General features: G+C 60.7%; 108 protein-coding genes, 1 tRNA gene and 2 pseudogenes (1 of these 111 running past the window's edge). 61 read left to right on the top strand and 50 right to left on the bottom strand.

The annotated features are described in order from the left end of the window. Both thiE and hemL read left to right on the top strand, forming a co-directional pair. Window positions 1-393 carry the 3' portion of a thiamine phosphate synthase gene (gene thiE / locus BG841_RS08670; RefSeq protein WP_070057294.1) on the top strand. It extends 267 nt beyond the left edge of the window, so 393 of the gene's 660 nt are visible here — the last part of the coding sequence; its start codon lies beyond the left edge, outside the window; its stop codon occupies window positions 391-393. Window positions 394-416: 23 nt separating this feature from the next. Then, window positions 417-1697, top strand: coding sequence for a glutamate-1-semialdehyde 2,1-aminomutase (hemL, locus tag BG841_RS08665; protein ID WP_070057293.1), 1281 nt, complete (start codon window positions 417-419; stop codon window positions 1695-1697). A gap of 25 nt (window positions 1698-1722) precedes the next feature. Here hemL and BG841_RS08660 read toward each other — a convergent pair whose 3' ends face one another. Both BG841_RS08660 and mrcB read right to left on the bottom strand, forming a co-directional pair. Further along, on the bottom strand, window positions 1723-2196 hold the full coding sequence (locus BG841_RS08660; protein ID WP_228141632.1) for a tetratricopeptide repeat protein: 474 nt from the start codon (window positions 2194-2196) through the stop codon (window positions 1723-1725). An 84-nt stretch (window positions 2197-2280) separates the two neighbouring features. After that, window positions 2281-4611: a penicillin-binding protein 1B gene (gene mrcB / locus BG841_RS08655; protein WP_070057292.1), complete on the bottom strand. Its 2331-nt coding sequence runs from the start codon at window positions 4609-4611 to the stop codon at window positions 2281-2283. 112 nt (window positions 4612-4723) lie between these two features. Between mrcB and BG841_RS08650 the strand changes: the two genes are divergently transcribed. After that, window positions 4724-6322: an AAA family ATPase gene (locus tag BG841_RS08650; RefSeq protein ID WP_070057291.1), complete on the top strand. Its 1599-nt coding sequence runs from the start codon at window positions 4724-4726 to the stop codon at window positions 6320-6322. An 11-nt stretch (window positions 6323-6333) separates the two neighbouring features. Further along, window positions 6334-6675 (top strand): Rieske (2Fe-2S) protein, encoded by a 342-nt coding sequence (locus BG841_RS08645; RefSeq protein WP_070057290.1) that lies wholly within the window; start codon window positions 6334-6336, stop codon window positions 6673-6675. On the opposite strand, the gene sfsA is transcribed toward BG841_RS08645, so the two are convergent. Next, window positions 6659-7393 (bottom strand): DNA/RNA nuclease SfsA, encoded by a 735-nt coding sequence (gene sfsA, locus BG841_RS08640; protein ID WP_070057289.1) that lies wholly within the window; start codon window positions 7391-7393, stop codon window positions 6659-6661. The genes BG841_RS08645 and sfsA overlap by 17 nt on opposite strands. Window positions 7394-7603: 210 nt before the next feature. Here sfsA and dksA point away from each other — a divergent pair, with 210 nt between their 5' ends. From dksA to pgi, 10 genes are all read left to right on the top strand, one after another. Further along, a complete protein-coding gene (gene dksA, locus BG841_RS08635) occupies window positions 7604-8044 on the top strand; it encodes an RNA polymerase-binding protein DksA (protein WP_070057288.1) in 441 nt (146 codons plus the stop codon). 48 nt (window positions 8045-8092) lie between these two features. Then, entirely contained in the window at window positions 8093-8989 is an 897-nt protein-coding gene (gene gluQRS, locus BG841_RS08630) for a tRNA glutamyl-Q(34) synthetase GluQRS (protein ID WP_070057287.1), read from the top strand. Between the two features lie 36 nt (window positions 8990-9025). After that, window positions 9026-9202, top strand: coding sequence for a hypothetical protein (locus BG841_RS17150; RefSeq protein WP_198929173.1), 177 nt, complete (start codon window positions 9026-9028; stop codon window positions 9200-9202). Then, entirely contained in the window at window positions 9192-12122 is a 2931-nt protein-coding gene (locus BG841_RS08625) for an ATP-binding protein (RefSeq protein ID WP_070057286.1), read from the top strand. The genes BG841_RS17150 and BG841_RS08625 overlap by 11 nt, the downstream gene beginning before the upstream one ends. A gap of 53 nt (window positions 12123-12175) precedes the next feature. Next, window positions 12176-13561 (top strand): sigma-54-dependent transcriptional regulator, encoded by a 1386-nt coding sequence (locus BG841_RS08620; RefSeq protein ID WP_070057285.1) that lies wholly within the window; start codon window positions 12176-12178, stop codon window positions 13559-13561. Window positions 13562-14225: 664 nt separating this feature from the next. After that, window positions 14226-15584 (top strand): polynucleotide adenylyltransferase PcnB, encoded by a 1359-nt coding sequence (gene pcnB / locus BG841_RS08615; protein ID WP_070057284.1) that lies wholly within the window; start codon window positions 14226-14228, stop codon window positions 15582-15584. After that, entirely contained in the window at window positions 15581-16099 is a 519-nt protein-coding gene (folK, locus tag BG841_RS08610) for a 2-amino-4-hydroxy-6-hydroxymethyldihydropteridine diphosphokinase (RefSeq protein ID WP_083260223.1), read from the top strand. The genes pcnB and folK (BG841_RS08610) overlap by 4 nt, the downstream gene beginning before the upstream one ends. Before the next feature lie 100 nt (window positions 16100-16199). Next, the gene (gene panB / locus BG841_RS08605) at window positions 16200-16994 is read left to right on the top strand and encodes a 3-methyl-2-oxobutanoate hydroxymethyltransferase (RefSeq protein ID WP_070057283.1); all 795 of its coding nucleotides are present in this window, start codon (window positions 16200-16202) and stop codon (window positions 16992-16994) included. Next, window positions 16991-17842, top strand: coding sequence for a pantoate--beta-alanine ligase (gene panC, locus BG841_RS08600; RefSeq protein ID WP_070057282.1), 852 nt, complete (start codon window positions 16991-16993; stop codon window positions 17840-17842). Before panB ends, panC begins: the two co-directional genes overlap by 4 nt. Before the next feature lie 12 nt (window positions 17843-17854). Beyond that, window positions 17855-19537: a glucose-6-phosphate isomerase gene (gene pgi, locus BG841_RS08595; protein ID WP_070057281.1), complete on the top strand. Its 1683-nt coding sequence runs from the start codon at window positions 17855-17857 to the stop codon at window positions 19535-19537. Between the two features lie 22 nt (window positions 19538-19559). On the opposite strand, the gene folK (BG841_RS08590) is transcribed toward pgi, so the two are convergent. Then, on the bottom strand, window positions 19560-20078 hold the full coding sequence (folK, locus tag BG841_RS08590; RefSeq protein WP_070057280.1) for a 2-amino-4-hydroxy-6-hydroxymethyldihydropteridine diphosphokinase: 519 nt from the start codon (window positions 20076-20078) through the stop codon (window positions 19560-19562). Then, window positions 20075-20434, bottom strand: coding sequence for a dihydroneopterin aldolase (folB, locus tag BG841_RS08585; RefSeq protein ID WP_070057279.1), 360 nt, complete (start codon window positions 20432-20434; stop codon window positions 20075-20077). Before folB ends, folK (BG841_RS08590) begins: the two co-directional genes overlap by 4 nt. A 161-nt stretch (window positions 20435-20595) precedes the next feature. Between folB and plsY the strand changes: the two genes are divergently transcribed. Then, window positions 20596-21189, top strand: coding sequence for a glycerol-3-phosphate 1-O-acyltransferase PlsY (gene plsY / locus BG841_RS08580; protein ID WP_070057278.1), 594 nt, complete (start codon window positions 20596-20598; stop codon window positions 21187-21189). Window position 21190: 1 nt separating this feature from the next. On the opposite strand, the gene tsaD is transcribed toward plsY, so the two are convergent. Continuing rightward, window positions 21191-22246, bottom strand: a complete 1056-nt coding sequence (gene tsaD, locus BG841_RS08575) for a tRNA (adenosine(37)-N6)-threonylcarbamoyltransferase complex transferase subunit TsaD (RefSeq protein ID WP_070058754.1) — start codon at window positions 22244-22246, stop codon at window positions 21191-21193. 329 nt (window positions 22247-22575) lie between these two features. Between tsaD and rpsU the strand changes: the two genes are divergently transcribed. The 6 genes from rpsU (at window position 22576) to BG841_RS08545 (ending at window position 27783) form a co-directional block, all read left to right on the top strand. Further along, window positions 22576-22791, top strand: coding sequence for a 30S ribosomal protein S21 (rpsU, locus tag BG841_RS16460; protein ID WP_072794797.1), 216 nt, complete (start codon window positions 22576-22578; stop codon window positions 22789-22791). Between the two features lie 154 nt (window positions 22792-22945). After that, window positions 22946-24682: a DNA primase gene (dnaG, locus tag BG841_RS08565; protein ID WP_070057276.1), complete on the top strand. Its 1737-nt coding sequence runs from the start codon at window positions 22946-22948 to the stop codon at window positions 24680-24682. A gap of 169 nt (window positions 24683-24851) precedes the next feature. Further along, on the top strand, window positions 24852-26705 hold the full coding sequence (rpoD, locus tag BG841_RS08560) for an RNA polymerase sigma factor RpoD (protein WP_070057275.1): 1854 nt from the start codon (window positions 24852-24854) through the stop codon (window positions 26703-26705). Between the two features lie 60 nt (window positions 26706-26765). After that, window positions 26766-26842 (top strand) — tRNA-Ile (locus tag BG841_RS08555). A gap of 149 nt (window positions 26843-26991) precedes the next feature. Next, entirely contained in the window at window positions 26992-27231 is a 240-nt protein-coding gene (locus BG841_RS17045) for a TIGR02647 family protein (protein WP_070057274.1), read from the top strand. Window positions 27232-27327: 96 nt separating this feature from the next. Next, window positions 27328-27783, top strand: a complete 456-nt coding sequence (locus BG841_RS08545; protein WP_070057273.1) for a DUF2489 domain-containing protein — start codon at window positions 27328-27330, stop codon at window positions 27781-27783. Here the strand turns inward: BG841_RS08545 and BG841_RS08540 are convergent. From BG841_RS08540 to BG841_RS08530, 3 genes are read right to left on the bottom strand one after another with little or no spacing between them, the layout of a single operon-like run. Continuing rightward, window positions 27780-29156, bottom strand: a complete 1377-nt coding sequence (locus BG841_RS08540) for an HDOD domain-containing protein (RefSeq protein WP_070057272.1) — start codon at window positions 29154-29156, stop codon at window positions 27780-27782. The two genes, BG841_RS08545 and BG841_RS08540, sit on opposite strands and share 4 nt — an antisense overlap. 40 nt (window positions 29157-29196) lie before the next feature. Beyond that, window positions 29197-31272, bottom strand: coding sequence for an ATP-dependent DNA helicase RecG (recG, locus tag BG841_RS08535; RefSeq protein ID WP_070057271.1), 2076 nt, complete (start codon window positions 31270-31272; stop codon window positions 29197-29199). A 6-nt stretch (window positions 31273-31278) separates the two neighbouring features. Then, window positions 31279-32241 (bottom strand): hydrogen peroxide-inducible genes activator, encoded by a 963-nt coding sequence (locus BG841_RS08530; RefSeq protein ID WP_070057270.1) that lies wholly within the window; start codon window positions 32239-32241, stop codon window positions 31279-31281. A gap of 63 nt (window positions 32242-32304) precedes the next feature. Between BG841_RS08530 and BG841_RS08525 the strand changes: the two genes are divergently transcribed. After that, window positions 32305-33165 carry an NAD-dependent epimerase/dehydratase family protein gene (locus BG841_RS08525; RefSeq protein ID WP_070057269.1) on the top strand — a complete coding sequence of 287 codons (861 nt, stop codon included), beginning with the start codon at window positions 32305-32307 and terminating at the stop codon, window positions 33163-33165. On the opposite strand, the gene BG841_RS08520 is transcribed toward BG841_RS08525, so the two are convergent. From BG841_RS08520 to BG841_RS08495, 6 genes are all read right to left on the bottom strand, one after another. Then, window positions 33162-33548 carry a RidA family protein gene (locus BG841_RS08520; protein WP_070057268.1) on the bottom strand — a complete coding sequence of 129 codons (387 nt, stop codon included), beginning with the start codon at window positions 33546-33548 and terminating at the stop codon, window positions 33162-33164. The genes BG841_RS08525 and BG841_RS08520 overlap by 4 nt on opposite strands. Before the next feature lie 51 nt (window positions 33549-33599). Next, entirely contained in the window at window positions 33600-35744 is a 2145-nt protein-coding gene (locus tag BG841_RS08515) for a RelA/SpoT family protein (protein ID WP_070057267.1), read from the bottom strand. 201 nt (window positions 35745-35945) lie between these two features. Further along, a complete protein-coding gene (rpoZ, locus tag BG841_RS08510; RefSeq protein ID WP_070057266.1) occupies window positions 35946-36158 on the bottom strand; it encodes a DNA-directed RNA polymerase subunit omega in 213 nt (70 codons plus the stop codon). Between the two features lie 140 nt (window positions 36159-36298). Beyond that, entirely contained in the window at window positions 36299-36931 is a 633-nt protein-coding gene (gmk, locus tag BG841_RS08505) for a guanylate kinase (RefSeq protein ID WP_070057265.1), read from the bottom strand. 124 nt (window positions 36932-37055) lie between these two features. Then, window positions 37056-37598: a hypothetical protein gene (locus BG841_RS08500; RefSeq protein ID WP_070057264.1), complete on the bottom strand. Its 543-nt coding sequence runs from the start codon at window positions 37596-37598 to the stop codon at window positions 37056-37058. Between the two features lie 74 nt (window positions 37599-37672). Next, entirely contained in the window at window positions 37673-38539 is an 867-nt protein-coding gene (locus BG841_RS08495; RefSeq protein WP_070057263.1) for a YicC/YloC family endoribonuclease, read from the bottom strand. A 141-nt stretch (window positions 38540-38680) separates the two neighbouring features. Between BG841_RS08495 and rph the strand changes: the two genes are divergently transcribed. Then, window positions 38681-39397, top strand: a complete 717-nt coding sequence (rph, locus tag BG841_RS08490) for a ribonuclease PH (RefSeq protein ID WP_070057262.1) — start codon at window positions 38681-38683, stop codon at window positions 39395-39397. Between the two features lie 37 nt (window positions 39398-39434). On the opposite strand, the gene BG841_RS08485 is transcribed toward rph, so the two are convergent. Further along, the gene (locus BG841_RS08485; RefSeq protein WP_070057261.1) at window positions 39435-40241 is read right to left on the bottom strand and encodes an exodeoxyribonuclease III; all 807 of its coding nucleotides are present in this window, start codon (window positions 40239-40241) and stop codon (window positions 39435-39437) included. An 80-nt stretch (window positions 40242-40321) separates the two neighbouring features. Here BG841_RS08485 and pyrE point away from each other — a divergent pair, with 80 nt between their 5' ends. Continuing rightward, on the top strand, window positions 40322-40960 hold the full coding sequence (pyrE, locus tag BG841_RS08480) for an orotate phosphoribosyltransferase (protein WP_070057260.1): 639 nt from the start codon (window positions 40322-40324) through the stop codon (window positions 40958-40960). 98 nt (window positions 40961-41058) lie between these two features. After that, window positions 41059-41718 carry a DUF4124 domain-containing protein gene (locus BG841_RS08475; protein WP_070057259.1) on the top strand — a complete coding sequence of 220 codons (660 nt, stop codon included), beginning with the start codon at window positions 41059-41061 and terminating at the stop codon, window positions 41716-41718. Between the two features lie 52 nt (window positions 41719-41770). On the opposite strand, the gene BG841_RS08470 is transcribed toward BG841_RS08475, so the two are convergent. Together BG841_RS08470 and BG841_RS08465 are read right to left on the bottom strand one after the other, a co-directional pair. Further along, window positions 41771-42184, bottom strand: coding sequence for a hypothetical protein (locus BG841_RS08470; RefSeq protein WP_070057258.1), 414 nt, complete (start codon window positions 42182-42184; stop codon window positions 41771-41773). Window positions 42185-42290: 106 nt separating this feature from the next. Then, window positions 42291-42620 (bottom strand): DUF2782 domain-containing protein, encoded by a 330-nt coding sequence (locus tag BG841_RS08465; RefSeq protein ID WP_070057257.1) that lies wholly within the window; start codon window positions 42618-42620, stop codon window positions 42291-42293. A 118-nt stretch (window positions 42621-42738) separates the two neighbouring features. Here BG841_RS08465 and polA point away from each other — a divergent pair. Further along, window positions 42739-45473: pseudogene (gene polA, locus BG841_RS08460) on the top strand (DNA polymerase I). 78 nt (window positions 45474-45551) lie between these two features. Here polA and BG841_RS08455 read toward each other — a convergent pair. From BG841_RS08455 to BG841_RS08445, 3 genes are all read right to left on the bottom strand, one after another. Then, entirely contained in the window at window positions 45552-46934 is a 1383-nt protein-coding gene (locus tag BG841_RS08455; RefSeq protein ID WP_074454314.1) for an OmpP1/FadL family transporter, read from the bottom strand. A gap of 121 nt (window positions 46935-47055) precedes the next feature. Beyond that, on the bottom strand, window positions 47056-48177 hold the full coding sequence (locus BG841_RS08450) for a PilT/PilU family type 4a pilus ATPase (protein ID WP_070057256.1): 1122 nt from the start codon (window positions 48175-48177) through the stop codon (window positions 47056-47058). Between the two features lie 54 nt (window positions 48178-48231). Next, complete coding sequence (locus BG841_RS08445) at window positions 48232-49266, bottom strand: type IV pilus twitching motility protein PilT (protein WP_070057255.1); 1035 nt, start codon at window positions 49264-49266, stop codon at window positions 48232-48234. A 141-nt stretch (window positions 49267-49407) separates the two neighbouring features. Between BG841_RS08445 and BG841_RS08440 the strand changes: the two genes are divergently transcribed. From BG841_RS08440 to BG841_RS08395, 10 genes are all read left to right on the top strand, one after another. Continuing rightward, window positions 49408-50100, top strand: a complete 693-nt coding sequence (locus BG841_RS08440; protein ID WP_070057254.1) for a YggS family pyridoxal phosphate-dependent enzyme — start codon at window positions 49408-49410, stop codon at window positions 50098-50100. A gap of 109 nt (window positions 50101-50209) precedes the next feature. Beyond that, a complete protein-coding gene (proC, locus tag BG841_RS08435; RefSeq protein WP_070057253.1) occupies window positions 50210-51043 on the top strand; it encodes a pyrroline-5-carboxylate reductase in 834 nt (277 codons plus the stop codon). Between the two features lie 17 nt (window positions 51044-51060). Then, entirely contained in the window at window positions 51061-51645 is a 585-nt protein-coding gene (locus tag BG841_RS08430) for a YggT family protein (RefSeq protein WP_070057252.1), read from the top strand. A gap of 179 nt (window positions 51646-51824) precedes the next feature. After that, window positions 51825-53789: a dynamin family protein gene (locus tag BG841_RS08425; protein WP_070057251.1), complete on the top strand. Its 1965-nt coding sequence runs from the start codon at window positions 51825-51827 to the stop codon at window positions 53787-53789. A 139-nt stretch (window positions 53790-53928) separates the two neighbouring features. Continuing rightward, the gene (gene metX / locus BG841_RS08420; RefSeq protein ID WP_070057250.1) at window positions 53929-55077 is read left to right on the top strand and encodes a homoserine O-succinyltransferase MetX; all 1149 of its coding nucleotides are present in this window, start codon (window positions 53929-53931) and stop codon (window positions 55075-55077) included. Continuing rightward, complete coding sequence (gene metW / locus BG841_RS08415; RefSeq protein WP_070057249.1) at window positions 55074-55682, top strand: methionine biosynthesis protein MetW; 609 nt, start codon at window positions 55074-55076, stop codon at window positions 55680-55682. Before metX ends, metW begins: the two co-directional genes overlap by 4 nt. Further along, complete coding sequence (locus BG841_RS08410; RefSeq protein ID WP_070057248.1) at window positions 55679-56137, top strand: DUF4426 domain-containing protein; 459 nt, start codon at window positions 55679-55681, stop codon at window positions 56135-56137. Before metW ends, BG841_RS08410 begins: the two co-directional genes overlap by 4 nt. After that, window positions 56134-56739 (top strand): RdgB/HAM1 family non-canonical purine NTP pyrophosphatase, encoded by a 606-nt coding sequence (gene rdgB / locus BG841_RS08405; protein WP_070057247.1) that lies wholly within the window; start codon window positions 56134-56136, stop codon window positions 56737-56739. Before BG841_RS08410 ends, rdgB begins: the two co-directional genes overlap by 4 nt. Window positions 56740-56750: 11 nt before the next feature. Then, on the top strand, window positions 56751-57890 hold the full coding sequence (hemW, locus tag BG841_RS08400) for a radical SAM family heme chaperone HemW (protein WP_228141630.1): 1140 nt from the start codon (window positions 56751-56753) through the stop codon (window positions 57888-57890). Continuing rightward, entirely contained in the window at window positions 57887-58408 is a 522-nt protein-coding gene (locus BG841_RS08395; protein ID WP_228141629.1) for a hypothetical protein, read from the top strand. Before hemW ends, BG841_RS08395 begins: the two co-directional genes overlap by 4 nt. 12 nt (window positions 58409-58420) lie before the next feature. On the opposite strand, the gene trmB is transcribed toward BG841_RS08395, so the two are convergent. From trmB to BG841_RS08375, 4 genes are all read right to left on the bottom strand, one after another. Then, complete coding sequence (gene trmB / locus BG841_RS08390; RefSeq protein WP_070057244.1) at window positions 58421-59137, bottom strand: tRNA (guanosine(46)-N7)-methyltransferase TrmB; 717 nt, start codon at window positions 59135-59137, stop codon at window positions 58421-58423. A 111-nt stretch (window positions 59138-59248) separates the two neighbouring features. After that, on the bottom strand, window positions 59249-60208 hold the full coding sequence (locus BG841_RS08385) for a mechanosensitive ion channel family protein (protein WP_070057243.1): 960 nt from the start codon (window positions 60206-60208) through the stop codon (window positions 59249-59251). Between the two features lie 135 nt (window positions 60209-60343). Beyond that, the gene (locus BG841_RS08380; RefSeq protein WP_070057242.1) at window positions 60344-61855 is read right to left on the bottom strand and encodes a YifB family Mg chelatase-like AAA ATPase; all 1512 of its coding nucleotides are present in this window, start codon (window positions 61853-61855) and stop codon (window positions 60344-60346) included. 102 nt (window positions 61856-61957) lie between these two features. Beyond that, window positions 61958-62212 carry an accessory factor UbiK family protein gene (locus BG841_RS08375; protein WP_070057241.1) on the bottom strand — a complete coding sequence of 85 codons (255 nt, stop codon included), beginning with the start codon at window positions 62210-62212 and terminating at the stop codon, window positions 61958-61960. Window positions 62213-62549: 337 nt separating this feature from the next. Here BG841_RS08375 and glnK point away from each other — a divergent pair, with 337 nt between their 5' ends. Beyond that, window positions 62550-62888, top strand: coding sequence for a P-II family nitrogen regulator (glnK, locus tag BG841_RS08370; protein WP_070057240.1), 339 nt, complete (start codon window positions 62550-62552; stop codon window positions 62886-62888). A gap of 75 nt (window positions 62889-62963) precedes the next feature. Continuing rightward, window positions 62964-64235, top strand: a complete 1272-nt coding sequence (locus tag BG841_RS08365; protein WP_070057239.1) for an ammonium transporter — start codon at window positions 62964-62966, stop codon at window positions 64233-64235. Window positions 64236-64281: 46 nt separating this feature from the next. On the opposite strand, the gene speE is transcribed toward BG841_RS08365, so the two are convergent. Further along, on the bottom strand, window positions 64282-65142 hold the full coding sequence (gene speE / locus BG841_RS08360; protein WP_070057238.1) for a polyamine aminopropyltransferase: 861 nt from the start codon (window positions 65140-65142) through the stop codon (window positions 64282-64284). 215 nt (window positions 65143-65357) lie between these two features. Here speE and speA point away from each other — a divergent pair, with 215 nt between their 5' ends. The 5 genes from speA (at window position 65358) to BG841_RS08335 (ending at window position 71433) form a co-directional block, all read left to right on the top strand. Beyond that, window positions 65358-67265 carry a biosynthetic arginine decarboxylase gene (speA, locus tag BG841_RS08355; RefSeq protein WP_070057237.1) on the top strand — a complete coding sequence of 636 codons (1908 nt, stop codon included), beginning with the start codon at window positions 65358-65360 and terminating at the stop codon, window positions 67263-67265. A gap of 124 nt (window positions 67266-67389) precedes the next feature. Next, the gene (locus tag BG841_RS08350; protein WP_228141628.1) at window positions 67390-67983 is read left to right on the top strand and encodes a sigma-70 family RNA polymerase sigma factor; all 594 of its coding nucleotides are present in this window, start codon (window positions 67390-67392) and stop codon (window positions 67981-67983) included. After that, window positions 67980-68618 (top strand): ChrR family anti-sigma-E factor, encoded by a 639-nt coding sequence (locus BG841_RS08345; protein ID WP_322853366.1) that lies wholly within the window; start codon window positions 67980-67982, stop codon window positions 68616-68618. Before BG841_RS08350 ends, BG841_RS08345 begins: the two co-directional genes overlap by 4 nt. A 122-nt stretch (window positions 68619-68740) precedes the next feature. Beyond that, complete coding sequence (gene tcdA / locus BG841_RS08340; protein WP_070057236.1) at window positions 68741-69535, top strand: tRNA cyclic N6-threonylcarbamoyladenosine(37) synthase TcdA; 795 nt, start codon at window positions 68741-68743, stop codon at window positions 69533-69535. Window positions 69536-69582: 47 nt separating this feature from the next. Further along, window positions 69583-71433, top strand: coding sequence for a cation:proton antiporter (locus BG841_RS08335; RefSeq protein ID WP_070057235.1), 1851 nt, complete (start codon window positions 69583-69585; stop codon window positions 71431-71433). Between the two features lies 1 nt (window position 71434). Here BG841_RS08335 and BG841_RS08330 read toward each other — a convergent pair whose 3' ends face one another. Then, complete coding sequence (locus BG841_RS08330) at window positions 71435-72421, bottom strand: NADP-dependent oxidoreductase (RefSeq protein ID WP_070057234.1); 987 nt, start codon at window positions 72419-72421, stop codon at window positions 71435-71437. 108 nt (window positions 72422-72529) lie between these two features. Then, entirely contained in the window at window positions 72530-73327 is a 798-nt protein-coding gene (locus tag BG841_RS08325) for an alpha/beta fold hydrolase (RefSeq protein ID WP_070057233.1), read from the bottom strand. 140 nt (window positions 73328-73467) lie between these two features. On the opposite strand from BG841_RS08325, the pseudogene cls reads away from it, so the two are divergent. Beyond that, window positions 73468-74899 (top strand): annotated as a pseudogene (gene cls, locus BG841_RS08320) (cardiolipin synthase). Between the two features lie 28 nt (window positions 74900-74927). Here the strand turns inward: cls and BG841_RS08315 are convergent. Together BG841_RS08315 and BG841_RS08310 are read right to left on the bottom strand one after the other, a co-directional pair. After that, window positions 74928-77144, bottom strand: a complete 2217-nt coding sequence (locus BG841_RS08315) for a patatin-like phospholipase family protein (protein ID WP_228141627.1) — start codon at window positions 77142-77144, stop codon at window positions 74928-74930. A 12-nt stretch (window positions 77145-77156) separates the two neighbouring features. Next, window positions 77157-77729, bottom strand: a complete 573-nt coding sequence (locus BG841_RS08310; RefSeq protein WP_070057231.1) for a hypothetical protein — start codon at window positions 77727-77729, stop codon at window positions 77157-77159. 195 nt (window positions 77730-77924) lie between these two features. Here BG841_RS08310 and BG841_RS08305 point away from each other — a divergent pair, with 195 nt between their 5' ends. Then, the gene (locus BG841_RS08305) at window positions 77925-78290 is read left to right on the top strand and encodes a hypothetical protein (RefSeq protein WP_228141626.1); all 366 of its coding nucleotides are present in this window, start codon (window positions 77925-77927) and stop codon (window positions 78288-78290) included. On the opposite strand, the gene BG841_RS08300 is transcribed toward BG841_RS08305, so the two are convergent. Next, window positions 78287-81055: a transporter substrate-binding domain-containing protein gene (locus tag BG841_RS08300; RefSeq protein WP_070058750.1), complete on the bottom strand. Its 2769-nt coding sequence runs from the start codon at window positions 81053-81055 to the stop codon at window positions 78287-78289. The two genes, BG841_RS08305 and BG841_RS08300, sit on opposite strands and share 4 nt — an antisense overlap. Before the next feature lie 149 nt (window positions 81056-81204). Here BG841_RS08300 and BG841_RS08295 point away from each other — a divergent pair, with 149 nt between their 5' ends. Then, window positions 81205-81438: a DUF2789 domain-containing protein gene (locus BG841_RS08295; protein WP_070057229.1), complete on the top strand. Its 234-nt coding sequence runs from the start codon at window positions 81205-81207 to the stop codon at window positions 81436-81438. Here BG841_RS08295 and xerC read toward each other — a convergent pair. The 5 genes from xerC to lptM are packed head-to-tail and all read right to left on the bottom strand — an operon-like array spanning window position 81435 to window position 85547. Then, window positions 81435-82400, bottom strand: a complete 966-nt coding sequence (gene xerC, locus BG841_RS08290) for a tyrosine recombinase XerC (RefSeq protein ID WP_083260219.1) — start codon at window positions 82398-82400, stop codon at window positions 81435-81437. The genes BG841_RS08295 and xerC overlap by 4 nt on opposite strands. Next, window positions 82400-83146 (bottom strand): DUF484 family protein, encoded by a 747-nt coding sequence (locus BG841_RS08285; protein ID WP_070057228.1) that lies wholly within the window; start codon window positions 83144-83146, stop codon window positions 82400-82402. Before BG841_RS08285 ends, xerC begins: the two co-directional genes overlap by 1 nt. A 26-nt stretch (window positions 83147-83172) precedes the next feature. Further along, complete coding sequence (gene dapF, locus BG841_RS08280; RefSeq protein ID WP_070057227.1) at window positions 83173-84069, bottom strand: diaminopimelate epimerase; 897 nt, start codon at window positions 84067-84069, stop codon at window positions 83173-83175. Further along, window positions 84066-85316: a diaminopimelate decarboxylase gene (lysA, locus tag BG841_RS08275; protein WP_070057226.1), complete on the bottom strand. Its 1251-nt coding sequence runs from the start codon at window positions 85314-85316 to the stop codon at window positions 84066-84068. Before lysA ends, dapF begins: the two co-directional genes overlap by 4 nt. Before the next feature lie 27 nt (window positions 85317-85343). Then, window positions 85344-85547 (bottom strand): LPS translocon maturation chaperone LptM, encoded by a 204-nt coding sequence (lptM, locus tag BG841_RS08270; protein WP_070057225.1) that lies wholly within the window; start codon window positions 85545-85547, stop codon window positions 85344-85346. 187 nt (window positions 85548-85734) lie between these two features. Between lptM and BG841_RS08265 the strand changes: the two genes are divergently transcribed. Beyond that, window positions 85735-88182, top strand: a complete 2448-nt coding sequence (locus BG841_RS08265) for an EAL domain-containing protein (RefSeq protein WP_070057224.1) — start codon at window positions 85735-85737, stop codon at window positions 88180-88182. Window positions 88183-88186: 4 nt separating this feature from the next. Here the strand turns inward: BG841_RS08265 and argH are convergent, their stop codons facing one another. Continuing rightward, window positions 88187-89587, bottom strand: coding sequence for an argininosuccinate lyase (gene argH, locus BG841_RS08260; RefSeq protein ID WP_070057223.1), 1401 nt, complete (start codon window positions 89585-89587; stop codon window positions 88187-88189). A 140-nt stretch (window positions 89588-89727) separates the two neighbouring features. Between argH and BG841_RS08255 the strand changes: the two genes are divergently transcribed. The 6 genes from BG841_RS08255 to BG841_RS08230 all read left to right on the top strand — a co-directional run bounded on the left by BG841_RS08255 (window position 89728) and on the right by BG841_RS08230 (window position 95797). Continuing rightward, window positions 89728-90819: a sensor histidine kinase gene (locus tag BG841_RS08255; RefSeq protein WP_070057222.1), complete on the top strand. Its 1092-nt coding sequence runs from the start codon at window positions 89728-89730 to the stop codon at window positions 90817-90819. Continuing rightward, window positions 90816-91571 carry a LytR/AlgR family response regulator transcription factor gene (locus BG841_RS08250; protein WP_070057221.1) on the top strand — a complete coding sequence of 252 codons (756 nt, stop codon included), beginning with the start codon at window positions 90816-90818 and terminating at the stop codon, window positions 91569-91571. Before BG841_RS08255 ends, BG841_RS08250 begins: the two co-directional genes overlap by 4 nt. Before the next feature lie 146 nt (window positions 91572-91717). After that, window positions 91718-92659, top strand: coding sequence for a hydroxymethylbilane synthase (hemC, locus tag BG841_RS08245; protein ID WP_070057220.1), 942 nt, complete (start codon window positions 91718-91720; stop codon window positions 92657-92659). A gap of 29 nt (window positions 92660-92688) precedes the next feature. Then, window positions 92689-93435: a uroporphyrinogen-III synthase gene (locus tag BG841_RS08240; RefSeq protein WP_322853385.1), complete on the top strand. Its 747-nt coding sequence runs from the start codon at window positions 92689-92691 to the stop codon at window positions 93433-93435. Next, the gene (locus BG841_RS08235) at window positions 93426-94553 is read left to right on the top strand and encodes a uroporphyrinogen-III C-methyltransferase (RefSeq protein WP_070057218.1); all 1128 of its coding nucleotides are present in this window, start codon (window positions 93426-93428) and stop codon (window positions 94551-94553) included. Before BG841_RS08240 ends, BG841_RS08235 begins: the two co-directional genes overlap by 10 nt. Next, window positions 94550-95797, top strand: coding sequence for a heme biosynthesis HemY N-terminal domain-containing protein (locus tag BG841_RS08230; protein WP_070057217.1), 1248 nt, complete (start codon window positions 94550-94552; stop codon window positions 95795-95797). The genes BG841_RS08235 and BG841_RS08230 overlap by 4 nt, the downstream gene beginning before the upstream one ends. 31 nt (window positions 95798-95828) lie before the next feature. Here BG841_RS08230 and BG841_RS08225 read toward each other — a convergent pair whose 3' ends face one another. The 3 genes from BG841_RS08225 to rho all read right to left on the bottom strand — a co-directional run bounded on the left by BG841_RS08225 (window position 95829) and on the right by rho (window position 99440). Next, on the bottom strand, window positions 95829-96593 hold the full coding sequence (locus BG841_RS08225; RefSeq protein WP_070057216.1) for an FAD-binding oxidoreductase: 765 nt from the start codon (window positions 96591-96593) through the stop codon (window positions 95829-95831). Further along, window positions 96590-98083: a 4-hydroxy-3-polyprenylbenzoate decarboxylase gene (ubiD, locus tag BG841_RS08220; protein ID WP_070057215.1), complete on the bottom strand. Its 1494-nt coding sequence runs from the start codon at window positions 98081-98083 to the stop codon at window positions 96590-96592. The genes BG841_RS08225 and ubiD overlap by 4 nt, the downstream gene beginning before the upstream one ends. 94 nt (window positions 98084-98177) lie before the next feature. Next, the gene (gene rho, locus BG841_RS08215; RefSeq protein WP_070057214.1) at window positions 98178-99440 is read right to left on the bottom strand and encodes a transcription termination factor Rho; all 1263 of its coding nucleotides are present in this window, start codon (window positions 99438-99440) and stop codon (window positions 98178-98180) included. Window positions 99441-99769: 329 nt separating this feature from the next. On the opposite strand from rho, the gene moaB reads away from it, so the two are divergent. The 4 genes from moaB to BG841_RS08195 are packed head-to-tail and all read left to right on the top strand — an operon-like array spanning window position 99770 to window position 102269. Continuing rightward, window positions 99770-100342: a molybdenum cofactor biosynthesis protein B gene (gene moaB / locus BG841_RS08210; protein ID WP_070057213.1), complete on the top strand. Its 573-nt coding sequence runs from the start codon at window positions 99770-99772 to the stop codon at window positions 100340-100342. Beyond that, entirely contained in the window at window positions 100342-101556 is a 1215-nt protein-coding gene (glp, locus tag BG841_RS08205) for a gephyrin-like molybdotransferase Glp (RefSeq protein ID WP_070057212.1), read from the top strand. Before moaB ends, glp (BG841_RS08205) begins: the two co-directional genes overlap by 1 nt. A gap of 1 nt (window position 101557) precedes the next feature. Beyond that, complete coding sequence (gene moaD, locus BG841_RS08200) at window positions 101558-101818, top strand: molybdopterin converting factor subunit 1 (protein ID WP_070057211.1); 261 nt, start codon at window positions 101558-101560, stop codon at window positions 101816-101818. A 1-nt stretch (window position 101819) separates the two neighbouring features. Further along, entirely contained in the window at window positions 101820-102269 is a 450-nt protein-coding gene (locus BG841_RS08195) for a molybdenum cofactor biosynthesis protein MoaE (protein WP_070057210.1), read from the top strand. Between the two features lie 12 nt (window positions 102270-102281). On the opposite strand, the gene BG841_RS08190 is transcribed toward BG841_RS08195, so the two are convergent. The 9 genes from BG841_RS08190 to BG841_RS08155 form a co-directional block, all read right to left on the bottom strand. After that, on the bottom strand, window positions 102282-102503 hold the full coding sequence (locus BG841_RS08190) for a sulfurtransferase TusA family protein (protein ID WP_228141724.1): 222 nt from the start codon (window positions 102501-102503) through the stop codon (window positions 102282-102284). Between the two features lie 10 nt (window positions 102504-102513). Beyond that, complete coding sequence (locus BG841_RS17555) at window positions 102514-102642, bottom strand: hypothetical protein (protein WP_265733897.1); 129 nt, start codon at window positions 102640-102642, stop codon at window positions 102514-102516. Then, window positions 102639-103682: a formate dehydrogenase subunit gamma gene (locus BG841_RS08185; protein ID WP_228141624.1), complete on the bottom strand. Its 1044-nt coding sequence runs from the start codon at window positions 103680-103682 to the stop codon at window positions 102639-102641. The genes BG841_RS17555 and BG841_RS08185 overlap by 4 nt, the downstream gene beginning before the upstream one ends. A 214-nt stretch (window positions 103683-103896) precedes the next feature. Continuing rightward, window positions 103897-104511: a formate dehydrogenase FDH3 subunit beta gene (fdh3B, locus tag BG841_RS08180; protein WP_070057207.1), complete on the bottom strand. Its 615-nt coding sequence runs from the start codon at window positions 104509-104511 to the stop codon at window positions 103897-103899. Window positions 104512-104526: 15 nt separating this feature from the next. After that, window positions 104527-107412, bottom strand: a complete 2886-nt coding sequence (locus BG841_RS08175; protein ID WP_070057206.1) for a molybdopterin-dependent oxidoreductase — start codon at window positions 107410-107412, stop codon at window positions 104527-104529. 87 nt (window positions 107413-107499) lie between these two features. Next, entirely contained in the window at window positions 107500-107691 is a 192-nt protein-coding gene (locus BG841_RS08170) for a twin-arginine translocation signal domain-containing protein (RefSeq protein WP_070057205.1), read from the bottom strand. Window positions 107692-107732: 41 nt separating this feature from the next. Then, a complete protein-coding gene (locus tag BG841_RS08165) occupies window positions 107733-108344 on the bottom strand; it encodes a TorD/DmsD family molecular chaperone (protein ID WP_070057204.1) in 612 nt (203 codons plus the stop codon). Window positions 108345-108453: 109 nt separating this feature from the next. Further along, the gene (locus tag BG841_RS08160) at window positions 108454-109080 is read right to left on the bottom strand and encodes a DUF3306 domain-containing protein (protein WP_070057203.1); all 627 of its coding nucleotides are present in this window, start codon (window positions 109078-109080) and stop codon (window positions 108454-108456) included. Continuing rightward, window positions 109080-109658: a DUF3305 domain-containing protein gene (locus tag BG841_RS08155; RefSeq protein ID WP_070057202.1), complete on the bottom strand. Its 579-nt coding sequence runs from the start codon at window positions 109656-109658 to the stop codon at window positions 109080-109082. Before BG841_RS08155 ends, BG841_RS08160 begins: the two co-directional genes overlap by 1 nt. Before the next feature lie 185 nt (window positions 109659-109843). Between BG841_RS08155 and BG841_RS08150 the strand changes: the two genes are divergently transcribed. From BG841_RS08150 to BG841_RS08135, 4 genes are read left to right on the top strand one after another with little or no spacing between them, the layout of a single operon-like run. Continuing rightward, window positions 109844-111823, top strand: a complete 1980-nt coding sequence (locus BG841_RS08150; protein ID WP_070057201.1) for a 4Fe-4S binding protein — start codon at window positions 109844-109846, stop codon at window positions 111821-111823. Between the two features lie 15 nt (window positions 111824-111838). Beyond that, window positions 111839-112687: an Mrp/NBP35 family ATP-binding protein gene (locus BG841_RS08145; RefSeq protein WP_074454312.1), complete on the top strand. Its 849-nt coding sequence runs from the start codon at window positions 111839-111841 to the stop codon at window positions 112685-112687. Beyond that, window positions 112684-113388, top strand: a complete 705-nt coding sequence (locus BG841_RS08140) for a biotin/lipoate--protein ligase family protein (RefSeq protein ID WP_070057200.1) — start codon at window positions 112684-112686, stop codon at window positions 113386-113388. The genes BG841_RS08145 and BG841_RS08140 overlap by 4 nt, the downstream gene beginning before the upstream one ends. Beyond that, window positions 113385-113861, top strand: coding sequence for a DUF6505 family protein (locus BG841_RS08135; RefSeq protein ID WP_070057199.1), 477 nt, complete (start codon window positions 113385-113387; stop codon window positions 113859-113861). The genes BG841_RS08140 and BG841_RS08135 overlap by 4 nt, the downstream gene beginning before the upstream one ends. Here the strand turns inward: BG841_RS08135 and glp (BG841_RS08130) are convergent, their stop codons facing one another. Then, window positions 113862-115109, bottom strand: coding sequence for a gephyrin-like molybdotransferase Glp (gene glp, locus BG841_RS08130; RefSeq protein WP_070057198.1), 1248 nt, complete (start codon window positions 115107-115109; stop codon window positions 113862-113864). Window positions 115110-115343 lie beyond the last annotated feature (234 nt).

The raw sequence follows: 115343 nt of genomic DNA, 5'->3' as shown, positions 1-115343 counted from the left end.
GTACACCTGGGGCAAGACGACGGCTCCGTCGCGGATGCCCGGGCATTGCTGGGCGACGAAGCGATTATTGGTGTTACCTGCCACGGCAGTCTCAAGCTGGCCCATCAGGCCCGCGCTGCCGGGGCGGACTATCTGGCGTTCGGGCGGTTTTTCCATTCCCACACCAAGTCGGACGCCAGCGCGGCCGACCCCCGCGTGCTGGCTGAAGCGGCGGCACTGGACCTGCCCATCACCGCGATCGGCGGCATTACCACCGCAAACGGCGACACCCTGATCAAAGCCGGCGCCGACCTGCTGGCGGTGGTCGGCGGGCTGTTTGCGACGGAGGACGTCGAACATCAGGCGCGTGCTATCAGCACACTGATCGCCCGCCATCATCCCCTATTTCTCTGATCTACCAACCGGAGTTGCATACCATGTCTCAATCCGAAAATCTGTTCGCCCAGGCCCAGAAATACATTCCCGGTGGCGTCAACTCACCGGTGCGGGCGTTTCGCGGGGTCGGCGGTACCCCGCTGTTTTTCAAACGCGCCGAGGGCGCCTACCTGTACGATGAAGACGACCGGCGTTACATCGATTTCATTGGCTCCTGGGGGCCGATGATTCTCGGCCATTCGGATCCGCGCATCAAAGCGGCCCTGCATCAGCAGGTCGATCTGGGTGTGGGCTATGGTGCCCCCACCGCCATTGAAACTGAAATGGCCAAAAAAGTGTGCGAACTGGTGCCCTCCATTGAGCTGGTGCGTATGGTCAATTCAGGCACCGAAGCCACCATGAGCGCCATTCGTCTGGCTCGCGGCTATACCGGTCGTGACAAGATCGTTAAATTTGAAGGCTGCTACCACGGCCACGTCGACTCGCTGCTGGTCAAAGCCGGTTCGGGCGCCCTGACCCTTGGCGAACCCAACTCACCGGGTATCCCCGCGAGTCTGGCGGAGCTCACCCTGACCCTGGATTACAACGACATTGAGGGCGTCCGCAATACCTTTGCCCGGATGGGCGATGAAATTGCGGCCATCATTGTTGAGCCCGTCGCCGGTAACATGAACTGCATTCCGCCGGTGCCAGGCTTTTTGGAAGCCTTGCGCGACGTCTGTGACCAACACGGCACCGTACTGATCTTTGACGAAGTGATGACCGGCTTCCGGGTGGCCCTCGGCGGTGCCCAGCAGCACTACGGCGTGACCCCGGACCTGACCACACTCGGCAAGGTGATTGGCGGTGGTCTGCCAGTCGGTGCCTTCGGTGGCAAGCGCGCCATCATGGAGCAAATTTCACCACTGGGGCCGGTGTATCAGGCGGGCACCTTGTCTGGCAATCCGCTGGCGATGACCGCCGGGCTGGCCGCACTGAACGCGATTACCGAAGCGGGCTTTCACGACCGGCTGGCGGCCAAAACCGCGCGGGTGCGTGATGGCATCAAGGCGGCGGCTGACGAGGCGGGTATCCCCCTCACCGTGCAGGGTGTGGGCGGCATGTTTGGCCTGTTCTTCACCGAAGAGCGCAGCATCACCCGGTTCGACCAGGTGATGCAATGCGATACCGAGCGCTTCGGCCGTTTTTTCCAGGGTATGTTAAAGGAAGGCGTGTATCTGGCCCCTTCCGCATTTGAAGCCGGTTTCGCCTCCGCGGCCATGTCCGACGAAGACGTTGACTACACCATCGCCGCCGCGGCACGGGTCATGGCGACCCTGTGACCGGTCGTCCGGACGTCCGGCCGAATCACAACGCGGCAGCTCTGGCCTCGGCCTGATCCGCGCCTGCTAGGTTACCGCGGGCGCGGCGGATGTCTGCCAGCAACGACCAACCGGCACGCTGCAGCCTGACGTTGCTGCCCGTCAACGACAACCCCTTGAGGGTAAACTGTTCGGCCGCGCCCAGGTTGTTCTGTGCCACGTAGGCTTGCGACAACTTGAAATACACTTCCGATGAGCGTGGCGAGATGCGCTGCGCCCGTTCCAGTCTGTTGATTGCCCCCCGAACCTCCCCGCGGGCCAGCAATGCATCTGCCTCGCGAATCAATCCGGCGGCCGCGGGCGACAGGCGTTCTGCGGCATCCTGATACCGTGGTGACGCCGGAGCGTCCCGCTGCGGCGCTGGCGCAGCGGGGGGCGCATGCCGCTCGGGTGGGGGGGTAGGCAGGCTGCGGCGCTTCCGGGGTGGGCGCTGGGCCAGGAGGGGCGTTCGCGGGCACATAAATGGTCCCGCCCGGACCACTGGCACACCCGGCAAGCATTACCGAAATGGCGATCAGGGCTGCAAACTGTCGTGGTAATCTGTTCATCGGAAGATACCCTCAAACCAACCTTGTAATTTTCGTGTCAGACCGCCATTGCAAGTGACCTTCTGCGTGGGCTCACTGCCCGCAATGAACGGCATGAGGCGGGCATTCTGGCAGTACTCCTCAGTCAGCGCCTGCGCCGATGGGTCCACCCAGTGATAATTCACCCCGTCCGGCACCACCGGAGCAAACCCGTGCTGGGGAACTTGCGCCATAAATCCGGACCAGATAGGCAGCGCACCGGTGGCACCGGTAAGCGATGTCTCGCCGTTATCATCCCGCCCCACCCAGGTTACCGCAAGCAGGTCCCCACTGAAGCCCGCAAACCAGCTGTCCCGACCTGCGTCGGTGGTTCCGGTCTTGCCGGCGAGACTCAAATCCGGCGACACAAAGCGGTAGGCCGAGCGCCCGGTGCCCTCACGCATGGTTTCCTGCATCGCGTATTGCACCAGATGCACCGCCGCCGGATCGACCACCTGATTGACCGCCAGATGGTAGCGGGACAAGGCGTTACCCTGCGCGTCGGTTACCTGACGGATGCTGCGCAATGGCGTATTGAAACCCGATGTCGCCAGCCCCTGGTAGATCTGCGCTACCGTCACTGGGGTCATTGAGGCTGCCCCCAGCAGCATCGACGGGTATTCCGACACTGCATGGTCGACACCCAGTTTCTGCAGGGTGTCAACCACTGCGTCCACGCCGACATCCAGACCGACACGTACCGCCGGCAAGTTGTATGAGCGGGACAGCGCCAGGTGCAGGGGCACCTCACCCCGCTCTTCCCGGTCGTAATTCCGTGGTTCCCAGCGTTGGCCATCATCGAACACCAGGGCAAACCCGGAGTCGGTCACCGGTGTGACCAAAGTGTATTTGTCCGCCTGCTGCAAGGCGGCAAGGTACACAAAGGGTTTCATCAAGGAGCCTATCGGGCGCCATGCATCCAGCGCCCGGTTGAAGCCCACAAATCCCGGGTCCTGACCGCCCACTACGCCCAGCACCTCGCCGCTGTCCCGTGCAGTGACCACCATGGCCGCTTCCAGTTCCCCTCCCCGGGCCCGCCCGGCCAGCTGCTTGACGGTATGCTGCACCGCGTATTCCGCGGCGTACTGAATCGAGGGGTTGAGTGTGGTGAAGATGCGCAGCCCTTCGCTTTGCAAGTCTTCCTCTCGGTAGTCCCGTGCCAGATGGCGGCGCACCAGATCGATAAACGCCGGGTAGCGGTTTTCGCTGTAGGAAGGTCGTGCGGTGACCCCCAACGGCCGGGCCTGAGCCCGGGCGGCTTGACCCGCATCGATCTGGCCACTGTCCTGCAACAGCCGGATCACCAGATTACGCCGCGCCATGGCGCGCTCGGGGTGACGGCGCGGATCGTAATAACTGGGGCCTTTGACCATACCCACCAGCAGTGCCAGTTGCGACAACGACAGGTCGCGCAAGGACTCACCAAAGTAAAACTGGCTGGCCAGCCCGAAGCCGTGGATGCCCCGCGCGCCCGCCTGCCCCAGATAGACCTCGTTCAGGTAGGTTTCCAGAATATCCTGTTTGTCGTAATGCAGTTCCAGCAACAGCGACATCAGGGCTTCGTTGCCCTTGCGCACCAAGGTCTGCTCGCGGCTCAGAAAGAAGTTCTTCACCAACTGCTGCGTCAAGGTACTGCCACCTTGAACAACCCGTCCGGCCTGCAGGTTTGCCCAGAGTGCGCGGGCAATGGACAGGGGCGCGACGCCGTGGTGGTGGTAAAAATCACGATCTTCCACGGCCAGCAAGGCGGCCTCAAAATAGGGGGGTAAATCGTCCAGCTGGATCAGCACGCGGTCTTCCTTGTGGGCCGGATAGATGCCGCCTATCTGGGCGGGCCGGAGCCGCACGATGGCCGATGGGGCTCCTTCCAGCACCCGGAACCGGGTGACCTGGTCCCCCGACACCGTCAACGCCATCCGTCGCCGGGGTTCGGCCCCGTCCGGGAACACAAACCCCCGGGAACTGATGACAAAGCGGCTGCCCGATACTGTGTAGCTGCCCGCCCGCACGCCGTCACCCTGCTGGTAACCGGCCAGTTCCAGCTCCCGTTTCAGGGCGCCCACACTGATACTGGCACCGTCGTACAGTTCCAGCGGCCGCGCATACACCCGGGACGGCACTTCAAAACGCCGGCCCTCAAACCGGGAGGTGACCACCGCATCCAAATACACCAGCCAGCCGGCGAGGATGACGACGGCGATCAGAAAAATCCTGATCATTAACCGCCAGAACCAGGGCTTCCGTTTGCTGCCAGATCGTCTGGGAGAGTTGTTTTTACGTGACTTTTTTTTCGGGGCTGTTTTTTTCATGGGGCGATTATAACGAAATCAGCACCCTGGCGCGGGCTCTGTCTGTGTCATTTATGTAATGTGGCAGCTATGATAGCGGGCAGAAAAACCTGCCCCGACCGAGGAGAGACTTGTGAGTTCAGTAACCACCGATGATCTGATTCTGGCCCTGCAGAACCCGGACGTGTACAACCACCCAGTCTCGCACATCCAGGTGATGGAGACTCATATTTCCTGGGTCATCCTCACCGGCGACTACGCCTACAAGATCAAAAAGCCCATGGACTTCGGCTTTCTGGACTTTTCCACCCTCGACCGCCGTCAGCACTTCTGCAATGAAGAGTTGCGCCTCAACAGCCGGCTGGCGGGCAAACTGTATCTCGAAGTGTTACCCATCACCGGTTCACCCCAGGCGCCGGTGCTTGGCGGCACCGGCGAAGCCTTCGAGTACGCCATTCGCATGCGTCAGTTCAACCAGCAGGATCTGTTTGATGCCAGGCAGGAGCAAGGCACCCTGTCCGCCGAACTGGTCACCGAACTGGCCCGGCAAACCGCCCTGTTTCACCAGACACTGACGCCGGTCGCAGCGGACAAACCGCTCGGCACACCGGAGGCGGTGTATGCCGCCATGCAGGAGAACTTCGACCAGATTCGGCCCCTGCTGCCCGCCCCGGAGCTGGCTCCGCAATTGGACAGTCTGGAACACTGGACCCGTACAACCTTTGAACGGCACCAGGCTCTGATCAGCCAGCGCCGCGAAGACGGCTTTGTCCGGGAATGCCATGGCGACCTGCATCTGGCCAACATCACCGTGTTTGACGATCAGGTTACCGTATTTGACGGCATCGAATTCAACGAACCGTTCCGCTGGATCGACGTCATCAACGATCTGGCGTTCTTGCTGATGGATCTGGAAGCGCGGCGCGAATACGGCCATGCCAACCGGGTGCTCAACACCTATCTGGAGTACCGCGACGATTTCGACGCACTCGCCCTGCTGCCACTCTACAAAGCCTACCGGGCACTGGTCCGCGCCAAAATCGCTTTGTTCACCATGGGTAATCCGTCGCTGGGCGACACCGAGAAAGCCGGACTGGTCCAGCAATACCGGGATTATGCCAACCTGGCAGAATCCTACAGCGAAATACCGGACCGCTATCTGCTTGCCACCTGTGGCTTGTCTGCCAGTGGTAAAACCGCGGTCAGTGGTGTGCTGGCCAACGAGCTGGGCCTGATTCGGCTGCGCTCAGACATCGAACGCAAACGGCTGCACGGCCTGCAACCGCTGGAGTCCAGCAATTCTGCCACCGGCAGCCGTATGTACACCCCCGAAGCCAGCGCGAAAACCTATCAGCGCCTGACCCGCCTGACCTCACAACTGCTGGCCGCCGGATTTTCGGTGATCGTGGACGCCGCCAGCCTGAAGACCAGTGAGCGCGCCCAGTTAGCGGCCGTGGCCGAAGAGCAAGGCGTGCCTTTTGTACTGGTCTACTGCGAAGCACCTCTGGCCCTGCGCCGGGAATGGATCCGCGCCCGCCAGGGAGACGCGTCCGAAGCCACCGAGGACCTGTTCGATGTGCAGGCCACCTGGCTTGAGCCTCTGAACGCGGAAGAACAAGCCTATACGGCGCACGTTCACACCGAGCAGGAGGGCGCTGCCGAAGCGCTGGCTGACCGTATTCGCCAGCGACTGGCCGGTGCATCGGCGCCTTCCTCAGGCACCGCTGACTGAGGGTACAGGGGATGGGCGCCGGGCACGCCTGGCAGCGGGTCTGCCGGGTCGATGATTTGCAGCGCAGCGGTGCCATCGAGTTCAACCTCGATGGCACCGCCTGCTTTGTCATCTCGCTGAACGGGCTGATTGCGGCCTACGTTAACCGCTGCCCGCACCTGGGCATTGAACTGAACTGGATGCCCGGTCGGTTTTTCGACCTGGAGCGCACGTTTATTCAGTGTGCGACCCACGGTGCGCTGTTCACGCCGGACCGGGGCACCTGCATTGCGGGCCCTTGCCAGGGGGACGCCCTGTCGCCGCTGGAATGGACCCTGGCAGACGGGGCCGTGCTGGTCAGGATGCCAGTATAACCGGCACCGGCGTGCGCAGCCGCAACGAGCCGTCCGCCAGATCATCCGCCCGGTACGCCAGAACTTCCACCCCCGCCGCTGCCGCTTCCCGCAACAGCTGTCCGTAGGCGGGATCGATATGATCCGCCGGGCGGACCACCTCAATACCGGTATGATTCACGCAAAAACACAACACCGCGCGACCGCCGGCCGCCACCTGCGCCATCAGCTCACGCAGGTGTTTCTGTCCCCGTACCGTGACCGCATCGGGAAAGTACCCCTGTGGCACGCTGTGCGCCCCGGCGATTTCTGCCAGGGTCACATTTTTGACCTCCACCCAGGCGTCCGGTTGCGACTCGTGCCCCGACAGGAGCCAGTCAATGCGGCTGTTCTCACTGCCGTACCTGACCTCCGACCGGCGGGTCGCATAACCCGCCAGCTCACCGATGACACCCGCTTCAATCGCTTCCCCGACTTGCCCATTGGGTCTGGCGGTGTTGATACAGGCGACGTGCCCCGACGCTACCTCGACCAACTCCCAGGTGTAGCGCAGTTTGCGCTTCGGGTTGTCATTGGTGGTCAGCCAGACGCGGGCGTTGTCCGGCTGGCAGCCGCGCATGGAGCCGGTGTTGGGGCAGTGGGCAGTGACCACCGAGCCGTCCGCCAGCTGCACATCGGCAAGAAACCTTTTATAGCGTTTGAGTAAACGTCCCTCGACCAACCGGGCAGACAATTGCATACTATTCTCCTGGTAAGCTCATTGCAGGCAGCCATCATACGGAAGCACCGTAACGGCGCCAATGCGATAGAGCAAAATCACAGGACTGGCACGCCTGACCCTTATCTGCTATTTTCCGCAGATTCCCGTTTCAGGACGGGCGCCCTGATCAGCTGAAGTGCACCCAGATCAGCGCGCTCTTTTGAAGGACAAGAAGAGAGGCCGGGTTCAATGGCAAAAACTGTAGAAAAAACACGCGAGAGTTTTACCAACTTCACCCCTTACGAATCGAAAAAAGGTGAAGAATACATGAGCGCGGACATGCTCGAACACTTCCGTACCCTGTTACTGTCCTGGAAACAGGAGCTGATGGAAGAGGTCGACCGCACCATGACCCACATGCAGGAGGAAGCGGCCAACTACGCAGACCCCAGTGACCGGGCCACCCAGGAAGAAGAATTCAGCCTGGAATTGCGCACCCGGGACCGGGAGCGCAAGCTGATCAAGAAAATTGACCAGACCATCGACCGCATGGACAAGGACGATTATGGTTTCTGCGACCAGTGCGGTATAGAAATCGGCATCCGCCGGCTGGAAGCACGACCCACCGCTACGCTGTGCATCGACTGCAAAACCCTGGCCGAAATCCGCGAGCGTCAGACTGGTATCTGACCCCCACCCCAGCGCCGGCAGGGACATCTGGCCGGCGCGGTTCTGACTATGGCACGGGAGCATGACTACCGCGGGCGCTTTGCGCCCTCGCCCACCGGTCCACTCCACTTTGGTTCGCTGGTAACCGCGCTTGCCAGCTACCTTGAGGCCCGCCACCACAACGGCTCCTGGCTTGTCCGCATCGAAGACATTGACCCTCTGCGGGACTCCCCGCTCGCCAGTGAGCAGATCCTTGCCAGCCTGGATGCGCACCAGCTGCACTCCGACGAGCCGGTGCGCTATCAGTCCGATCGGCTCGACGCCTACGCCGCCACGGTGAATGAATTGTTAGCCACAGGTCTGGCGTATCGCTGCATCTGCTCCCGCAAGGAATTGCGCGGCACCAACGGTTACCACCCCAACCACTGCCGGAGCAGGCCACAGACGGCGGCGGGGCACGCGATCCGGTTTGTGCTGCAGGATGCACACACCCACTGGCAGGACGATTTACACGGCCCCCAGCAGCAGCGGATCCGCGCTGAAGCCGACGACCCGGTCATCGTCCGCAAAGAAGGTTTTGTTGCCTACAAGCTGGCGGTGATCGTGGATGACATTGACCAGCGCATTTCCCACATTGTGCGGGGGTCTGACCTGCTGACCACGACCGCTCAGCAATTGCAGATGTACCACGCCCTTAAGGCGCCGCCCCCACGGTGGCTGCACGTCCCGGTGATCACTGACCGCAGCGGTCAGAAACTGAGCAAACAAAACCACGCCCCGGCGCTGGACGACACCCAGCCTGCCCGCAATCTGCTGCTGGCCTTGACCTTCCTCGGCCAGCAGCCGCCGGCCTCCCTTCGGGGCGCCTCCGCCCGCACCGTTCTGGAGTGGGCCAGCCAGCACTGGCAACGGACCGACATGCCCCGCCACTCACCGGTGTGCAACCCGACAGCAGCCGTGTTATAACCACCGCTCAAGGTAACAGCACGGACCCAACACCCGATGTATATATATCGCCTCGTTTTCTTGCTGGTGCTCGCCATCTACATTTTCTCCCCCACCATTCTGGACTGGTGGATCGCCCCCGGGAACGTCTGGTACAGCCCGTTCATCATTTGGGGTGGCATAGTGGCCATCGGTGTCTGGCTCGAGTGGCGCCGGGATCCCAATGAGTTTTAGTCCGTCTGCCCTGTTAATCATCAGTTTATTCTATCTGGCCCTGTTGTTTGCAGTGGCCCACCTCACCGAGCGCGGTATTGTGCCCCGGGCCATCGCCCGACACCCAATAACCTACGTGCTCAGTCTGGGGGTGTACGCCGGTATCTGGGCGATCTATGGCGCGGTGGGCATGGCAGCGGACACCGGTTACGGATTTCTGGCCTATTACCTGGGCATCAGCGGGGCCTTTTTGCTGGCGCCCGTGCTGCTCAACCCCATCATGCGCATCAGCCGGGTGTACCAACTGACCTCACTGGCCGACCTGTTTGCCTTCCGCTACCGCAGTCAATGGGCCGGCACCCTGGTCACCGTGTGCTCAGCGAGCGCCATTATGTCGTTGCTCAGCATGCAGATTCAGGCGGTATCGAGTTCGGCCAGCCTGCTCGCCCCGGACGTCTCCCCCACCCTGATTGGGGTGCTGTTCAGCCTCATCATTATTGTGTTTACCGTCCTGTTTGGCTCGCAGCGCAATCAGGGTTCGGACAGTCATCAGGGACTGGTGGTGGCCATTGCCTTTGATTCTCTGGTCAAATTGACGGCGATGCTCGCGCTGGGCGCGGTGATTCTGCTCGCGGTGTTTGAAGGCTTTGCCGGCCTGGATGCGTGGCTGGCTTCGCACCAGCACCAAACAGGCCCCATGGATCTCAGCATAGGTGATGGCAGCTGGCGCGCGTTGATGCTGATGTCTTTCGCTGCAGCGCTGGTGCTGCCGCATATGTACCATATGATTTTCAGCGAAAACCCGAGCCCCAAAGGGCTGTCGAAAGCCAGCTGGGGACTGCCGCTGTATTTGTTGCTGCTGGGCTTGCCGGTGCCGCTGATTCTTTGGGGTGGCCTTGAACTGAACGCGGCTTCTGCCCCGAGCTACTTTGCGCTTGGCGTTGCCATGACCCTTGAAAGCCCGGCGTTGACCCTGGCGCTGTACGTAGCCGGTCTGTCGGCCGCCAGCGGCCTGATGATTGTCAGCACCCTTGCGCTCGCGGGCATGGTGCTCAACCACATGGTGCTGCCCCTGCATCCCCCGCAGGACCAGGGTAATATTTATGCCTGGTTGCGCTGGGTCAGACGCCTGTTGATTGCCGCCATCATTCTCGCCGCACTCCTCTTCCACGAAGTACTGGGCAAGCACCTCAGCCTGCACATACTCGGGGTGCTCTCCCTGGCAGCCACCTTGCAGCTGTTGCCAGGGGCCCTGGCTATTATGTACTGGCCGGAAGGGAACCGCCGGGGTCTGCTGGCCGGTCTGGTGGCCGGCCTTACCGTCTGGGTATTTACGCTGGTGTTGCCGTTTTCGCACACCGCAGATCTGCTCGCCTGGCTGGGCTCTCCCATAGTGCCGGACTTCACCAACTGGCACGTCTTCACCTTCCTGAGCCTGACGGTCAATGTCACCGCGTTCGCCATGGTGTCCATGCTCAACAAACCCAGCGCCGAAGAGTACAGTGCTGCCCAGGCATGCTCTTGGGGGGCGCTGTCCCGCCCGCAACGCCGCGAACTCCTCGCCGGTTCATCCCGGGACTTTATCCAGCAGCTGGCCGAACCTCTCGGGCATAAGGTCGCCCGCCGGGAAGTTCAGCGGGCATTGGCACAGCTGCAGCTCCCCGCCGTGGAATACCGCCCCTACCAGCTGCGGCGCCTGCGCGACAAGATCGAAGCCAATCTGTCCGGTCTGTTGGGTCCCTCGGTTGCCCGGGACATGGTCAAACGCCACCTGGGCTTCAAACCCATGGCCGGTGACAACAATGCCCAGGATATCCGCTACGTCGAACGGGCCCTGGGCGACTACCAGAATCAGCTCACCGGGCTGGCCGGGGAACTGGACAACCTGCGCAGGCACTATCGCCAGACTCTGCAGAACCTGCCGATTCCGGCCTGTTCCCTGGGCGAGGATGGCGAGATTTTGATGTGGAACCACACCATGGAGCAACTCACCGGGATCTCGGCGGACGACGTAGTCGGGGCGCGCTTGAACGCCTTGCCCGAACACTGGCAGACATTGTTTGACGAGTTCGTCCGCGGCACCGAGCGCCACCGCTACAAGCACCGGCTGGATCTGCGCGGTCGTCCCCACTGGTTCAACCTGCACAAGGCCGCACTCAGCGGGGCCGACCACGCCGAAGGCGGCAGCATCATTCTGGTAGAAGACCAGACCGAAACCCGGTTACTCGAGGACGAACTGATACACAGTGAACGGCTGGCCTCGGTCGGTCGGCTGGCAGCTGGCGTCGCCCATGAAATCGGCAACCCGGTGACCGGCATCTCTTCACTGGCGCAGAATCTCAAACTGGAAACCGCCGACCCTGACATCCTGGCCACCGCCGACCAGATCCAGCAACAGACCCGCAGAATATCGAACATCCTGCAATCGCTGATGAATTTTGCCCGGTCGGGCAACCACACCCCGGCAAACCGCTACGAACCGGTACCGATCCGGCGCTGCATTGACGAGTCCATCAATCTGCTGTCGCTGAGCGAGCAGACCCGGGGAATCGCGTTCAGCAACGACTGCCCCGAAGACTTGCTGATCCTCGGTGACGAACAGCGACTGGTACAGGTTTTTATCAACCTGCTGGGCAACGCCCGGGATGCGTCCGCCCCAGACGGCCGCATACACATCAGTGGAAACAGGGAGGGATACTCCGCTATCATCGAGGTGATTGATGAAGGCAGTGGCATCCCGGCGGACCAGCTCGATCATATATTCGAACCCTTTTATACCACCAAAGGTCCAAGCCAGGGCACGGGCCTTGGCCTGTCGCTGGTTTACAGTATCGTTGAAGAACATTATGGCAATATACAAGTGGAGAGCCCGGCCAACCCGGACACCGGGCACGGCACCTGCGTCCGGCTGAGACTGCCTGCCTATGATGCGGATGCCTGAAACGGGGCTCTGGACACCCCGGAGCCCGCTGAACCAAAGGTCGTGAAATCGATATGCCCCGCGTGTTAATCGTTGAAGATGAAGAAATAATCCGTTCCGCCCTGCGCAAGCTGCTCGAGCATGCCGGCTATGAGGTGGCGGTAGCCGGTGCCGTGCATGAGGCCGAGCAGGGTTTCGACCTCGACAGCTTTGACCTTATCATTTCAGACCTGCGACTCCCCGGCGCGCCCGGAACCGAACTGATTCAGCGCGCACCCACTACGCCCGTGCTGATCATGACCAGCTACGCCAGCCTGCGATCTGCGGTGGACTCCATGAAAATGGGTGCCGTAGAGTACATCGCCAAACCCTTTGATCATGATGAGATGCTGGCCGCCATTGCCGCCATTCTCGCCCGCACCCCCGTGCACGATCGCGGTGCGGGCCCTTCGGCGGGCGTGGCCGACGCAGATCCGGCCAACATCATGTACGGTGAGTGTGACGCCATGCAGCAGGTGTTTACCCTGATCCGCAAGGTGGCCCCAACCGACACCACGGTTCTGGTGCAAGGCGAATCGGGCACCGGTAAGGAACTGGTTGCCCGGGCGCTGCACCTGCTCAGCCCGCGCCATGGCAGGCCGTTGATCTCAGTCAACTGCGCGGCCATCCCCGAAAGCCTGATCGAATCGGAGCTGTTCGGTCATGAAAAAGGCGCATTTACCGGGGCGGTGACCGCCCGTACCGGACTGATAGAAGCTGCCGATGGGGGCAGTCTGTTTCTGGACGAAATTGGCGAGCTGCCACCGGAGGCACAGGCCCGCCTGCTGCGGGTGCTGCAGGAAGGCGAGATACGCACGGTGGGCTCAACCCAGAGCCGCAAGGTGGATGTCCGCATGATTGCCGCGACTCACCGCAACCTGAAAGCCATGACGCGCACCGGTGAGTTCCGGGAGGACCTCTACTACCGTCTGAACGTCATGCAGATCCGCATACCGCCGCTGCGGGAACGCCAGACCGACGTTTTGGGGCTGGCGCAGCGCTTTGTGAACCAGCATAGCGAGCGTATGGGCAAGGCCAACCTGCATCTGAGCCCTGAAGCCATGCGCACCCTGCAACGGCACCGTTGGCCCGGCAACGTGCGCGAACTGGAAAACGCCATCGAACGGGCCAGCATTCTGTGCGAGGGCGACGTGATTACCCCGGCGGTGCTGGATCTGGACATGGAAAGTGAAGAGGTTGCTATTCCGGAATCGCTGGTGACCGGCGATAACCAACCCGCCCGCCCCCCGGCGACCGACGACGGTAACGACCTGTCGCTGGAGGACTACTTTCAGCATTTCGTGCTGGAAAACGAAGAGCGCATGAGTGAAACCGAACTGGCACAGAAGCTGGGGATCAGCCGCAAGTCTTTATGGGAGCGCCGCCAGCGTCTGGGCATCCCGAGAAAGAAGTCGACCTGAGACCGGGGTGTTACCCGGCGTTACCGCAAGGAACACTGTAAGTATAAAAACGGACCCGCGAGTAACACTTCCTTCTTAAAATCACCTGCCAAAAAAACCAACACCAGCGCAACCCACTGATTTATAACGTTTAATCAAAAGTGGCACAGGCTCTGCAATATCTACAGTGCACAACAACAAAAACAACGTGACAAAGCAGCGGAAAAAACAAAAACAAAAAGCTGCAGGCAAACGTTCAGCAACAAAAACAAAAATAGAACGTGAAACGAACTGAGTGTATTGGGTGCTAAGCTTTTTTAGTGGTGCTCTGATAAGTGCGAGCTGTAGGTGTAGAAAAGAAGCGTCGTCCAGATGCCGATATATCTGCTAGAACCTTGCCCTGTATCGTTGACCACACTCTAGTGCTCAAGGCGTTCCGTTTGTGCAGACTCGCCTCTTGTTGAGGCAACAAGCGAGGGGCAAGAACTCAAAGAAGAAGCCCGGCAAAAACAAAAACAATTCAGATCGTCATTTCTTCTGGGGCGGGGTCGCGAAAGCGGCCCCGCCTTTTGATTATCTGCAGCCTGATAATTCACCACAAATCACACAAAGCCGCTTTCATCGTGTGCAAATCCTGCGCAAACCGTTAAACTGACGGTTTTGCTCAGCGCAATAACGGATTTAAATGCTCACACACATCAGAAAAGTACTGTCACTTGTGCCCGGAAGTGGCCGCAGAAAAACTCGCACCTACCGGCGCCGGGATATCCCACGCGAACACCACAACGTCTCCCGAGCGGTGATCAGCGAGCCGGCCAAAAAAGTGCTGGCGCGCCTCAACAACGCCGGCTTTGAAGCTTATCTGGTTGGCGGCGGGGTACGCGACATACTGCTGGAAGACCGTCCCAAAGATTTCGATATCGCCACCAGCGCCACCCCGGAAGAAGTGCACGACCTGTTTCGTAACTCGCGCCTGATCGGTCGGCGGTTTCGCATCGTTCACGTGTTGTTTGGCCGTGAAGTCATCGAGGTCACCACCTTCCGCGGCAACGGTGCAGACGCCGATGCCGAGCCCGACCACCTGCGCAAATCGAACGAACACGGTCTGCTGCTGCGCGATAACGTTTACGGTTCGCTGGAAGAAGACGCCCTGCGACGGGATTTCACCGTTAATGCCCTCTACTACTGCATTCGCGATTTCACCGTTATCGACTTTGCCGACGGCATCGAAGATCTGCATAACCGGCAATTGCGCCTGATTGGCGACCCCGAAACCCGCTACCGGGAAGATCCGGTGCGCATGCTGCGGGCGATCCGCTTTGCGGCCAAACTCGATTTCGATATCGAGCCCCTGACCGAAGCGCCTATCCGCACCCTCGCACCGCTGCTGTCGCTCATCCCGCCGGCACGGCTATTTGAGGAGGTGCTGAAATTGCTGTCCGCCGGGCACGGCGAGGCCACCTACGATCTGCTGATCGAATACGATTTGCTGGCCCCGCTGTTTCCGGCCACCGCCAAGGCTCTCGCGGCGGGCGAACCGGACGAACTGATTCGTCAGGCCCTGCGCAATACCGACGACCGCGTCGCCCAAGGCAAATCAGTCACCCCCTACTTTCTGTTTGCGGCCCTGCTTTGGCCGGCACTGCAAATCGAGTGGCGCCGACTTCAGGATCGCGGCGAACCCGTACAACCCGCGTTGCATCAGGCCATCGGCCAGGTCATCGGCCGCCAGGTCAAAGCAACCGCCATCCCCAAACGGGTGTCGGTGCCCATGAAGGAAGTGTGGGAACTGCAGATGCGCTTGCCACGGCGCCAGGGCAAGCGGGCACTTGCCTCACTGGACCATCCCCGGTTCCGGGCGGCCTACGACTTCTTGCTGATTCGCGAGTCCGCCGGCGAGCTTGAACCGGGTCTGGGCAAATGGTGGACGGATTTTCAACGGGTCGATGACCGCGCCCGCGAACGCATGCTTTCGGAATTGTCCGGCAGCGAACCCCGCAGACGCAGACGGCGACGCAGTCCATCCAAAGGAGCCTCCAGGTGAACGGTGTGGAGGCCTACATCGGATTAGGCAGTAATCTTGCCGAACCCTTGCAGCAATTGGCCAGGGCTATTGCGGCCCTGGCGGCTTTGCCGCACACCACGTTGGTGGCCCAATCTCCCTTCTACGCCAGCCGCCCGGTGGGTCCGCAGGACCAGCCCGATTTTATCAACGGCGCGGTTCAATTACGGACCACCCTGCCCCCACTGGCATTGCTGGACGAACTCCAGCGCATCGAACAGCAACACGGGCGGGAACGCAGCCAGCGCTGGGGACCGCGCACTCTCGATCTGGACCTGCTTCTTTACGGCGATCAGGTGGTCCATCACCCGCGCCTGAAGGTGCCTCACGTGGAACTTCACAACCGGGACTTTGTACTGCAGCCCCTGCTGGACCTGACGCCGACCCTACGGACCCCGTCTGGCCGGTCTGTGGCGGCGTTGCGTCAGCAATGCGCTGATAATAACCTGCGGCGGCTGCAGCCCGCCGCCTGCCCACCGGTTCCGCACAGCGCCTGAGCTTGCCTCACGGTCGTGCCAGGATTACCCTTAGCACTTTAAACGTACCAGCATGCTTTGCCCGTTCACCCGTATCCATTGATCATAAGGCTCGTATTCTATGGCTATTACCATCAATACCCTGCGAGAGTACAAACAGAAGGGCCAGGCCTTCGCTGCGCTGACCTCGTATGATGCCACCTTTGCCCATGTTGTCAGCGAAGCGGGTGTCGATGTCATTTTGATTGGTGATTCACTCGGCATGGTGTTGCAAGGCCACGACAGCACTCTGCCGGTGACTATGGAAGAAATATGCTACCACGTGCAGTCCGTCGCCAAAGGCAACCGCGGCGCGCTCATCATGGCCGACATGCCCTTCATGAGTTACGGCACCACGGAAGCGGCGCTGGCAAACGCTGCTGAACTGATGCGCTCCGGCGCTCACATGGTCAAACTGGAAGGCACCGACTGGATGGTGGAGACCATTACTGCGTTGAGCGAGCGGGGCGTTCCGGTCTGCGCGCACCTCGGCCTGACCCCGCAGTTCGTCAACAAGTTTGGCGGTTACAAAGTCCAGGGCCGCGGTGACAAACAGGCCGAACTGATGATCGAGCACGCCTGCCAGCTGGAAGCCGCCGGGGCCGACGTCATTCTGCTGGAGTGTGTCCCCGCGCCATTGGCCGCGCGCATCACCCAGGCGGTCAAGGCACCGGTCATCGGCATTGGCGCCGGCGCGGATACCGACGGTCAGGTTCTGGTGCTGCACGATATGCTGGGCGTGACCATGGGCCGCACCCCCCGATTTGTGAAAAACTTTCTTGCTGAAAACGACTCCATCCAGGCGGCGGTCGCCGCCTATGTCGACGAAGTCAGGCAGCGTACTTTCCCCGGCGAAGAGCATACATTCAAGGCATGAGAACCGTACACACACTGAAAGAGCTGCGGGTTATCCTGCAAAGCTACCGGCAGCAGGGCAAGCGCATCGGCCTGGTGCCCACCATGGGCAACCTGCACGACGGTCATTTATCACTGGTGCAAAAAGCCATGGAAGCCGCGGATGTGGTGGTTACCAGCATCTTCGTGAACCCCATGCAATTTGCCGCCGGCGAGGATCTGGACAATTACCCCCGCACCCTCAAGGACGATCAGCACAAGCTGTCTGCCACCGGCAACACCCTGGTGTTTGCACCGTCGGTTGAGGAGATCTACCCCCGGGGGCTCACCAACCAGACTCAGGTTGTGGTTCCCGACGTCAGTGAAGGTCATTGCGGCGCCAGCCGCCCCGGTCATTACGACGGTGTTGCCACGGTGGTCACCATGCTGTTCAACATGGTGCAACCGGACGTGGCGGTGTTTGGCGAGAAGGACTTTCAGCAACTGGCGGTGATCCGCAAACTGACCACCGATCTGTTCCTGCCCATTGATATCATCGGGGTGGCGACGGTGCGCGAAGACGACGGGCTCGCCAAAAGCTCGCGCAACGGGTACCTGAGCGCGGAACAACGCAGCCTTGCACCGGCCCTGTTCCGGGTCCTGAGGGACACCGCCGAGCAACTGGAAACCGACCCTCAGGCGTCGTTTGCGGCGCTGGAAGCGGCCGCACGGCAACAACTGAGCGACCAGGGGCTGCGCCCGGATTACATCAACATCGTCCACAGCCAGACCCTGAAGGCCGCCCAGCCCCAGGACACCCAGCTCACCATTCTGGCAGCGGCTTACCTGGGTTCGACCCGCCTTATCGACAATATTTCGATAACCCGATAGAAAGGAATCTATATGTCCCAGCCGCGCCCTTCTCTCGTCCGGATGCCGGAATGGCAAGCCTTGCTGGACCACCAGAGCAGCATCGCGCAGGTCCACATGCGCGACCTGTTTGCCCAGGACGAACAGCGGTTTGAACGGTTTTTTATCGAGGCCGCCGGGATTTCTCTGGATTATTCCAAAAACCGGATCACCGCCGAGACCATGGAACTGCTGATCAAGCTGGCGCAAAGCTGCCAGCTGCCGCAGCGGATCGATGCCATGTTCCGCGGTGAGGCGGTGAACCGCAGTGAAAACCGGCCCGCCTTGCACACCGCGTTGCGCAACCTGTCCGACCGGCCGGTCCACGTGGACGGTGTCGACATCATGCCGGAAGTGCGGGACACCCTGGCACGCATGGAACAGTTTGTCTGGCGGGTACGCAGTACCCAGTGGCGGGGTTTTTCCAACCGCCCGTTTACCGATGTGGTCAGTATCGGCATCGGCGGCTCGTTTCTGGGCCCCAAACTGGTGTCAGCGGCCCTCAAACCGTATTGGCACGGCCACCTGAACTGCCACTACGTGGCCAACATCGACGGCAGCCACATCACCGAAGTACTGCGGCATATCAACCCGGAAACCACCCTGTTCCTGATTCAGTCAAAGTCCTTCAAGACCCAGGAAACCCTCGAAAACACGCGCGTCGCCCGGGACTGGTTTTTGCACAACGGCGGTTCCCACGAATCCATTGCCAAACACTTCGTGGCGGTGACCGCCAACACCGATGCAGCGGTTGAGTTTGGCATCAGCGCCGACAACATTTTCCCCATGTGGGACTGGGTGGGGGGCCGCTATTCACTGTGGTCGGCCATCGGCCTGCCCACCGCCCTGACCATCGGCATGGACAATTTCCGTGCGCTGCTGTCCGGCGCCCACGCCATGGACAAACACTTCCATAGTGCACCGTTGGAGCACAACCTGCCGGTGGTGCTGGCGCTGCTGGGGATCTGGTACGGCAATTTCTGGGGCGCGGACGCGCACGCCATCTTGCCTTACGATCACTACCTCCGAGGCCTGCCCGCCCACATCCAGCAGGTGGATATGGAAAGTAACGGCAAATGCGTCACCCAGCAGGGCGCGCGGGTTGACTACCAGACGGGCCAGATCATCTGGGGCGGTGCCGGCGCCAATGGCCAGCACGCGTACCATCAACTGTTGCATCAGGGTACCCGGTTGTCTCCGGCAGACTTTATTATCCCGCTGCACAGCCACAACCCGGTCGCCCATCACCACGCCATTTTATTCGCCAACTGTCTGAGCCAGGCCCAGGCGCTGATGCAAGGAAAAACGGCGGACGAAGCCCGGGCAGAACTGGAAGCACAAGGACTCAGCCCGGCCGAAGCGGAGCGCCTGACCCCTCACAAGGTGATTCCCGGCAACAAGCCCAGCAACACCCTGCTGTTTGACCGCGCCACCCCGCGTACGGTGGGCGCGCTCATCGCGCTGTACGAACACAAGACCTATGCGCAGGGCGTGATCTGGGCGGTGGATTCCTTTGACCAGTGGGGGGTGGAACTCGGCAAGCAACTGGGCAATGAAATTCTCGATCAGCTGCTCGGCAAGGCGGTGCCTTCACCCACCCACCCTGGTCCTGCGGACAGTTCCACGGAGGGTCTGATTCGCCTGTTTCGCCAACGCAACAACAACTACAGCGGGTAGACCGCCCTGTCCGCGCAGGCGGTTACAGGGGCGAAATAGTCCTCCCGCGCCAGCAAAACGGGATCGGCCACAGCTTCTGATCCCGGTCATAGGCCTGCCAGAGCTGGCGATAAGTTTGTTGAGCCACCGGGTGCACCCGGTCCGGTGCAATTTCCGCCAGGGGTAACAGGACAAAGGCGTTGCTGAGGATTTCGGCCCGCGGCAACTCCACACTGTCCACCCGGCCCACCCGATCGTCATACAGCAGAATATCGAGATCCAGCGTCCGCGCACTGAATTTGGGCGCGTTGCGGCGGCGGCCATGGGAGGTTTCAAGCTGTTTGAAGAACTGCGTCAAGCCGGCCACCGTCAGCTCGGTTTTCACCCCCACCACCAGATTGTAAAAAGGGCTGCCGTCGAACCCGACGGCTTCACTCTCGTAAACGGACGAGATATCCAGCTCGCCAAACCGGTCCGCCAAAGCGTCCAGGGCCGCCAGCACGTGATGCTCACGGTCGATATTGCTGCCGATACTGATGTAGACCTGTGCCGCTTGTGTCACCCGCGCACTCCCCGCTCTATCCGCACACCCACTGCCTCGGCCTCGGGTACGGCCCCCGGTTTGCGCAGTGTCAGCCGCAACCATGGCATGCCAAACTCCGCCCGCAAGCAGGCGGCCAGCCCTTCCGCCGCGGTCTCCAGCAGTTCGGGGGACGCACTTTGCAGATAGTCCCGCACCCGCGCGCTCACCGTCGCGTAATCCAGCGCCAGGGCAACATCGTCGCTGGCAGCAGGCCGGGTGTTATCCCAGGCCATTTCGAGATCAATCAGCAACCGCTGGGTGACTTCCCGCTCCCACTCATAAACTCCAATAACGGCTTCGACCGCCAACCCTTCTATAAGAACCAAATCCGACACCCGCTGCTTCCTCTGACATATGTGCTAGCCTGAGTGGGTCGGCGACATGCTTCGACACAAGGCTAATTGAACGGTGGCCCGCCCCCGGCTAGGATAATCGCCAGGAGCTGATGGCTAACGCGGGAGATTTTCGCATACTTAAGCAGCGCGCGTCCTGATTGATGATGTTTGTTAACGACCCGATACTCACCGTGCTGTTGTGCACGCTGGCCTATCTGCTGGGGTCCGTGCTGTTTGCGTTACCCGTCAGCCGGCTGTGGCGCCTGCCGGACCCGCGCGCGCAGGGTTCTGGCAACCCCGGTGCATCCAACGTCTATCGCACCGGCGGTTGGGCCCCTGCACTGCTGACGCTGGCACTGGACGCCGCCAAAGGCTGGCTGCCGGTGTGGCTGGCGGTGACCTTCGGGTTGCCCGTGCTGAGCCAGGCCATGGTGGCCCTGTGCGCGGTTACCGGCCACATGATTCCACTGTTTCTGCGCTTCCAGGGTGGCAAAGGCGTCGCTACCGCACTGGGCGCGGGGCTGGCCCTGGCGCCCGCCACCACCGCGCTGCTGGCGATCATCTGGGGCCTGACTCTGTGGCGCTGGCGTATTTCCGCCCTGGCCTCCATTGTGGCCAGCGTCAGCGGCCCGTTGATCAGCGCCCTGATCGAACCCGATACTTTAACCTTATTCGGCCTGCTGGCGATTCTCATCGTGGTGCGTCACCGCAACAATCTGATTCGCCTGGCCCAGGGCCGGGAAACCCGCCTCTGAGCTAGTCCGCCAAACCGTTGGTGCGGGGCTCATGGAGGGGGGGCAGGGTATCCATGGGCCACCGCGGAACAGCGACGATGCGGTCGCCATCCCGCTGACCGGCCAGCAATCGCTGGCAGCCGGCGTAGGCGATCATGGCACCGTTGTCGGTACAAAACTCGGGCCGGGCGTAATACACCTGGCTGTTGAGCTTCCGGGCCATCTCGTTCAGCCCCTCGCGCAGACGGTGATTGGCGCTCACCCCTCCCGCAATCACCAACCGCTGACACCCGGATTGTTCCAGCGCCCGCCGGCACTTGATGGCCAGGGTTTCCACCACCGCCGTTTCAAAAGCGCGCGCAATGTCGGCCCGGGTCTGCTCATCCAGCGTGCCGGCGGCTTCCGCTGCGGCCACGGTATTCAAGGTGTAGGTTTTTAACCCGCTGAAACTGAAGTCCAGACCGGGCCGGTCCGTCATCGGCCGCGGGAAACGGTAAACCCCCACCCGGCCCTGTTGCGCCAAAGCCGCCACACGCGGACCGCCGGGGTAATCCAGCCCCAGCATTTTAGCGGCCTTATCGAAAGCTTCACCGGCGGCGTCATCGACCGACTCGCCCATCAGGGTGTATTCGCCGACACCATCAACCCGCACCAGCTGGGTGTGCCCACCCGACACCAGCAGCGCGATGAATGGAAAGGCCGGCGGGTTCGTTTCCAGCATCGGCGCCAATAAGTGCCCTTCCATGTGATGCACACCCAGTACCGGTACGCCGAGCGCAAATCCCAGCGCGTGCGCCACGGAACCGCCCACCATTAACGCACCCACCAGCCCGGGTCCGGCGGTGTAGGCAATCGCATCAATATCGTGACGCTGCTGCCCGGCGTCTGCCAGCACCTGCTCACACAGGGGCAGCAGCTTGCGCACATGATCCCGGGAGGCCAGTTCAGGCACCACACCGCCATAATCAGCGTGCATGTCGATTTGGCTGAACAACGCATGGGCGCGCAGGCCGGATTCACTGTCGTAAAGCGCTACCCCGGTTTCATCGCAGGACGTTTCAATACCAAGAACCAACATAAACGACCGCACCCCACTTCCCGTTGCTGATGAACAAGGTCGGTTGACCGACCCGCATTAAGTGGCGTACTTTAACAGATACCGCCCCGCAGACGCAGTCTTCTGCACCCGGATTTGACCTCGGGCGGTAATCAGCGCTATCATTACCGCCCTTAAATGCGCACTGTCCAAATTTTAACCGAATCGGGGCGGGCATCAACCGAAGAGTCGCAGTCCCAGTACACAACTGGAAAGTACTGTAAAGTCGCGTGTCACCACTGAAAGACAACGCAGACTTGCCTGCCCTCTTCCAAAATTGAAACCGAATCTATCAGGTAGGTGATTGTCGAATGCCAGCTGTTAAAGTGAAAGAGAATGAGCCGTTTGACGTAGCATTGCGTCGCTTCAAGCGCTCCTGCGAAAAAGCAGGTGTTTTGTCGGAAGTGCGTCGTCGCGAACATTACGAGAAGCCGACTTCCGTACGCAAGCGCAAGGCCGCTGCTGCCGTCAAGCGTCATCTCAAGAAGCTTCAGCGGGAACAGCGCAAGTTCGAACGTCTGTACTGAGTTAGCCACAGACTCGAACTGCCTGCACGTCGTAATTCGCGCTGCCGGCCAGCAGGCCAGCAAGTGCGATCCAAAAATGCGCCGGAGCACCCTTCGGCGGCATTTTTGACTATATTGTTCTAACCCCGTGTCCTCTGTCTAACCGGAGAGATCATTGAGCGGACTGATTCCCCAGCGCTTTGTTGAAGAACTGCTGGACAGAACCGATCTGGCCGAACTGATTGGGTCACGTCTGACTCTGAAAAAAGCGGGCGGCAGCTTCAAGGCCCGATGCCCGTTTCACGACGAGAAAACACCCTCATTTAACGTCCGGCCCGACAAAGGCTTCTATCATTGCTTTGGCTGCGGTGCCCATGGCGATGCGATCAGTTTTATCCGCGAATTTGATGGCCTGGGCTTCACCGAGGCGGTAGAAGATCTGGCCAAACGCGTGGGCCTGGAAGTGCCCTACGACCAGAACGTGCGCCAGGAAATGCAGCAGGCGCGCACCCTGACCGATGCGCTGGATTATGCCAGCCAGTTTTACGCCCAGGCTCTGGCCAGCCCGCAGGGCAGTTTTGCCAGAGATTACCTGGCGCAGCGCGGCCTCAATGACACGATTACCGCCGAGTATCAGGTGGGCTATGCCCCGGGCACGGGGACCGCGCTCTATGATGCGGCCGCGCAGGAGCTTAAAGCTCCTCTGATTGAAACCGGCACGGTCTCTGATCGTTACGGCCGCCCCCGGGACCTGTTCCGCAACCGGGTAATGTTTCCGCTGCGCAATCAGCGGGGCCGAACCGTGGCCTTTGGCGGGCGCACCCTGGGGGACGACAAGGCCAAGTACATCAATTCACCGGAGTCGGACGTATTTCACAAAAGCCGTGAAATTTACGGCCTTTACGAGGCGCGGCAGGCGTTGCGCCATCTGGACCGGTTGCTGGTGGTCGAAGGCTATATGGACGTCATCGCCCTCGCCCAGCACGGCATCCGCTATGCGGTGGCAACCCTGGGCACCGCCACCAACCAGGACAGTTTGACGGCCCTGCTCCGGCATGTACGCCACCTGGTGTTTTGTTTTGATGGCGATGCCGCTGGTTACCGCGCCGCCGACAAAGCCATGGAAAATGCGCTGGAACTGATGGCGGACGGTCTGCATCTGCAGTTTTTGATGCTTCCGGAGGGTGAAGATCCGGACACACTGGTGCGCAAGGAAGGCCCCGAGGCTTTCCAGCAGCGCATCGATGGCGCCACGCCGCTGTCCAGGTATCTGTTCAACCGGCAAAGCGAAGGACTGGATCTGGCGCTGCCCGAACATCGCGGCGAACTGCGTGCCCGGGTCGAACCGCTGCTGAACAAAATGCCGCGCAGCACCTTGCGGGACGCCATGTGGCACGAAATGATGCGCCTGTGCAACGCCCGCCAGGAGCGCTACAACCGCGGCACCGGGGGCCGGGATGAGCGTTTCGGCAACCGTCGTGAACGGATCCGCGAAGAACGGATCGACGTCCGTCTCAGCAAAGACAGCGCCCTGTGCATGGCGCTGCTGGAGGCGCCCGACATGGCCGCGGACATTGCCGAGCTCTGCCGGAACGAACGCCAGCTGCAGCAAAGCCGGGGGTTCAGCGACTGGATTCTCAGCAACAAGATAGGCAGTCAGCGCCAGCTGCTGAAGGCTTTGGCGCTGGACCCTGAAGCCCACGAGCGGTTTTACCGCCTGTTTGACGGCATTGAACACGTGCCCTCCCGGGAACGCACCCTGGAAAGCGCCCGCGAGATGCTGTCACCCAATCAGGAAACGGCTCGCAAGCAGAGACTGGCCGCCTTGCTGACCGAAAAACGCAGCCTGGCGGACCTGACGGCGGAAGAACGCCGGGAACTGCAAATGCTCAGCCGGCAAGACCCGGGCTGAGGGTCTGCAACACGACCCGAACGGCACATTCAGGCGAAATTAGCAGCACCACCCTTGAAACTTAATACTCTGGCCACCATCTAACAGCAAGTGGCAGTGCAAACACACGGCAGCTATAATAGCTGTTTAACTTTTTTCCCATTTTTTCCAGCGAGCTCACAAGGTGTCTATGTCAGGTAATTCGCAAAAATCACGGTTGAAAGACCTCATCGCCCGAGGCAAAGAACAAGGTTACCTGACGTACGCCGAGGTAAACGACCACCTGCCCGAAGATATCGCGGATCCCGATCAGGTTGAAGACATCATCCGCATGATCAACGACATGGGCATCCAGGTTACGGAAGAAACCCCGGATGCCGACACGCTGATCATGACCGAAGGCGACACCGCTGCGGACGAGGCGGCCGCCGCTGAAGCCGCTGCCGCACTGGCCGCGGTCGAATCCGATGCAGGCCGGACCACCGATCCCGTGCGCATGTACATGCGCGAGATGGGCACGGTTGAACTGCTGACCCGGGAAGGCGAGATTGTGATCGCCAAGCGCATCGAAGAAGGCATCCGTGACGTGATGGCCGCCATTGCCCACTTTCCCGGCACCACGGCCACAGTCATCCAGGCTTACGAGCGTATTGTCGAGAATGATGGCCGGCTGACCGACATCATTGCCGGTTACCTGGATCCTGACGACGCCGAACCGTTCATGGCAGATCCCGCTGAAGCCAGTGAAACCGAAGACGGCGAAGAACTGGAAGACGGCGAGGAACTGGAAGTCGAGCCGGAAGAAGAAGAGGAAGTGGAAAGCGGCCCCAACCCGGAAGAGACCCGCTTGCGGTTCGCGTTGCTGAAAGAAAAGCTCGACATCGCCAACGCCGCACTGGCCGAGCACGGACGCAGCCACAAGATCACCCAGCAGGCGCTCAATGAACTGGGGCAGGTGTTTGCCCCGTTCAAACTGCACGCCAAGGCCTTTGACGAGCTGGTCAACATGGTCCGCACCACGAACGAAATGCTGCGCGAGAATGAGCGCACCATCATGCGGGTGTGCACCCGGGTCGCCAAGATGCCCCGGAAAGAGTTCATCAAATCTTTCCCGGGCAATGAAACCAACCTGGACTGGGCGGTCAAACTGTCCAAGAGCAAAAAGCCCTACGCGGCGGCGATTGGCGAAAACCTGGATGAAATCATTCGCATGCAAAAACGCATCGCGAACATCCAGAGCGAAGTGGATCTGGACACCTCGGACATCAAGGAAATCAACCGTCGGGTTTCCATCGGCGAGGCCAAGGCCCGCCGTGCCAAGAAAGAGATGGTGGAAGCGAACCTGCGTCTGGTTATTTCGATCGCCAAAAAGTACACCAACCGTGGTCTGCAGTTCCTGGACCTGATTCAGGAAGGCAACATTGGATTGATGAAGGCGGTCGACAAGTTCGAGTATCGCCGCGGGTACAAATTTTCGACCTACGCCACCTGGTGGATCCGTCAGGCGATCACCCGGTCCATCGCGGACCAGGCCCGCACCATCCGGATTCCGGTGCACATGATCGAAACCATCAACAAACTGAACCGTATCTCACGGCAGATGTTGCAGGAAATGGGACGTGAGCCCACCCCGGAAGAACTCGGTGAGCGCATGGAAATGCCTGAAGACCGGGTACTCAAGGTGTTGAAAATCGCCAAAGAACCGATCTCCATGGAAACCCCGATCGGCGACGATGAAGACTCCCATCTGGGCGACTTTATCGAGGATATTCAGGCGCTATCGCCGGTTGATTCGGCTACCTCCGAAGGCCTGCGGGAAGCCACCCGTTCCGTCCTGGCGGGGCTGACGGCGCGGGAGTCCAAAGTATTGCGCATGCGCTTCGGCATCGAGATGAACACCGATCACACCCTCGAGGAGGTCGGCAAACAATTTGATGTCACCCGCGAGCGCATCCGCCAAATCGAAGCCAAGGCACTGCGCAAGCTGCGTCATCCGTCCCGCTCCGATCACCTGCGCGGCTTCATCGACGACCAGGGCTCTTAATTCCACACAGCACTAGCGGGCGCCACACCTCACGGGTATAATGGCGCTCGCTTTGTTTTAGGGCCTATAGCTCAGTTGGTTAGAGCAGAGGACTCATAATCCTTTGGTCCCTGGTTCGAGTCCAGGTGGGCCCACCATGTTTTCTCCCTGCAACACCTCGCCACCACCAATCGGGGCACTCCCGGTGCGCGACAATTCGCGTCTGCGTCGAAATTTCCTTTGTCGAACAGCGGCCAATCGTATACAACTAGACTCTGGCTCTGACAATTCCATGCGAGGACACGCCATGTCTTTTTCAGCTGATCATCTTCATGAGCTCAACCTGCTGGCCCTGTTTGAATCCTCATCCGGTCATGAGGGCATCAAGGTTCATCAGCACAGTGCCGCCCCCGAGCTGGTGGCCGCCGCCGCCCGGCTGCATCAGAAGGGCCTGATCACCCAGAACGACGGAGGCTACCTGACCCCACTGGGGTGTGAAATCGCGGAATCCACCCAGCGTTTGCTGTCCGTACTGTCCAGCAGCTGACACGAGCCGCTGCCTGCCCCGGCGGGTGGCGATGACGACCACCCTGACCATGTCACACCAACCAGTGTTTAATCACTGCTAAGGAGAAGCACCCCCATGCCTGTCTGGCTTCAATGGGCGCTGATAATCGCCGGCGTCGCAGCAAGTGTGTTCCTGACCCTGTTTATCCGCAAACAGTCAGGCCGCATCCGGCGCAGCAAAACCGCCGCACAAAAGACCGCAACCTTTACCGAGCAACGCCGCGCCAGCATGATCGAGAGTGTGCGGATTATCGCCATGGCGATTGAACAGGATCAGGTGGAATACTCGGAGGCCTGCATCCGCATCAAAGGCCTGCTCGACCATCTGGAGCCGAGTCTGATGGAACGGGAGCCCTATCGGGTGTTTCTGGAAGTCAGCGACCTGCTGCAACACATGCCGACCCATAAGGCACGCCAGCAGACCAACCCCAGATTCGTACGCAAAATGGACAAGGAGCGGTTCGAGATCGAAGGCCGCCATGCCGACGCCATTCGCCGCGGTGCCACCGCTCTGCGACAGCACTCCTTTTAGACCGGGAGCCCGTTCGCCAGACCCGCCATGGCCATGACGCTGTCCTGGCGGTTTATCAACTCATCAAACTGAGCCGCAACCGCTGTTTTGTCCAGCCCCAATTCCTCATAACAGGCGTCCGGGACAACCTCTGCCGGCCCCAGCGCAACGCCGCGTGCAATCAGCAACTGTCTGCCCAGCCAGAGCAATCGGGCGTACACCGAGTGTTCGCCCTGGTAACGGGGGTTTTTCTGGTGCCGTATGGCCTGGGTAATTTCATCGGGCATACCCCAGTTCGCCATCAGCTGACTGGCAACAGATTCCCGGGTAATACCCAGAAAGTGCCGCTCCAGCACAGCGGTATCCAGGTGTGCGTTCACCTCAAACCCGCGGCACAGCAATTTGAAATGAGGAGGAAACACATGGGCCAGCACCAGGTAACCAAAGTTGTGCAACAGCCCCGTCAGGTACGCCAGGCCCTCCGCCGGGCGCTTTCCAGCTGGCATCAGGCGGGTCAGTGTGGCCGCCGCCTGAGCCTGCCAGATGGCTTGCTTCCAATAACCGAGGTGGCCTTCGGGATGATCATCCGGCTGATTGAGCGCGCGCCCCAGCGCCAGCCCCATGGCCAGATTCATGACCAGATCAAAACCCAATACCCGGGCCACCGCATCCTTGACGGAATGAATCTGGCTTCCCGCAGCATAGAAAGACGACGACGCCCAACTGACCACCTGGGCCGCCAGACTGGGGTCACTCTCTACAATGGCGGTCAGATCTCCCAGCACGGCATTGGGACTCACCCGCAGCTGAATGATTCGTTGCGCCGTTTCCGGCAATGGCGGTAATTCCAAAGTATCGTCAAGACGCTGGCGGATGCGCAACAAGGTAAAGCGTTTCAAGGTCGCGTGTAACTGGGCGGCGTCGTCTTCGGGGCTGTGTCCGTGGTCGCCGGGGACGCTCTCCACCGGTACGGCAAAGGTTTCGCGGTCCGCGCCAGCGGCCAGATCGTTGAAATGCGCGCAGGGCAACAGCATCACCTGCCCGCAACTCTGCAATTCCACCGCCACCCCCGGCAGCCCACCCACCGCGCTATCGATCACCACCGGCAGGTTGATGATGCCGGGCAGCGCCGCCAGCTCCGCAAGCCCGGCCTGCTGGCACAGGCGCGTCACATCGGCAGCCGGCATGGGCCGCAGGTGGCGCTGCAGACGCTCATTCAGTGCCGCGATATCGAGTATGTCCTGGTGGCGGGTTATGGCCTGCACCACGCCCTGCTGATCCCGTAACAACACCGTGCGTAACATGCAGCCCGCTGCACGGCCCGCCTCCTCACGCCCCACGAGCTTCACAGCTGTCTCGCCCGACAACCCGCGAACAACGGCCGGCAGTTCCATAGTCTTTCCTTCTACTGTTGGTCCTGGCGTGAGCGCTGACTCACACGTCACCATAGCGAATCTTTTCACCCAGCCAGCGGTTGATCAACCCTGTCACCCGCTCCGGGTGTTCCATTATTCGGGGCGCGAGTTCACGCACCGGCTCAATCCAGCCTTTGTCCCGCTCAAAATCCACCAGCCGGAATTGCATCAGCCCGGTCTGCCGGGTTCCCAGTACCTCCCCCGGCCCGCGGATTTCCAGGTCTTTTTCGGCGATGACAAAACCGTCCTGACTGTCCCGTAATACCTGCAAGCGAGCTTTACCATTGTGGGACAGGGGCGGGTGGTACATCAACACACAAAAACTCGCCTCTGCGCCACGCCCCACCCGGCCCCGCAACTGGTGCAGCTGGGCCAAGCCCAGCCGTTCCGGATTTTCGATGATGATCAGCGAGGCGTTGGGCACATCCACCCCCACCTCGATCACGGTAGTGGCTACCAGCAAATCCAGCTCGCCCGCTTTAAAGGACGCCATGATCGCCGCTTTTTCATCGGCTTTGAGACGCCCATGGATCAGCCCGACGTTCAGCTGTGGCAATTGTTCGCGCAGAACCTCCGCCGTGGCTTCTGCGGCCTGAGACTCAAGCACTTCTGATTCCTCAATCAGGGTGCAGACCCAATACGCCTGCCGGCCACTCAGACAGGCGGTTGACACCCGGTCAATGATTTCATCGCGACGGCTGTCCGGAACCACAATGGTTTCAACCGGCTGCCGTCCCGGCGGCAATTCGTCGATCAGCGACGTATCGAGATCCGCATAGGCGCTCATGGCCAGCGTTCGGGGAATGGGGGTGGCCGTCATGATCAGCTGATGGGGTGCTGCGCTCGCCGCGACGCCTTTTTCGCGCAGCGCCAGGCGCTGATGCACCCCGAAGCGGTGCTGCTCATCGACGATCACCAGCGCCAGTCGGCTGAACACCACGTCGTCCTGGAACAGGGCATGGGTGCCGATGGTGATCGCCGCCTGACCACTGCCGATCCGCGCCAGGGTAGTCGCCCGGGACTTGCCTTTGATCTTGCCGGACAACCAGGCGAGTTCCAGACCGAGGGGCTCCAGCCATTGCCTGAAATTGTCGAAATGCTGTTCGGCCAGGATTTCGGTGGGCGCCATCAGCGCCACCTGAGCGCCGGCGGCGATGGCCTGTAGCGCGGCAAGCGCGGCCACGACGGTTTTCCCGGAGCCCACGTCGCCCTGCACCAGCCTCAGCATCGGCAGCGGTTGACTCAGATCCTGGCGGATTTCTCGGCTGACCCGTTGCTGGGCCTGGGTTAACCGAAATGGCAGGGTGTCCAGAAACCGCTCCACCAGCGTGCCTTGCGGCAACAACGGCAGAGCGGCTTTCGCTTGAATCTGCTGACGCACCTGCAACAGACTGAGCTGATGCGCCAGCAATTCCTCCATCACCAGGCGCTGCTGGGCCGGATGTTGCCCGGCCATCAGTAAATGCACCGGGGCCTCGGCCGGGGGCGCATGCACCAGTGCGACGGCCGCGGTGATGTCCGGCAACTGCAGATCCCGAAGTACGGTTTCCGGCAACAGCTCCCGTATCCGGTAGCGCTGCAAATAGCTGAGCGCCTGCCGGCACAAACTGCGCACCCGGGGTTGCTGGATGCCTTCCGTCAACGGGTAGATCGGGGTAAGGGTCGCGGTGCCCTGGGCCGGCATAGGCTCCGGATTAACCTGGTACTCCGGGTGGTAGAACTCATAGCCTGAGCGCCCCGGGCGAACCTCGCCATAACAGCGTACCCGCTGGCCAGGGGCGAGCTGCGCTTTCTGCGCCGCATTGAAATGGAAAAAACGCAGCACCAGAAAACCGCTGGCATCGCGCACCGTGACCTGCAGACTTCGACGCCGCCCCATGACCAGATCGGTTTTCACGATCTCACCCTCGATCACGGCGGTATCGCCCACCCGCAAACTGCCCAGCGGAATCACCCGGGTGCGGTCTTCATACCGGTAAGGCAAATGAAACAGCAGGTCCTGCAGGGTATGGATGCCCAGCTTGGCGAGGGTGCCCGCCAACACGGCCCCCACCCCCTTCAGCACCGTCACATCGATTTCATCCAGTGATGGCATACGGCATCAGGCCCCGGCGCTGGTGACCGGTGTATCGTGACTGGCCTTTTCAATGACCCGGCACTGACTGGCGGCCAGCGACAGGACATCAATCGCCTGCGGCCGCGGAAAGGTCACCCGCCACGCCAGTGCCACCGTACGGAAGGGCACGGGGGCCACAAACGGTCGCACTTCCAGCAGGTTTTTCTGGTATTGCATGGCGGTAGCTGCCGACAGGGGCAGCACCGTAATTCCCAACCCGGACGCGACCATATGCCGGATGGTTTCCAGCGAACTGCCCTCGGTCACCAGAGACGGTGCGTCCTCCGCATCCGCTTTGCGGGTCATGGCCTCCACCAGCGGCGGGCAGGCGTCCAGCACCTGATCTCGAAAACAGTGTCCCGGCCCCAGCAGCAGCAACTGCTCGGTGGCCAACTGCTCCGCAGTGAGCGCTTGCTGTGCCGTGAGCGGGTGGCCCGCGGGCAACAGCACCACAAAGGGCTCATCGTACAGCGGCAGCGTGACCACCTCCGGCTCATCAAAGGGTAACGCAATAATGATGGCGTCCAGTTCGGCCTGGCGGAGTTTCTGGCGCAAGGTGGCGGTATAGTTTTCCTCGATGTACAGGGGCATATCCACCGCCACCCGGCGCAGCTCGGGGAGCAGGTGGGGAAACAGATAAGGGCCGATGGTGTAAATGGCCCCCACCTTTACCGGCGAGTTGAGCTGGTTTTTGCCATCTTGGGCCAAATCCCGGATAACCCCGACCTGATCGAGCACCCGCTGGGCCTGCGCAATGATGCGCTCCCCCGCCTCGGTGACCCGGATGCGGCTTTTGCTGCGTTCGAACAGCAATACGTCCAGCTCGTCTTCAAGTTTTTTAACCGCTACACTCAAGGTTGGCTGACTGACATGACAGCGTTCGGCGGCCCGGCCAAAGTGTTTTTCCTTGGCCAGGGTTACCACGTACCGCAGCTCGGTAAGGGTCATCGTGCACTCCGGTGAATAGGGGTCACTAATTTATGAGTTTAAGCATAAGGATTGAAGCAGACTATGGCAATCTCCCCGGACATGGAGCGCGCGCACATTCTTGTTGCCGGCTGCGGCAAATTGGGCGGTCGAATCGCCAGCGCACTCACAGACAGTGCCCGCGTATTCGGGCTGCGTCGTAACGCCGATAAGGTTCCTGCGGGGGTAACCGGTATCGGCGCCGACCTGTATCAACCGAGCACCCTGTTTGGACAACTGCCCCCCCATCTGGATGCGGTGGTCTATTGCCTGACACCGTCAAGTTATGACGAACAAGGGTATCGCAACGCCTATGTGGATGGCCTCGCCAACCTGCTGGATGTACTCAAGGGTCATTCTCTGAAGCGGTTGTTTTTCATCAGCAGTACCAGTGTTTACGCACAGGATGACGACAGTTGGGTAGATGAATCCAGTCCGACAGAACCGGATCGTTACAGCGGCCAGCACATTCTGGCCGGCGAACAACTGGCCCTGGGCAGCGGTCACCCGGCCACAATCATCCGTTACAGCGGTATTTACGGGCCCGGCCGGCTACGGTTTGTGGAGGAGGTGAAGGCCGGCCGTTTGGCCCCGGTGGCGCCGGCTCCGTTCAGTAACCGCATTCATGAGGAAGACGCGGTGGCCGCCGCAGTGCACCTGACCCACCGGGCCCTGACCGGCGCAGCGCTGGATTCCTGTTACATCGTCAGTGATTGTGAGCCGGTGAGGCTCGATGAAGTGGTCGCCTGGGTGCGCCAACAGACACCCTGTGCCGAGGCCCTGCCCGACGCACGACGAGGCGGTCGGGCGGGCAGCAAACGGTGCTCCAACCAGCGGCTGCTGGCCAGCGGGTTTGATTTCCGGTATCCGGACTTCCGCAGCGGATACGCCCCGCTGATCGGTTAACTCAGTACCATCACCGCTTCCATTTCTACCGGCACGTCTTTCGGCAGGGCGGCCACGCCTATGGCCGCACGCGCCGGGTATGGCTGATGGAAGTAGGTCGCCATGACCTCATTGACCGTGGCAAAGTTGCTGAGGTCGGTCATGTAGATATTCAGCTTGACGATGTCGTCCAGGCCGCCGCCCGCTGCTTCACACACTGCTTTCAGGTTTTCAAATACCTGCCGCGTCTGGGCGGCAAAATCACCACCGACAATCTCCATGGTTTCGGCCACCAGCGGGAGCTGCCCCGACAGATACACGGTGTCTCCGACTTTCACCGCCTGCGAGTAGGTACCAATCGCCGCGGGCGCCTTGTCCGTTGTGATAACTGATTTGTTTGCCATATTTTTCTGTCCTTGTCGTTCTGAAATCAGGCTGCGACTTCCCAGCCCTGCTTAATAGCGGACGCGACTGATGTGCGTAACCGCCCGAACATGCTTCACCCGGCGCATCACCCGCGCCAGGTGCTTGCGCCCTTGCACATGCACTTCCAGACTGACCACGCCCATACGCGCGTTCTGCTCTTCCACGTTGATGCGGGCGATGTTACCTTCGGCAAAAGCGACCGCTTTGGCAATTTCCGCAATCGCCCCGCGCTGGCGTTCCAGCTCGACCCGCAACTCTACCGCAAATTCGTCGGTAATGTCTTTGGCCCAGGTGAGGTGGGTCACGCGCTCGGCATGCTTGTCGATGTTCGGCAATCGCGGACAAGTATCGGAATGAATGACCATGCCATTACCGGAATCCATCACCCCGACCACCGCGTCCCCCGGTATGGGTTTGCAGCAACTGGCAAAGCGCACCAGCAGGCCTTCCGTGCCCTGGATGGTGATCACGTCTTTGTCCGCACTGTCGGATTTGAGCGCCACGGGGTGCTCATCGCCCTCACCGCCCACGCCACTCACCAGCTGCCTTGCCACCAGATAGGCCATCCGGTTGCCCAGGCCGATGTCGCTGAGCAGATCGTCCAGACTCGTCATCTGGTTGTGCTTGAGCACCGCGGCGATCTGCTGCTCGCCCAGATCGGCGTACGTGTAGCCCAATTGTTTCAGCGAGCGATTCAGGAGTGTCCGGCCCAGCTCGCAGGACTCCGTGCGTTTCTGGTGTTTCAGTGCATGACGGATGCTGCTGGTGGCCTTACCCGTGACCACAAAACCCAGCCAGGCGGCGCTGGGCCGGGCCCCCGGTGCAGTAATAATCTCCACCGTCTGCCCGCTTTGCAGTGGCTGACTCAGCGAGGCGAGGTTACGGTTGATGCGACAGGCCACACAGGCATTCCCTATATCGGTATGGATCGCGTAGGCAAAATCCACCGGGGTCGCTCCCCGGGGCAACTCCATAATTTTTCCACGGGGCGTAAACACATACACCTCGTCGGGGAACAGATCTTCTTTTACGTGAGTGATAAATTCCAGCGAGTCATCCGCTCGCTCACGCATTTCCATCAAGCCTTTCACCCAGCGGTCCACCCGTTTCTGGTTGACACTGCTGACATCGGGCTGATCGTTTTTATACAACCAGTGGGCCGCAATGCCATTGTTGGCAATGTGCTCCATTTCTTCGGTGCGGATCTGGATCTCGATATTGACGTGCATGCCAAACAAGGTGGTGTGCAACGACTGGTAGCCGTTGGCTTTGGGCATGGCGATATAATCTTTGAAACGCCCGGGTAGCGGCTTGTACAGGCTGTGCACCGCACCCAGAATCCGGTAACAGTCGTCCTCGCTGTCGGTGATGATGCGGAACGCGTAGACGTCCATGATTTCATGGAACGACTTCTGTTTAAGTTTCATTTTTTTGTAGATGCTGTTCAGGTGCTTCTCGCGCCCGAAGATCCGCCCCGGCAACCCCCGTTCCGCCAGCTTCTCCTCCAGTTTGCTGCGAATCTCGGCAATGATTTCCTGATGGCTGCCCCGCAGTTTGGACACCGCTTTGGATATAAAGCGGGAGCGCATCGGGTGAATGGCAGAAAAACTCAGGTCTTCCAGCTCGGTCCGGATCGCATGCATACCCAAGCGATTGGCGATAGGCGCGTAGATATCCAGAGTTTCAGTGGCAATGCGGAGGCGCTTGGCATAGGGCATGTGCCCCAGGGTGCGCATATTGTGGAGCCGGTCGGCCAGTTTGACGAGGATCACCCGGATGTCCCGGGACATGGCCAGCGCCATTTTCTGGAAATTCTCAGCCTGAGCTTCGGCACGGGTGCGAAATTCAATTTGCGTCAACTTGCTGACCCCGTCCACCAGTTCGGCAACCGCTTCACCGAACTGCTCTTCCAGCGCGTCCTTGGGGATGCCGGTGTCTTCGATAACATCGTGCAACATGGCGGCCATCAGGCTCTGATGATCCAGCTTGAGACCTGCCAGTATGTGGGCTACAGCCAGAGGGTGGGTGACATACGGCTCGCCGCTGCGACGGGTCTGCCCCTGATGGGCCTGTTCCGCATAATAGTATGCCCTCCGCACCTGATTGATGCGGGCCGTGTCCAGATAGGTACTCAGCTCCTTTGAGAGCCCGTCAACCGTAACCTCTGCTATCACCGCGCCTCCCGAGAAAGTCAAAAACCAACTCACAAAAAAACCCGAATGCGCACATTCGGGTCCTTCCGAGATCCATCATCGACGTGCGGATTCTGCACTCTTTACGAATAAGCTACCATTTTTACTGGCTCGCAAGAAACCGCCCGGACAGAAATCTGTGTGCCACGGCCACGCGGCTGACGTGCCCTGACACCGACGATCTTAATCTTCGTCTTGTTCATGCAGCAAATCGCGACTGACCAGGCCTTCGGCAATCTCACGCAAGGCCAGCACCGTTGGCTTGTCGTTTTCTTCAGGAACCATGGGCTCAGCGCCTTTGGTGGCAATCTGGCGCGCCCGCTTGGTGGCCAGCATAACCAGCTGAAAGCGGTTATCGACGTGTTCCAGACAATCTTCAACGGTAACTCGAGCCATAATATTCCCCGATATAATCTAGGTAACTGTAAACGTGCGCTGCGGCGTTGCTCAAACACCACGGACGCAAACCCCGGCAGACGCAACAGTTTACGTCAACCGGCTCAATTTGTATACAAGCGAACAGGGGCGGTAGGGCCTCAGCCCGCGGCAATCAACTGGCTCAGCAGGCTGGCGTGCCGGGTCTGCTGGGCGCTCACCCGCAAGCGCTGGGTGCGTACGATGGCCAGCAGATCGGCCAACGCGATTTCAAAATCGTCATTGACCACCAGAAAGTCGAACTCCAGCGCATGGGCGCACTCCGCTGAGGCCTCCTGCAAGCGCCGCTCAATGACCTCTGGCGCATCGGTGCCCCGCCCTTCCAATCGCTGGCGCAGCACCACCGGGGACGGCGGCACGATAAAGATACCCACGCATTCCGGCATCAGCCGGCGCACCTGCGCGGCGCCCTGCCAGTCGATTTCCAGGATCACATCCTGCCCCTGGGCCAGCCTTTGCTCGACCCAGCGCTGAGAGGTGCCGTAGTAATTGCCAAACACCTCCGCGTACTCCAGGAAGTCGTTTTGCTGAATCAGGGCTTCGAAGGTGTCCCGGGCAACAAAATGGTAATTTTTGCCATCCTGCTCGCCGGGCCGCATCGGTCGGGTGGTGTGCGACACTGACACCCCCAGACGCTCATCCCGCTGCAGCATTTGCGCCACCAGGCTGGTTTTACCCGCACCGGAAGGGGCAGAAATGACAAACAGGGTGCCTGTTTCAACGGCCTGACTCATGTCGCACAACACTCCAGCAATGGCGATAATGGAACCCCAAGCCGGCCCTGCAATCAGTGGCCCGGCTCGGATTGGGCGCAAATTATACGGAGTTTGCCTGCCGCTGACACCCCTGCCCGCGCTTTTAGCCGGGCGCGGCGCAGGCCCCCACCAGCTGCATGCGCTGGCGGGCGTCCTCGCGGATGGCACCGGGCTGCTGGCGACGCTCGAACCGTCGGAACTCAATGAGCTGGTACTGACAGCCGCGGTGTTCCAGCCGTTGCTCCGGTTGCAACAGGTGCGTCCCCCCGTTCAAGGTCAACGCCACTCCGGCGGCCCGCTGCTCAAACCACCCCTGGGGCAGTCGCCCGCGATACTGCTGGGACTGCACCAGAAACCAGCGCAACCGGCCCGCGCCGTCGTTCAGCGCCAGCACCAGATCGGCGCCTTCCGGATAGTCCCTGCGCTCAACCGTCAACTGACACTCGGTGCATTCCGGGGCGGCATACCGCCAGGGCGCCAGCCGGGTGCTGCCCAACTGCAGGACGCTTCCCTGCAACGCGGGGGTCACTCCCTCCTGTGCTTGCGGATAAGCCACACTGACGACGGGCGCCGGCACCGGTGAGAACAGCGCACAGCCCGACAATAACACGACCGCCGTCATTACCAGCGTTTGGCTGATACGCATCCTGAGACCACTCAATTGATTCACTGAAACCTCATCATTCCTGCCCACAAGGACCCCACGCCGACCGGCGGGGGTCATTCAATATTCTGCACCTGCTCTCGCATCTGCTCAATCCACACCTTCATGTCCACCGCCGCCCGGGTGAGTCGGGTGTCGATGGATTTACTGCTCAGGGTATTGGCTTCGCGGTTGAGTTCCTGCATGAGAAAGTCGAGACGTCGGCCGATGGCCTCGCCCTTTTGCAGGGTGTCGGTCACCTCGCGAATGTGGGCATCGAGGCGGTCGAGTTCTTCGGCAACATCGGTTTTCTGGGCCAGCATCACCATTTCCTGGGCGAGGCGGTCGGCATCCAGGTCAATCTTGGCGCTTTCGAACCGGTCGCGTAGCTGCTGCTCCTGCTGTTGAAGGATATCCGGCATCCAGCTGCGCACCTCGGTAACACTCTGGCTCATGGCATTCAGGCGCTGTTCGAACAGTGGCCGTAACCGTTCCCCTTCCCGTTCCCGCGCGGCAATCAGGTCGTCCAGGGCCTGCCCGAACACCTCCCCGGCCGCTTCGCTCACGGGCCCGAGATCCGGCTCGGGACTGACCAGCACACCGGGCCAGCGGAGAATCTCCAGGGCGTTGATATGGTCAGGGTTGTCCAGAATCTTGTTCAGCTGGTTGGCGGCCTCATTGATCGCGGCCACCAGCGCTTGATTGATCTCCAACTGCTGATTGGCCGCCTCGGCCCACTGGATTTTCAGACTGACGTCAACCTTGCCCCGCTTGAGACTGCCACGCAGGTGTTCGCGAAAGCGGTTTTCCAACTCCCGCAGGGCGTCCGGCAAGCGGAACACCGGTTCCAGGTAACGATGATTCACCGCCCGGATTTCACAGGTCATCATGCCCCACTCGCCCTGGATATCCCGGCGTGAAAAAGCCGTCATACTTCTGATCATAAAGTCTCCGCAAGGCCTTGTCCGAATGAATTTACAGTCTACCAGTCAGCGGGGCTGTGCCGCTAACTTACCAACAGAGATTCGTGGTCGTGGTACACTGCGCGCCCTATCGTCACACTCACAACCCTGTCAGGACAAACTATGCGCCCTAGTGGAAGAACACCGGAACAACCCAGAGACATTCGCATCACCCGCAACTACACCCGGCACGCCGAAGGCTCGGTGCTGGTGGAGTTTGGTGATACCAAAGTGATTTGTACCGCATCGGTAGAAAACAAGGTGCCGTCGTTCCTGCGCGGTGAGGGCCAGGGGTGGATTACCGCCGAGTACGGGATGCTGCCCCGTTCCACCGGCAGCCGCATGGGTCGTGAAGCGGCCCGGGGCAAGCAGGGCGGACGCACGGTGGAGATCCAGCGGCTGATCGGACGCTCCCTGCGCGCCGCGGTCGACCTGAAAGCGCTGGGCGAACACACCATCACCGTGGATTGCGACGTCATTCAGGCGGATGGGGGCACCCGGACTGCGGCCATCAGCGGCGGATGCGTGGCGCTGGTGGATGCACTGAACTTTCTGGTGGCGCAAAAGCGCCTGAAAAAGTCGCCCCTGAAACAGATGGTGGCAGCGCTGTCTGTCGGTGTTTATCAGGGTGCCGCAGTGGTCGACCTGGACTACCCGGAGGATGCGGGCGCAGAAACCGACATGAACGTGGTGATGACCGATCAGGGTGGGTTTATCGAAATTCAGGGTACTGCGGAAGGGGCGCCCTTTGTGCAGGCAGAGCTGGACAGCATGCTGGCGTTGGCCCGGCAGGGCATTGAGCAGGTATTCGAGATTCAGAAGGCGGCGCTGGCCGGGTAATGGCGAGGTGCGGCGGAGCCAAAGGCTCCGCCGCCATTCAGAAACCTATGTCGATGTCGTAATCCATAACGACCGGCGCGTGATCGGAAAAGCGAGTCCGGTCGTCGATCCAGCCGTCCAGAATGGTTTTCCGGATCCCCGGCGTGAGCAACTGGTAATCTATGCGGATACCGGCGTTCTGGCGCCAGCCTTCGGCCCACTCAGGCCAGCAGGTGAACTGGTTGCTTTGCTTGTTGATCTCCCGGAACGCATCAATACACCCCATTTCATCGAACAGACGGTCCATAAAGGCACGCTCATGGGGTAAAAACCCGGATACATCCAGCTTGTGGAACTGGGGACTGGCATCGGTCACGTGATGGGCGGTTTGCAGGTTGGCGCAAATGATGAACTGCCGGCGCTTGCGCAAGGTTTTCTGCATGTGCAGTCCGAAGCCTTCCAGAAATGCGTCCTTGTGATCGAGCATGGTGAGGTCGTCGTCACCGATCACCTCATCTTCCAGCCCAAGTGCGGAGGGCGCCAGCACACTGGCCACACTGACCTTGTCGAAGTCGGCCTGAATGTAACGGCCTTCGCGGTCGGCCTGTTCATTGGCAAAACCGTAGATGATGGCCTTGGGGAAATGCCGGGTATAAATACCCACGCCGCCATCTTCGTTGTGCTCACCATCGATGAAGTAGGCTTCATAACCTTCCGGAATCAAGCCACGGTCTTCAATTTCGTAGGCGCGCATTCGGTGGTCCTGAACGCAGATAACGTCAGCATCCTGCGTTTTCACCCACTCAAAAAAACCTTTCTCAACAGCCTGCTCCAGGCCGTTGACGCTGATTGATACAACGCGCATACATGTTCCCTGATTCGGTTTGTGTGTATGATACCGGAATCATACACGTTAAAAAAACCCGCCACGCCAGAAGCCTTGCTATGCACGACTATCAGCACGAATTTATCGAATTTGCCATTCGTCGAAACGTTCTGCGTTTTGGGGAATTCACACTCAAGTCCGGGCGTACCAGCCCTTACTTTTTCAATGCTGGGTTATTCAACACCGGCGACGATTTGGCCCAGTTGAGCCGCGCCTACGCTGCCGCTCTGCAACGCAGCAAGCTGAATTATGACATTATTTTTGGCCCCGCCTATAAGGGCATTCCGCTGGCCACCACCACGGCGATGGCTCTGGCAGCCAATGGCGACAACCGTCCGTTCGCGTACAACCGCAAGGAAAAGAAAGACCACGGTGAAGGCGGTCAGGTAGTCGGCGCCCCATTGCAGGGCAAGGTGCTGATCATTGACGATGTGATCACTGCCGGTACGGCCATTCGCGAATCGATCGAGCTGATCCGCCAGGCCGGGGCCGAGCCCGCCGGGGTGCTGATCGCCCTGGACCGGCAGGAACGCGGCACAGGCGCACTCTCGGCCATCCAGGAGGTAGAGTCAGAATTCCGCATTCCGGTGGTCAGCATCATCCAGCTGGACCAGGTGCTGGCTTATCTGCAGGCCCGGCCCGACTTCAGTGCCTACGCACAAAGCGTGGCGGCTTACCGGGCCCGCTACGGCATCTGACCGCCGATTGCGCAGCACGTCATGGTGTCAGGCCCAGTTTCTGATATGCTCTTGATTATCATGCCAGGCAGGATTAAAGGGAGGCAGCACTGCACTGTATGAGTCGCCTGACAAGAACAACCGCTTCTGCGCTCACCATGACTCTGGTTTTGCTCGCAAGCACTGCCGATGCGCGCATTTACCGTTACACCGACGAGCACGGCCAGCTGGTAATCGGTACTTCGGTGCCGCAGCGCGCCACGGCCCGCGGTTATGAGGTTCTGAACGACGCTGGCCGGGTAGTAGAAGTCATTGCCCCGGCCCCCACCGCCGAACAACTGGCCGAGCGGGAACGACAGGCACAGGAGCGTGCCCGGGCGGAGCGGCAACTGCAGTTGGACCAGCAATTGCTGAGGCGTTTCAGCCACCCCGACGACGCAGTGCGTGCCATGAACCGGAAGCTGCAGGAATTAGGCAGCCTGATCCAACTCAAGCGCGGCAACATTTCCAGCCTCGTCCAGCAGATTGACGAAGAGCAACGTCGGGCCGCCAATCTGGAGCGCTCGGGGCGGGCTGTGCCCGACTCGACAATGGAAAAAATCAATCGCTTACAGGCGCAGATCCGCACCATCGAACAGGAAATCGCGATCCAGACTGTCGAAATGGATACCCTGAAAAGCGAGTTCATCCAGGACATTACGCGGCTGGAACAAATCACCGGGCACGAACGCACCCTGACGGTCTACACCGCCCCGGCGGAGCACCCGGACAGGCAATAACGCCGGGCACCCCGCTCCCGGATTTCTGGCAAGCGGACAGCCCGGGCCGCACTTACGCCGGGGCCGACTCTTTCCTGGTGGCCGTTTTCTTGTTGCCGGAAGCTTTTTTGGCCTTGGTTTTGGGCGCCGCGGGTGTGTCCGCGCTCACCGCATCCTGGAGGTCTTCGGCGACTTCCACCACGGCGTCCGCGCCCTCCTGGACATCCTTTTCAAGACGGGCAATCAAATCGGCCGCGAAGTTGCCGAATCGGCCGTTCAGCTTGCGCAACCGCTCAAACACGTTTTCACTGCAGCCATAATAACGGTTGCGCAGCCCCTGGACGCTGTATTCGCGCACATCCGCCTCCAACTTTTCAGCAAACTCAAACGGCTTCGCGCTGAGTTTTTTCTGCCGTTCCTCGGCGGCGTTGATGCCTTTTTCGACAATGTCCTGCAACTGCTGTTGGTACGCTTTCAATTTACTCATGGTGAGACTCCTGACTGGCACGGTCATGTATTTACCTGCTCAGACTACGGAGTTAAATTAGAGTGTTCATACTAATTTCAGACGCACCCGCGATGGCGCTGCAGGGCTACCAGCGCAACAGAATCCAGCTGGGTATCAGGGTCTGTGAACGTTCCTCCCGAATCCAGCCGCCTTCGGAGGGCACCAGGTAATAGCTCGGTCCCACCTCGGGCACCACCTTGATTTCCAGCAACTCACCGTTCACCCGATACTCGTAATAAACCTCGTTGTCGCCACTGCGGATGATGATTTGTGACTCTTCCGGCCCCGGTTGATAATCGGGCACCACCACCGGTTCTTTTGGCACCGGGACGTCTTGGGGCAAAGGATCCTGGGCGGCCGCCGCGGACACCCAGCCGCCCAGGAGCAGTGTAAGCAAGCCGGAGATTCGCAACATTTCGTGATACCCTCTAAGTCACCTAATACTGGCCGCGTCAGCCCGTCTGACTCTTGTTCACCGTTAAGAGTTGCACAAGGCTCACCCGGCTTCAATCAAAATCCGGACTCGATGTGCTATGACTCAGCAGCAGATACCCCCTGTCGTCCTGGTTGACGGCTCTTCGTACCTTTTTCGCGCTTTTCATGCCTTGCCACCGCTGACCAACAGCAAAAACCACCCCACCGGAGCCATCCGCGGGGTGATCAGCATGCTGCGCCGCATGGATCAGGATTTTCCCGGCTCGAAAATCGTGGTGGTCTTTGACGCCAAAGGGAAAACCTTCCGTCACGACCTGTACGAGGACTACAAGGCCAACCGCCCCCGATGCCGGATGACCTGGCCTGCCAGATCGAGCCAATCCACCAGATCGTCAGAGCCATGGGGCTACCGCTGCTGATAGTGCCCGGTGTGGAGGCCGATGACGTCATCGGCACCCTGGCCCATGAAGCCACCGCCAAAGGCATCGATGTGGTGATCTCCACCGGCGACAAAGACATGGCGCAACTGGTGAGCGACCATGTCACGCTCATCAACACCATGAACAACACCCTCACCGACCGGGACGAAGTGATCACCCGGTTCGGGGTCACCCCCGAGCAGATTGTTGATTACCTGGCGCTGGTGGGTGATCCCGTGGACAACATCCCCGGGGTAAATAAATGCGGTCCCAAGACCGCCGCCAAGTGGCTGCAGGCGTATGACAACATTGACAACCTGGTGGCCCGTGCCGGGGAAATCAAAGGCAAAATTGGGGAGTACCTGCGCGACGCCCTGGACACCTTGCCCCTCAGCCGTGAGCTGGCCACCATCAAACGGGACGTCGAGCTGGAGTTCGGCCTGGAAACCCTCACGGATGAGGCGCCGGACGAGGCCGCGTTGCTGGCCCTGTTTGAAGAATTCGAGTTTAAAGGCTGGGTGGCCGAACTGAGCCAGCAACAGCAGGAGGGCAGCACCGCGCGCACCACCGAATCGACGGATAGCGCCGACCCGGCGGGACTCGAGACCCGTTACGAGATCATCACCGAACAGGCGGATCTGGACCGCTGGGTGGAGCGTCTGGCGGCGGCGGAATTGTTTGCGTTCGACACGGAGACCACCAGCCTGAGCTACAGCAAAGCGGAAGTAGTGGGGGTATCCTTTGCGCTGGAGCCCGGTGAAGCCGCCTATGTGCCTTTCGGCCACGACTATCTCGGCGCGCCGGAACAACTGGACCGTGACCGGGTGCTGGCACAGCTCAAGCCCATCCTGGAAGGTACCCTCCCGGGGAAAATTGGCCAGAACCTGAAGTACGACAAAAACGTACTGGCCAATCACGGTATTGAGCTGAACGGTATTGCCGAGGACTCCATGCTGGAATCCTACGTACTCAACTCCGTCGGTTCCCGCCATGACATGGACACCCTCGCCCTCAGGCACCTCGGCATCACCACCACCTCGTTTGAATCGCTGGCCGGCAAAGGGGCCAAGCAACTGACGTTCAACCAGATTGAACTCGACAAGGCCGGTTACTACGCCGCGCAAGACGCCGACATCACCCTGCGCCTGCACCAGACCTTGCGCCCCCAACTGGCGGCCACCGGTCGCCTGCAGCAGGTTTATGAAGAGATTGAGCTGCCGCTGGTGCCGGTATTGTCCCGGATGGAACAACGGGGCGCGCTGGCAGACGCGGGGCTGTTGAAAATTCAGAGCCAGGAGCTGGCCGAACGCATGGCAGAGCTTGAAAGCGCCGCCCACGAAGAGGCGGGGGAAGCTTTCAATCTCGGTTCGCCCAAACAGCTGCAGGTGATTTTTTACGACAAACTGGGGCTGCCGGTCATCAAGAAGACCCCCAAAGGAGCCCCGTCCACGGCGGAACCGGTACTCCAGGAACTCGCTCATGAACACGCCCTGCCCCGGCTGATTCTGGAGCATCGCAGCCTGAGCAAGCTGAAATCAACCTACACGGACAGCCTGCCGGGAATGATCAATCCGCGCACCGGCCGTATTCACACCTCTTACCATCAGGCGGTTACCGCCACCGGCCGACTGTCGTCGTCAGAGCCCAACCTGCAAAACATCCCCATACGCACGCCCCAGGGCCGGCGTATTCGCCAGGCATTTGTGGCACCGCAAGGCTTCCAGCTGGTGGCTGCGGATTACTCCCAGATCGAACTGCGCATCATGGCACACCTGTCCGGCGACCGCGGGTTACTCACCGCGTTCGAGAACGGCGAAGACATCCACAAAGCGACCGCCGCGGAAGTCTTCGGGGTCCCTCTGGACGACGTGTCTCCCGATCAGCGCCGCAGCGCCAAGGCCATCAATTTCGGACTGATTTACGGCATGTCGGCCTTCGGCCTCGCCCGCCAACTGGAGGTTGAGCGCAAAGTCGCTCAGCAGTACATCGAGCGTTACTTCGAGCGTTACCCGGGAGTACTGCAGTACATGGACGACATCCGCAAACAGGCCCATGACGACGGCTATGTCGAGACCCTGTTCGGCCGGCGCTTGTATTTACCGGACATCAACGCCCGCAACAAACAGATGCAGCAGGCCGCCGAACGCACCGCCATCAATGCCCCCATGCAGGGAACGGCGGCGGATATCATCAAGCGGGCCATGCTCACGGTGGAAGCCTGGCTGCTTGACGAACACCCGGACGATGCCCGCATGATCATGCAGGTACATGATGAACTCATTCTGGAAGTGCGGGACTCAAAGCTGGAGGTGATTCGCGAAGGCCTGACCCGCCGAATGTCTGCGGCCGCCACCCTCGACGTGCCCCTGCTGGTGGAGGCGGGCAGCGGCAACAACTGGGATGAGGCCCACTGACCCGGTCCCGCCCGGGCACCAGGCAAGCAACCAGGAGAGCCCCGGGGGCTCTCCTGGTTATTCAGTAGATGTCGTAGCTCAGAAGGCTTTGCTGAACTGCACCCCGGCGCTCCAGGCATCCAGCTCATAAGTACCACTGAAACGCGCCGCTCCGGGCATAGGCTGGTTGTTGACGTTGTAGTTACGCTCATCGACCCGGGTGTCATCGAACAACAGCACACCCGCGGCAACATCAACGGTCCAGCCACTTTGCAGATGCGCATACCGGGCACCGAGGGTCAACCACTCGCGGTCACCGGATGGAATACGGGCGGTCCGGAAGTTGTCGTTCACCGGCGACTGATCGTAGGCATAACCCGCTTTGAACGCCCACTCGGGGGTGGCTTGCCAGATACCCCCCAGGTTCACCTGCCAGGTGTCCTGCCAGTTTTCTGATATATGCGCCACCAGCGCCGGGTCACCCAGACCGCCACCAACATTACCGGAAACCGGCCCCGGGGATTCTCGGCTGACGATATCCAGGGCCTCAAACCGGCTCCATTTGGACCAGGTAGCCCCGGCCAGCAGGGTGACGCGGTCGGAGACCCGGTGCCGGAGACCGACGGTGAGACTTTCAGGTATCTGCAGCGGCACTTCCACCCGTTCAGTGACCAACTGCTGGGTGACCGACGGGGCGCTCAGATCCACCACCGGGAAGTTGTGGATTCTGGCGTCACCCTTGAGTTTGAGTTCCGTACCCGATTGACCGGACAACCCCAGCTGGGTGCGCTCATTCAACGCCCACAGCAAGCCAAAACTGAAGGTAACGGCCAGATCCTCGCCAGAGATGTCCGCATAACCGTCGTCCAGCTTTGCACCCAGGGCAGCCAATTTTGCCTCGGTTGCGGAGTAATCCTGGAACTTGGTCAGCGTCCCCTCGGCGTACATCAGATTCACACCGAAACCGAGCGAAAAGCCGGCGCCGTCGTTCAAGGCAATGGAGGGGCTGAACGCGATCGCCTTCAACTCGGTTTCGTCCGCGAAAAACCGGCCCACAAACCGATCGTCGTAATCCGCCGCCAACCCATAGGGGGCGTGGAGCCCAAAGCCCACGTCCAGCCAGTCGTTCAGTTCATGGGTCAGATAGACATTGGGCAAGACGGCAAGATCGGCAATATCACCACCATGGGTGCCGGCCACAGGTTGGCCGTTGTCGCGGGTGGCGCCGCCGGTGCCCGGTTTCATGGCCGCGTCGATGCTCAGTGCGGCGGCACCGAACGACAGGTTGGTCCCCTTGAGCTGACTCATGCCCGCCGGGTTGAAAAACACGGTGGTCGCATTCTCAGGGTTTGCGGCGGTACCGGCGTTGGCCACCCCCATGGCACTGGCGCTTTGCTCGTTGAGTGAAAAGCCCCCCGCCTGAACGGCGGCCGGGCTGGCCATGATCAATGCCGGAATCAAAAATCCTGCTGTTTTTTTCATATACCCCCAGTTTAATTCGGCGGGGAGTATACGGACTTCAAACCAGCAACAACAATTGCCAACCCTACCCATTCAATTTGCCAACTACCCACGGCCACTGCCCGCCATGGGCAGTCGGGCGTCAATCCTCCTGCATGGTTAACCGGTCCGCGCTGGCCGCCAATTGGTCGGCGCCCTCTGCGGAGGTATCCAGTTTGATCATCAGCCGCAAATCGTTGGCCGAGTCGGCGTGGGCCAGGGCGTCTTCGTAGGTAATCGAACCTTCCGCGTACAAGTCGTACAGGGCCTGATCAAAAGTGCGCATGCCCGATTCGGTCGACTTGGTCATCAGTTCCTTCAGACGGTGCACCTCGCCCTTGCGGATCAGGTCGGACACCAGCGGCGTATTGATCAGCACTTCGATGGCCGCCCGGCGGCCTTTCTGGTCCGGGGTGGGCACCAGCTGCTGAGCCACTATGGCCCGCAGGTTCAAGGACAGATCCATCCAGATCTGGTTGTGCTGGTCGGCGTTAAAGAACTGGATAATGCGGTCCAGCGCCTGGTTGGCGTTGTTGGCGTGCAGGGTGGCGAGACACAGGTGACCGGTTTCGGCGAACTGGATCGCGTAACTCATGGTATCCCGGGTACGGATTTCGCCAATCAGAATGACGTCCGGCGCCTGTCGCAAGGTATTTTTCAGTGCCACCTCAAAACTTTCGGTATCCAGCCCCACCTCGCGCTGGGTGACGATACAGCCCTGGTGCTGATGAATGAACTCGATCGGGTCTTCGATGGAAATAATGTGGCCCCGGCTGTTGCGGTTGCGGTGTCCCAGCATGGCCGCCAGCGAGGTGGACTTGCCGGTACCGGTGGCGCCCACAAAGATGATCAGACCACGCTTGGTCATGGCCAGATCCTTGACGATGTCGGGCAAACCCAGATCGTCAATCTGGGGGATTTTCATTTCAATCCGGCGCAGCACCATGCCGCACAGGTTGCGCTGAAAGAAGGCGCTGACCCGGAAGCGGCCAATGCCCCGGGCACTGATCGCAAAGTTGCTTTCCTGGGTCTCCTCGAATTCGGCCCGCTGTTTGGCGTTCATCGCGCCGTACACCAGTTCCCGGGTCTGCTCGGGCGTCAGGGCGGTTTTGGTCACCGGCAGTACCTGACCGTGCAATTTCATGCTGGGCGGTACACCTGCGGTGATAAACAGATCCGACCCGCCCTTCTCGACCATCAGCCGAAGCAGCTTTTCAAAGTCCATGTGTTCCCCTATTTGTCACTATCCATCTGATCAGAGTTGTGTCTGATGACCTGCTTAAAAGTTACTCGGCGTTTTAGCCAACAGCCTGGCCGCGTCCCGCGAAATCAGCCCCTTGTGCAGCATCTGCTCAAGACACTGGTCGAGGGTTTGCATGCCCTGGGACCCGCCGGTCTGGATGGCGGAGTACATCTGCGCGATCTTGTCTTCACGAATCAGGTTACGAATGGCCGGCGTACCGATCATGATTTCATGGGCCGCCACCCGGCCACCCCCCATTTTTTTCAACAGCGTCTGCGAGATGACGGCTTGTAAGGATTCCGACAACATGGAGCGCACCATGGACTTTTCTTCCGCGGGGAAGACGTCCACCACCCGGTCAATGGTTTTCGCCGCTGAAGTGGTGTGCAGGGTACCGAACACCAGGTGCCCGGTTTCCGCCGCCGTCAGCGCCAGCCGGATGGTTTCCAGATCCCGCAACTCACCCACCAGGATGATGTCCGGGTCTTCCCGCAGCGCCGAGCGCAGCGCTTCGCTGAACCCCAGGGTATCCCGGTGGACTTCACGCTGGTTCACCAGACACTTTTTGGAATCGTGGACAAATTCGATGGGGTCCTCAATGGTGAGGATGTGTTCGTAGCGGGTGTCGTTGATGTAATCCACCATGGCCGCCAGTGTGGTCGACTTACCCGAACCGGTGGGTCCGGTAACCAGCACCAGCCCCCGGGGTACCGATGCGATGTCCTTGAACACCTGCCCCATGCCCAGATCTTCCATGGTGAGGACTTTGGAGGGGATGGTACGGAACACCGCACTGGCGCCCCGGTTCTGGTTGAACGCGTTCACCCGGAAGCGCGCCACCCCCGGCACTTCGAAGGAGAAGTCGGTTTCCAGGAACTCTTCGAAATCTTTCCGCTGCTTGTCGTTCATGATGTCATAAATCAGTCCATGGACGTCTTTATGCTCCATCGGCGGTAAGTTAATCCGGCGTACATCTCCGTCCACACGAATCATGGGCGGCAACCCGGACGACAGGTGCAGGTCAGACGCGCCTTGTTTTGCCGAGAAGGCAAGCAGTTCGGTTATATCCATTAGAGTCCTCGGAAGGATTATTCTTTATAATCTGATGATACGAACGATTCGGTTCCAGCAGAGCGTTTGGCTTGGCATTTCAGCAGCCCGAAGGTAACGTGTCAGCGTTTAAGAGCCCCTGTGAACCGCCGGATTTACACTATGAGCAGCATAGCAGACAACATTGAGAGCGTAACCAGACGCATACAAAAAGCAACAGTCGAGGCCGGACGGGATGTCAATAGCGTGCGCTTGTTGGCAGTCAGCAAGTCCCGCCCCGCGGCCGAGATCCGCGCGGCGGTCGCGGCCGAGCAATATGCATTCGGTGAAAACTACGTCCAGGAAGCCTGCGACAAGATGGCCGAACTGGCCGATCTGACCGGCATTGAATGGCATTTCATTGGCCCCGTTCAGGCGAACAAAACCCGGCAGATCGCCGAAAACTTTGCCTGGGTTCACAGCGTTGACCGTTTCCGTATTGCCGGCCGGCTCAGCAGCCAGCGCCCACCCCATCTGCCGCCCCTGAACGTGTGCATCCAGGTGAACATCAACGCCGAAGACAGCAAATCCGGCTGTTCGCTCAGTGACCTGCCGGAGCTGGCAGAGGCCATCATTGCGCTGCCCGGTCTGCGGCTGCGCGGTCTCATGGCGCTGCCCGCGCCTGCCCAGTCCGAGGACGAACTACGCGCCAGCTTCCGGCATCTGGCGGATCTGCAAACCATGCTGAACCAAACGCCTTCTATCAATGGCATCATGGACACCCTGTCCATGGGCATGTCGGCCGACCTTGAGCTGGCCATTGCAGAGGGCGCGACCTGGGTGCGCATTGGCACGGCGCTGTTCGGGAAGCGCTGACGGTGTTGATAAAAGGTGACCGGTGCCGCCAAGGGGCATCATATCCTGCTACTATCAGCGTGACCGTCTATGTTGTCACGCTAACCACACCCGCCAATCGGAGCCTATTTTGACCACATCAGCAACCATCTCATTTATCGGGGCCGGCAACATGGCCAGCGCCATTATCGGCGGCATGCTCGAAAACGGTTTCAAAGCCGCTGACATCTGGGTGAGCGCCCCCGTGGACAAGGAACTGCAGAGCCTGCGTAAACGGTTCGGCGTCAGCGTCACCACCGACAACCGCCATTGTGCCGAGCAAGGGGATGTGGTGGTTCTGGCCGTCAAACCCCAGGTGATGGCTCAGGTCTGTCAGGATCTGGCTCCGGTGGTCCAGAACACCCGCCCCCTGGTGGTGTCGATCGCCGCCGGCGTCACCAGTGACACCTTGAATGCCTGGCTCGGCGGAGATCTGCCCGTCGCCCGGGTCATGCCCAACACGCCGTCCCTGGTGGGCAAAGGAGCCGCCGGCTTGTCGGCCAACGACCAGGTCAGCGAGCCGCAGCGCCAGCAGGTTGAAACCATCTTCAGCAGCATAGGCACCGCCCTGTGGGTGGCTGACGAGTCGCAGCTGCACGCGGTGACCGCCTTGTCGGGCAGTGGCCCGGCGTATTTTTTCCTGATGCTCGAGGCGCTTGAAGAGGCCGCTGCCCGGGCCGGCATGGCCGCAGACACCGCCCGTGAACTGGCCATTCAAACCATGGCCGGTGCGGCTGAAATGGCACGCACCAGTGAGCACGACCCCGCACAACTGAAACGCAACGTCATGTCACCGGGAGGCACCACGGAACAGGCCGTGAATACGTTTGAACAGGGGGGCCTGCGGGAACTGGTGACCGAAGCGTTTCAGGCCGCCCTGGCCCGCTCCGAAAGCATGGCGGCAGAATTCACCCAAGATCACTGAACAGGAGACTCGGCTTCATGCTGGCACAGATACTGATTACCATTTTGCAGATAGTGTCGATGTTTTATCTCACCATCGTGCTGCTTCGTTTTTTGTTGCAATTGGCCAGAGCCGATTTTTACAACCCGATATCCCAGTTTGCCGTCAAAATAACCAACCCCTTGTTGCGTCCCATGCGCCGGTTTGTGCCCGGCTGGGGCGGAATTGACGGCGCGGCACTGGTGTTGGCGGTGCTGATCCAGGCCCTCACCCTGTTCCTGATTCTGGTGGCCCTGAACCAGGGCGTGCCTGCCATCAACCCGGTCACCTTGCTGGCCTGGTCGGTGTTGGCGGTGCTTAATCTGATCGTCAAAATCTACTTCTGGTCGGTTATTGCGGTGGTCATCGTCAGCTGGGTAGCCCCGGGCAGCCATCATCCCGCGATTCAACTGGTGGCCCAGATCACCGAGCCGGTCATGCGGCCGGTACGCAAGCTGATGCCTTCCGTCGGTGGTCTGGATTTGTCGCCGATCATCGTGTTTCTGATTCTCAACGTGCTGACCGTGGTCATCCAGCACATGGCCATGTCGATCGGTCTGGCCAGCATCGGTGTGGCACTTTAAGCCCCAAACTGTGACAGCCGTCACAATGCGCGCATTTAATCCACCCCAAAACGACCGTTCTGTTCCAAACTAGTTACTTGTTTTGTCGGAGTTTTCCGGCCTCAGCCCGCAGCGACCGAGGCCGGTTATCAGCGCACCCTCAGGTGCGCAGGGCACTCAAGCAACCAAGGGTCAGAGCGATGAGCATGCAGGGAAGTTTGTCTCAGCAGGTCGAGGCGTATCATTCGTGGAAAAAAGAGCTGATCCGGCAGATCAGTCGCTATCGCCTCTGGCTCCAGGACAACGACCTGTTTTCCGACGACATCGGGGCCCGCATTCGCACCGGGCTGGAATTGCTGATTGAAGATGAACTCACCATAGCTTTCGTCGGGGAATATTCCCGCGGCAAGACCGAACTGATCAACGCCCTGTTTTTTGCCGATTACGGTCAGCGTCTGCTGCCTTCCCAGGCCGGTCGTACCACCATGTGCCCCACCGAACTCTTTTACGACCGCCACCAAAAAGCCGATTATCTGCTGTTGCTGCCTATTGAAACCCGCATTGGCTCCCTGTCGTTACAGCAACTGCGCAAGCAGCACGAGCACTGGGTGCGCCACGAGCTCGACGCCGACAACCCGGAACTCATGCGCGAGGCCCTCGCCGAGGTGGCGCGCGTAAAAAGCACCACGCCGGCTGAAGCCCGCGCCCTCGGGTTCGAAGACAGCAAGCTGGAGCCCGACCGCAATGCACCGGGCAAAGTGCTGATCCCGGCCTGGCGCAGCGCCCAGATCAGCATCCGCCATCCCCTGTTCGAGCGCGGCTTGCGTGTTCTGGATACGCCCGGCCTCAACGCCCTGGGGTCCGAGCCTGAATTGACCATCAGCATGCTGCCCAGCGCCCACGCCATTCTGTTTCTGTTGAGCGCCGATACCGGGGTAACAGCCAGCGACATGGCAATCTGGAAAGAGTGCATCGACACCAGCGACTCCGATCACCGCGCCGGGCGGTTTGCCGTCCTCAACAAGATCGATGTGCTATGGGACGATCTCCAGGGCGAGGCCCACACCCGGGCGGCCATCGCCAAGGTGCGGGATTACACTGCGGACCATCTGGGCATCCGCCAGAACGAGGTTATTCCGGTGTCGGCCAAACAGGCCTTACTGGGCCGGGTGCGCGACGACCAACAAACCTTTGTTCGCAGCAATGTGGATCAGCTGGAACGGCTCATTGTCGACCGCATTCTGATCCATAAAGAACAACTCATTACGCAAAGCCTGATCAACGACCTCTTGGGGATGCTGCAAAACAGCCAGGCCAACCTGCAAAGCCGGCTGTCAAGTCTGCAAGAGGAGCTGGACGCCCGCTCCGGAACCAGCGTGGACCGAGTCGCCCTGAAACGACTGGCGGACCGGACCCAGCGGGATTACGATTTTTATTACCGCCAACTGATCACCCTGCGTTCCAGCCGGCGCCTGATGGACTCCCAGGGTGAACAGCTGCGCGAACTGGTAAGCCCGGAGCGTTTCGAGGCGCACGTCAACAAAGTGCGCGTGCAGCTGGCGAAAAGTTGGACCACCGCGGGCATGGGCCGCAGCATGGATCATTTTTTTGAGTTGCTGGAACACGATTTCAGCAACCTGCTGAGCGAGGGCCAGCTGGCCGAAAAAATGGTGGCGGCGATCTACCAACGCTACAACGACGCCAACCGGACCCGTCACCTGCAACCTGCCCCGCTGCGGGCCGGGCGCCATGTGATAGCGGTGCGCGAACTGCGCAAGAAAGCCCATCGCTTTCGTCTCAACCCAAAAAACATGCTGACCGAGCAAAGCCTGTTGATCCGTCGGTTTTTCAACGTCTTGGTGAGCGAGGCGCGCACGCTCCACGAGCGGGTTGCCCGGGATGTGGAGCGCTGGCCCGGAGAGGCCCTGTTGCCCATCGTGCAATACTCGCTGGAACAAAAGCAGCTGCTGGAACATCAGATCCAACGCTTGAAAGAGGTGGTGCGCAGCGATCGCGATGAGGCTGCCGAGCGGGTGCAGTTACTCAATACCCTGGACGATCTGCGCCGGCAGTTGGAACTGGTGGATAATATCCAACGTCAGATCCGCAAGCCCGCACCTACCCTGATCCAGCAGAAAGTCGTCAATATTTCCGGCATCGCCTGAGTCAGTCGGCGCACGCTGGCAGCGATACGCCCGGCCGCAAGGTTGCAGGCATGGCTGTCGGCCTTTAGACTGGCCAGCCGGCCGTTGCAATCACGCGCCGCCAGACCTTACAGCTTGAACCCAGGAACCTGTTGCGCCGATGCCCGATTCCCTGCCTCCGGACTCTGTCGGGATTGTCACCCCGGAGACCTTGCATTTTGACACGCCCATTACGCTTGCCTGCGGCCAGACACTGACCGAGTACGATCTGGTGGTCGAAACTTACGGCACCCTGAACGGCGACGCCAGTAACGCGGTACTTATCTGCCATGCCCTCAGTGGCCACCACCATGCGGCCGGGTACCACAGTCTGGCGGATCGCAAGCCGGGCTGGTGGGACAGCTGCATAGGCCCCGGCAAACCGATAGACACCAACAAGTTCTTTGTGGTCTGTCTGAACAATCTGGGAGGCTGTAACGGCAGCACCGGCCCCAGCTCCATCGACCCGTGCACCGGCCAGCCGTTTGGTCCGGACTTTCCCGTGGTCACCGTCAAGGACTGGGTACACACGCAAGCCGCTCTGGCCGACCGGCTGGGTATCGCCTGCTGGGCCGCCGTCGTTGGTGGGTCCCTGGGGGGGATGCAGGCGCTGCAATGGAGCCTCACCTACCCGGACCGCTTGCGGCACGCCCTCATCATCGCCTCAACCCCGCGGCTGTCTGCGCAGAACATCGCGTTCAACGAAGTGGCACGCCGGGCCATCACTTCCGACCCCGATTTTCACGCGGGGCGCTATCAGGATTTCGGGGTGGTGCCCCGCCGGGGGCTGATGCTGGCCCGCATGGTCGGCCACATCACTTATTTGTCCGACGCCTCCATGGGAGAAAAATTCGGCCGGGAACTGCGGGAACAGGTCTACCAGTTCGGTTACGACGCTGAGTTTCAGGTGGAAAGTTACCTGCGCTACCAGGGCGAGCGCTTTTCTGAATCCTTCGACGCCAACACCTATCTGTTGATGACCAAGGCGCTGGATTATTTCGATCCCGCCTATGAGTTCGACAACGATCTGGCCCGGGCGCTCCAGCAGGCCCGGTGTCAGTTTCTGGTGCTGTCCTTCAGCACCGACTGGCGGTTTACACCGGCACGCTCGGAGGAGTTGGTCAAGGCCATGATCGCGGCAAAAAATCGCGTCAGCTATGCGGAAATCGATTCGCCCTGGGGGCACGACGCCTTTTTGATTCCGTCCCCCCGCTACATGCAGGTCTTTGGCGCCTATATGGATCGCGTCGCACGGGAGGTCAACAAGTGAGAGCCGATCTGGAAATCATTGCGCAATGGATTCAACCGGGCAGTCACGTGCTGGATCTGGGGTGCGGGGATGGCACCTTGCTGGATTTCCTGCAGCAGGAAAAACAGGCCACCGGTTTCGGTCTGGAAATCAATCCGGATCACATTACCACCTGCATGGCCCGCGGGGTTTCGGTGATCGAGCAAAACCTGGACACCCAGGGGCTGAAAAACTTTGACGATCAGTCCTTTGATGTGGTCCTGATGACCCAGGCCCTGCAAGCGGTGCGGCGTCCGGACCGGGTTCTCGAAGAAATGCTGCGCCTGGGCCGTGAGGTCATTGTTACCTTCCCCAACTTCGCCCACTGGCGACTGCGTTGGTACCTGATGCGCCGCGGGCGCATGCCGGAATCCAAAACTTTGCCCTACCGCTGGTATAATACACCTAACATTCACCTGTGTACCTTCAAGGATTTCGAAGCGCTGTGTCACAGCAGACAATTCCGGATCATGGACCGATCAGTGGTTGACGGCCAGCACCGGAATCATTGGTTCAGCCAGCTCTGGCCCAACATGCTGGGGCAGATCGCCATATACCGGATCACCCGACAGGAGGATATACAATGACCCGCCTACGTCACTACGTCATGGTTCTGGTGGCCACCCTTGGGTTGGCCGGCCTGAGCGCTCAGGTCGCCGCGGAAGTGGTGGATTTTGGTGCCCATCAGGTGCACTACAGCGTATTTCCAAGCACTTTCCTGAGCCCCGAAGTGGCCGCGGCGAACAACCTCAACCGCAGTCGGGCCATTGGCATTGTCAACGTCAGCGTCATGCAGAAAAACGAGCTGGGCGGCCTCCAGACGGTGCCCGCCCAGATGGAAGGCCGGGTGATCAATGACATCCAGCAGGTGCGCTTTCTGGCGTTCCGGCGCATCAAGGAAGGCGATGCCATCTACTTCATCGCCGAGTTCCAGTACCGCGAAGCGGAGTTGCTGACCTTTCAAATCACCGCGCGGCCGACCGGCAGCAACGCTGAACTGCCGGTCCGCTTCGCGCACACTCTGTATAACGAGAAGCCATGAACACACCCACACAACTGGTGATCGCCAGCAACAACAAAGGCAAGCTGGCCGAGTTTGCCGCGCTGCTGGCCCCGCTGGGGATAACCCCGATCGCCCAGGCCGAACTGGGCGTCAGTGACGCCGAAGAACCCGCCATTACCTTCGTCGAAAACGCCCTGCTTAAAGCCCGCCACGCGGCGCAGGTGACCGGGCTGGCGGCGCTGGCCGACGACTCGGGCATTGCGGTGGACATACTCAAAGGCGCGCCCGGGGTGCGCTCGGCCCGTTACGCCGGCGATAATGCCAGCGATGCCGATAACGTGGACGCCCTGCTCCGCGCGCTCAAGGACGTGCCGGACGAGGAGCGCAGCGCCCAGTTTCATAGCGTGTTGGCGTATGTGCGCCACGCCGACGATCCGGTGCCCATCATTTGTCACGGCCGCTGGGCCGGGCGCATCCTGCACAGCCCCAGGGGCCAAGGCGGCTTCGGCTATGATCCGGTGTTTTGGGTACCGGAAGAAAACTGCAGCGCGGCCGAACTCAGCCGCGCGCACAAAAACCGCATCAGCCATCGCGGCAAGGCGCTGCAACTGCTGGCCAAAGAACTGTCAGCGCACCCATGAGCGTTTACGCAATGCCTGCCGTCCCCGGGTTGCCGCCATTGAGCCTGTACATTCACGTCCCCTGGTGCGTGCGCAAGTGCCCCTATTGCGATTTCAACTCCCATACCTTTCAAGGCGAATTGCCGGAACAAGCGTATCTGAACGCCTTACGTGACGACCTGCTGGCAGATCTGGCGCTGAGCGCCGGACGGACGGTCGAAACCATCTTCATCGGCGGGGGGACCCCCTCGTTGATGTCGCCGCGGTTTTATGAGCAGCTGTTCGCCCTGCTGGCGCAGCACCTGCGCATCGCCAAAGATGCTGAAATCACGCTCGAGGCCAATCCGGGCACGCTCGAACAAGGCCGCTTTGAAGGCTTCCGCCGAGCCGGCATCAACCGGTTGTCCATTGGCGTGCAGAGTTTCAATCCGGTCCACCTGCAGACGTTGGGGCGTATCCACGACGATCAGGCGGCTCACCGGGCCATCGCAGCCGCACAGGCGGCCGGGTTCGACAATTTCAACATTGATCTGATGCACGGTCTGCCCGCGCAGTCCGTCGACGATGCCCTCGCCGATCTGGATGCCGCGCTGCAATGGCAGCCCACCCACCTGTCCTGGTATCAGCTGACGGTGGAACCCAACACCGAGTTTTACAGCAAACCGCCCGTGCTGCCCGACGACGAGCGTCTCTGGGCGATTTATGAGGCGGGCAAACAGCGCCTGCAGCAGGCCGGATTCAGCGACTATGAGGTGTCCGCCTGGGCGCGGCCGGGCACCGCCTCCCGTCATAATTTGAACTATTGGCAGTTTGGTGACTATCTGGCCTTGGGGGCTGGTGCCCACGGCAAAATCACCTATGCTAACGGTGACATAGAGCGTTACTGGAAAACCCGCCAGCCAGACGCTTACCTCAACCGAATTGGCAGTCGAACCTCCGGGCGGCAACCCATAGCGCCGGAGGAGCGTACCCTGGAGTTTATGATGAACGCCTTACGGCTCACCGCCGGTGTTGACGAGTCGCTCTACCCGCGCCGCACCGGCTTACCTCTGGCCCCCCTTGCCGGGGTACTCGCAGAACTCCGCGACCAACACTTGCTGCATCCCCGCAGACTGCAGACCACCCTGCTGGGGCAGCGCTATCTGAACACTTTGCTGGAGCGTTTTTTGTGAGTACCTTGCCTCCCATGCCACGCACGCTCAAGTCCGGACTGGTGCTGTCGCTGGTTTTTTTTGCGGTGTTGGTCCTGATCAATCAGACACTGCACACGGACGCCGCCCCCCGGGGGCTGTTCAGCTTGCAGATGGCCGCTACCGCTGAGCATGCCAGTCTGGTGATTGCCAGCTGGGGCGAGTCAGGATTGTTCTGGGCCCGGTTGCTGCTGTGGCTGGATCTGGGGTTTGTGGCGGTCTACCTGAGCACTTTGCTAATCCTGTGCCGCTACCTGTTGCTGGATCGTCCGGGCGTACGGGAACGACAAATCGGCACCTTCGTCAAGGTGCTGTTTGCCACCGCCGGGGCGAGCCAGGTGGTCGAAAGCCTGTTACTGCTGAGCAATCTGCACTCACCTTCCGATGCCATCGCGCTGACCGCCACCGTGTTATCGTTGCTCAAATTTACCTGCCTGCTGGTTGGGGCCGCCGGACTGGTGGTGGTGCGTGCCGCCCGGCGCCGGCCCCTGAATGGCTAGTATCCCGCCGGGCTAATTGGTGCGCCGGAACAGCAAGTCCCACACCCCATGCCCCAGGCGTTCACCGCGCTGCTCGAATTTGGTGACCGGACGGTCATCCGGGCGCGGCGCAAACTCATGACCGGCCACTGTATTGGCGAACCCTTCCGAGTCGGCCATGACCGCCATCATGTGTTCTGCATAGGGCTCCCAATCGGTCGCCAGATGGCAGATACCGCCCACCCGCAGCTTGTGGCGGATGCGCTGAATGAACTCGTGCTGTACCAGGCGGCGCTTGTGGTGACGTTTCTTGTGCCAGGGATCGGGGAAGAACACCATGACCCGGTCCAGCGCAGCGTCCGGCAAGCACAGGTCAATCACGTCATTGGCGTCGATGGCGTAGATACGGATGTTCTCCAGCCCCCGGTCTTCAATTTCCTTCAGCAAGGCACCGACACCGGGCAGATGCACTTCCACCCCGATGAAATCCTGCTCGGGTGCCGCCGCCGCCATCTCCGCCAGTGATTTCCCCATGCCGAAACCAATCTCCAGATTCAGCATGGCTTCCCGGCCAAACACTTCACGGGGGTCAATCACACCCTGCTCACGGGTCAGACCGAATTTGGGCCAGCTGCGCTCATAAGCGCTTTTTTGCCCCACGGTCATGCGCCCCTGGCGCAGTACAAAACTGCGGATACCCCGGCGGGTGGTGATCGGTGACTCTTCGGACGGCTGTTGTGGATCTGTCATGCTGACTCCTCAGCGACCGGCTGACCGGTCAGGTGATTCTGATAAACGATTCGGTGTCTAGTTTATCAGACTCACCCCCCCCTGCTGCCCGTTGCGGCAGTGCCTGTTCACTCAATCCGCACTGGACTGGCTGTTCCGCTCGACCGCTTTCTCAGGCTTGGGCACCTCACCAGGGCCTGCGGGCCAGCCTTCCCGCTGTCGGGCCCGGTCGCCATCGACTTCCTCGGTCTGATCGTGGAACAGATGCACCTGGGTCGGATACGGCATGTCGATGCCCTTTTCATCCAGTGCCTTGTACACCGCCTGCAGGACCGCACCGAAGGTGTGGATCTGGGACGCCCGATCCGATTGGGTCCACCAGCGCAGGCGCACCACATTGGCGAAATCGCCCAGCGCGATGGGAATGGTTTCCGGGGCCGGATCGCTGCACACCCCCTCAACGGACGCGCAGGTTTTCTCCATAATCGCGCGCGCGGTGTGCCAGTCGTCGTTGCAGCCGATGCCAATGTCGTACTCGGAGCGCCGGGTTGCAAAGGCGGTGTTCACCACCACGCTGTCGGTATAGATGGTTGAATTGGGGATGACCACACGCCGGCCGTCATATGTCTTGATCAGGGTGGCGCGGGTTTCGATCTTCTCAACCGTCCCCTCATGCCCACCCGAGACAATCTGGTCGCCCACCTCGAAAGGCTGGCGCAACAGGATGAGAATGCCCGCCAACATGTTTTGCAGGATATCCTTGAACGCAAAACCAATCGCTACCGAGCTGACCCCGAGACCGGCAATCAGGTCACCCGGGGTCACGGTGGGGGCCACAATGGTCACCGCCAGCATAACCCCCACCACGACCAGCGCCCAGCGCACCAGCGAGCCGCCAACGTCCCCCAAACTGCTGCGCCCCCGCTTGTTGGCAACCCGGATTACCAGGCGGGCGGCGCCCAGGCCCAGGAACCAGAACAACACCGCCACCACCACTGCCACCACAATGTTCGGCAGCAGCACAAAGAGTCCGTCCAGCCATTCGTTCAGCTTGCTGAAGATCAGTCCCACATTGGTATCTATTTCATCCATCGCATCACCTCCTGTGCCGGGTGGCCGTTGCCATCGTGCTGGGGGCCACACTCAGTGCCCGACTGTGTGTGCACAACGCCTTAAGAATAGTCGATTCTGCCGACCGGGCCGGATTACAGATGCGGGGCAAAGCCGCTAGGGTGTGCCGCGAAACGCCGGCCGGTCCAGCTGACGGTACCCCAGAGCCTCCACCAGATGCTGTTGACTCACCGCCCCGGTCTCGTCCAGATCAGCCAGGGTGCGCGCGACCCGCAGCACCCGGTGCAAGGCCCGCGCCGACAACCCCAGGCGTTCCATGGCCTGCGTCAGTAACGCTTCGCTGGCGGCGTCGAGCGCACACAGGCGCTGCAGCTGGCTGCCTGTCAAGGCCGCGTTGATGCTGCCGCGGGCCAACTGACGGTGCCGGGCGGCGGCCACCCGCTGGCGCACCCGGCTGCTGGATTCGCTCTGGCAGTGCCGGTTGAGCAAGACCTCACCCTGCTGCACCGGGACCTCCACGTGCAGGTCGAACCGGTCGAGCAGGGGACCGGACAGTTTGGTCTGATAGCGCAACACCTGCTGCGGGGTGCACTGGCAATCAATTTTGGGGTGACCACGGTAACCACACGGGCAGGGGTTCATGGCCGCGATCACCTGAAAAGAGGCCGGGAAGGTCACCTGCCGACTGGCGCGGGAAATGACGATGTGCCCTGACTCCATCGGCTCCCGCAGAACTTCGAGGACTTTGCGATCGAATTCCGGCAGCTCATCGAGAAACAATACACCGCGGTGGGCCAGGGAAATTTCCCCCGGGCGGGGGTTGCCCCCACCGCCCACCAACGCGACCGCCGAAGCGGTGTGGTGTGGGGCCCGGAACGGAGGCTGATGCCAGTTGGCATATGGCGCCTCCCCCGCGATGGAATACACACTGGCCACCTCCAGCGCCGCTTCGGTTTCCAGGGGCGGCAGAATACCCGGCAGACGGCTGGCCAGCATACTTTTGCCGGTCCCCGGCGGGCCGAAAAACAGCAGGTTGTGGCCGCCTGCGGCGGCAATTTCCAGAGCCCGGCGCGGTACCTGCTGACCTCTGACATCGGCAAGATCCGGCGCATGCACCACCACCTCTGCAACCGGCCTGGGCGCCAGCGGAGCAATCCGGGCTGTACCGGCCAGATGCTCGCACACCCGCAGCAGGTGGTCGGTGGCCAGCACATCCTCACCGGCCGCCAGCGCGGCTTCGGTTCCGTTAGCCGCCGGCAATATCAACGCCCGACCTTCGGCGCGGGCCGCTACCACCGCCGGCAACACACCGCGAACCGGCCTCAATCCGCCGTCCAGCGACAATTCGCCGAGGCACTCATAGCCGTGCAAGGCGTCGACCGGAATTTGTGCGGACGCCGCCAGAATGCCCAGAGCGATGGGTAAATCAAAGCGACCGCCTTCTTTGGGCAGGTCTGCCGGGGCCAGATTGATGGTGATGCGTTTGGCGGGAAACTCAAACCCCGAATTGAGCAGCGCACTGCGCACGCGGTCTTTGCTTTCTTTGACGCCGGTTTCCGGCAGGCCAACGATCGACAGGGACGGCAGGCCGTTCGACAGGTGGATTTCGACGGTCACCAGCGGCGCGGACACGCCGAGGCACGCACGGGTGTAGATGGTGGCAAGCATGAGTTCCTTCCATGGTTTGATCCGGTTGCATACGGGTGCCTGATCCCTGGCACCCGTTGTTCACTGCAGGCGGGCATGGCGGTCGCCACGCCGGTCAGTGGTTCACTGTTTGGCCAGGGTCTGCTCGAGTTCGGCCACCCGCAACTCCAGCGCGTCGACTTTCGCCCGTGTTCTGAGCAGTACCGCCTGCTGGGCATCAAACTCTTCCCGGGTCACCAGCTCAAGCCGGGCCAATACCGACAGCACCGTGGCCCGGGCGTGGCTTTCAAAATCATCTTTGGCGGCCTTGGCCATATCCGGTACGAACTGCCCCAACTGTCCCTGGAGCTGGGCTAACAAATCCTGCGGACCCTTCACATATCACCTCGTTTTTTCAAATTACCGTGGGCGGTAAAACTGGCGGCCACGCCGCGAACGACAAGGTTACCGATGGCAAGGAGTGTAACACATCGTGTGTCCTGCCATACTGTGACCACGCTGGCGGCGCGGGCACGCACCGAAATGGTTCGGCCCCCTGACCGGTGCACCAACAGGGTGCACAACTGCGCGAACTGCGGCCCTCAGCAGCCTTTAACAGACTGGTTCTGAATGTTTTTTTTGCGTTGGCACACACAGTGCTTTCTACCTTGCATGCCGTCCGCACGATGGGTGTGCGAGGAACGGGCACTGACTCGACTAGACCAAGGAGAAAGCAATGAAACTTGTGACTGCGATCATCAAGCCGTTCAAGCTGGATGACGTCCGTGAGGCGCTGTCCGAGATTGGCGTACAAGGCGTCACCGTGACCGAAGTCAAAGGCTTCGGCAGACAGAAGGGCCACACCGAGCTCTACCGGGGTGCCGAGTACGTGGTCGATTTCCTGCCCAAAGTCAAAGTGGAGGTCGCTATCGGTGACAGCTTGCTGGATCAGGTCATCGAAGCCATCACCAAGGCAGCCAACACCGGCAAAATCGGCGACGGCAAGATCTTCGTTACCGAACTGCAGCAAGCCATCCGGATACGGACTGGCGAGACCGGCGAAGAAGCGGTTTAAGGCGCCCAGCCAACCACCTGCAAACCAACGCAAAAAACACCTTACTCTAACCAAGCCTCGTGCGGAGGGCTTCGTATGGAAAGCAATGTTTATCAGTTGCAATACGCCATAGACACTTTTTACTTTTTGATGTGCGGTGCCTTGGTCATGTGGATGGCCGCCGGTTTTGCCATGCTGGAAGCCGGTCTGGTCCGCGCCAAAAACACCACCGAAATCCTTACCAAAAACGTCGCCTTGTTTGCGACGTCCTGTACCATGTATCTGGTGTGCGGCTACGCCATTATGTACGACGGCCCGCTGCTTCTGGCCGGCATCAGCACCGTTGACGTCAGCGGAGTGCTGGGTGACTTTGCCGGCCGCGAAGACGGCTTTGAAGGCGGCTCTATCTATTCCGGCGCGTCGGACTTTTTCTTTCAGGTGGTGTTCGTCGCCACCGCCATGTCCATTGTGTCCGGCTCGGTCGCCGAGCGCATGAAGCTGTGGGCATTCTTGCTCTTCGCCATTGTGATGACCGGATTCATCTATCCCCTCGAAGGGGCCTGGACCTGGGGCGGCGCTGCGGTATTCGGACTTTACTCCCTCGGTGATCTTGGGTTCAGTGACTTCGCCGGGTCCGGCATTGTGCATCTGGCCGGAGCCACGGCGGCCCTCGCTGGCGTGCTGTTGTTGGGTGCCCGCAAAGGCAAGTACGGCCCCAGAGGCGAGATCCGCGCCATCCCCGGCGCCAACCTGCCGCTGGCGACCCTGGGCACCTTCATTCTGTGGATGGGCTGGTTCGGTTTTAACGGCGGTTCGGTCCTGAAACTGGGGGACATCGCCAGCGCCAATGCGGTCGCCATGGTGTTTCTGAACACCAACGCCGCCGCCGCGGGTGGCGCGATTGCCGCTTTGCTGGCCGCGCGCCTGCGCTTCGGCAAGGCCGACCTGACCATGATGCTGAACGGTGCCCTCGCGGGTCTGGTGGTGATCACCGCAGAACCCTCCACCCCCTCGGCACTGACCGCCCTGCTGTTCGGTTTGCTCGCCGGAGCGGTGGTGGTGTTCAGCATTCTCACCCTCGACAAACTGCGCATAGATGACCCGGTGGGGGCCATTTCGGTGCACGGCGTCTGTGGCTTGCTGGGCCTGCTGCTGGTCCCGGTGACCAACGCCGACGCCAGCCTGGTCGGGCAGATCGCGGGTGCCCTGACAATCTTTGTCTGGGTGTTCGCCGCCAGCCTGGTTGTCTGGAGTCTCATCAAGGTGGCCATGGGGCTGCGGGTGAGCGCGGAAGACGAGTACGACGGCGTGGATCTGGCGGAGTGCGGTATGGAGGCCTACCCCGAGTTTGTGGTCAGCAAACCCTAACCCCCCTCGCAAGCATACAGGGCACCCGCGGGTGCCCTGTTGACGTTCAGTCTTCCAGCGCGTCGAGCATAAACTGTGGCATGGCCAGGGCGCCGTGATGGGTGCCCGGGTTGTAGTATCGGGTAACAAACGGCCGGTTGGCGGCGTCTTCCTCGCGAAAATACCTGACCGGGTTGTCCCTGCTGGCCATGGTGCAACTCCACCAGCCGGTCGGATACACCGGCTGGGGAAACGGCAGGGTGTGCACATGTTCGAAGCCCGCCTTGCGCATATCGCTGTGGATGCCTTTGATAATAGTATCGGTATGCAACAGCGGTGACTCACTCTGCTGCACAAGGATCCCTCCCGGGCGCAACGCCAGCATGGCATCCCGGTAGAAATCGAGGGCAAACAGGCCTTCCGCCGCCCCCACCGGGTCGGTACTGTCGACAATGATCAGATCGAGGCTGTCGGGGTCGACCTCGGTCATCCACTTGACCCCGTCTCCGAAAAAGAAGTTGGCGCGGGGATCGTTGTTGGCTTCGCACAGCTCGGGAAACCAGGTTTCCGCCAGGCGGGTGACCCGCTCGTCGATCTCCACCTGCCAGGCTTCTTCAACGCCGGGGTGTTTGAGCACTTCTCTGAGGGTGCCGCAGTCCCCACCGCCGACGATGACCACCTTTTTCGGGTCTTTATGGGTAAATAACGCCGGATGGGTCATCATCTCGTGGTACAGGAAATTGTCACGGGTGGTCAGCATCACACAGCCGTCCAGCACCATCAGATTTCCGAAGGTTTCGGTTTCATAGATTTCCAGTTTCTGGAACTCACTTTGCTCTTCGTGCAGCTTGCGCTTGACCTGGAGCGAGAAGGCCGTGCCTTCGTTCTGAAATACTTCTGTAAACCAACCGTCTGCTAGTGTGGTCATGCCTGCTCTCCGATAATGTACGGTTCCGGGTTGTCCGGGTAGGTTGCTGGCTGCCATTGTAGGTGCCCGCAGCCGCGAGCTGAAGCCTTTCATCAGTCGCGGGCCTTCCCGGGCCGCGATTCATTATTGTCTGCTTTTAGAGCGCCGCCTTAACTCATACAATAGCGGGCTGAAGTCAGTTTTACCCCATCGTCTTTTGGACAGGTAGTTACCCGATGAATGAATCTTCCGGTGCGCACGCCCACAGGATCTACAACATCCGCCATTGGGGCGAAGATTATATCGACGTTGATCAGCAGGGCGATGTGTTGATTCGAACCGACCGCGATCAACCGGACACCACCATCAACCTGCCCGCGCTGGTCAACCGCCTCGCCAGTAAAGGCATTCACCTGCCGGTGCTGGTGCGTTTTACCGACATCCTGCACAGCCGGGTCAACACCCTGTGCGATGCCTTTAACCAGGTGGCGCAGGAGCAGGACTACCAGGGACGCTACACCGTGGTGTACCCCATCAAGGTCAACCAGCAACGGCAGGTCGTGGAGGAACTGATCCGCACCGAACCCGCCGCCAGCATGGATCAAATCGGTCTGGAGGCGGGCAGCAAGCCGGAACTGATGGCGGTTCTCGGGGTCTGTCCGGCCAATTCGGTGATCGTCTGCAACGGTTACAAAGACCGCGAATACATTCGGCTGGCGCTGATTGGCCAGCTGCTGGGCCACCGGGTGTATATTGTGGTGGAAAAGCCGTCTGAATTACCGCTGATACTGGCTGAGGCCGCCGCGCTCAAGGTCACCCCCCTGCTGGGGGTGCGGGCGCGTCTGGCCACCATTGGCAAAGGCAACTGGCAAAACACCGGCGGCGAAAAATCCAAATTTGGCCTGTCGGCCACCCAGATTTTGGAGGTGCTGGCGACCCTGCGGGCGGCCGGGGCCCTGGACAGTCTGCAACTGCTGCATTTTCACCTCGGTTCCCAGATCGCCAATATCCGCGACATCCAGACCGGCCTGCGGGAGTGCGCGCGCTTCTACAGCGAATTGCGGCAGTTGGGCGCACCGGTTACCACGGTGGATATTGGCGGCGGTCTGGGTGTGGATTACGAAGGCACCCGCACCCGCAGCAGCTGTTCCATGAACTACAGCGTGGCTGAGTACGCCTACACCGTCATTCACACCCTGCAGGCGGAGTGCGATCGTACCGGTTGCCCCCACCCGGACCTGATCAGCGAGTCCGGGCGGGCCTTGACCGCGCACCACGCCGTATTGATTACCAACGTGATAGACCGGGAACCCCCGGAAACGGAGATTCCCTCGCGCCCGGAATCCGACGCCCCGGCGCCCCTGCTGGACCTGTGGCGCAATTTCGAAAGCCTGTACGAGGACAATTCGCCCCGCTCCCATGTGGAAATCTACCACGACGTGCTGCACGCCATGAGCGATGTGCACACCCAGTTTCCACTCGGCTTGCTGACCCTGTCCGAGCGTGCCGACGCCGAACGCATCTATACCGCCTGCTGCCGGGCCCTGCAACGGGCGCTGGACAGCAGCAACCGCGCCCACCGGGAAATCATTGACGACCTCAACGAAAAGCTCGCCGACAAGTTGTTCGTCAATTTTTCCCTGTTTCAATCCCTGCCGGATGTATGGGGAATAGACCAGATTTTCCCGATTCTGCCCCTGTCGCGGCTGAACACCCCGCTGACCCGCCGGGCGGTGATTCAGGACATCACCTGCGATTCCGACGGGCGGATCGATCAGTATGTGGACGGCCAGGGGATCGAAACCACCCTGCCGATCCCGGAGCACGACCCGGACCACCCTTTGCTGATGGGCTTCTTCATGACCGGTGCCTATCAGGAAATACTCGGCGACATGCACAACCTGTTCGGCGACACCCACTCGGTGGATGTGCGTCTCAACGACGCCGGCCAATACATCATCAGCGAATCGGTCGCCGGTGACACCGTGGCCAAGGTGTTGCGGTACGTCAATTTTGAACCCCAGGAACTGCTGCAAGCCTACCAGGCGAAGTTCCGCGCCAGCGATCTCGACGGTGACCGGCAGCAGGCGTTGATGGCCGAACTGGAGAGTGGTCTCAGCGGTTATACCTACCTGGAAGACTGAGCGGCACCGGGGGCTGATCCGCGCCGGGCGCGGAATCGTACCATCAACACTGACAACCCGGCAGCGAGTGCATAGAATGATGGGACAGTCACAGGCCGCCTCAGCCCACAGCAAGGAGCACACTGTGGTGCCAACAGACAAGCCGGTGCGCACGGACGGCCCGCAAGACCACTGGAGCCAGCTGCTGCGCGCGGTCGGCAAACATCAGGATCGGGCCGCGTTTCACGCCCTGTTTGTGCACTTCGGCCCGAAAATAAAGTATTACGCCCTCGCCAATGGTCTCACCAGCCATGCGGATGAGCTGGTGCAGGAGGTGTTTGTGTCGATTTGGCGCAAGGGGGCGTCCTATGACTGGCGCAAAGCGGCCGCCTCCACCTGGATATTCACCATCGTCCGCAATCAGCGCATCGACATGCTGCGCAAACAGCAGCGCACCGGCGCCGAAGTGCCGGTGGCAACCGACGACCTCTGGCAGATTCCCGGTACCGACGAGGACGACCCCACGGCCTCTCTGCACCGGCTGATGTCGGAACGCCGGGTGCGCGCCTCGTTAAGCCAGTTACCGGAAGATCAGATCACCGTCATCACCAAAGTCTATATGGAGTACAAGTCACACCAGCAGGTTGCCGAGGAACTGGGCATTCCGCTGGGCACCGTCAAAAGCCGGGTGCGCCTGGCGCTGAAAAAGCTGCGCGTCATCCTGCAGGACCCGCCATGATGATCCGCCACCACCCCGACCTCCATCGCCTGCTGGAGTTCAGCGCAGGCAACCTGGGCGATGCTGAAGCTCTGTGTATCCGCCTGCATCTGGACCTGTGTGGTGAATGCCGCAACCGCGTCGATGCGCTCGACAGTCTGGGCGCGGTGGTGATGGAGCGGCAACCGGAGCTCGGCCTGTCGCCCTCGGTGTTCGAACGCGTACTGGAACGGATCGATGCCGACCGAGCGGCCCCGCCTGCCTCTGCGGGCGGCGCTACCGGGGTGTTGACCCGCATCCTCGGCACCGACCTGTCCTCAGTCCCCTGGAAACAGTCACTCAAGAACGTCGGTGTGGTTGATCTGACCAGCCGTTTTCCTGCCCAAGGTCACCGGGTGCTGCTGCTCAAACTGGCCGCCGGGGGGACCGCACCGGCGCACACCCATCGCGGCGAAGAAATCACCGTTGTGCTGCAGGGCGCGTTTGCCGATCAACAGGGCGTGTTTCATCAGGGGGATTTTGTGGTGCTTGATTGCCAAGACAATCATCGCCCGGTGGCGGTGGGTCAGGAGGACTGCATCACCCTGTCCGTACTGAGTGCGCCGCTCCGGTTAACCGGCCGGTTCACCCGCTTGCTCAATCCGTTTATCCGCTAAGGGTGCGCCGGCCTGTGCTGGGCCGACACCACGGCCAGGCCGGCGCGGCTTTTGCTTCGGCCCACCGGGTTTTTTGCTACACTTCCGCCTTATTTGTCCGGAGCAGATATGGGGCTGGTGCAATGATGACTGATGACTACGGCTTCCGCTTCGGCGGTATTGAGCGTTTGTATGGCCGCAAAGCCCTTGAGGCCTTTCGCAATGCCCACATTGTGATTGCGGGTTTGGGGGGGGTAGGTTCCTGGGCCGCAGAGGCGGTGGCCCGTACCGGCATCGGCACCATTACGCTGATCGATATGGACGACATCTGTGTCTCCAACACCAATCGCCAGTCCCACGCGTTGCAGGGGCAATACGGGCGGACCAAGACCGATGTGCTGGCGGAGCGGCTGGCGGCCATCAATCCGCAGGCCGATGTGCGTATCCATTTTGGATTTATTAACCCCAAAAACGTCGCCGAACTGATCACCGCAGACCATACTGGGGTAATCGACACCATCGACAGCGTCAAGTCCAAGGCCGCGTTGATTGCGCACTGCAAACGCCACAAAATCCCGTTGATCTGTTCGGGCGGGGCCGGCGGCCAAATGGACCCGACCCAGATCCAGGTGGCGGATCTGAGCCGCACCACCCAGGATCCGTTGCTGGCCAAAGTGCGCAACCTGTTGCGGCGGGAGTACAACTTCACCCGCAACCCCAAACGCCGCTTCGGGGTGGAGGCCATCTACTCGCTGGAGCAGCTGACGTATCCGGCCGCCGGTGGCGAGGTGTGTCGGCAAAAGCCGGTGGCCGACGGCCCGATGCGGCTGGACTGTGCAACCGGCTTTGGTGCCGCCTGTCCGGTCACCGCGTCGTTTGGGTTGTTCGCCGCTTCCCGGTTGATCAACCGCATTGCCACACAGGCCCGGCAAGGCTAACCGCCGCTGTGCGGGTGACATCTGACCTGCAAGGAGCCTGAGTCTTTATGTCTGTCAGCGTGATCGTTCTACTCGCCATGATCGGCGTACTGTCGCTTGTCTGCCAATGGCTGGCCTGGCGCCTGCGGGTGCCCGCCATCCTCTTTCTGCTGGCCAGCGGACTGGTGGTGGGCCCGCTGTTGGGCTGGCTCAACCCGGAGCCGCTGTTCGGCCAGCTGCTGTTTCCCATGATTTCCCTGTCGGTGGCCATTATCCTGTTTGAGGGCAGCCTCACCCTCCGTTACGAGGAGATCCGCGGCCACGGCAACATGGTGCGCAATCTGATCCCCATTGGCTCTCTGGTGACCGCTCTGGTCGGCACTCTGGCGGCCCGCTGGGCGCTGGGGGTGTCCTGGGAAGTGGCGTTGCTGTTCGGGGCCATTTCGGTGGTCACTGGCCCCACGGTCATTGTGCCCCTGCTGCGTTCCGTCAAGCCGACCGCCAAGCTCGCCAACATCCTGCGCTGGGAAGGCATTATCATCGACCCGATCGGCGCGTTGCTGGCGGTGCTGGTGTTCGAAGGCATTGTTTCCTGGGGCCAAAGCAACGTCTTCAGCCATTCCCTGTACATTTTCGGCAAGACCCTGCTGGTGGGACTGGTCATCGGCGGGGTGGCTGGCTGGCTGAATGGTCTGGCGCTGCGCAATCACTGGTTGCCCCAGTATCTGCACAACCCCGGTACGCTGATGTTCATGCTGGGGGTGTACACCCTGTCCAATGAGTTTGCCCACGAATCCGGGCTGGTGACTGTAACCGTCATGGGGATCTGGATGGCCAACATGAAACGGGTCCCGACCGACAGCCTCATCGAGTTCAAGGAATCCCTCAGTGTGCTGCTGATTTCGGCGCTGTTTATTATTCTGGCGGCGCGGGTGCAGTTCAGCGCCATCGCCGATCTGGGCTGGGCGCTGATTATTGTGTTACTGGCGCTGATCCTGGTGGCCCGGCCGGCCAGCGTTTTCCTGTCGGCGATTGGCACCAGCCTGAACTGGCGCGACAAATTGTTTCTCAGCTGGGTCGCGCCCCGGGGTATAGTGGCGGCCGCGGTGTCAGCGCTGTTTGCCCTGCAATTGCAAAACAGCGGTCAGGGCAACGCGGAGGCGCTGGTGCCTTTGGTGTTCATCCTGATCATCACCACGGTCACCCTGCAAAGCCTGACTGCCCGACCGGTGGCGCGCCTGCTGAAAGTGGCCGAACCGGCTGAGTACGGTTTTCTGATCCTGGGTGCCAACCCGCTGGCGCGGCAGATAGGGGCCGCGCTGGCCCACCACGAAGTGCCGGTGGTGCTGACCGACACCAACTGGGAAAACGTGCGTCAGGCGCGCATGGACAATCTGAAAGTCTATTTCGGTAACCCGGTGTCCGAGTATGCAGCCACTCATCTGGACCTGACCGGGATTGGCAACCTGCTGGTGATATCGCCCTACAAGCATCTGAACTCGCTGGCCACCTACCATTTTCTCGACTGGTTTGGCGACCGCCATGTCTACAACCTGACGGAAGGCGATCAGGATCCGGATGCCCGTCACCAGACCGCGGCGAAGATCCGGGAAACCCGCGGACTGTTTGGCCAGCTCAGCTATTCCCGGCTGGCCAGCCTGATTCACGAAGGGTATGGGGTCAAGACCACTCAGCTGAGCGATGCGTTCGGCTATGAGGAATTTCAGGCGCAATACGACCAGCAGGCGATCGTCCTGTTTGTGATCGACGGCAAGGGCCACATCAACCCGGTGACCGCGGATCAGGAACTGTCCCCGGACAGTGGCTCGGTGCTGATCAGTCTGGTGCCCCCGCAGCCCGAGAAAGAGCGCGGGGAACAAGCCTCCGGCCAGCCCCCGTCGGACCAGCCGGCGGCCTGAATCAGGCCTGTCGGCAGTCGAACACCAGCTTGCCCCGCACCCGTCCGGTTTCCAGGGTGCGGTGCGCGTCGGCCGCGGCTTCCAGCGGATAGCGCTGGTCGATGTGAATGGTGACGTCACCGTCTTCAATCAGCTCGGCAATCTCTTCCAGATGGAACACATCCGGTCTCACCGTCATGCCGTGGGCCCGCAGCCCCAGTTCTTCCGCAGCGGAGATGATTTCATCCGCGGTGACCGTAGGCACGGTCACCAGTACGCCCTGCTCCCCCAGAGTGCGCAGGGCTCGTTTACCCGCTTCACCACCGAGCAGGTCCAGCACTAGATCCAGGCCGTAACACTCTTCCTCTACATTGGTGGTGTGATAATCGATAATCTCGTGCGCACCCAGCTTGTCGAGAAAATCGGTGTTGCGTTCCGATGTGGTGGCAATCACGTGGGCGCCCCGGGCAAAGGCAAACTGCACCGCAAAATGACCAACGCCCCCGGCGCCGGCGAGAATCAGCACCTTCTGTTCGGGCTCCAGCTTGCCCACCTCAAACAGCGCCTGCCAGGCGGTCAAGGCCGCCAGCGGCAGCGCACCGGCAGTCACCAGGTCCAGTTCTTCCGGCACCATCACCAACTCGTCGGCACGGGCGATGGCGTAGTCGGCGTACCCGCCACCCGCACTGGGAAACCCGATCATGCCCATCACTCGGTCACCAACCGCAAAGGTGGTGACGCCACTTCCGATGGCCACCACTTCTCCGGACATGTCATAGCCCGGGGTCCAGGGCAGCGAATCTTCGATCTGACGGGCCGCAAAGCCCAACCCTTTGCGGGTTTTCCAGTCGATGGGATTGAGTCCGGCGCCGGCCACCCGCACACAGACCTCACCCGCCTCAGGCTCCGGCACCGCCATAGTGGCCGTGCGCAACACCTCCGCTTCACCAAACCGGTCATAAACCACGCACCGGGCTTCTTGATCGCCCGCAGGCATTACGTCGCTCATTGGGTGTTCTCCTGTTCAATCTGTGTAGATAAGGCCAAAGCCTGTGTTGAGCTGCGAACCTCAGAGTAGCAGATATCCGTCACACACTATTACCGCACCGGATCGGGATTACAACGACCGGCTCAAAAAGGCCTGGCAGCACGCGACGAACTCGGCGGTTTGTTCGGCGTGCAACCAGTGGCCTGCGTCTTCAATCACCCGTATCTCGGCATCCGGAAACAGCCGGTTGATCTGCTCATGATGCTTGGTCTGAATGTACGCTGAATTGGCCCCTTTGAGAAACAGCACCGGGCCGTCGAATGCCCCCTCCCCCTCCGGCGCCCGCGCCAGTTTGGGGTAATCGGCCACGATCACCGGGACGTTCAGGCGCCATTGAAACTGCAGATTGTCATCCTCACGCTCATCCGCGGGCAGACGCACCAGGTTTTTTAACAAAAACTGGCGCACCCCCGGCGTGTCCACATACGGCGCCAGTGCTTCATCCGCCTGCTTGCGGCTGGTGACCCCGTGCAGATCCAGTGCCTGCAAACCTTCCAGCACTTCGTTGTGGTGGGGCGGGTAGGTCACGGGGGAGATATCGGCAACGATCAGCCGGGCGACCCGCTGGGGATAGCTCAACGCCAGTTGCATGGCGACCTTGCCGCCCATCGAGTGCCCCAGGAAATGGGCCTGCCCGAGGCCCTGCGCATCCATATAAGCGATGACATCTGCGGCCATGCCGGGGTAGTCCATCGAGTCGGTATGGGGCGAGCCACCGTGATTGCGCAGATCCAGGCCATGAATTTCATAATCCTGTTTGAGCTGCTGGGAGACGGCCCCCAGATTCTCCAGGGAACCAAACAACCCGTGGAGCACAATCAGGGGTTCTCCCTGCCCTGTCACCCGACTGTTCAATGCTACACTCATTCTAAGCCACCCCCATGAACTGAAACACATTATGGAAGCGGGCATTCTGCGTCCCCGGGGTGCGCCACGTCAATGCAACCCAGGCGACCAACACCCCGGGATCGCCCTATCGCCTTGCCCGCACAAGGAACATTCAGCCCATGGAGCATTTGTCTTTTGTCACGCTGGGCATAACCCTGCTCTATGCTACGGCGTTGTTTAGCGTTTACCGCATACTGCTGTCCTACCGAACGCCGCAAGGCGCCATTGCGTGGATCATCGCCCTGCTGGGTCTGCCCTTTCTGGCGGTGCCTCTGTTTGCCCTGTTTGGCCGCAACCGGTTCAGCGGCTACGTGCAGGCGCGGCGGCTCGGCGAGCGCTCACTGGCGCCGCTGCTGACCCATTTTGAGCACAAGATCGATCGGGTGGCCAGTCCCGAGCACCAGCATGCCCTGGATGAGTTGCACCTGCTGAGCCGGCTCGGCGGCCAGCCCTTCACCAACGGCAATCACTGCGAACTGCTGCGCAACGGCGAAGCCACCTTTCAGGCGCTGTTTACGGCCATGGAGCAGGCCCAACACTACATTCTGCTGGAATTCTATATCGTTCGTTCTGACAAGGTCGGGCGACGTATAAAAAATGTGCTGCAACGGAAACTGGCGGAAGGCGTGAAGGTGTTTTTTTTGATACGACGACATCGGCAGTTTCGGCCTGTCGCGGGGCTACCTCAACGCCCTCAGCAAAGCGGGCGCCAGCGTGGCGTCCTTCGGCGATGGCAACATCCGCCGGCGCCGCTTTCAGATCAATTTCCGCAATCATCGCAAGCTGTTGATTTGCGATGGCACCATTGGTTTTGTGGGTGGCATCAATCTGGCGGATGAATATCTCGGCAGCGTCGCCCATCAGGCCCCATGGCGGGACACCCATTGCCAGATTACCGGCCCAGCGGTGCTGGGGCTGCAACTGGCGTGGGTTGAAGACTGGAGCTGGGCCACCGGGGCCACGCCGCAGCTGAACTGGCAGCTACCCGACCCGTTGCCGGGGGATCAGGAGGTGTTGATTCTACCGACGGGCCCCGCGGATACCCATGAAACCTGCACCCTGTTTTTTCTCAACTGCATCAACAATGCCCGCACCCGGCTGTGGATTGCCTCGCCCTATTTCGTGCCGGATTTGCAGGTGGTCAATGCCCTGCAGCTGGCGGCTTTGCGGGGCGTGGACGTCAAGATCCTGATCCCGCAGAAATCAGACAATATCTTCGTGCAGCTGGCGGCCTATTCCTATCTGGTGCAAGCCAGTCACGCGGGCGTCGGCATCTACCGCTACCAACCGGGGTTCATGCACCAGAAAGTGGTGTTGGTGGACGACCGTTACGCGGCCGTGGGCACCGCCAACCTGGACAACCGCTCCATGCGTCTAAACTTTGAAATCACCGCGCTCAATACCGCCCCCGCGTTCGTTGCCCAGGTCACCGCCATGCTGGAACAGGATTTGCAGCTGTGCCGCAAAATGACGGAGACCGATTACAGCCACCGATCTCTGTTATTCCGGATCACCTGCCGCGCGATCCGCCTGCTGGCCCCGGTTCTGTAACGGGCGCTGGCCCCATCGGGGGGATCCGCTAGTCGAACAGGCGCCCCAGGCTATAACCGATTTTCAGATACCCGGACCAGCCGGTGTCGTTGTTGTAGGCACCGGCCACCTGGACGGGACCCAGGAAGGTGTCGATGCCGGCAAACAGGCTCCAGGAGCGCAACAGGGTGGCACTGCGGATATCCGCCAGACTGTCCCAGGCATTGCCGGTCTCCACCCCGGCACCGGCAAAATAAGGCACAAAGGGGCCGCCAAACTTGCGATAGCCGAACACGGATACCAGCGCCGCATCCTGGCCGGCAATTTCACCGTGACTGAACGACGACAGGCGGCGAAAGCCGCCCAGCAGCACATAATCTTCCACCCCTGCTTCACCACGGACCACCGTGTCCGCATACAGCAGGCCCACCAGATGATACTGACGCCACTGCAGCGCCTCGGAGAAGATCGCGGTCACCCGATCGTAATCCCGTTCTCCGCCGAGCCCGGGGCGTTCAAAGGTGGTTTTCAGACCGACAATCCGACCCTCACCGGGCAGGTGGGCGTCGTCCATGGTGTCGTAGAGGTAGCGCAGATGCCAGCTGCCCCGACTGACTCTGGTATCGCCACCCGGCGCGCCGCCGAACCGCCCGTCGGTCGTGGCGTACCCCCGGGTCAACCCCAACCGCAGCTCGCCCCGGGTTTCCAGTTCGTAGCCAAACGCAAAGTCGGCCTGGCTGCGGGCCACATTGACCTCGGATATCCGGTTACCGGCGCCATCAAACCCGTTCAGGTTTCGTTGTTCGTATTCAGCCCCCGCGATCACAAACCGGTGGAAGCTGTAATCCAGCGGCTGGAACCACTCGGTTCGCACATAAGGTTCGGTGCCCAGCTGCACCCCGGTCAGCCACTCGCCCCCCCGAGCGTTCAACTCGGTCATGCGCAGGGCAGCGGCGATGTTGAAGTGAGTGTCACCGGTAAAGGTATCTTCGTAGCCGAGGCCAAAACTCAGGTAATTGGGCCCCCAGCTTTTTTCGTCGACGTCCAATTCCAGCACCGAACCCCCGTCCGCCGGCGCCAGGCTGTAGGCGACCGTCTCGTAGTAGCCCAGGCCATAAATCTGCTTCAGGTCTTCTTCCAGTTGCTGCACGTCCAGCGGCTCGCCGATGCGCTGGCTCACCCGGGAGCTGATAAACTGCGCGGACAGGCGTGAATCTTTATTGACGGTGATGTCGGTGATGAGGCCCGGCTCGAACTGTCGCCGCCGGCGCCGGTCGGTATAGCGCTGCCAGGCGGCGGCGTCCACACTGAGGCGGTTGAGGGCAACGGCTCGTTTGCGGGCGGAGGTGGCACCACGCTCGATGATAATGGGGGCGTCGTAAAAATCGGCCGATGTAATGGCCTCCAGATCCGGCTGGATCAACACATCGGCCGCACTCAGTCGCTCAAGCTGTGCTTCGGAGTTGAGCCGCGTCATCAGGGTGGTCAGCTGATTGACCACCGAGAACGCCCCGGCCAGACTGTCTCCGGCCGCCAGGGTGTCGGAGATGTCCACCACGATCACCACTTCGGCCCCCATCTGCTGGGCCACACTGACGGGAATATTATTGGCCACCCCGCCATCGACCAACAGCCGGCCGTCTTTGCTGACCGGGGCATAGACCCCGGGGATGCTCATGCTGGCGCGCACCGCTTCCGCCAGATGGCCGTCTCCGATGACCACCTGGCGACCGGTTTCCAGGTCCGTTGCCACCGCCCGAAACGGTATGGGCAGCTGATCAAAGTCCTTCACCAGAGCGGCATCCCGGGTCAGTTCGTTCAGAATAAAACCCAGATTCTGACCGGAAATCAGCCCACGACCGAGGTGCACACCGTCGGCCCGCAGACCGATCCCGGGCGTCACCGGATAGCGCCAGTCTTCCTGTTTGCGCCGCACCGGTTTGTAGGCCCGCCCCGGACTGTCCTGAAAACTGGATAACCAGTTCATGTCGACAAAGCGGTCTTCAATTTCGTCAACCGGCATGCCCAGGGCATACAGGGCCGCAACCGCCGAGCCGGCACTGGTGCCGACAATCAGATCGACCGGCACCTTGATTTCTTCCAGCACCCGCAAGACCCCCACATGCGCGAGTCCCTTGGCACCGCCGCCGCTGAGCACCAGCCCGACCACCGGTCGGGTTACCGGCGCTTCGGTGGTTTCATTTGCGTGTCCGGCGGTCCCCAGCAGCAGTGCCACCAACAACAGCAGCAGCCGTTCAGTGCTCACCCCGTGCGCCATTTACCGGTCATGCTCGTCGCCCGGGTCATCGGCCAGTGACAGGTGCGAGGTGTCGGGAACGATGGGCGGCGGCGGCTCCGTGGGTTCCGACAGATCACTGCCGGGTGCTGCCAGGGTCCAGTCGTCCAGATGCTCGAACATCGGCGCTTCGATGTTGCCGGGTTCACTGAGCGTCACGCCAACGGGAGCCAGTGACAACGCGGACCCGGTGAGGATTTTGTCCACCCGGTCACCGGCCAGTCTGGGACGCTCGCCCGGCTCCACCCGGGGGCCTGAAGCTGGCGGTGCGGCCGGTGCAGCTGCGGGTTCGGGTGCCTCGGAAGCCGCAGGTGATGGTTCCGGTTCCACCCGGGTCATGGGCTGGGCGTAGGCTTTCAACCCGTGCCGGGCGAGCACAGCGATGTACTTTTCAGCCTGGGCCTGCTCGAGCTGGTTGCGGATCACCACCGGCTGCCCACTGAACATTCGGTCGATCTGCTCCAGCGATGCCTTGAATAAGGTTCTGGCGTTGGCACGGGCCGCCTCGGGGGCCACCCCGGGCAAACACTCACCTTTGAATATCAGTTGAAACATTGGCCTGTCCCTCCCTGTGGGCTCCATTGCGCGTGTTTTTTAACCACCAGTCAGATGATAAGTGATTTCCGCTGACAAGTACGACGCAAACAGTTGAAAAATATCAGCGACACAGCAACCCGTGGCCACTAAAGTCTGCAATAATACCTGTAACAGTGCTTGTCGCTGCGTTACAGTGCGTAAAGGGAGGTTCTTATGGCGCCAGGGATGTTTGTCCGAGCCAGTGCGTTGCTTTGCGGTCTCGCCGCATCCTCTGCGGCACTTGCAGAAAATCTCGATGTGCTGATGAGCAGCCTGTTTGCCCCCACCGAAGTTCGCTACATTGGTTTCGACAGTGTTGAGCGCGAGGACATTCCGCGGACCTCCGCGGTTGATCGAAAATATCTGATTGTGGACTTTCGCTTCGACATTGAGCCGCCGGCGGAACAACTACAGGCCAACGTCCACAAGATCTGCATGGCGCTCATTGGCGACCGCGAGCTGATTCGCTCGCTCTCGGCCGAAGGGTACGACATGATCGCCGTGGCGTTTGACCGCCACAGCCAATACGACTGCCTTTAACCGAGGGTGCTGCTTGGGGTTTCCAGCAGTCCCGGGAAAGCCTCCAGCGCATGGTTCACCGCATCCAGATTGAAGGCCTCCACGTCGGCGAGCAGTTTTTCGCCGTACAAGGTCACCCGCCGCGAGCGGAACTGCTCGCCCCAGGCGATCACCCGTAACGCAAACGCCTTCATTTCTTCCGGGTCGCCACTTTCACGCACCACCTTCCACTCATCACCGAAGTCGCCCAGAAGCTGGTTTCTGAGCCAGCCCCGCTCCCGCATGTTCAGGGTCTCGATCAACGGCTGCTCAGCCTGGGGGAGCTCCGATTCCGATTCCTCGGTCAGCGCCGTGACCTGCACCTGCGGCAATCGGACCACAAACGTGGAGCCTGCGCCCAGCTCACTGGTCACCGTCAGTTCGCCGCCCATCATGGTGGCCAGTTTGCGGCTGATGGCCAGCCCCAGCCCCGTGCCGCCGTATCGCCGGGTACTTTGCCCTTCCTGTTGCTCGAAGGCATCAAAAATCAGGTGCTGCTGATCGGGCGCGATACCAATCCCGGTGTCTACCACGGTGATCTCCAGCGCATAATACTGCAGCGCTTTGTAGGGGCGCTTGCCCTCGGCGGCGGGGGCCTCCGCCGACAGCTGCGGAGCGCTGACCGGGGTGGCCGTAGCGGTCACCGTCACGCCGCCCTGGTGGGTAAACTTGATCGCATTACCCACCAGATTGAACAGCACCTGCCGCAACCGGGTTCCGTCCAGCATCATGGCCGCGGGCATGTCCGAAGCGACATTCACTTCGAGGGTGATGCCCTGTTCCACCGCCCGCAGGTCAAAAATATGCCGCACATCATCCAGTAAGCGCCGCACGGACAAGGGGTTGTACTCCAGTCGCAGCTTGCCCGCTTCGATCCGGGACAAATCCAGAATGTCATTGATCAGCATCAGCAGGCTGCGGCTGCCCGCGCGTATGGCCTCGATATAGGTGCGTTGATGGGGGTCGGTGACGGTTTTCTCCAGCAGATCACTGTAGCCAATCACCGCATTCATGGGGGTGCGTATTTCATGGGACATGTTGGCGAGAAATTCGCTTTTGGCCCGGTTGGCGCTTTCTGCCTCCCGGGCCAGTCGCTCAGCTTCCAGCTTGGCCGCGCGCAGCTGATCTTCGCTGAAGCGCAACGCGGTTTCCGAACTGATCCGTTCGTCCACTTCCCGGGACAGTTTGCGGTTCCAGTACAAAAAGATCAGCACCACCAGCACGGCCACCAGAATGACCCGTTTGACCACGGTGTAATCAGTGGCGTGTTCAATATCCAGCTGCACCCAGCGCTTATAAATCGACTCGGTTTCGACCGCGTCCATGCTCCCCAGGGTTTTGTTGATGATGCGCAACAATTCGGGCCGGTCTTTGCGCACCGCCATGCGCAACTGGTACTGATAGGGGGTGATGCTGGTAATACGCAGATTCGACAATCCCAGGCGGGACACGATATAACTGACCGCCGGGATGTTGGTCACCATCACGTCCAGATCGCCGTTCGACAGCGCCAGCAATCCGTCTTCCACGGTGGGCACCGGGTACAAGTTCAGATCCGGATGGTTGATCAGCAGATAGGCATGCCCCGCCTGTTCGCGAACCACCCCCACGCGCTCCCTGCGCAGCTCCCGCAAGTCACCGATGAAGCGCCCATCGTCACGAATCACCAGCACGATGGGCAGGCTGAGGTAAGGCCGGCTGAACAGAAACTCCCCTTCCAGTTGGGGAGTTTGCGATAACGCGGGCAGGATATCGATCTCGCCACTGCGCAACTGCTCCTCGGCCCGGCCCAGGCGATCAAAAGCCCGACGGTCGAACTTGACCCCCAGATTGGTTTCAAAACGGGCGAGCAGGTCGGGGGCCAGGCCACGAAACTGACCCTCTTCGAAAAACTCAAACGGGGGCCAGCTGGAGCGCAGCCCCACACGCAGCTCCGGATTGCGCTTGAGCCAGTCCAGCTCCGCCCCACTGAGTTCCACGTCCTGCGCTTCCCCGGCCTTGGGAACCACAAACGGCAGCCACGACTGACGAATGCTGCGGTGCTCGTTATGACTGATCGATTCAACGGCCCGGTCAAGCACGCGGTGCATTCGCGGGTGCTCGTCCGGCACTTCAAGGAACACGTCCACGGACTGGCTGTCCAGCAGCACCGCCAGACCGATGCCGTTGATCAGCGCCGCTTGCAGGTAATCGGTGACCACCGGCACCGGCCCCACGAAGGCGTCCGCCTGACCCGACATGATCATGCTGACCGCTTCGCTGACGTTCGCCACCGGCACCGGCACAAAATTCTCGACCGGATCAAGAAACACAAACTGGTTGGGGTCGCCCTCGATCAGGGCAATGCGTCGCCGCTCGAGGTCCCCCAGCTTGCGGACACTGGCATCCCCGGCATCCACGAACACTCCGTAGGTCAGCGTCATCAGGGGTGCAGTGGACAGCACCCCGGTGCCCAGAGTCTGTCCGGGCACCAGAGCGACCAGGCGGGCGTCGATGTCGCCCCTGAGCAGCCAAGATTCCAGCTCGGTGGCTGTGCCGGCGACCCCGCGCACCGCCACCCCCAGTTTGGTCGCCAGCATGTCCATGTAATCCAGATAGGTGCCCGCCAACCCATCGTTCAGGGTTTCAAAGGCCAGCGGCACCTGGCCCGGTTGCACCCCGATGGTTATGCCTTCCAGCTGATCGAGCCACGCCAGTTCTTCCACGCCCAGCACCGGCGCGGGCGATGCCACCGGCGGCTCGGCCATCACCGGCAGCGTCCCGAATCCGAGCACCGCTATAATGACCCGTAGCAATACCTTGATCACTGGATATTTTCTCCGCTTCCACTACATTAAAACTGAGCGTTACCGCTTCCCGGATAGTACCACCATCCAGCGTCTTTGGAGGTGAAAGTATGGACACCAGCCAACACTCGTTAAGCACCCTGTTCGATCAGCTGGGCCTCGACTCGGACCCCGACAGCATCGAACATTTTATTCGCACGCACTCACCGCTGCCGCAAGAAACCCCGCTGTCCGAAGCCCCGTTCTGGAGCAGCAGCCAGGCCACTTTTCTCCGCGAAGGGCTGGCGGATGACTCCGATTGGGCCGAAGTAATTGATGAACTGAATGCCCTGCTGCGCCACTAATCGTCCGTTCGCCGGCGCCGGCGTGCCCGGGGGTGGCTGCGATCATACACGTTGGCGAGGTGCTGATAATCGAGGTGGGTGTAGATCTGCGTGGTGGCAATATCCGCGTGCCCCAACAACTCCTGCACCGCACGCAGATCACCGCTGGACTCGAGCATGTGGCTGGCAAAGGAATGGCGTAACAGGTGGGGATACAGGGTTTGCTCCGCGCCCTTCACCGCCCCCCAGCGTCGCAGGCGCAGCTGCACGGAACGGGCGCCTAACCGCCGTCCCCTGCGCCCCACAAAAAGCGCCGGTTCCCCCTCGGCAGCCAGGCCGGCACGCACCACCAGCCAGGCCCGGATGGCGGCGCAGGCTTTCCGCCCTACCGGCAGCAGACGCTCCTTGCGACCTTTACCCAGCACCCGTATCTCAGCGGCCGTCAGGTCGATCGTGCTGACATCCGTTGCCACCAGTTCAGCAACCCGCAGACCGGCCGAATACAACAGTTCAAACATGGCCCGATCCCGCACTTCCAGCGCGTCGTCGGGGGGGGCCTCCAGCAGGCTGTGCAGTTGGTCTACATCGGCGACCGCGGGCAGTTTGCGGGCCGCTTTCGGGGCACGAAGACCCAGCGCCGGGTTGCCCCTGACCCGCTGTTCACGCACCAGGTAACGGTAGAACCGACGAATGGCCGACAAATGCCGGGCGATGCTGCGCCCGCCCAGACCGGAACGGCTGAGGCTGGCCACGTACTGACGCAGATGATGGGTGCGCAGCTCCGCCCACGTCAGCCCCTCGCCGTGCGCATGATTGGCCAACCGGAGCAGATCCCGCCGGTAATGTCTGCAGGTGTCGGCAGATTGGCGGCGCTCGGTCGTCAGGTAAGCAATAAACTCATTAACCGGCGCAAGCCACGGTTCGGGCAAGGCGCAGTCGCCATAGACGGAGACGTCCGTTGCGCCGCTGACGGGTGACGCCATCAGAGCGGCTCGGCGATCGCTTCAACCAGGGTGGCTCTGGTTTGGTGTTGCTGCAGCATGGCGGGCAGGAGTCGACTGAGGGTGTCGCTGATGTAGGTCAAAAACAGCGAGCCCATGCTCTGGTCAAAATAGCCTGGCTGACGGCAGCCCACCGCAAATACACCGCGCAACTGGTGATCCCGCAGGGGGATCAGGGCAACGGAGGCAATCGGGTCTTCAATCTGCGGAAACAGGAAGGCCCGTTCGCTGTCGCGGAACTGGCCACAGACCGCCCGGTCGCCGTCCAGAAACGCGCCGATGCGGGCCTGGGCTTCCGCCGGGGAGACCAGATGCAACGCCCCTTCCGCACTGACCGGCAAGGGTTTGTCACTGAACAATACCAGGGAGGCCGCATCCAGGCCAAAGTCGCGGCGGATGCTGTCGTCGATGGCGGCGGCCATCTCATTCAGGTTGCGCGCTTCAATCACCTGCAGCAGCAGGCGCTTGCTCTTGGCAAACAAGCGATCGTTGTGGCGGGCGATGGCGACCAGTTCAAGCAACTCCTGCCGCAAGGTGTCCCGCTGCTCGCGGAACAGGTGCACCTGACGCTCCACCAGCGAAATAGCGCGCCCACTGTGATGGGGCAGCGTCAGACTGCGCAACAGTTCGTCCTGGTCCAGAAAGAACTCCGGATGGGCACGCAGGTAGTCGGCAACCGCCTCTTTGCTCAGTTCTCCGGCCTTCTTGCGGGCCGTTTGATCGGTCATCACACTCTCCTTTTGTTATACAGCAGTCACCGGGCGCGACTGCGATTTTTTGGCCGACCAGACACCCGAACCTGCCCTTCAAAGACACTTTCGGTGGGCCCTTCCATCATAACAGGGGCTCCCTGGCCCTGCCATTCCACGGTCAGTGGTCCGCCCGGCAACTCCACCCTGACCCGGGGGTCCAGCAAGCCGCGCAAACGTCCGCTCACCACCGCTGCACAGGCGCCACTGCCGCACGCCAGGGTTTCTCCACAGCCACGCTCGAACACCCGCAGGCGCACCTTCTTGCGATCCACGATTTGCATGAACCCGATATTGGCCCGGGCCGGAAAGCGCGGGTGCTGTTCCAGCGCCGGGCCCAGGGTATCCACCGGCGCGCGGGCCACATCATCGACCACCAGGACGCCGTGGGGGTTACCCATGGAAACGGCGCTCAAGGCCACCGTCTGGCCCGCCACCGATACGGTGTACACCGGTTCGCGGGCATCGGCGACAAACGGTATGGCTGCGGGCTCCAATTCGGGAACCCCCATGTTGACGGTGACCCAGCCGTCCCGCCCCACGCGCAACTCCAGCACGCCGCGGGTCGTTTCCGCCCGGATCAGGGTCTTATTGGTAAGCCGGCGATCGCGGACAAAACGGGCGAAACAACGCGCCCCGTTGCCGCACTGTTCCACCTCCGATCCATCGGCATTGTAAATGCGGTAGCGGAAGTCCACGTCTGGCGAGCCCGGGGGTTCCACCACCAGCAACTGGTCAAAGCCGACGCCGAAGTTCCGGTCGGACAAACTCTGGATCTGCTCTGCAGTCAGCCGGCACGACTGACTGATGGCATCCACCACCATAAAGTCGTTCCCCAGCCCGTGCATTTTGGTAAATGCGAGCATCTGAGGCAGCGGCTTACGGCGGGTCTGGCGGGTCATTCCGGCAGACAGCTTTCGGGGGCAAGCTGATCGTCCAGGGTTTCCCGACGGCGGACGACGTGGACCTGTTCACCGTCCACCATCAGCTCGGGTGGCCGGTTACGGCTGTTATAATTGGAACTCATCACAAACCCGTAAGCCCCCGCAGACTTCACCGCCAGCAGGTCGCCGGCCGCCAGGCGCAGTCGCCGGTCCTTGCCCAGGAAATCGCCGGTTTCACACACCGGTCCGACCAGATCCCAGAGCTTTTCTTCGCCCTCGCTGTGTTCGGTCACCGGTATGATTTTCTGCCAGGCCCCGTACAGGGCCGGACGCAGCAAGTCGTTCATGGCCCCGTCGATGATGGCGAAATTGCGGTGCGCGGTGCATTTGAGAAACTCGACCCGGGTCAGCAGGATGCCGGCATTGGCGGCGATCGAGCGCCCCGGTTCCAGGACCAGTTCCAACTGGCGGTCGCCCAGTTTTTGCTTCAGCCGGGCGATGTACTCTGCCGGCGTCGGCGGGGTCTCATCGTTGTAGCGCACCCCCAGGCCCCCGCCCATATCGAGGTGTCGGATGGCAATACCCTGGGTTTCCAGGTCATCAATCAGGGCGAGCACCCGGTCCAGCGCGTCCAGAAATGGCTCCACGGTGGTCAGTTGCGAACCGATATGGCAATCGACGCCGATGATCTCGAGGTGCGGCATTTGGGCGGCCCGGGCATACACCGCCGGCGCTTCGGCGATATCAATCCCGAACTTGTTTTCTTTGAGACCGGTGGAGATATACGGGTGGGTGCCCGCGTCCACATCCGGATTCACCCGCAGGGATACGGGCGCCCGCACCCCCAGTTCCCCGGCGATCTCGTTGAGGCGGTCGAGTTCGGCGTCCGACTCTACGTTGAAGCACCGTACCCCGGCTTCCAGCGCGCGCCGGAGTTCCCAGGGTTGCTTGCCGACGCCCGAAAACACCACCTTGGCCGGGTCCGCGCCGGCACGAATGACCCGCTCCAGCTCACCGGCGGAGACAATGTCAAACCCGGCCCCCAGCCGGGCAAGTACGTCCAGCACCGCCAGATTGCTGTTGGCCTTGACGGCGTAGCACACCAAATGTGGGCGGTTGGCCAGCGCGTCGGCGTAGGCGCGGTAATTCTGTTCCAGCGCCGCCCGGGAGTATACATACGCGGGGGTACCAAAACGCGTGGCAATTTCGGTCGCGGACACAGCCTCTGCATGCAGCTGGCCGTCACGGTAGTTGAAATGATCCATTAACATTCCCGATAGATAAGTGGCTGATTAATCTTGAAGAGGCTGCGGCTGTGCCCGGGCAGCGCCGGTTTCACGGTCGCCGCCCGGGGCACTCTGGCTTGCCGAAGGGGGCGCGGCTCCTGCTTCCCGGTAGAGCGCTCCCTTCTGGCCACACCCGCCCAGCAGCGTCACCGCGGCGAGCACCAACACCCAGGTGGCCGGCCCGGTCACCGCTTTGAACTTAACCGCCATCGTCGGCCCCTCTTGCGTTACTGTTGTGCAGAGTATACCTGAGGAGTCGCGCAGGGTTCGACATTCTGCGCCCGCTCCAGCCCCCCCCGGTCAGCGGCAACCGGCAGCACCGCAAAGATTCACATACTCCAGTTTACCAGTATGATAAAGCGGCCAGTCCGATGACCTTGCCCGGAGACCGATCAACGTGAAAGAGTATTGTATCCGCCGTTACCGCTCTGATACCGGAGCAGCCGACAGCCAGGGCACGCTGATCCGCATCGACGATAGTGGGCGAATCGTTCATGCGGACCACCACTGCGAACCGGTACTGGGTTACCACGCCAGCGAATTGGAAGGCAGACCAATCATGCACCTGGTCGCGGCGCAGCAGGACGACCTGTTTGCCCCCACGCAACGACTTCGCTTCGCCAAGGACCAGCCTGTCCTGATCACCCTGCGCCACAAAGACGGTTTCTTTTTTGGTGCGCACGTCACCCTGCACTTTCAGGTGCGCGATACCGACAAGCCGGCCAGTGCACACATTGCCCTGCGGGACCCGGCCCAGCCCGACCCGCACTCCCAGCCATTGATAGAACTCACCGGCAACCTGGGCTCCTGGGAGCTGGCCATTCACAATAACCGGGTGACCTGGTCCGCGGGCATGTACCGGCTGCTCGACCTGCGGGCGGGCAGTGACATTACCGCGGAACAGGCGCTGTCCTATTGCGCCGGCAAACAAGAGCGTGTGCGGGCCCTGTTTCGCCGCTGCCTGCGCACCGGCCGGCCCTTCAGCATCGATCTGAAGCTGCTCACGGCCCGCCAGCGAACCCGCCATGTTCGCCTTACCGGGCAGGCGCTCAAATCCGGCAAGCGGGTCACCCGACTGGCCGGTACGGCGGTGGACCGCACGCGCGTGGTGCAACTGGATCAGCGCCGGCGCGCCACCGACCAGTTGCTGAAGACGGTGCTGGCAGCCAATCAGGATCTGGTCGCTGCGCTGGACCCTCAGCTCAATCTGACCCATATGAACGCCGCCTGGGAGCAACAATTCAGTACGACCTTCAAGCTCACGCCACGCGTCGGCGACAACCTGGGCACCCTGCTGTCTTCGTTCGCCAGCGAACAGGGGTTACAAACGCGCCTGTGGCAACAGGCCATGGAACGCGTCGTGTTTCAGGCTGAAATGCCCCTGGCCCGTCGCAGCCGGCTGCTGCAAGGCCACGAAACCCGCCTGACCACCTTGCAGGACCTGGAGGGAAACACCATCGGTGCGCTGCTCATTGCCCGCGACGCCCGGTCCCACTCACCCGGTGCCGGCCAGGGGGGGCCGCACAGCGCACAGGATCCGGTTACAGGCCTGCCGACCCGGAGCCAATTCCTGGCACACTTTGACGGTCTGCTGAACCCGCCTGCCCCCAGCACCCCGCAGGGCGGGTTGCTGTTTATCGGCCTGGACAACTTCACGCCGCTTAATATCGCCGCGGGCAACGCCGCCGGTGACCGCTACCTGCGCGAACTGGCCGCCATCATGGCGGCCCATACCAACCGCACCGATCTGCTGACCCGGCTGGCCGGCGACACCTTTGCATTATGGCTGGACAACCACAGTGACATGGAAGCCCGGCGCACCGCGCAACACCTGCTCGAAGCCATTGCCGCCTTTGCCTTTGACTGGCAAGGGAAGCTGTTGCAAACCACCGCCAGCGCGGGGCTGGTGTTTGTTGACGGCAACGCCTCCCGCGCTCCCGAGCAGTTGCTGTCAGAGGCAGCCGAGCTGTGCCATACCGCCAAATCGGCGGGCCGTAACCGTGTGCATGCCGACCGGGCCAGTCAGAGGCTGCCCAGTGAACGCGACCACCGGCAGCAGCTGGCTCACCTGCAACACTGCCTCGATCATGACGGTCTGATTCTGCACTACCAGATGCTCCGCCCGGTTGCCAGCGCCACCTGGGGCGATCACATTGAGATACTTGCCCGCCTCGCCGACAATGACGCAGATAACCCGTCCGTGCAACCCGAGGCCTTTCTGCCCATTGCCAACCAGTTCAGTCTGGGCAAGCAGCTGGATCAGCAAATCATCCGCAAGGCGCTGGCGGTGCTGGACGAACAACCGTTACTGGTACACCGGCTGAAATACTGTGGCTTCAACCTCTCTCAGGCGAGTGTGCTGGATGAAGGGTTTGCGGACTGGGTTCAGGCCCTGCTGGCGCCGTCACCTTTCGCTCCGGACATATTCTGTTTTGAGGTCAATGAATCCGTCGCCGCCCGCTATCCGGATGAGGTTGCCATACTCTGCGATTCGCTCCACGCGGTGGGCTGCAAAGTTGCACTGGATGGTGCCGGAGCCTCAGTGGAAAGTTACCATCTGGCGGGCACCCTGCCGGTGGACATAGTCAAACTGGACCACTCCATGATGCAGCAACTGCCCGGCAACCCGGTCCAACAGGTCATGGTCGAGGCGCTGCACAAAATCAGCACGGCGGCGGGTAAACTGACGGTGGCAACCTTTATCGAGGATGAAGACACGCTGCGTCAGGCCCGCCGACTCGGCATTCATTTCGGGCAGGGGTTCCACCTGGGAAGCCCTGCGCCGCTGGCCAGCCTGATTCCGCAGACGGTCACCTCGCGACTGCAGACAGAATCAGAGGGCTGACCGATTACCCGCCCAGCAGCTGCTTCCGGGCACGGGTCACCGCAGCCCGGACCTGGTCCGGAGCGGTGCCACCCAAATGGTTTCGCGCCTGCACCGAGCCATCAAGGGTGAGCACATCGAACACATCGTCAGCAATGACGTCAGAGAACTGCGCCAACTCCGCCAGGGTCATTTCGGACAGATCACGGGACTCGGCCACCCCGAAGGCCACCGCTTTACCGACAATCTCATGGGCATCGCGGAAGGCCACGCCTTTTTTCACCAGATAATCCGCCAGATCGGTGGCCGTGGAGAACCCTTTTTTGGCCGCTTCGCGCATCGGTCCGGCCTTGGCTGCAATCGCCGGCACCATATCGGCGTAGGCCCGCAGACACCCTTTGACGGTATCAATGGTGTCGAACAGGGGTTCTTTGTCTTCCTGGTTGTCCTTGTTATAGGCCAGCGGCTGCCCTTTCATCAGGGTCAGCAGGCTGATCAGGTGGCCGTTCACCCGGCCGGTCTTGCCCCGCACCAGTTCCGGTACGTCAGGATTTTTCTTTTGCGGCATGATGGACGAGCCGGTACAGAACCGGTCCGGCAGATCAATAAAGTCAAACTGCGCGGACGTCCACAGCACCAGTTCTTCGCTGAAGCGGGACAGGTGGGTCATCAACAGGGCGGCAAAACTGCAGAATTCGATGGCAAAGTCGCGATCACTGACCGAATCCAGTGAGTTTTCCGACGCCCGGTCAAAGCCCAGCAGGCGCGCCGTCATGGCCCGGTCAATGGGGTAGGTGGTCCCTGCCAGCGCCGCCGCTCCCAGGGGCAGGACATTGACGCGCTTGCGACAATCCTGCAGTCGTTCCGCATCCCTGGCCAGCATTTCATACCAGGCCATCAGGTGATGTCCGAAGGTGACCGGCTGGGCTGTCTGCAGATGGGTAAAACCCGGCATGATGGTCGCGGCTTCGCGCTCGGCCAGGTCCAGCAGCCCGGTTTGCAGGCGTTTCAGTTCGTCGGCAATGACATCAATCTCGTCACGCAGGTACAGACGGATATCGGTGGCCACCTGATCGTTGCGACTGCGGCCGGTGTGCAGCTTTTTACCGGTGATACCGATGCGTTCGGTGAGTCGCGCCTCGATGTTCATGTGCACGTCTTCCAGACTCACGGACCACTCGAACCGTCCGGCTTCTATGTCCGCCTTGACCTCATTGAGACCATTGATAATCTGGTCGCGCTCGGCATCGGTCAGGACCCCGACCGCGGCCAGCATGGTGGCGTGGGCAATGGAACCGGTAATATCGTGGTGATAGAGACGCTGGTCAAACCCCACCGAGGCGGTAAAGCGCTCGACAAAGGCATCGGTCGGCTCGCTGAATCGACCGCCCCAGGGTTTTTCGGAAGTCTTGGTCTGATCGGACATGGTCTGTCTTTCCTGCTGACTGCCCTGCGGTTCGCGGCAGGACGTAGTGGATTGTGTTGATTGTGACGCCTGAACTGGACGAAATGGGCGCATTATAGCACCCTCATCCCCGGCCCACCCGTTTTTATCCTGAGGATACTATGGCCCGTAAACCCCTGCGCCGACCGGATGTTTCATCCGCGCAAAGCGATGACTTTTTCATACCGGATCTGTGCCGGGTGCGGGCGGTGTTCATGCTGCTGGTAACCAGTGAACTGACGGTGTTTCTGCTGGCGGTGGTGCAGGCACACCAGCAATGGATCGACTGGAGCTATTTCGGCCTGCTGTCCCTGTTTGTCCAGTGGACCCTGCTCACCAGTGCGGCCCTGGTCTGCGTGCTGCGCAACTGGTTAAAGCAGTTTTCAACCGCCAAAACCAGCGCGCTGGTTGCCTTGCTGGTGGTGGCTGACGTGTTTGTATTCAGCGTGTTCGCCGACAAGGTCCTGCACCCCGAACCGGGGCTGAGCAGCTGGATGGCCATCGGTAAAAAATTGCTGGCGGCGCTGCTCATTACTCTCATGGTGCTGCGCTATTTTTATCTGCAACATCAACACCAGCTGCAGCGTCAGGCCGAAATGCAGTCCCGCCTGACGGCGTTGCAGGCCCGGATCCAGCCTCACTTTCTGTTCAACAGCATGAACACCATCGCCAGCCTGATAGCAACCCGCCCGGAACAGGCCGAAGAGGCGGTCGTGGACCTGTCGGAACTGTTTCGCGCCAGCCTGCGCACCCAGAACCGGTTGATCCCGCTGCAGGATGAGCTGTCCCTGTGCCGGCGCTATCTGACCATCGAAACCCTGCGCCTGGGGCCTCGCTTGCAGGTCGTCTGGGATCTGGCCAGCGGCCTCGAGCAGCAAGCCATACCGCCGCTGACCCTGCAGCCCCTGCTGGAAAACGCCATTTACCACGGGATTCAGCCACGACCGGGCGGAGGCACCGTAACCATCAGGGTGTACCGCAATCAGTATTTCGTTTACCTCATGGTGCAAAATCCCCGCCCCGACAGTGGCGCGGCTGCGCACCAAGGCAACCGGATCGCGCTGGACAACACCCAAGCGCGCCTGCAGGCGCTGTTCGGCGAGCCGGCGGTGCTTAAACACAGCCAGCAGAACGACATTTACACGGTGACCCTGAGGTTGCCCTGGCGCACGTTGCCCCAAGCTACCCAACCACTGACAGAGCCACTGACATGACACACTCCAGCTTCCAACATGTGGTGATTGCCGACGACGAGCCGCTGGCGCGGGAGCGCATTCGCCGGCTGGTTGAAACCATTCCCGGGTACCGGGTGTCCGCCGAGGCCGCCGACGGCCACGAAGTGTTGAGCGCGGTTGCCGCGCACCCCGCCGACATCGTGCTGCTCGACATCCGCATGCCGGGTATGGACGGTATGGACGCAGCGATGCAGCTGCAATCCCTCAGCAATCCCCCGGCCATTATTTTCTGTACCGCGTTCGACCACTACGCCATCACCGCCTTTGAAGTGCAGGCGGTGGCGTATCTGATGAAACCGGTACGCAAGGAGACTCTCAGCGCCGCGCTCGCCCGGGCAGGGCGCGTCAACCGGGTACAGTTGCAGGCCCTGCAAGTGCGCGAACAGGCCTCGCCCGGACAGTTGGCGGTGAAAACCCACCGCGGCACCGAACTGATCGACATGGCCGAGGTGCGTTACTGTGCCGCCGACCAGAAGTACGTCACTCTGCATCACTCCAGGGGTGAAACCATCACCGACTACACCCTCAAGGAACTGGAGGCAGCGTTTGCCGATACCCTGCTGCGCATCCATCGCAACACGCTGGTGGGCGTCGATCATATTCAGGGCCTGAGTCGCACGGCGGAAGGCCACTGGCAGCTTAACCTACGTGACCAGCCAGTGGCACTGGCGGTCAGCCGCCGCCACGTCAGCCGGGTGCGCCAATGGTTGCAGGAACACCTGCCCGGCTAGCGTGCCCCCCCTGGGGAGTGAGGCTCGCAGACACTCGGCAGGTTGACGAACTGACCAGCCGGGACTCACCCCTTGAACGGGACATTGGTGTGGTAAAGCGTTACCCTTAAGGCACACTTTTTACCTATCTGGCAGACAACATCACTATGTCACAACGTACCCTTCGCATCGCAACCCGCAACAGCGCCCTCGCGCTGTGGCAAGCCGAGTTCATCAAGTCCGAGCTGGAGCGGCTGCACAGTCATATCAAGGTCGAGCTGCTGGGCATCACCACCCAAGGCGACAAAATTCTGGATGTGCCTTTGGCAAAGGTCGGCGGCAAGGGGCTGTTCGTCAAGGAGCTTGAAGAAGCCATGCTGGACGGGCGTGCCGACCTGGCGGTGCACTCGATGAAAGACGTGCCCATGGTGCTGCCCGAGGGGCTTGGGCTGGTCGCCATCTGTGAGCGTGAGGACCCCACCGACGCGTTCGTCAGCAACACCTTCGAATCCATCGACGCCTTGCCCGAGGGCGCCGTGGTGGGCACATCCAGTATGCGGCGCGAATGCCAGTTGCGCGCGAATCGCCCCGATCTGCAAATTCGCACCCTGCGTGGCAACGTCAACACCCGGCTGGCCAAACTGGACGCCGGCGAATACGACGCCATCATCCTGGCTACTGCCGGGTTGATCCGCCTCGGCTTTGAGGACCGCATCCGCTCCACCATCTCCCACACCATGTCCCTGCCGGCGGTTGGCCAGGGCGCCATCGGTATCGAATGCCGCCTGGACGATACCGAGCTGCACGATCTGCTCAAGCCCCTGAGTCATGCCGACTCCGCCGACCGGGTGACCGCCGAGCGCGCCCTCAACCGCCGGCTTGAGGGGGGCTGTCAGGTGCCCATCGCGGCTTACGCGGAGCTGGAAGACGAGCACACCCTCTGGCTGCGCGGTCTGGTGGGTTCGGTCGACGGCACCGAGATCTTCCGGGTTGAGGGCCGGGCCCCCCGGGAGGAGGCGGAGCGGCTCGGTATTGAACTGGCGGAAGACTTGCTGGCGCTGGGCGCCGGCCGTGTGCTGGCCGAGATCTATGGTCGCTCCGTCGAGTAAGTACCCCCCTGGCCGGTCGCCGCATATTGGTGTGCCGGCCGGAGCCGGAGGCCAGTCGACTGGCACAGTGCTTTCGCAACGCCGGGGCGGACGCCCGGGCCCTGCCCATGCTCGAGCGTGCGCCCTTGCCGGAAACTCCGGCGCAACGGACCCTCATCCAGAATCTGGACCGGTTTCAGCACGTGGTTGCCGTCAGCCCCTACGCTGCGGAGTTACTGCTCGCCCTGATCGACACCTGGTGGCCACAGTTGCCACAGGGTCTGAACTGGTACGGTGTCGGGGCGGGTACCGCTAAAGTCTTGGCGGACGCCGGCCTGTCGCCGCAATGGCCCCCCCAGGGGGTCAGCAGCGAGGATCTGTTGCGGCTTCCAGTGCTGAACAACATCCGCGGCGAGCGGGTCCTGATTGCCCGAGGGGAGTCGGGCCGCGAACTGCTGCGGGAGACCCTGCTCGCCCGTGGCGCCGAGGTGACCGCCATGCCCATTTACCGGCGGCAGGCGCCGGATTACTCGCCCCAGCAGCTGCAACAGGCGCTGGGCGACTTCGCGCCCGACGCAATCATTGCGTTATCCGCCGAAACATTGAACAATTTCATCGCGCTAAACCGGATTAGCGGCCATAATCTAAAACAACAACTGCTGGTGCTGCCGGTGCAACGCGTCGCGGAGCTGGCGGCAAGCGCCGGTTACACCAACGTGTGTATTCCCGCCAGCCTCACCGACCCGGAGGTGGTGGCTGCGGTTGCCCAACGATTGGCCCAGAAAGGATGCCCGTGACTGATTCCACAGATTCCAATTCACAACTACCGGTGACGGTAACGCCCCCCGCGGCTTCCGCCCGCCGACTCTGGCCGCTGTGGGTTGCCATAGGGGTGATCCTGGTCCTGACCATTGTTCTGGCATTGTGGAACTGGCAGCAGTGGCAAAGCCGACAATCCCTCGACCAGACCCTGGCCCACCTGCAGCAGGATACCACCCGGCTGGAGCAACAGCTCAACCACTCTGGCAGCGACCGCAATGAGCGCCTGCGCAGCCTGGAGCAGGCGCTGGCAAACCAGCGGCAACAGCTGAATGACCAGCAACGGCAAATCGAGCACACTGCCCGCGAACTGCTGGAAGCCGGGAACCGCTCGCGCACCGACTGGCTGCTGGCCGAAGCGGAATACCTGATCCGCGTTGCCAACCAGCGCTTGTCGGTGGAAAAAGACATAGGCGGCACTTTAGCGGCCTTGCAGGCTGCGGATCAGGTGCTGGTGGAGACCGACGACGTCGGCGTATTCCCCGTCCGCAAACAACTGGCCAAGGACATTCTCGCCCTGAAAGCAGTCGCTGACGTGGACCGCACCGGGCTTTACCTGAGTCTGGAAGCGGCGATCGAAGAGGTCCATGCGATTACCGAAGAGGCGCTGATTCACGAGCGCGCCCCGGGCTTTGTCAGCACCGCCCCGGGCAACGAGCCGCTGGCGGAAGCCGCCGACACGATCACCAGTGCCTGGTCGCAGTTCAAGCACACCCTGCAGAACGTCGTGGTGGTGCGCCGCCTGGATGAGCCGGCCAAGCCCTTGTTATCCCCTGATCAAAGCGCCTACGCCCGCCTCAATATGCAGCTGATGCTGGAGCAGGCGGAAGCGGCCGTGCTGCGCGCCAACCAGCCCCTGTACGACCGCGCCCTGGCGAAAGCGCAGGCCGCGCTGAGCCAATGGTACGACGGCAGCGACAGCCGCATTCAAGCACTGCAGGCCACTCTGGCGGATCTGGCCAGCCGTGCGGTCGATCCGGAGCTTCCCGACATCAGCCAGTCACTGACCTTGCTGAAAGCACGCCTGGCCGGCGGTAACCCACCCCCGGCCGACGCGGACAGCAGCAACGCCAGCGATGAGGGTGAGCGGCCATGATCCGCGTGCTGCTGATCATTCTGGTGGCCCTGCTGCTCGGCACCGCCTTGAGCTTTGGCCTGCAATACGACCTGGGCTATGTGCGCATCAGCCTGGGCAACTACCTGATCGAAACCAATTTCTGGGTGGGGCTGCTGCTGGTGATCGCGCTGGTGATGGTGGTGATGTTTACCATCGGACTGCTGCGCCAAATCAGTCGCAGCACCAGGGTCTTGGGCCACTGGCGGGCGCGGGGTAAAGAACGCCGGGCGCGCAAACGGACCACCCAGGGACTGCTGGCGCTGGCCGAAGGCAATTGGCCGCGCTCCCGAAAACTGCTCGAGGCCTCGGCCAACCATGCGGATACGCCCCTGATCAATTATCTGGCCGCGGCTCAGGCGGCCTATGAGTCGGGCGATCACGACGACGTGGACGTGCTGCTGCGCAAAGCCTTTGACAGCACCCCCGGGTCGGATCTGGCGGTCGGCATTACTCAGGCGCAATTGCAGCTGGCCGGCAACCGCCTCGAACAAGCGCTCGCCACCCTGGTGCGCCTGCGCAAAAAAACGCCCCACCACCCGTTTGTGCTCAAATTACTGAAAACCACTTACCTGCGGCTGGAAGACTGGCGCGAACTGGCGCGCCTGCTGCCCGAGCTGCGCAAGCGTGACCTGCTTCCCAAGGCCGAACTGGATGAACTGGAACGCACTACCTGGCGCAACCTGCTACAGCGCGCGGCTGCAGAGGGCCACCAACGGTTGACAGAGTATGACGACCCGGCCACGGCGCTGGCGCCGTTCACCAGATTGTGGGACGAACTGCCCGGGGTATTGCGGCGGGATGACGACACCATTTACGAATACACCCGCCTGCTGGCGGAACTGGGGGACGAAGCTCAGGCGGAGACCCTGATGCGCAAGGTATTGCGCAATCACTGGAACGATGACCTGGTAAACCTCTACGGCCGGGTCAGGGGGGCAGAGCCGGACGAGCAGCTGATGGTCGCCGAGCGCTGGTTGCAGGACCGTCCCAACAACCCCGAGCTGCTGCTGGCGCTGGGCCGCCTCAGTCTGCGGAACGAGCTGTGGGGCAAGGCCAGGGAGTATTTTGAAACCAGCCTGCGGCTGCGCCACAGCCAGGAAGCCATCGCGGAACTCAGCCGGCTGAACGCGCACATGGGGGAAGATCAGGCCAGCGTCAAATTGCTGATGCAAGGATTGATCAAAGACAGCGGCCTGCCCGACTTGCCGATGCCCAGAGCGTGAGCCTGAGCCTGCGGGCCAGAGCCGCGCCGACTCAGCCGCGCGGCGCATACTCCAGAACATCGGACAGGAACTCGGCGGCCGGTAACCCGGCTGCCAGCAGGCTGTCCATCAGCGTATACACCATGGCCGGTGACCCGCTGGCCACCACTCGCACGTTGCTCCAGTCAACAGCCGACGCCAGCACCGCATGGGCCAGCTGATCGTGATGCCCGGTCCAGTCGTTATCGGCATTATCCCCGACCACCGGGACAAAAGTGAACGCCGGTGACTCTGCCTGCCATTGTTGCGCCAGTGAAAGCAGGTACATGTCTTGCTGGCAGCGCACGCCCCAATACAGCGTGACGGGCTGGCGACAACCGTTCGCGCGCAGGTAATCCATCATACTCTTGGCCTGGGCAAAACCGGTACCGGCCACCACCAGCAGCAGGGGCTTGTCGGGCACCGTCTGCAGACAGGCCTTGCCGTGGGGCACACTCAGGGTCACCTGTGACCCGGGCGTCAGGGTGTCGATCACTCGGCGGGCGGACACTGACTCCGGCACGGCCTGGATATGCAATTCCAGATGCGGGGCATCGGGGCCACTGGCGATGGAAAAGTAACACGGCCCGGCACCGGGCAGCTCTACAGCCAGATACTGTCCGGCAAAAAACTTGAGCTCATGCCGGTGCAACAGACTCAGCTCCACTCGATAAACGTCATGGCTGAGTGATAGCACCCCCACCACTTGTGCGCGCATTTTTCTAGGGGGGTAGCTTTGTGCAGCCATAACCTGCCTGATCTCCAATTCAACGGTCATACATTGTTCCCCGCGCCGGCTGGCAACTCGATACCGAGCCGCTCCCAGAGTTCGTCCACACGTTGACGCACGGCCGGCGTCATGACTATCGGCTCACCCCATTCGCGATCGGTTTCCCCGGGCCACTTGTTAGTGGCATCCAGCCCCATTTTCGACCCCAGCCCCGCCACCGGGGACGCGAAATCGAGATAATCGATGGGCGTGTGGTCAACCAGGGTGGTGTCACGGGTCGGATCCATGCGGGTGGTAATCGCCCAGATCACATCGTTCCAGTCCCGGGCGTTGATATCGTCGTCGGTGACAATAACAAACTTGGTGTACATAAACTGGCGTAAAAATGACCACACCCCCATCATCACCCGTTTGGCGTGTCCGGGGTACTGTTTTTTCATGGTCACCACCGCCAACCGGTAGGAACAGCCTTCCGGTGGCAGGTAAAAATCCACAATTTCCGGAAACTGTTTTTGCAGTATCGGAATGAACACTTCGTTGAGCGCCACCCCCAGGATGGCCGGCTCATCGGGCGGCCGGCCGGTGTAGGTGCTGTGGTAGATGGGGGCGGTGCGGTGGGTGATCCGTTCCACCGTGAACACCGGGAAGTCTTCCACTTCGTTGTAGTAGCCGGTGTGGTCACCGAAGGGGCCTTCGGGGGCCATATCGTCCGCGTAGATGAACCCTTCGAGCACGATTTCCGCGCTGGCCGGCACCTGCAGATCACTCAGCCCGGCCTGCACCAGTTCGGTGCGCGAGCCCCGCAACAACCCGGCAAACGCGTATTCAGACAGGGAGTCAGGCACCGGGGTCACCGCCCCCAGAATCGTCGCCGGATCCGCCCCCAGTGCCACCGCCACCGGGAAAGGCTCACCCGGGTGCGTCTGCTGCCACTCCAGAAAATCCAGCGCCCCGCCGCGGTGGCTCAACCAGCGCATGATCAGCCGGTTACGCCCCAGCAGTTGCTGCCGGTAGATGCCCAGATTCTGGCGTTCCTTGTGGGGCCCACGGGTGATCACCAGAGGCCAGGTAACCAGTGGGGCCGCGTCACCGGGCCAGCAGTGCTGGATCGGTATCTGGTACAAATCCACGTCGTCTTTTTCAATGACGACCTCCTGGCAGGGTGCCGAACGGAGCACCTTGGGGCTCATGCGCATCACCTGACGGAACAGCGGCAGCTTGTCGATCGCGTCTTTGAACCCTTTGGGGGGATCCGGTTCCTTCAAAAACGCCAACAGCCTGCCCACGTCCCGCAAGGCGGTAACGTCTTCCTGGCCCATGCCCAGCGCGACCCGCTTGGGGGTGCCAAATAAATTGGCCAGCACCGGCATGCTGTGTCCTTTGGGATTTTCGAACAGCAAGGCGGGACCACCGGCCCGCAAAGTGCGGTCGCAGATTTCGGTCATTTCCAGATAGGGATCGACTTCGGCGGAGATGCGTATCAATTCGCCCTGTTGTTCAAGCTGGTGAATAAAATCACGCAAATCATTGTATTTCATCGATTGACCCGGTCGGCTGTGTCAGGGGAACAACTACGAGGGAAGGGCTGGCAGGACCGGACGAAGCCGCAAGACGGCCCCGCCCTGTCCGGCGTCAACGGCGTTTCATTGACTGGAAGAATTCATCGTTGGTCTTGGTTTCACGCAGTTTGTCCAACAGGAACTCCAGCGCGGCGGTGTCGTCGTCCATGGAGTGCAACAGTTTGCGCAGGATCCAGACCCGCTGAATGTCTGCTTCGGCCATCAACAGGTCTTCGCGGCGGGTGCCGGAGCGGCGGATATTGATCGCCGGATAGACCCGCTTCTCCGCAATACGCCGGTCCAGATGGACCTCCATGTTGCCGGTGCCTTTAAACTCTTCGTAAATCACTTCGTCCATTTTGGAACCGGTGTCAACCAGTGCGGTGGCCAGAATGGTCAGGCTGCCACCCTCTTCCACATTCCGGGCGGCACCGAAGAAACGCTTGGGTTTTTCCAGCGCGTGGGCATCGACACCACCGGTCAGTACTTTTCCGGAGGACGGAATCACGGTGTTGTAAGCCCGGGCCAGGCGGGTGATGGAGTCCAGCAGGATCACCACGTCTTTTTTGTGTTCCACCAGGCGCTTGGCTTTCTCGATCACCATCTCGGCCACCTGGACGTGGCGCGCGGGCGGTTCGTCAAAGGTTGAAGCAATGACTTCGCCACGCACGGTGCGCTGCATTTCGGTCACTTCTTCCGGGCGCTCATCAATCAGCAACACCATCACGTGACATTCCGGGTTGTTGCGGGTGATGGACTGGGCGATGGTTTGCATCAACAGCGTCTTACCGGCCTTGGGCGGCGATACAATCAGACCACGCTGACCTTTACCGATGGGCGCCACCAGATCCAGCACCCGCGAGGACAGATCCTCGGTACTGCCACTGCCGGTTTCCAGTCCCAGACGTTCGTCGGGAAACAAGGGAGTCAGGTTTTCAAACAGGATTTTGCTGCGCGCATTTTCCGGCTTGTCGAAGTTGATTTCGCTGACTTTCAACAGGGCAAAGTAGCGCTCACCGTCCTTGGGCGGCCGGATCTTGCCCGCTACCGTATCGCCGGTACGCAGGTTGAACCGGCGGATCTGGCTGGGGGAAACGTAAATATCGTCAGGGCCGGCCAGATAGGAGGCATCGGCAGACCGCAGAAAGCCGAAACCATCCTGCAGAATCTCCAGTACACCATCGCCGTAAATGTCTTCGCCGCTTTTCGCATGTTTCTTCAGGATGGAGAAAATAACATCCTGTTTGCGTGAACGAGCCAAATTGTCGAGACCCATTCCCTGCGCGATGTCTAGCAGTTCGGGTACAGATTTCTGCTTGAGTTCAGTAAGGTTCATAAGTTGTTAGATGTTCAGGATTGGAAGTAATCAGGGTTTGATTGGACAGAGGAAACCTAACTGGTCGGAATAACCGCGTCAGGGGCCGCTGAACGAATGTAATGAAGCTAAGGCTAGAGGCTGAGTAGAGTAACCAGCCCGTCAGACAGTCCGATCTTTCACCAAGACGTTGCTCTGTGTCAAGTACTAATGCGATCGCATTGGGGTGAATTATAACAACAATGGCGTGTAATACCAGCCCTTCCAATCTCTGCCAGTGATCGGGATACTAGATGGCTACTGGTGCGACCGCCCTTTCCGGCATAACTGTTATGGAGACAATAAGACGCATGACTACCCATTCACCGTCTGAGGCACACACTCTCAACATTGCCCTGTTAACCATCTCTGACAGCCGCGGTCCGGATGAGGACAAGTCCGGTCAGTTCCTCGAAGACGCGGCCACGGAAGCGGGTCACACCGTTCTGGTGCGCCGACTGATCCCCGATGACGTCTACATGATGCGGGCCCTGGTGTCGGCCTGGATTGCCGACCCGGAGATTCACGCGGTGCTGATCACCGGCGGCACCGGGTTCCAGGAGCGCGACAGCACACCGGATGCCCTTGCACCCCTGTTCGACAAGACCATTGACGGCTTTGGCGAGGAGTTCCGCCGACTGTCGCAACTGGACATTGGCAGCTCCACCATCCAGTCGCGGGCCGTGGCCGGCCTGGCCAACCATACCGTTATCTTCTGCCTGCCCGGCTCGACCGGTGCTTGCCGTACCGGCTGGAACGACATCATCAAAGAGCAGTTGGACTACCGCCATAAACCCTGCAACTTTGTCGGTCTGCTGGCGCGCAAACCGGAGCGTCCGGTGGCGCGTCTGAACGAAGTCATTGGCACGCGGGCGGTGCGCTGATGCCTGGCTCCAATCTGTCCCCCCTGGAAGACGCCCTGACGCACCTGCTGGCCGAAGCACAGCCGGTTGCGCAACAGGAGACCCTGGCACTCACCTCCGCGCTGGATCGTGTGCTGGCCGAAGACGTTCGGGTCCCCGCCGATGTGCCCCCCGCTGACAACAGCGCCGTCGACGGCTACGCGTTGCGCAGCGCCGATTATCAGCCGGGCACCCCCTTGCCGGTCTCGGCCCGGTTACCCGCCGGCCAGGCACCGGAGCCGCTGATGCCAGGCACCGCGGTGCGGATCTTCACCGGTTCGGAAGTGCCGCACGGCGCTGATACGGTGGTCATGCAGGAACGCGTCACCGCAACCGAGGCCGGCATTGTCATCGACGGCGAGCTCAGACCCGACCAGAACATCCGTCGCCGGGGCCAGGACCTGCGCCAGGGCGAGATTGCCCTGGAAAGGGGCGCGGTGATCCGCCCCCAGGAACTGGGGTTGCTGGCGTCCATGGGCATGGCCGAGGTACCGGTCTACCGGCGCCTGAAAGTCGCGGTCTTCTCCACCGGCAACGAACTGGTGGAACCCGGCACGCCTCTGGCTCCCGGTCAGATCTACAACACCAACCGTTACACCCTGATGGGCTTGCTGGCAAAAGCCGGCTGCGAGCTGGTGCTGGCGGAGACACTGGCCGATACCCGCGCAGCCACCGAGTCCGGCCTGAAGCGCGCAGCGCAGCAGGCCGACCTGATCATTACCAGCGGCGGTGTGTCGGTGGGTGAAGAGGATCATGTGCGGGTGGTGCTGGAGCAGTCGGGCGAACTGTCCCTGTGGCGCCTGGCGATCAAGCCCGGCAAGCCGCTGGCGTTTGGCGCGATCGACGGCACACCGGTGCTCGGCCTGCCCGGCAATCCCGCCTCGGTTCTGGTAACCTTTCTGATGGTGGGGATGCCCTATATTCGCACCTGCCAGGGGCGCTTGCATGTTGCTCCTGTAGGCCAGCAGTTGCCTGCTGGGTTTAACGTTACGTCACCCTCGATACGCCGGGAATTCCTGCGGGCACGGACGGAATCCGTTAACGGTAAAATTCAGGTGACTGCCTATACCAACCAAAGCTCTGGCATGTTGAGTTCTGCATGCTGGTCCGATGGGCTGGCGGTGGTTCCGGAACACGCGTTGATCGCAGAGGGAGACCAGCTAACCTATTACCCATTTACAGAGTTGTTGAGCTGATATGACTGACCAAAACCTGACCGTTCGTTTTTTTGCCCGTCTCCGGGAAGAACTGGGTACGGACCAACTGACGCTGCCGGCTGGCAAGGACCAGACTGCGGGCGACTTGCTTGCAGCACTGGCAAGCCGAGGTGGTCCCTGGGCACAACTGCAAGACGGCCAGCCGGTGATGATTGCCATCAACCAGGCTATGGCCAAGCCGGGTTCGGCTGTGAAGGCCGGGGATGAAGTGGCTTTCTTCCCACCGGTAACCGGGGGTTAATATGATTAGTATTCAGACCGAGGATTTTGATTCCGGGGCCGAGTACGCTGCGCTACGGGACAGTGGTGCCGGTACCGGGGCCATTGCCACCTTCACCGGGCTGGTGCGGGACAGCGGCGATACGCAGGATGTGTCGGCCTTGTTTCTGGAGCACTATCCGGGGATGACGGAGCAGGTGATTGCCGACTTGATCGAGGAGGCGTCGAGGCGCTGGGATGTGCGCAAGGCGCGGGTGATTCACCGGGTTGGCAGGTTGTTGCTGCAGGAGCAGATCGTGTTCGTGGGTATTTGCAGTGCCCACAGAGCCGATGCCTTTGCGGCGTGCGAGTTTATTATGGATGTCTTGAAGACTTCGGCGCCCTTCTGGAAGAAGGAGCTGTCCGGAGCCGGTGAACACTGGGTGGAGCAGAAGGCTTCGGATGTGGCTCGGGGCGAGACCTGGGACAAGTAGCCCCGTAGTCACTTATGCCAGACAGATGCCATAACGGAAAACACCCCCGCCCTCTTCCCGGATCCATTCGATCCTGTGGCCGGTTATCTCGCAAAGGGCCTGCAAGTCCCGGCGGCCAGTGGGGTCATCGGCCAGAAACTCGACCTGTGTCCCGCTGGGCATACCCTGGGTGCGCTTTTTAAAACGCAAAATAGGGAGCGGGCACACCAAACCGACAGCATCGATTTGGTGCACTGCGGATTGATCAGTCAAGACGCACACTCGTGGCGCTGCTGCCTTGCTCGGCTGAGGACCAACCGAACTGCCCCAGAACCACCGGGGCGGCGAAGGCGATCACCAGGGAAGCGACAAATGCCGCAATCATAACTTTCACGAAAGCTCTCCTTTACCGCGTTCAGCCTCGACCTCGGCCACCCACAGATCGTGGTGCTGGCGGGCCCATTCCACATCCACCTCACCGCTACCCATGGCATCAAACGCGCCTTCCATACCCACGGTACCAATATAAATGTGGGCAATGATGGCCAGCATCATGACGAAAGCCACAATAGAGTGCCAAAGATTGGCATATTGCATTTCTTCATGGGGTGTCAGGACCGTAGCGAAGTCTGTTCCGAAGACACTGTTCAGGATGCTGAATGTCTCGGCAAACATGGGCATTTGAAACGGGAACAGCAGCGACAGGCCGCTCAGAGAGACCGAGAAACCCAGCACCATAACGGTCCAGAAAACGATCTTCTGACCGGCGTTGAATTTTTTTGCTGACGGATGGGATTTGGTAAAAATACCGCCGCCCGCCTTGAGCCACTGCCAATCCACCTTGTTTGGGATGTTGTGCGCGACCCACATAACAAACGTCATCACCAGGCCCAGCATGAACGACCAGGAAATGTTGTTATGAACCCACTTGGAGCCGGCTGCCAGAGTCGCAAAGACGTCGGGCCCCAGCACGGGGATCAGGAAGCTGCGCCCCATCAAGGTTATAAGCCCGGTTATCCCCAGCGCAATAAACGAGCCGGCCAACAACCAATGCGCAAATCGCTCGATGGCTTTGAAACGTTGAATCGTGGTGCCTGACGGGCCGCCCTCGATCATGATTTTGCCGCGAACAAGATAAAACACCGCCAGCAGGGCAATGAAACCCAACAGCGCGCCGCCGCCATAGGTGATGACCGGCCCCTCGCGCAACTTAAGCCAGGCCATCCCTCCGTCCTGGACGAGGACGTCCGCCGCAGGGCCCCGAACCTGTGTGTTGGCATCAAATTTGTTATAGCGAATGGAACGGTAGGTGTCTGAGATTGAAACCCCGCCCCGTGTACCTAATTGATCGGTGGCCGGCGCCGCATGGGCTGGATCACCCAGATTTTCAGAGCGGAATGCCCCGTCAACTTTCAGCTTCTGCTGACGGGCCATTATATCTTCCAGGGTTTGCGCACCCCCGGTCGCTGTTCGATCAACTGCGTGGGCCTCGTCCGCCCAGACAGAGTTCAGTGACAGTGTCACCAGCAAAAAAACAGTGGCACCCCATACTTTTAAACTCATGAAAGCACTCCAACGGAATCAGCAAGAAGGGTTGTTTGCCTGAACCTGCTCCGGGGCCAAAAGGCCCCGGACTACTCAGGCAAACTTATGCACCCTTCTTCTCGTAGGCTGTGCCCCACCCCCAGGCGCCCGACCCGAAACCACGGGCCACGACGCGCTGGCGATAGATGTCCGCCACCTCGTTGCCGTCACCGGCCAGCAAGGCTTTGGTAGAGCACATTTCCGCACAGAGGGGCAGTTTACCCTCGGCAATGCGGTTGCGTCCGTACTTGGCGAACTCGACCGATGAGTGGTCCTCTTCAGGGCCGCCTGCACAGAAGGTACACTTGTCCATCTTGCCCCGGCTACCAAAATTACCCGCTTGCGGGAATTGGGGCGCGCCGAAGGGGCAAGCATAGAAGCAGTACCCACACCCGATACACAGATCCTTGGAGTGCAGAACGATTCCGTCTTTGGTCTGGTAGAAGCAATCGACCGGGCAGACGGCCATGCAAGGCGCGTCTGAACAGTGCATGCAGGCTACCGAGATCGACCGTTCGCCCGGTTTACCATCCTCAATGGTCACTACGCGCCGACGGTTGATCCCCCAGGGGACTTCATGCTCATTTTTACAGGCCGTTACGCAGGCATTGCATTCGATGCAGCGTTCGGCGTCGCAAAGGAATTTTGCGCGTGCTTGTCCTTGTCCTTCAAGTGCCATGATCTACACCTCTTGTTATGCCGGCATAATCGAACACAGGGTGGCTTTGGTCTCTTGCATCTGCGTGACCGAATCATACCCGTAGGTTTGCACAACGTTTGAAGACTCACCCAGAACATAGGGATCGGAGCCTTTGGGGTACTTATCCCGCAGCGATTTACCCTCCAGATGCCCGCCGAAGTGGTACGGCATGAAAGCTACGCCTTCGCCGACACGTTCGGTCACCATTGCCTTGACTTTAATCCGTCCCCCTTCCGGTCCGGTTACCCAGACAAACCTGCCGTCGCGAATGTTCAGGTTGTTCGCATCACGGGGATTCACCTCGATGAACATATCCTGCTGCAATTCGGCCAGCCAGGGGTTAGAGCGCGACTCATCGCCGCCGCCTTCGTACTCAACCAAACGACCGGAGGTCAGAATGATGGGAAACTCCTTGCTGAAGTCCTTCTTCTGAATGGATTCGTACAAGGTCGGAAGACGCCAGAACGTCTTGTCCTTATAGGTCGGATAATCAGCCACCAGGTCGCGACGTGAGGTGTAGAGCGGCTCGCGATGGACGGGCACTGGATCAGGGAAGTTCCACACCACCGTCCGCGCTTTGGCGTTGCCAAAAGGTGCGCATTCGTGTTTGATGGCGACACGCTGAATACCCCCTGAAAGGTCGGTCTTCCAGTTGGTCTCGGGGCCGGCCACCGCTTCGATGCTGGCACGCTCCTCCGCCGTCAGATCACCATCCCAGCCCAGATCCATCAGCATCTGCATGGTGAACTCGGGATAGCCGTCCCTGATCTCCGAGTTTTTCGAGTAAACGCCTTCTGCCAGCAGGTTTTCACCATTGCGCTCGACACCAAACCGGGCACGGAAAGTGAGACCGCCCTTGGAAACCGGCAAGGACATATCGTAAAGGTTGGGCGTTCCCGGGTGGTTCATTTCTGCGGTACCCCAGCAAGGCCAGGGCAAACCATAGATGTCGCCATCGCAAGGCCCGCCATTTGCACGAAGGGTGGTTCTGTCGAAGTGGTGCTGGTACTCCATATGCTTCTTGAGGCGCTCGGGCGATTGCCCGGTATAACCGATGGTCCACATGCCGCGGTTGAACTCACGGGTGAGGTCCTCGATCACCGGCTCATCGCCTTCAATGGCAATGTTGCGGAACAGGCGATCGGTGAAGCCGAACTTGTCCGCAAACAGCTTCATGATCTCGTGATCAACCTTGGAATCGAACAGCGGCTCAACCACTTTTTCACGCCACTGAAGCGACCGGTTCGATGCGGTTACGGAACCGCTGGTCTCGTATTGAGTGGTCGTGGGCAGCAGATATGCGCCGTCTTTGCGATCGTGCAACACGGCTGACACGGTCGGATAGGGGTCCACCACCACTAACAGATCCAGCTTTTCCATGGCTTCTTTCATGTCAAGCATACGGGTCTGGGAGTTGGGCGCGTGCCCCCAAAGCACCATGGCTCGGGTGTTGTCCGGCTGTTCAAGGTTTTCCTTGGCTTCCAGAACGCCATCGATCCAGCGGGATACCGGGATGCCCTTCTCATTCATCATGGCCCTGGATTTGCCGCTCTTGTCCCATACGGCGAATCGGCCTTTCAACCAATCGATGTCTTCTTCCCAGACACGCGCCCAGTGGGCCCAGGCACCCGCACTCAGACCGTAATAGCCTGGCAGGGTGTCGGCCAGAACACCGAGGTCGGTGGCGCCCTGAACGTTATCGTGACCACGGAAAATGTTGGTGCCGCCGCCGGAAACACCCATGTTCCCCAAGGCCAGCTGCAGAATGCAGTAAGCTCGCGTGTTGTTGTTACCGTTGGCGTGCTGGGTACCCCCCATGCACCAGATCACCGTACCAGGGCGGTTGTTCGCCAGGGTGCGGGCGACACGTTCCAGCTGAGCGCCGGGTACATCGGTTACGCGCTCAACCTCTTCCGGGTTCCAGCGTTTCACCTCCTGGCGGATCTCATCCATACCCCAGACCCGGGTGCGGATAAACTCCCTGTCTTCCCATTTGTTTTCGAAGATGTGCCAGAGAAGGCCCCAGATCAGGGCAACGTCTGAGCCCGGGCGGAAACGGACGAACTCATCGGCGTGAGCGGCAGTGCGAGTGAAGCGCGGATCACAGACAATCAGTGGCGCGTTGTTTTCTTCCTTGGCTTTCAGAATGTGCAGAAGCGACACGGGATGTGCTTCGGCGGGGTTGCCCCCGATCAGGAAAATCGCCTTGGAGTTGTGGATATCGTTGTACGAGTTGGTCATCGCACCGTAGCCCCAGGTGTTAGCTACGCCAGCGACCGTTGTTGAGTGGCAGATCCGGGCCTGGTGATCAACGTTGTTAGTGCCCCAATAAGCTGCGAATTTGCGATAAAGGTACGCCTGTTCATTATTGAACTTGGCGCTACCCAGCCAATAGACGGAATCAGGCCCGCTCTCTTCGCGAATCTGCAACATCTTGTCGCCAATTTCATTGATGGCCTGATCCCAGGGAATCTTCTGCCACTGGCCGTTGACCATTTTCATCGGGGACTTGAGACGACGTTCGCCGTGAGCATGCTCGCGGACTGCAGCGCCCTTGGCGCAGTGAGAGCCTAGATTGAAGGGGCTGTCCCAGCCTGGTTCCTGTCCGGTCCACACGCCGTTCTGCACTTCAGCTTCGACGGTGCAGCCGACCGAACAGTGGGTACACACTGATTTCTTGCGAACGACCTCGCCACCGCCCGTGGATGGGGTCGCAGCTTCGACCCGCCCCGACGTCAGCGATAAAGCCGCCATGCCACCCACTGCAACCCCGGAAGCCGTTAAAAATTGACGGCGATCCAACGTCTTGGCAGCGAGAGATGAAAGCAAAGAGCCTGCACGGGGGCCTTTCGCTACCCCGTTGGTCTTCTTCCTTAACATGTCTCTTACCTCTCTTGTTGTTATTCTCGTTTTTTGGAGGGGTGATCATCCAAGAGCATCACGCAACCTTGAATGATTCACGCTTCCTCAAAAGCGAGCCGACTCGAAATACTTGCGGGTGTGTTCAGTGTCACGCAAACCGCTGCTGTTCGGTACGTTTTGATTGACGACCTCGGCTGCGGCGTTCGGTGCAACCGCCATGGCTACTGCAGCCGGTGCTGCGGCAGCTGCCATTTTCAGGAAACGGCGGCGGCTGTTTTCACGCTTCGGGTTGTCCATAGGACACCTCCCCATGGGTTAAGGGATCGCTCTGACCCCGGTTACTGAATTGCAAAGGCATCGGTTTCTACAGCCATGAAAGCCCGCCCCAGCGAGCCCACCGGGCCATAAAAGATGGCACTTTGCGCTTCTTCCAAATCGGTAAAAAACAAGGCGGCCCACTGTGCCAGGTGCGCGTCGAAAAAGGCTTTTTGCGACGCCAGATCACTGTCACACGGGAATTGGCCGGTAATGATGCCCGACATGATTTCGCACAGGGTGCCAATGTGGTCTTCCGGTTCTTTTACATCGCTACGGGCTTTGATGCCCCTGGCCATAAGGTCAGTACGCAGCTCCGCTAGTGGCTTCTCGTTCAAAAATCCGGTGAGGTAATAGCTGGTGTAAGGCAGCAGTTCGCCACGCCCAAGCCCAACAAAAAGGTTGTTGTACTCGCGCTCGGCGTCAGAAGGGGTGGTGCGCTCGGCAAGCACTGCCAGGTTTTTGGAAGCTACGCCCAGAGGGGTGTCATCACCCTGCAAAGACGCCAATCCTTTCAACAGCTCGCTGGAGGGTGGTCCGGAAAGCAGAACACCCAAAAGCTGATAGATCTGGGCCCGGGCGCGATCTTGTTCGGTGACCGAACGCGGGCACTGAGTTTCCGCAGTGTTGTTCAAACCGTTTTCCTTTAATTATTATTAACATCCTGAGCTGTCATTCTAGACCACGCACATGAATAGTCGAATGACTGTGCTACCACTCGCTTTTATCAGAAACAAACTCCGTTTAATAGTGGAAGCGCATCCGAGGACGAAAACGAGGCGTCTGGTCCTCATCCGTTTGACTCGGTTCACTGTCTACATGACTCACTTCAGCTGGGCCCTCTGGTTGGTCAGCAGCATCCGTTTCAAGGGGGGCATCTGATTCCGAGGCTTCGGCGGCCCCTGGTGGCCTGACATAATCCGTAGTGCTGGCAACCGCTTCGGCCTCCCCATCAACCTGCCCAGCAAGCTTTTTGGCTCGATCAACGAAACCCTGCCCCACCTTGTAAAGGCTCTTTGCCCCTTTTACCGTCAAGCCGGCGTCAGTGAAATCTTCGTCGTAGTCATTAAGGCCATCCAACACCGCCAGCACAGGGTTGGACTTCCATAACGCCCGCAGAGCCTTACGGCGCAGGAGCTCGGGAATCTCTTTTCGCATGAACCCGGTAATGTCCGTACCCAGTACAATGGCATCCGGATCGGGCAGCCCGTACTTCACCAGAACGTCTTGCTCCGGCAAAGTCTCATTAACAGCGAGTTCCTGCGCTTCAGGTGACAGTTCGGCTTCAACGACCGGAGGTGGCGGAGCTTCCTGCTTTCTGGCAGCTTCCGCTTTTTGACGCGACCAACGCTGCAAACGTGACTCGGCCATCACTGCAGTCTCGATTTTTTGATGTTGCCGGGGGCGCGATAGACATCACTCGCCTGGCGGATACGTGGATCGCCTTTAGCGTCTTCGGTGCCATCAACCCGGACCTCATTTCGACGGCGTTTCTTGAAGGGCTCTTCGATGTAGTGCAGGTCGACAAACTCCTTGATCCAGCCCGCAAGGGATTCCGGAATGGCAACGGCCTCGACAATGCTTTCGCCGCTATCAAGCGCGTCTAACGCTTCATGGGCGCTGGCGGTAACGGTGCTGAGTACCCACCCGGAGGGCGACTGGCTCGTGACATCTTTGTCCATCACGACCCAGACCGAAGGGGACGCCATATTCAGGGATATCAGATAGCCCTCCACATCGGCGCGGAACAGTTCCATCGTGACCGTGCCCGCGTGGTAATCGACCACCTCCCCCTCTCGAACCAACTCCTTCCAGAACGCTTCCGGTGCTCCCGGTATCACAGCCGTTGGTGTCCAGATATCACGTGCCCAGCGAGTCACCCCGGGCGACCGGCGCACAACGGCACCTACCTGTAATTCGCGTCTCCAACCCTCTGTCCGACTACTCATGGCGCTTCTCGTTATATTCTTATAGCCTCAAGTTTTACAACTTCAAAATAGCAGGGCTCCAACAATAATCCAACTGCCTAAAAGTAAAACGATAATCCAACTGTCCAAAAATAAACGGCTGTGGCATGCTCGGTGGTAAACGGGATGTATGCCCTTATAAAAACAACGAAAGAGTCTAACTTCCGATGACCGCAAACAAGACACTGCTCTTATGCAGTTGTGACCAGACACAGACTTTCAATCCGCAAGCGCTGCAGAAAGCAGCCGCAGCCGCACAGGTGATCACCGCTGATCAACTGTGTGGAACAGAATTGAACGTCGCCGCGGAACATCTGAGCGCGACAAATGAAGTGCTCATAGCGTGCGGCCAGCAGTCAGCTTTATTTGAGCGGCTGTCCGAGGAGGTGTACGCGGAAATAAACCATGCCGCGCCTCTTCATACGATTGACATCCGGGACAGAGCGGGTTGGAGCGCACCCGATGCCAAGCCGGAGCGCCAACACGCCAAACAGGCCGCGCTGATGGCTGCTGCGCAGTTGCCGGCCCCCATCGCACCGGCAAAAACCATTCAATCCAATGGCGTCTGCTGTATTGTCGGCCCCACCGAACAGGCCATCAGAATGGCCGAACTGGTTCATGACGAGCTGGGTGTCACCTGTGTGGTGACTGACGCCGGCCCGATTCAACTCCCTTCCGCGTCCTACGATGTAGCAAAGGGGCAATTGACGAGCGCCCATGGCGCCCTTGGCAATTTCAAACTGGAATTTGCCCACTTGCAAACCCTCCATCCGGCCGGCCGAGGTGAACCGGGTTATGGCGAAGTAAAACTTGCCGCCCGTAGCGAATGCGATGTATTCATCGATCTGCGAGGGGGAGCCCCGGCATTTCCGAGTCATGAGAAGCGCAACGGCTATTTCTGGGCGGATCCGATGAAAACCGGTGAGCTGGAGCGTATTGCCCTGACCGCCCGGGAGCGGGTGGGTGAATTCGAGAAAACCGTCTATTTCAGATTGGAAGAATCCCTGTGCGCACACACGCGCGCCAGTAAATCCGGGTGCACACGCTGCCTCGACGTCTGCCCCACTGAGGCCATTTTTTCTGCAGGGGATCATATCCAGATCGACTCGGACATATGCGCCGGCTGCGGATCCTGTGCCGCCGTCTGTCCCACATCGGCCATTACCATGAACGAAACCCCGTTCGAGGCGATCACCCGAACCGTTGAAGTGATGGCCCAGGTCTATCGGGAGCACACCGGCGAATCTCCACGCCTGGCGTTTCATACCCTGGGCGCTGGAGCCGACGCCATTGCCAACCTGGCGCGATACGATGACGGACTGGCGGACGATCTGCTGCCGATTGGGCTGGAGCATATCGATCGGGTCGGTCATGCTGAAATAATGGCCGCATTCGGCGCCGGTTACGCTGAGGTGCTCATCCTTGCGGACCATGAGTTGGATCGGCGGGCGGTAGCTGCGGAAGTTGAACTGGCCCAGGCCTTGCTCCGGGGTACCCATAATTCGCCCAGTCGGGTTCGGGTTATCTCCGCCATTGAGCTCTGCGATGCAGGCGCCAACGCCGGGCGCGTGAGTGATCCGGTTCTGCTGGTGGGCGGTCGCCGCGACATAACACGAGTCACCGTTGCCGCCATGTCAGAAAAAATCGAAGAACCGATTCCACTCCCCGCAGGTGCACCTTATGGTGCGATCGCAATCGATTCCGATAAATGTACGCTTTGCCTGGCCTGCGTATCGCTGTGCCCGACCGGTGCGCTTGGTGATCACGCGGACCGGCCGGAAGTTCAGTTTACGGAAAATGCCTGTGTTCAGTGCGGCATCTGCGACAGCACCTGCCCGGAGACCGCCATCACCCTGCAGCCCAGGCTGGATGTGTCCAAGGCAGCCTTGAGTGCCCGGACATTGCATGGCGAGGATCCGTTCGAGTGCATTCAATGTGGCACTCCGTTTGGCGTTGCGAGCACCATTAACCGAATCGTCGAAAAACTGGAAAACCAGCACTGGATGTACACGAATTCCGATAATGTCCAACTCATCAAGATGTGTGACGACTGCCGGGTCAAGGCCCAGTTCCATGGGGACAGTGCACCCCTGGCGGGCGGTGAGCGGCCTCGAATCCGTACCACTGATGACTATCTGGACAGTTAGAGAACAGGACACACCATGGTTGAATACGTCGAAGTTGGTAAAAAACCGAATTTGATTGGCACGGATGCCCCCCGCCCGCAAGACAAGAACCCCAGGGGCGTGGATCGGATCATCGCCATTGCCTCGGGCAAGGGTGGCGTTGGAAAATCCACTGTGTCGTCCAATCTGGCCGTTGCGCTGGCCTCGAAAGGTCTCAAGGTAGGCCTGCTGGATGCCGACATCTACGGCCCCAGCCAGCCCCGCATGCTGGGTGTTTCCGGCCGCCCATCCAGCCCGGATGGAAGTACCATTCTGCCCCTGAGAAACCACGGGGTGACGTTAATGTCTTTGGGCCTGATGACGCCGGACGATGAGGCCATTGTCTGGCGTGGGCCCATGTTGATGGGTGCCCTGCAACAGATGATGAACCAGGTTGAGTGGGGGCGGCTCGATGTGCTGCTGGTGGACCTGCCGCCAGGCACCGGCGATGTGCAGATGACGCTGACCCAGAAATTCTTCGTTGCCGGAGCGGTGGTGGTCTCCACACCCCAGGACATCGCCTTGATGGACGCCCGCAAAGGCATCGACATGTTCCAGCGCATGGACGTGCCGCTTTTTGGTTTGATCGAAAACATGGCCTCGTTCGTCTGTGATGGTTGTCATAAAGAACACCATCCATTCGGGCATGGTGGCGCGCGGTCAGAAGCCGAAAAACTGGGCGCCCCTTTCCTTGGGGAGATTCCGCTGGATCTCGATATCCGAATCGGTTCAGACGGTGGTGTCCCCATTGTGGTTTCGAAGCCTGACAGCCCTCAGGCCCAGGCTTTCCAGCGCATCGCCGATGAAATTGTTGCCTCAGACGCATACGCCCGGGCTATCCAATGATTGAGTCACCCCAATTCCCGCCATTATTGACCGGAGAAGTGGTGCCGAGGCACTCCGATCCTTTCAACAAAGCGGTCAGCCGGGCCATCGCGGGTGTTGATTCCGGCTCGGTTTTCTACTCTGAAGCAGACGACAGCTTGAATGCGGCTCTGGTACTGGCACCGGAAACACCCCTGGAAGATGCCATTCAAGCGGTCTATGTGGCCCAGATCGGCCTGGCCGAAAGTCTGGGTGCCCTGGCGCCACCCGAAGTACCGGTGCACTTTCAATGGCCTGATCGAATCAAGGTCAATGGTGCTCTCTGCGGTAACATTCGGTTCGCAGCCGATGTTTCGGATCCCAAGGCTCATCCAAACTGGCTGATCATCGGCATCAGTGTGCCATTCAGCCAGAATGACGGCGAGCCCGGAGACACCCCGAATGAAACCTGTCTGTATGAGGAAGGCTGTGTAAACATTACACCAATGGCCTTGCTGGAGAGCTGGTCCAAGCACACGCTCTTATGGCTGACCTATTTTATGGACAGTGGCTTTGAACGGGTGCACAACGATTGGCGGCCACGCTGCGATGCTCTGGGCAAGAGGATCGAACAGCCCCGGCCGGGCATCTTTGTGGGCCTGGATGAAAAAGGCCGAATGCTGCTGCGTCAGGGTGTCATGACCGAGACGTTAAGCTTGATTGAATTCGCGGAGCACGTATGAAACTGGCCCGAATACTGCAGTTGGATATATCGGACGAAAAGGTCTTTGAAAAGCCTGCGCCCAGCGGCGAATGGGCGATCTCCGGTGGCTTCGAGTTTTCCAACTGGACCGAAGCGGACCTGAAGGGGAAAGCCCGCCAGGCGTTCAGTAACGGCTGGTACAGCATCGAGTCTGGCGGCCGTGCCAGTTTCGTAGGCGTTTGCAAGATCACCGACGCGGAACTGGAGCAGATTCGCGCCACCCTGGCCCAAACGTTCGTCGACCATTACGGTGCACCGGATATTGACGCCGCCTACCCGGTCGCCTGTGACGAGATCGACCAAATGCGCGCTATGTGTGAGGACTTCGAGGAGAACACCCTGCTGATGGTCAGCCGCACACTGACCGAGCTGGGTATTGAGGAAACCTACCGCTCCCGGCCCCCGCAGGATGCCTCTCTTGAGGCATTTGCGGTCCATGGCAGCGTTGACTGATTACAACCCGAAGCTGCCGTAAGGAATAAACCGCACAAGGGTTCCCGGCTCGATTTGTCGGGCGCTCTCATCCAGCTCCACCAGGCCCTCGGACCAGGCCAGACCGGTCACCCGGCCGGAGCCTTCAGAGCCGAACACCTCAACCTGTCCTTGCCGGATCCTGGCCCGCAGCATCTCGCTGCGCCCTGGTCTTTTACGCTTCGAGAAATTGGCCGGCATAGCATAGCCCTGGGGTTCGAACCATTCTCCTCCTGCCAGCAACGCCATCGCCGGAGCGCCGAACCGCAGTGCACAAACCCAGGCGCCCACCGGGTTACCCGGCAAGCCCACCACCGGCGTTCCATGGAACATGGCCAGCGCGAGCGGCCTCCCGGGCTTGATGGCGATACGCCAGTTACTGATCTCCCCGTGTTTTTTCAGCGTCTCGGAAACGCGGTCTTCGTCACCGGCAGACACCCCGCCGCTGGTCAGGATCAAGTCACACTGTTCCGCTCCCCGCTCCAATGCCGCTTTCACCGCCTCCGGGCGATCAAGCACATGGCCCAGATCAATCAGCTCATAGCCAAGCTGCTCGACCAGGGCACCCAGCATCGGGCGGTTGGCATCGTAGATCTGCCAATCGGTCACCGGTGCACCGACCGGCTTTACCTCGTCACCGGTGGAAAGAACCCCCACACGCAAGCGCTCATACACATCGACCGAGCCAATTCCGACGCTGGCCAGTACGGAAATCTGGGTCGGGCTCAGCCGGGTGCCCGCAGTGAGGATCCGGTCCTCCACGTTAATGTCTTCAGCAGCTTTGCGGACATTGGCACCGGCTTTCAATGTGCCGTCCAGATGCAGCTGACCCTCCTTGATGTCGCAGTCTTCCTCCAGAACGACCGTGTCCGTGCCGGCCGGAACCACCGCGCCGGTCAGAATCCGGATGGCATAGCCTTCGGGTACCCGATCCCTGTAGGGTTCCCCCGCGGCACTGCGGCCATCCACCAGAGGCAGTGTGCTGGGCACCTCTGTTACAGGGCCTGCGAAGGCATAGCCATCGACCGCAGAATTATCACTTGGGGGATGGGCTCGGGGCGCATAGACGTCGCTTGCCAGGATGCGGCCATTGACCTGGGCCAACGGAACGGAGCGCTGCACAGCGACGACAGGGTGCAAGCGTGAACGCAACCGCTCCAGCGCCTCTTCGACCGGCGTCCAGTTAACGCCGGGGGGGAGTGCAAAACAGTCGTTACGAAGCTTGGCCATAGTTTTTATTATCCGCTAATTTGGTATCCGGTAGCTTGGTATCCGCGAGTGCCGCCTATGATGGTTCACGATTCAGAACAAAGTCTGCGATAGCGGGGACATCATTAACGTCGAGGACGGGGCCCTGAAAATCTGCAGGGTAGTCCGCGGCGACCGCCACAATGCTGGCATCTTCTTTAAACAATGGCGAGCGCGAACTTTCCCGGCGGTGCACCTCGATTTTGGGTGCGCGTG

The organism is Marinobacter sp. X15-166B, from assembly GCF_001752365.1.
GTDB lineage: Bacteria > Pseudomonadota > Gammaproteobacteria > Pseudomonadales > Oleiphilaceae > Marinobacter.
Note: the sequence above shows the minus strand (reverse complement) of the source record. Positions and strands in the feature narration are given on the sequence as shown.

Coding starts and splice junctions, on each gene's coding strand:
- BG841_RS08500 (WP_070057264.1), bottom strand. CDS start 37,598: ATGCGTATCAGCCAAACGCTGGTAATGACGGCGGTCGTGTTATTGTCG.
- BG841_RS08620 (WP_070057285.1), top strand. CDS start 12,176: ATGCCCCGCGTGTTAATCGTTGAAGATGAAGAAATAATCCGTTCCGCC.
- hemW (WP_228141630.1), top strand. CDS start 56,751: ATGCCTGCCGTCCCCGGGTTGCCGCCATTGAGCCTGTACATTCACGTC.
- speA (WP_070057237.1), top strand. CDS start 65,358: ATGAATGAATCTTCCGGTGCGCACGCCCACAGGATCTACAACATCCGC.
- moaD (WP_070057211.1), top strand. CDS start 101,558: ATGACTGACCAAAACCTGACCGTTCGTTTTTTTGCCCGTCTCCGGGAA.
- BG841_RS08475 (WP_070057259.1), top strand. CDS start 41,059: ATGAGTCGCCTGACAAGAACAACCGCTTCTGCGCTCACCATGACTCTG.
- gluQRS (WP_070057287.1), top strand. CDS start 8,093: ATGGCACGGGAGCATGACTACCGCGGGCGCTTTGCGCCCTCGCCCACC.
- BG841_RS08470 (WP_070057258.1), bottom strand. CDS start 42,184: ATGAGTAAATTGAAAGCGTACCAACAGCAGTTGCAGGACATTGTCGAA.
- BG841_RS08295 (WP_070057229.1), top strand. CDS start 81,205: ATGGACACCAGCCAACACTCGTTAAGCACCCTGTTCGATCAGCTGGGC.
- mrcB (WP_070057292.1), bottom strand. CDS start 4,611: ATGAAAAAAACAGCCCCGAAAAAAAAGTCACGTAAAAACAACTCTCCC.
- BG841_RS08140 (WP_070057200.1), top strand. CDS start 112,684: ATGATTGAGTCACCCCAATTCCCGCCATTATTGACCGGAGAAGTGGTG.
- panC (WP_070057282.1), top strand. CDS start 16,991: ATGAGAACCGTACACACACTGAAAGAGCTGCGGGTTATCCTGCAAAGC.
- BG841_RS08160 (WP_070057203.1), bottom strand. CDS start 109,080: ATGGCCGAGTCACGTTTGCAGCGTTGGTCGCGTCAAAAAGCGGAAGCT.
- sfsA (WP_070057289.1), bottom strand. CDS start 7,393: ATGCAATTGTCTGCCCGGTTGGTCGAGGGACGTTTACTCAAACGCTAT.
- glp (WP_070057212.1), top strand. CDS start 100,342: ATGCCTGGCTCCAATCTGTCCCCCCTGGAAGACGCCCTGACGCACCTG.
- BG841_RS08285 (WP_070057228.1), bottom strand. CDS start 83,146: ATGACCGATCAAACGGCCCGCAAGAAGGCCGGAGAACTGAGCAAAGAG.
- BG841_RS08225 (WP_070057216.1), bottom strand. CDS start 96,593: ATGACCGTTGAATTGGAGATCAGGCAGGTTATGGCTGCACAAAGCTAC.
- BG841_RS08540 (WP_070057272.1), bottom strand. CDS start 29,156: ATGGAACTGCCGGCCGTTGTTCGCGGGTTGTCGGGCGAGACAGCTGTG.
- gmk (WP_070057265.1), bottom strand. CDS start 36,931: ATGAGTCAGGCCGTTGAAACAGGCACCCTGTTTGTCATTTCTGCCCCT.
- BG841_RS08495 (WP_070057263.1), bottom strand. CDS start 38,539: ATGATCAGAAGTATGACGGCTTTTTCACGCCGGGATATCCAGGGCGAG.
- metX (WP_070057250.1), top strand. CDS start 53,929: ATGCCCGATTCCCTGCCTCCGGACTCTGTCGGGATTGTCACCCCGGAG.
- BG841_RS08175 (WP_070057206.1), bottom strand. CDS start 107,412: ATGTTAAGGAAGAAGACCAACGGGGTAGCGAAAGGCCCCCGTGCAGGC.
- ubiD (WP_070057215.1), bottom strand. CDS start 98,083: ATGAAATACAATGATTTGCGTGATTTTATTCACCAGCTTGAACAACAG.
- pgi (WP_070057281.1), top strand. CDS start 17,855: ATGTCCCAGCCGCGCCCTTCTCTCGTCCGGATGCCGGAATGGCAAGCC.
- BG841_RS08450 (WP_070057256.1), bottom strand. CDS start 48,177: ATGGACTTTGAAAAGCTGCTTCGGCTGATGGTCGAGAAGGGCGGGTCG.
- BG841_RS08645 (WP_070057290.1), top strand. CDS start 6,334: ATGGGCGCCGGGCACGCCTGGCAGCGGGTCTGCCGGGTCGATGATTTG.
- BG841_RS08445 (WP_070057255.1), bottom strand. CDS start 49,266: ATGGATATAACCGAACTGCTTGCCTTCTCGGCAAAACAAGGCGCGTCT.
- BG841_RS08465 (WP_070057257.1), bottom strand. CDS start 42,620: ATGTTGCGAATCTCCGGCTTGCTTACACTGCTCCTGGGCGGCTGGGTG.
- BG841_RS08235 (WP_070057218.1), top strand. CDS start 93,426: ATGCCCGTGACTGATTCCACAGATTCCAATTCACAACTACCGGTGACG.
- moaB (WP_070057213.1), top strand. CDS start 99,770: ATGACTACCCATTCACCGTCTGAGGCACACACTCTCAACATTGCCCTG.
- pyrE (WP_070057260.1), top strand. CDS start 40,322: ATGCACGACTATCAGCACGAATTTATCGAATTTGCCATTCGTCGAAAC.
- pcnB (WP_070057284.1), top strand. CDS start 14,226: ATGCTCACACACATCAGAAAAGTACTGTCACTTGTGCCCGGAAGTGGC.
- speE (WP_070057238.1), bottom strand. CDS start 65,142: ATGACCACACTAGCAGACGGTTGGTTTACAGAAGTATTTCAGAACGAA.
- BG841_RS08410 (WP_070057248.1), top strand. CDS start 55,679: ATGACCCGCCTACGTCACTACGTCATGGTTCTGGTGGCCACCCTTGGG.
- hemC (WP_070057220.1), top strand. CDS start 91,718: ATGTCACAACGTACCCTTCGCATCGCAACCCGCAACAGCGCCCTCGCG.
- tsaD (WP_070058754.1), bottom strand. CDS start 22,246: ATGTTGGTTCTTGGTATTGAAACGTCCTGCGATGAAACCGGGGTAGCG.
- BG841_RS08325 (WP_070057233.1), bottom strand. CDS start 73,327: ATGAGTGTAGCATTGAACAGTCGGGTGACAGGGCAGGGAGAACCCCTG.
- xerC (WP_083260219.1), bottom strand. CDS start 82,400: ATGGCGTCACCCGTCAGCGGCGCAACGGACGTCTCCGTCTATGGCGAC.
- BG841_RS17045 (WP_070057274.1), top strand. CDS start 26,992: ATGTCTTTTTCAGCTGATCATCTTCATGAGCTCAACCTGCTGGCCCTG.
- rpsU (WP_072794797.1), top strand. CDS start 22,576: ATGCCAGCTGTTAAAGTGAAAGAGAATGAGCCGTTTGACGTAGCATTG.
- lysA (WP_070057226.1), bottom strand. CDS start 85,316: ATGGATCATTTCAACTACCGTGACGGCCAGCTGCATGCAGAGGCTGTG.
- glnK (WP_070057240.1), top strand. CDS start 62,550: ATGAAACTTGTGACTGCGATCATCAAGCCGTTCAAGCTGGATGACGTC.
- BG841_RS08385 (WP_070057243.1), bottom strand. CDS start 60,208: ATGGATGAAATAGATACCAATGTGGGACTGATCTTCAGCAAGCTGAAC.
- BG841_RS08155 (WP_070057202.1), bottom strand. CDS start 109,658: ATGAGTAGTCGGACAGAGGGTTGGAGACGCGAATTACAGGTAGGTGCC.
- glp (WP_070057198.1), bottom strand. CDS start 115,109: ATGGCCAAGCTTCGTAACGACTGTTTTGCACTCCCCCCCGGCGTTAAC.
- BG841_RS08330 (WP_070057234.1), bottom strand. CDS start 72,421: ATGAGCGACGTAATGCCTGCGGGCGATCAAGAAGCCCGGTGCGTGGTT.
- BG841_RS08335 (WP_070057235.1), top strand. CDS start 69,583: ATGTCTGTCAGCGTGATCGTTCTACTCGCCATGATCGGCGTACTGTCG.
- dksA (WP_070057288.1), top strand. CDS start 7,604: ATGGCAAAAACTGTAGAAAAAACACGCGAGAGTTTTACCAACTTCACC.
- BG841_RS08530 (WP_070057270.1), bottom strand. CDS start 32,241: ATGACCCTTACCGAGCTGCGGTACGTGGTAACCCTGGCCAAGGAAAAA.
- BG841_RS08185 (WP_228141624.1), bottom strand. CDS start 103,682: ATGGCCCGTCAGCAGAAGCTGAAAGTTGACGGGGCATTCCGCTCTGAA.
- rph (WP_070057262.1), top strand. CDS start 38,681: ATGCGCCCTAGTGGAAGAACACCGGAACAACCCAGAGACATTCGCATC.
- BG841_RS08135 (WP_070057199.1), top strand. CDS start 113,385: ATGAAACTGGCCCGAATACTGCAGTTGGATATATCGGACGAAAAGGTC.
- recG (WP_070057271.1), bottom strand. CDS start 31,272: ATGCCATCACTGGATGAAATCGATGTGACGGTGCTGAAGGGGGTGGGG.
- BG841_RS08520 (WP_070057268.1), bottom strand. CDS start 33,548: ATGGCAAACAAATCAGTTATCACAACGGACAAGGCGCCCGCGGCGATT.
- BG841_RS08300 (WP_070058750.1), bottom strand. CDS start 81,055: ATGGCCGAGCCGCCGGTGGCATCGCCCGCGCCGGTGCTGGGCGTGGAA.
- rpoD (WP_070057275.1), top strand. CDS start 24,852: ATGTCAGGTAATTCGCAAAAATCACGGTTGAAAGACCTCATCGCCCGA.
- rpoZ (WP_070057266.1), bottom strand. CDS start 36,158: ATGGCTCGAGTTACCGTTGAAGATTGTCTGGAACACGTCGATAACCGC.
- BG841_RS08145 (WP_074454312.1), top strand. CDS start 111,839: ATGGTTGAATACGTCGAAGTTGGTAAAAAACCGAATTTGATTGGCACG.
- BG841_RS08250 (WP_070057221.1), top strand. CDS start 90,816: ATGACACACTCCAGCTTCCAACATGTGGTGATTGCCGACGACGAGCCG.
- BG841_RS08625 (WP_070057286.1), top strand. CDS start 9,192: ATGAGTTTTAGTCCGTCTGCCCTGTTAATCATCAGTTTATTCTATCTG.
- BG841_RS08525 (WP_070057269.1), top strand. CDS start 32,305: ATGGCAATCTCCCCGGACATGGAGCGCGCGCACATTCTTGTTGCCGGC.
- BG841_RS08660 (WP_228141632.1), bottom strand. CDS start 2,196: ATGTGCCCGCGAACGCCCCTCCTGGCCCAGCGCCCACCCCGGAAGCGC.
- BG841_RS08545 (WP_070057273.1), top strand. CDS start 27,328: ATGCCTGTCTGGCTTCAATGGGCGCTGATAATCGCCGGCGTCGCAGCA.
- lptM (WP_070057225.1), bottom strand. CDS start 85,547: ATGGCGGTTAAGTTCAAAGCGGTGACCGGGCCGGCCACCTGGGTGTTG.
- panB (WP_070057283.1), top strand. CDS start 16,200: ATGGCTATTACCATCAATACCCTGCGAGAGTACAAACAGAAGGGCCAG.
- BG841_RS17150 (WP_198929173.1), top strand. CDS start 9,026: ATGTATATATATCGCCTCGTTTTCTTGCTGGTGCTCGCCATCTACATT.
- fdh3B (WP_070057207.1), bottom strand. CDS start 104,511: ATGGCACTTGAAGGACAAGGACAAGCACGCGCAAAATTCCTTTGCGAC.
- BG841_RS08365 (WP_070057239.1), top strand. CDS start 62,964: ATGGAAAGCAATGTTTATCAGTTGCAATACGCCATAGACACTTTTTAC.
- argH (WP_070057223.1), bottom strand. CDS start 89,587: ATGTCCGATCAGACCAAGACTTCCGAAAAACCCTGGGGCGGTCGATTC.
- tcdA (WP_070057236.1), top strand. CDS start 68,741: ATGATGACTGATGACTACGGCTTCCGCTTCGGCGGTATTGAGCGTTTG.
- BG841_RS08230 (WP_070057217.1), top strand. CDS start 94,550: ATGATCCGCGTGCTGCTGATCATTCTGGTGGCCCTGCTGCTCGGCACC.
- BG841_RS08305 (WP_228141626.1), top strand. CDS start 77,925: ATGGCGCCAGGGATGTTTGTCCGAGCCAGTGCGTTGCTTTGCGGTCTC.
- BG841_RS08255 (WP_070057222.1), top strand. CDS start 89,728: ATGGCCCGTAAACCCCTGCGCCGACCGGATGTTTCATCCGCGCAAAGC.
- trmB (WP_070057244.1), bottom strand. CDS start 59,137: ATGACAGATCCACAACAGCCGTCCGAAGAGTCACCGATCACCACCCGC.
- BG841_RS08150 (WP_070057201.1), top strand. CDS start 109,844: ATGACCGCAAACAAGACACTGCTCTTATGCAGTTGTGACCAGACACAG.
- BG841_RS08195 (WP_070057210.1), top strand. CDS start 101,820: ATGATTAGTATTCAGACCGAGGATTTTGATTCCGGGGCCGAGTACGCT.
- hemL (WP_070057293.1), top strand. CDS start 417: ATGTCTCAATCCGAAAATCTGTTCGCCCAGGCCCAGAAATACATTCCC.
- BG841_RS08455 (WP_074454314.1), bottom strand. CDS start 46,934: ATGAAAAAAACAGCAGGATTTTTGATTCCGGCATTGATCATGGCCAGC.
- rdgB (WP_070057247.1), top strand. CDS start 56,134: ATGAACACACCCACACAACTGGTGATCGCCAGCAACAACAAAGGCAAG.
- rho (WP_070057214.1), bottom strand. CDS start 99,440: ATGAACCTTACTGAACTCAAGCAGAAATCTGTACCCGAACTGCTAGAC.
- BG841_RS08310 (WP_070057231.1), bottom strand. CDS start 77,729: ATGTTTCAACTGATATTCAAAGGTGAGTGTTTGCCCGGGGTGGCCCCC.
- BG841_RS08425 (WP_070057251.1), top strand. CDS start 51,825: ATGAGCATGCAGGGAAGTTTGTCTCAGCAGGTCGAGGCGTATCATTCG.
- plsY (WP_070057278.1), top strand. CDS start 20,596: ATGATGTTTGTTAACGACCCGATACTCACCGTGCTGTTGTGCACGCTG.
- dapF (WP_070057227.1), bottom strand. CDS start 84,069: ATGACCCGCCAGACCCGCCGTAAGCCGCTGCCTCAGATGCTCGCATTT.
- BG841_RS08345 (WP_322853366.1), top strand. CDS start 67,980: ATGATGATCCGCCACCACCCCGACCTCCATCGCCTGCTGGAGTTCAGC.
- BG841_RS08380 (WP_070057242.1), bottom strand. CDS start 61,855: ATGCTTGCCACCATCTACACCCGTGCGTGCCTCGGCGTGTCCGCGCCG.
- BG841_RS08485 (WP_070057261.1), bottom strand. CDS start 40,241: ATGCGCGTTGTATCAATCAGCGTCAACGGCCTGGAGCAGGCTGTTGAG.
- BG841_RS08170 (WP_070057205.1), bottom strand. CDS start 107,691: ATGGACAACCCGAAGCGTGAAAACAGCCGCCGCCGTTTCCTGAAAATG.
- BG841_RS08430 (WP_070057252.1), top strand. CDS start 51,061: ATGCTGGCACAGATACTGATTACCATTTTGCAGATAGTGTCGATGTTT.
- BG841_RS08440 (WP_070057254.1), top strand. CDS start 49,408: ATGAGCAGCATAGCAGACAACATTGAGAGCGTAACCAGACGCATACAA.